We start from the raw sequence: 107025 nt of genomic DNA on the forward strand, positions 1-107025 counted from the left end.
GGCTCCTGGCAGCACGGCACTTGACACCCTCCGCGCGCTGAAGCGCGAGGATTCCAACGCGGGACAGCGGGTCCGTCCCAGGTCCCCGCTGGCAACGTCTCGCCTGCCGAACGGGGTCCGGCGAGGCGATACGGGGTTCGTGCGCGATACGTCGGCCCCGCGAGGGGTGTGGCGTGTTCGGCGTCCTCAGAAATTTTCGATTTCTGATGGGCTGCACAAGACCTTCGGTCTTGTGAACGTCCGAACGGACGCGGTATCCGCTTGCACCGTGCACCCCGTTCGTCTCGGAGAGACGGCGGGGTGCCCCCGGTCGCGGATTTCCCCGCGTCCGGGCACGGGCCGTGCCATCGGCCTGCCTGCCCTTCATGCCACGATGGGCAGGCACAATCGGGCGAGGGTCGCTTTTTTGCCTGCCGTGTCGCCACGGCCTCGGAGACGCCCTCTCGGGAACGGTGTGGTGGCCTTCGTCGTCCGGGCGGACCCCAATCCAACCGCCAATTTTGCCCGTTGTGCTTGCCTCGGATACCCTGTCAGGGGGCTTAATTCCGGCGGTTATGGCGGAGTTGTCGGATTCATCCCCGCCGTGAACGGCGGGGCTTTCTCCTCGTACTTCCGTAAGCCGCGAATCCGGCGGTCGCCCGTCCAGCCGTCCGTCCGACACTTCTACTACGAACCAGTCTGAATCCGCCGGCTATGAGCGCACTCCTGACCGACCGACTTCGCTGGCGCTCCGCCGGAGTCGTCGCCGCCGGCGTCGCTGCGGGCGCCGTCACCGCCTCGCTCACCGACAGCGCCGTCCCGCCGGCGCTGGTCATGGCCGCGACGTTCGCGGCGATGCTGCTCGCGGACCGGAACTGAGTCGTCGCAGAGAAACGGAACGCCGTCGTCGTCGCCGCCAGCGTCGCCGTCAGCGTCGTCGACACCGACGGACGGGCAGCCGTAGGGGAGCGAGTCGCCGGTCTCAGTCGCCGAACGGCCCCATGCCGCCGAGGCCGCCGCCGCCACCGCCGCCCTGCTGTTGCATCTTCTTCATCATCCGCTGCATGTCGCCGTCGCCCATCCCCTGGAACTGCTCCATGGTGCGTTTCATCATCTGGAACTGCTCGAGGAGTTCGTCGAGCCGCTCCTCGTCGACGCCGGCGCCGCGGGCGATGCGCCGTTTCCGCTCGGCGCCGATGACGCTCGGGTCGCGGAGCTCGTCGTCCGTCATGGAGTCCATCAGGATTTCGAAGCGCCGCATCCGGTCCTGTGTCACGTCCATGGCGTCGTCCGGGAGCTGGTCCATCAGGCCGCCGCCGAGCCCCGGAATCATGTCCATCACCTGGTCGAGCGGCCCCATCTTGTCCATGGCGCGCATCTGGTTCCGCATGTCCTCCAGCGTGAACTCGCCCTCCATCATGTCCTCGGGGTCCCAGTCCTCCTCGTCTTGGGTCTCCTCCATGGCGCGCTCGACGCGCTCGGAGAGCTGTTTCAGGTCGCCCATCCCGAGCAGCCGCGAGATGAAGCCGTCCGGCTCGAACCGCTCGATGTCCTGCACCGTCTCGCCGGTGCCGAGGAACGCGATGGACGAATCCGTCTCGTTCACCGCCGTCAGCGCCCCGCCGCCCTTCGCGGTGCCGTCGAGCTTCGTGATGACGACGCCGTCGATGCCGATGGCGGTCTCGAACTCCTGCGCCTGGTCTTTCGCGCCCTGGCCGATGGCGGCGTCGAGCACGAGCAGCGACCGGTCCGGCTCCACGACGTCGTCGATGTCCTCGATTTCGGCGATGAGGTCGTCTTCGAGCGCGTGCCGCCCCGCCGTGTCGACGATGCGGACGTCGGCGTCCTCCGTCGCTTCGAGGCCGTCGCGGGCGATCTGGACCGGGTCGTCGCAGTCCGGGTCGCCGTAGAAGTCGACCTCGGCGCGCTCGCACATCTGCTTCGCCTGGTCGTACGCGCCCGGCCGGAACGTGTCCGTCTGGATGACGGCTGCGCGCAGCCCCTTCTTCGAGAACCACCACGCCATCTTCGCGGCGGACGTCGTCTTCCCGGAGCCCTGCAGCCCGGCGAGCATGATGGTCTGCTCCTCCAGCGGCAGCTCCGTGGAGTCGCCGATGAGGTCGACCATCTCCTCGTAGACGATTTTCAGGATCTGGTCGCGCGCAGTCGTCCCGGCGGCCGGCTCCTCTTCGAGCGCCCGCGTCTCGATGCTGTCCGACAGCTCCATGACGAGTGAGACGTCGACGTCGGCGGAGAGCAAGGAGCGCTGAATCTCCTTGACGACCTCCTCGACGTCCTCCTCGTCGATTCGGGACTTCCCGCGGAGCGTGTCCATCGTGCCCCGCAGCGAACTCCCGAGGTCGTCGAGTACCATTTGCCGACCGTACGCGCTCGCCGCGGTAAAGGCTTTGTTCGTCGCGTCCGCCTGTCCCCCGCCATCCGTTCGCCCCGTCCGCCGGCTCGCCCCGTCCGCACCCACGTGTGTCGGAGCGGTCGGCGGCGGCGACGCCGACCCGTCGCGGTTCAGACCAGGAACGCGGAGACGGCGACGGCGATGAACACGACCTTGAGCGCCGTGTTGACGGCGACGACCTTCGAGCCGAACTCGGGGCCCCAGATGCCGTACTGGAACGGGATGGAGCGCTTGAACGTCGACACCGCGAACGAGACGATGCCGCCGATGAGCATCGTCGCGACGGCCTGCTTCGGCGTGAGCGCGTCGCCGACGAGCGGCGCGACCGTCGCGGCGCCGGCGGTGGTGTCGAACGCGAACACGACGATGACCGGGAGCGCGGCGGCGGGCAGCCCCGCGACTTCGGCGAGCGGCCCCGCGGCGGCCGACAGCGCCCGCAGGTCCACGTTCGCGACGAGCAGCGTCACCAGCGTGTAGACGACCGCGAGCCGCGGCACGATGCGCGTCAGCTTCCCCCACGTCGACGCCGCGGCGTCGCGGACGCGCTCCCGCGTCGTCTCCGGGCCGTCCGCGCCCGCTTCGACGTCGCCGTCTGCCGCGTCGTCGGCTCCCGAACCGGCCGCCGAGTCGTCGGCTGCTGCCGCGTCGTCGCCCGCTGCGTCGCCGTCGGCGGCGTGCTCCGGTGAGAGCAGCACCGCGCCGGCGACGACGCCGGTGAGCGTGATGGCGAGCGCGATGGCGGCGCGGGCGCCGACGTACATGACGCCGACGCGCGCGCCGAGAATCGGGATGAGCACCGGGACGTAGTAGGTGAAGACGTGCTGGACGAACCCGAAGAACGTGTTGATGGTGACGGCGACGAGCGTCGCCGCGTCCGACAGCCGGCCGTCCTCGCGGAACTCCGCGAGCATCCCGTAGCCGGCCGTCGTCGACGCCGCGGTCGTCAGAATCGCGGTGCCGACCTCGTCCGGCAGGTTCGCCGGGCCCGTGAGGTAGCGCGACAGCACCGCGACGCGCTCGACGACGCCGAACGACACCGCGAGGTTCGCGAGGAACACGCCGACGGCGATGAACACCGCGATGCGGGCGACGCGCTCCAGCGCGTCCGCGACGACCGGCACCAGGTCGACGGCGATAGCAGCGACGTCCACGAGTAGTGGTTGGCCCGTCGGATTAAGGCGGTTTCGCGTCGCGGACGCGGCGCGGAGCGGCAACGGTTATCATCTGTGAGAGAATCGACTCGTGAACTTATTAGCGGTGTGTCACACCCGGAGAGCATGACCGCCAACTACTGCTCCTCGTGCGGTGAACAACTCCGCGGCGGTGAAACGTTCTGTCCGGGATGCGGCGTCGACCTCGGTGCTCCAGCCTCAGCGCCGGATTCTGTCCAGGTTGAGCAGGGAAACGCCCCAAACCAGAACGGCCGCTCACCGGTCGCGTACGGGATGTCGCTCGCGATGCTCGTCGGAGCTGGGCTGTTCTACATGGACGGCGTGAAATTCATGAACAGTGCGGCGCGGTACCAGCTCGATCTGTTTCACGCGCTCGGAATCCCGGTGTTCGTCACCGGTCTCGCGTCTATCGTCCTGATCTACGGCCACCTCTACCAGAAAATGTGGGGATGGCGGCTCACGTACTTCCTGTACGGCGGCTACCTGCCGCTCCGGGTCGGAACGATACTCTACGCTGGCTGGTTCGGTGCGCGGAGCGTCTACACGATTCCGGCGATGCTGCTGTCGCTGGTGGTCGTCATCGGCCTCAACGAGTATCGGGACGTGTACGCGTAACGGTCAGGAGTCGGCGTCGCCTTTATCGCGGTCGGGTCGAATCGCGGAGGTATGCGTTCGGGCCGCACCGAGACGACGCGGCTGCACCGGGTGGTGCGGCCGGCGCTGTCGGGGCTCACGGTCGGCGCCGTGGCGCCGCCAGCCGCGCTGTTCGCCGCCGCGCTCGCGGCGGGGCCGGCCGTCGCGGTCCGCGTCGGCGTCGCCGCCGCGGCCGGGGTCGCGCTGCACGCCGCCTTCAGGGCCGCGTACGTCGACGACGGCGCGCTCCGCTCGGGCGACGACCCGATCCGCGACGCCGCGCTCGGCGGCGGCGGTGCGTTCGTCGCCGGCGCGCTCCCGGTGGCCCCGTTCGTCCACCCGGACACGACCGTCGCGTTCGTCGGGGCGCTGCTGCTGGTCGCGGCCGTCCTCGGCGCCGTGACGTGGCTCCGGGTGCGGTACGCCGACGCGGACGCGCTCGAAGCCGCCGTCCGGGTCGCGCTCGGCGGCGCCGTCGCCGTCGCGGTCGGCGCCGTCGTCGGCGGACTCTGAACCGAGGCCGTCGCCGGCGGGTCCGAGCCGAGCCCCGGGGTCGCCGCTGCGGCGCCGTCTGGAGCGTCGCTGCGCCGGCTGCGGCACATCGGCCGCGTCGCCGGCGGATGGACAAGAATTTATGTCGCGGTGGCGAACCTGAGGGATACCATGACTAAGAAATCCAAGGCGAAGAAGAAGCGCCTGGCGAAGCTGGAGCGGCAGAACAGCCGCGTCCCGGCCTGGGTGATGATGAAGACCGACATGGAAGTCACGCAGAACCCGAAGCGCCGCCACTGGCGCCGGAGCAACACGGACGAGTAAATGAGCGCAAACGACTTCGAAGAGCGGGTCGTCACCGTCCCGCTCCGCGACGCGAAGCAGGCGCCGAAGCAGGAGCGCGGCGACCGCGCGATGGCGCTCATCCGCGAGCACCTCGCCACGCACTTCTCCGTCGACGAGGACGAGGTGCGGCTGGACCCGGCGGTCAACGAGACCGTCTGGGAGCGCGGGCGGTCGAACCCGCCGAGCAAGGTCCGACTGCGCGCCGCGCGCTTCGACGAGGACGGCGAGGTCGTCGTCGAAGCAGAGCCGGCGTAACGTCTAAACTGTGCTCCGGGCTTCTTTCGGCGGGTCGTCGTACGTCGGCGTCTACGCACACGTCTCCAGTGACTGCCTCGTCGTCCGCCCCGACGCCGAGGACGACCTCGTCGAGTCGCTCGGCGAGGAGCTCGGCGTCGACCCCGTCGAGACCACGGTCGCCGGCTCGGGAACCGTCGGGGCGCTCACCGTCGGCAACGAGAACGGCGTCGTCGTCTCCCGGCAGGCGACCGACCGCGAACTGGACGCCATCCGCGAGGCGACCGGCTGCGACGTCGCGCGGCTCCCCGGGAAACTGAACGCCGCCGGCAACGTCGTGCTCGCGAACGACTACGGCGCCTGGGTCCACCCGGACATGGCGGACGGCGCCGTCGACGTCGTCGCCGACACCCTCGACGTCCCGGTTGAGCGCGGGTCGCTCGGCGACGTCAACACGGTCGGCACCGCCGCCGTCGCGAACAACACGGGCGTGCTGTGTCACCCGCAGAGCCGCGAGGCCGAACTCGAGGCGCTCGAAGACCACCTCGACGTGTACGCCGACCTCGGCACCGTGAACTACGGCGCGCCGCTCGTCGGCTCCGGGCTGCTCGCGAACGACGACGGCTACGTCGTCGGCGAGGACACCACCGGGCCGGAACTCGGCCGCATCGAGGACACCCTCGGCTTCCTCGACTGACCGGCGCCCGCTTTTCCGCCGCGCCCGCTCTGATAGCCGAGTCGGAAGGTACTTCCCGCTTCCACGTCCAGTTCGGGCACATGAGTCAGTTCACCGTGAGCGGCGAGTTCCAGACCCGCGACGGCCAGCGACCCTTCACGCGCACCGTGGAGGCGGAGAACGAGGACGTCGCGCGGGAGCACACGTTCTCGCGGTTCGGCGCGGAACACAACCTGAAGCGCACCGAAATCACCATCGAGGAGGTGTCCGCAGAATGAGCCTCGGTGGCGGCGGTCAGGGCCAGCAGCAGCTGCAGCAGCTCTCGCAGGAACTGCAGGCGGTCGAGGGCGAAATCGAGGAGCTCGAAGCGGACATCGCGGACCTCCGCGACGAGCAGCGCGCCATCGACGACGCCATCGAGGCGCTCGGCGAACTCGAAACCGGCTCGACGATGCAGGTGCCGCTCGGCGGCGGCGCGTACGTCCGAGCCGAAGTGCAGGACATCGACGAAATCATCGTGTCGCTCGGCGCCGACTACGCGGCCGAGCAGGACGAGGACGACGCCGTCGAGGCGCTCGAACGCAAGCAGGACGCGCTCGACGAGCGCATCGAGGAACGGCAGTCCGAAAAGCGCGACCTGGAGGCCGAGGCGTCCGAACTGGAGCAGCAGGCCCAGCAGATGCAACAGCAGATGCAGCAGCAGCAGATGCAGCAGATGCAGCAGATGAGCGAGGAAGGCGGGGACGAGTAGCGGCGATGTTCGACGGCCTGAAGGACAAGCTCTCCTCGTTCCGCGAGGACGCCGCCGAGGAGGTCGACGAGAAGGCCGAGGAGGCCGCGGCTGACGCGGAGGCCGAGCCGGAGGCGGCGACGGACGCGGCGGCAGAGACGGAGACGGCCGAGACCGCCGAGGCCGCTGAGTCTGCCGAGTCTGCCGAGGAAGCCGAACCGGAGTCCGAATCCGGGTCCGGCCCGGGGCGGCTGAAGCGCGCGAAGGCGTTCGCGACCGGGAAGGTCATCATCGAGGAGGAGGACCTCGAAGACCCGCTGTGGAACCTCGAGATGGCGCTGCTCGAGTCCGACGTGGAGATGAGCGTCGCCGAGGAGATTCTCGACTCGGTGCGGACGAAGATGCTCGGCGAGACGCGCGCGCAGGTGCAGACCACCGACGAACTGGTGACGGAGGCGCTGCACGACGCGCTGCTCGACGTCATCAGCGTCGGCCAGTTCGACTTCGAAGAGCGGATCGCCGAGGCCGACAAGCCGGTCACGATCGTGTTCACCGGCGTGAACGGCGTCGGGAAGACGACGACCATCGCGAAGCTCTCGGAGTGGCTCGACGAGCGCGGCTACTCGTCGGTGCTGGCGAACGGCGACACGTACCGCGCCGGCGCGAACGAGCAGATACGGGAGCACGCCGACCGGCTCGACCGGAAACTCATCGCGCACGAGCAGGGCGGCGACCCGGCGGCCGTCATCTACGACGGCGTCGAGTACGCCGAGGCGAACGACATCGACGTCGTGCTCGGCGACACCGCGGGCCGGCTGCACACCAGCAACGACCTGATGGCGCAACTGGAGAAGATCGACCGCGTCGTCGACCCGGACATGACGCTGTTCGTCGACGAGGCGGTCGCCGGGCAGGACGCGGTGCAGCGCGCGACGCAGTTCGACGACGCCGCCGAAATCGACGGCGCGGTGCTGACGAAGGCGGACGCCGACTCCTCCGGCGGCGCCGCCATCTCCATCGCGTACGTCACCGGGAAGCCGATTCTGTTCCTCGGCACCGGCCAGGGGTACGACGACATCGAGCTGTTCGACCCGGAGGCGCTGGTCGACGAACTCGTCGGCGCCGAGTAGGCCGCGTCGGCCGTCCATCGCTGGTCCGTCACCGGTCCGTCGCCGGTCCGTCGCCGACTCGTCGGCCACTTTCACCGCGCTTCCGTCTCCTTTATCGGTGCCCGTCACCCACTCCCGGCAGAGATGCCGGGCAATCCGAAGGGCGACCGCCGGGAGCGCGAACTCGTCAACAGGCTCCACGACGCCGGGTTCGCGGTGATGCGCGCGCCGGCCAGCGGCTCGTCGACGGACCGGGAGCTCCCGGACGTGCTCGCCGGCGACGGCACCGTGTTCTACGCCGTCGAGGCCAAGTCGTCCTCGGGCGACCCGATTTACCTCCGCGGCGAGGAGGTCGAAGCGCTCATCTACTTCTCGCAGAACTTCGGCGCCGCCCCGAAAATCGGCGTCCGGTTCGACCGCGAGGACTGGTACTTCTTCCACCCCGCGGACCTCCACGTCACCGACGGCGGGAACTACCGAGTGAAAAAGGAGACCGCGGTCGACGCGGGCGACACCATCGACGACCTGCTCGCCGCCGGCGACGACGCCGCCTCCGACCGGAGCGTCGCGGAAGTCCTGAACGCCGTCGAACAGGGCGTCCTCACGAGCGACGAGGCCGCGGAGATGCTGGAGTAAGCCGCTGAATCGGCGGGCGTCGGTCAATCAGACGCCGACGACCGCGACGGACGGCGCGTCGTCCTCGCGGAGGCGTCGGAGCCGGGACGCCGGGAAGCCGTAGCGGCGGCGGCCGGCGACCGAGACGTAGTCGGGGGCGTCGCCGCCGGCGTCGTCGGTGTCGTCGGTGCCGTCGACCGATTCGAGGTAGACGGCGTCGACGACCGGCTCGTGGCGGCCGTAGTCGCGGTTCGTGTCGTAGTCGGCGACGAGGCGGCCCTCGGCGGTTTCGCGGGCGTCGGCGCGGTCGGTCGTCACGTCGGTGACGACGAGCAGACTCCCGGTTTCGCGGTCGCGGACGACGTCGCCGCGGCGGGGGCGGTGCCGGTCACAGAGGTGGCTGTCAGCGTCGCTGTCGGCGGCGACCGGGACGAACACGTCGTCGCCGCAGACGGCGCAGGCGCCGCGGCGCTGCCCGGGCGGCGCGACGGCGCCGGCTTCGATTTCGAGGGCGACGCGGCGCAGGTGTTTACAGCGCGCGCCGCGGACGACGTGGTCGGGGCAGCTGCAGCGGCCGGCGTCGAAGTCGACGTCGTAGCGGCCGCTGTCGGTGTCGACGAGGTACGCGTCGCCGCGGAGCGCCCGGACCGTCATCGGTTCGGTCCGCGCTCGGCCGGCGCGGCCGGTGTGGTCGCCGCCGGGGAGCGTCTGACGGGCGGTCGACGCGGCTGTGGATTCGGAGTGCGTCATTCCCGTTCACTGTCCGTACGCGCTGCACGGGCCTAAACCCTCGTTTCGGGTGGAAATCCATCGAAACCGGAACCGCAGAGAGCGGCGAGAGCGGGGTGTGAAACGCCGGGTCTCGGTTCGGCGGGGGCGGCGCTGCACCGGAAGCGGGAGCGTCGCGCGGCTTCGAAGCCCTTTTGGCGGGTCCACGGGTAGCGAACCCCATGGATATCGACGCGGAGATGCGCCGGAAAATCGCGGTTTCCACCGGCGCCGTCGCCGTCTTCATCGCCCTCCTCGTCGCCGTCGGGTCGACGTACACCACGAACCACAACCTCGAACTCGTCGGCGCGTACTACATCGTCGGCATCCTCGCGCTGTTCGTGGTCCTGATGGGCGCTGCCGGCATGTACCTCGACTGGCGCTGAGTAGAGCGCCGACACGAGTCTCGAACCGACCGCCGCGACTGTCCTCCGCCGCGTCCTCCGACGCTCAGCCGCCGGCAGCGTCGCCGCCCGCCGCTGACTCTGTGTCCACGTCCGCGTTCACATTCCGGTCCCCGTCTGGACTCGCGTCTCCATCCGCCTCGGTCTCGGCGTCGCTGCTGTCGCCGCCGCCTGCACCGTCGCTGTTTCTGTCGTCGCCGTCGTCGTCGCTGTCGCGGTTTCGCCAGTCGGTGACGTCGTCGGCTTCGGCGAGGCGGCGGGCGTAGTAGCGCAGCGGGTGCGGGGCGACGCTGCGGTGGTTGTCCTCGTTCTCGCAGAGCCCGTAGGCTTCGAGCGTCCGGCAGGAGGGCGGCGGGTACTGCGCGCCGGACTCGTCGCGGAGGTACGCGAAACTGGTGTCGACGTCGTCCGGGTCGACGCCGCCCTCGCAGAGCGCGACGGCTTCGTCGGCGTCGAGGTTGAGGCCGGCGAGGAACGCGAACAGCGAGAAGCGGGCCTGCGGGTCGAGGTCGTCGCCGGCGCGGGCGCGGTCGAGGAGCCGCGAGACGCACGGCGGGAACAGGTCGGGGGCGACGACGTCGAAGTCGGCGGCGGCGGTGCGGTCGGCGAGCAGGTCGCGGAGGTCGGAGAGTTCGGCTTCGAGTTCGTCGGCGATTTCGTCGGCGACGCCGTCGAACGGGAGGCCGTCGGCGACGCGGTCCTGGACGGCTTCGCGGAGCAGCCGGTACAGTTCGCTGCGCTCGACGCGGACCTCGCCGCCGGCGAGTTCGCGGTTCACGAGCCGCCAGTCGTCGCCCCACTCCGGGTCGACGTACGCGAGGTAGTCGCCGACGGCGAGCCGGAGCCACGTCCCTTCGGCCTGCCCCGGTTTCGGCTCTTCGGCGCGGACGGCGCCGAGCAGGTCGAACTCGGCGAGCAGCGCGTCGAAGTCGACGCGGCCCTGTTCGCGCCGGACGCGGTCGCGGTCGCGGCTGAGGTCGTCGGTGAACCGGGCGTGTGCGGTGCGCGCCTCCGCTTCGGCGTACTTCTCGATGGCGGCCGGCGAGTCCAGAAGCGACACCAGGATGCGCGCAATCGGGTACGACAGCAGTTCTTCGCGCGTGTCCCACTCGTGGCTGTCTTCGGGTTCGGTGGTGCCTTCGACGAGCGCGCGTTCGACCCGCTCCCGGCCGCGCGCCACCGCGGGCGCGCCGTCCGCGACCAGCGAGGCGAGGTCCACGCCGGACTGGCGGACCGCCTCGCGGGCGTTCGCGAAGAACGGATACCGGGCGTACAGCGGGTCCATCTGTGTCCTCGTACGAGAGCGCCCGAGGTTAAGCGCGACGATTGGGACGGTCCCGGGCGGACAGCTCGGCCGCGGCCTCGCCCTCCCCAGCCGACGCCGGCGCGGCCTCGCTGCCGCTCGGCCGCGCCGGCGCCCCTCGCGCGCTCCCGGCCGCGACGCAGCGCGGCCGCCGCGCGCCACCGCCGGTCTCCTTGAGGGCGGCACCGGCCGGGTCAGGTCGGGTCAGGTCAGGTCGGGCCGGGTCGGCGAGGATATACGGCGCCGCGGACGAACGGACGGGCATGGACAAGCAGTCGCTCCGCGAGCGCATCTGGGACGACCTGGAGGCGTCCGGGGAGGCCCGGTTCCCGTTCCCGCCGCACGGCAGAATCCCGAACTTCGCCGGCGCCGACGCGGCGTGCGACCGGCTCGCGGCGACCGACGAGTGGGCGGACGCCGCGGTGCTGAAGTGCAACCCCGACGCGCCGCAGTTGCCGGTTCGGCGGGCCGCGCTCCGCGCCGGGAAGACCGTCTACGTCGCGGTGCCGCGGCTCCGCGAGGAGCACCCGTTTCTGCGGCTCGCGCCCGACGAGGTCCCCGACATCGACGACGCGACGACGGTGTCCGGCGCGTCGAAACACGGCGTCCCGGTCGGCCCCGACGAGGTGCCGGACGTCGACCTCGTCGTCTCCGGCAGCGTCGCCGTGACGCCCGACGGCGGCCGCGTCGGGAAGGGCGAGGGGTTCGCGGACCTGGAGTTCGCGGTGCTGTCGGAACTCGGCGCCGTCGGCGACTGGACGACCGTCACGTCGACGGTGCACGAGCGGCAGGTCGTCGACGCCGCCGCCGCCGCCGGCGACGTCGAACTGGACGGCCACGACGTCCCGCTCGACCTGATCTGTACGCCGGAGCGGACGATTCGGCCGGGCTCGGCGGCGAAACCGCCGCGCCCCGGCGGCGTCGACTGGGACGCGCTCCCGGACGAGAAACTGGCCGAAATTCCGGTGTTGCAGCGGCTCCACCCGGGCGACGGCTGAGCGCCGCCGGACGAACCCGGTGAATCAGGGCGGAGGCCGGTAGGGGCCGGGTCGGGGCCGGTGGGGGGCCGGGCCGGGACGGCGAGAGCCGGGAGTGTTTTGGGTGCAGGCGAACAGGTGAGGCCGTGCGACTCGTCCAAGTGATGGTGCCGGCCGGCAAGCGCGAGTCCGTGCTGTCCGCGCTCGACGAGGAGGGCATCGACTACGTGCTCTCCGACGAGACGAGCGGCCGGGACTACATCGCCGTCGTGTCGTTTCCGCTGCCGACCGAGGCGGTGGAGCCGGTGCTCGAACGGCTCCGCGAGGCCGGGCTGGAGCGGGACGCCTACACGGTGGTTCTCGACGCCGAAACCGTCGTTTCAAAGCGGTTCGAGCAGCTCGAAGAGCGGTACGCGGCCGACGAGGAGAGCCACGACCGCATCGCCCGCGAGGAGCTGGTGACGCGCGCCGAGGAGATGGCGCCGACGTGGGTGACGTTCGTCGTGATGACAGCCATCAGCGCCGTCGTCGCGACCGCGGGGCTGCTGCTCGACTCGCCGGCGGTCGTCGTCGGGTCGATGGTCATCGCGCCGCTCATCGGCCCGGCGATGGCGACGAGCGTCGGCACCGTCGTCGACGACCCGGAGCTGTTCCGGCGCGGCGTGAAACTCCAGGTCATCGGCGGCCTGCTCGCCGTCGGCTCGGCGGCGCTGTTCGCGCTGGTGTTGCGGTACGGCCGCATCGTCCCGTTCAGCGCACAGGAGGTGTTCGCGATACAGGAGGTGCGCGAGCGGCTCGCACCGGACGTGCTGTCGCTCCCCATCGCGCTCGGCGCCGGCGTCGCGGGCGCGCTGTCGCTGTCGTCGGGCGTCTCGTCGGCGCTGGTCGGCGTCATGATCGCCGCGGCGCTCGTCCCGCCGACCGCCGTCGTCGGCATCGGGCTGGCGTGGGGCGCGCCGCTGACCGTCGCCGGCGCCGCGCTGCTCGTCGTCGTGAACTTCCTCTCCATCAACTTCGCGGCGCTCGCCGTGCTGTGGTACCGCGGCTACCGCCCGGACAGCTTCTTCAAACTCGGGCAGGCGCGGACCGCGACGCTGAAACGAATCGCGGTCCTCGGCGTCGCCATCCTGCTCGCGACGACCGTCCTCGCCGGCGTCACCGTCGCCTCCTACCAGAGCGCCCAGTTCGAGGACGCCGCCCGCGACGAGGCCGTCGCGCTGACCGCCGACGAACTCACCGTCGTCGACGTCGACGTGGAGTACCGCGGCTTCCCGTTCAGGCAGCCGACGCACGTCACCGTGACGGTCGGCCACCCGCCCGGCGTCGACCCGCCGCGCATCGCGGACGAACTCGCCGCGCGGCTCCAGGACGACGCGAAAGCGCCGTTCGGAATCGGCGGCGACGCGACCGTCGGCGTCACCGTCAGGTACGTCACTATCGAATCCGCCGGCACCGCCAGCGCCAGCCCCGACACCGCCGGTGCTGCCAGCGTCGCCGTCGGCGCTGGCGCCGCCGGCGCAGACGCCGCTGCCGATACCGCCGCGGCCGCCGTGACTCAAACGGCTCCTAGCGTCTAAGGCAGCTTCAAGCCCGGCCGTGACGTGGCTCCGGGTATGGCATCGAAACCATTCACTGCCCTCCTCGTGGCGGCCGTGGTCCTGCTCGCGGGCTGCTCGGGCGCCACGACGACCACGCCGGCCGCCGGAGCCGGCGCGAACGGCGCGGACAGCGCGACGAACAGCGTCACTGCGTCCGGAACCGCGACGGTGACCGCGTCGCCCGACACGGCGGTCATCACGGTCGCCGTCGAGGCGACAGCCGAAAACGCCTCGGCCGCCCGGTCGCAGGTCGCCGCGGACGCGAACGCGCTCCGCGACGCGCTCGCCGACGCCGGCTACGAGGTCCACACCGTCGACTACCAGCTCTCGCCGCAGTACGACCACTCCGGCGACACCCGCGAACGCACCGGCTTCCGCGCGTACCACGTCTTCCAGTTCGAGACGACGCCCGACGACGCCGGCCACGCGGTCGACGTCGCCGTCGACAACGGCGCCAGCGCCGTCCAGAGCGTCCGGTTCACGCTGAGCGACGAGAAGCGCGCCGAACTCCGCAGCGAAGCGCTCGCCGCCGCCGTCGGCGACGCCCGCGACGAGGCCGAGACGGTCGCCAGCGCCGCGAACCGCTCGGTCGGCACCGAGCTGTCGATGCAGGTCGGCTCCGCCGACTACTCGGCCTACGAGGTCCGGCTCACCGCCGACGCGGCCAGCGGCGGCACCTCCTTCGAACCCGGCCCGGTCACCGTCAGCGCGTCAGTGACCGTGACGTACGAACTGGAGTAAGCGAACAACGAGATCGACAGACGGCGAAACGCAGCGCGCGTCCTCGGCTCGGCTGACTCCGGACGCGCGCCCGACTCAGTTACTCGCGGCTCGGCAGGTCCGGTTCGAAGCCGACGGCTTCGACGGCCATGTCGAGCACCTCGTCGACGTTCTCGTCGTTCGTCACCGACATGTACGCGTCGGCGTCGACGTCGCGTGAGCGGTCGCTCTTGTTGCACACCACGAGCACCGGGGCGTCGAAGACGCGTTCGACCTCCGAGAGCAGGCCGAGCTGGGCGTCGAGCGGGTAGCCGCAGTCGCCGGAGGCGTCGACGACGAACACGACGGCGTCCGCGAGGTGCGTGAGCGCCGAGACGGCCTGCTGTTCGATGTCGTTGCGCTCGTCCGCCGGCCGGTCGAGCAGCCCCGGCGTGTCGATGATCTGGTAGCGGACGTGGTCGCGCTCGAAGTGGCCGATCTGGACCGCCTTCGTCGTGAACGGGTACGAGGCGATGTCGTTGGAGGCGCGCGTGACGGCGTTGACGAACGACGACTTCCCGACGTTCGGGTAGCCGGCGACGACGATTGCCGGCTCGTCGGGCCGGATGTCAGGCAGCCCCTTCAGCGCGTCGCGCGCCTCGCCGACGCGGAACAGGTCGTCTTCGATTTCGTCCATGATGTCCGCCATCCGGGCGAACGCCTGCTTGCGGTGCTTCCGGGCGGTGTCCGGGTCCGCCGTCCGAATCTTCGAGGCGTACTCGGAGCGCAGCTCCGCGATCTGCCGTGACGCCCAGTTCACCTCCGAGAGCGCCTGCCGGAGCTCGTCGACGTCGACGATGGCGTCCGCGAGTTCGTAGTAGAACGGCTCGACGTCGTAGTCGAAGTCCGGCCAGTCGTTGGAGACGTTCTCGAGGTTGTCCGAGAGGATGTTGGCGGCGGTCCGCAGCATCGACTCCTGGGCCTCCCGGCCGCCTTTGGCTCGGCCGGCGCGGGCGGCCCGCGAGAACGCCTTGTCGAGGAGCTCCTCGGAGCGCGGCGTCGTGGGGAGATTTTCGAAACGCATGATGTGGTCAGTTGGCCGTCTCTTGTCGCGCGCGGCGTATAAGCGCGTCCGTTCGTCTATCCCGGGTTTCGCCTCGTCTCGGGGGCACGCAGCGCGGCTACGTCGCCGGCGCGGTCGGCGTGCCGTGACCGATGCAGTCGCCGGTGCGGTCCGTGTACCGCCGCCGGCGCGGTCGGCGACGCCCGCGCGCGAGCAGCGACTGGTGGCTGAAAACTGCGGGAGGGAGCCGGGTTGTCGGAGAACAGCAGGTTTATCAGTCGTTCGGGGAGAATCTAGTACGAGATTATCCCTTCAGGAGGTCAATGGTGACGGAACATACACAACCGGAGGTGAACATCGGACTCGTCGGTCACGTCGACCACGGAAAGACGACGCTGGTACAGGCGTTGTCCGGGTCGTGGACCGACCAGCACAGCGAGGAGATGAAACGCGGCATCTCCATCAGGCTGGGCTACGCGGACGCGACGCTGCGTCGCTGCCCCGACTGTGACGAGCCCGAGTGTTTCACGGTCGCAGAGACGTGCCCCGAGCACGACGTCGAGACGGAGGTCCTGCGGACCGTCTCGTTCGTCGACGCGCCGGGCCACGAGACGCTGATGGCGACGATGCTGTCGGGGGCGTCCATCATGGACGGCGCCGTCCTCGTGATTTCGGCCGCCGAGGAGGTGCCGCAGGCGCAGACGGAAGAGCACCTGATGGCGCTCGACATCATCGGCATCGACAACATCGTCATCGCGCAGAACAAGATCGACCTCGTCGACGCCGAGCGCGCCCGCGAGAACTACCAGGAAATCGAGGAGTTCGTCGAGGGCACGGTCGCCGAAGACGCGCCCATCGTCCCGATTAGCGCCCAGCAGGAGATCAACACGGACCTGCTCATCTCGGCGCTCGAAGACCGCATCCCGACGCCCGAACGCGACGAGACGCTGCCCTCGCAGATGTACGTCGCGCGGTCGTTCGACATCAACCGTCCCGGCACGACGGCCGACGACCTGCTCGGCGGCGTGCTCGGCGGGTCGCTCGTCCAGGGGACGCTGGAGGAAGACGACGAACTGGTGCTTCGGCCGGGTCGCGAAGTCGAGGAGGGCGGCCAGTCCGAGTACCGCGACATCGAGACGTCGGTGCGGTCGCTGCAGGCCGGTGGCGAGCCGGTCGAGGAGGCGACGCCCGGCGGCCTGCTCGGCGTCGGCACCGGCCTCGACCCGAGCCTGACGAAAGGCGACGCGCTCGCCGGCCAGGTCGCCGGCGAACCGGGGACGCTGCCGCCGACGCGCGACCAGTTCGAGATGAGCGTCGAGCTGCTCGACCGCGTCGTCGGCGAAGGCGCCGTCGACGAGATTTCGACGGGCGAGCCGCTGATGCTCACCGTCGGCACCGCGACCACCGTCGGCGCCGTGACGAGCGCGCGCGACGGCGAATGCGAAGTGTCGCTGAAGCGCCCCGTCTGCGCGGAGGAGGGCGCGAAGATCGCGATCAACCGACGGATGGGCGCCCGCTGGCGACTCATCGGCGTCGGGACGCTGGAGTGAGGCGATGACGACGACGGCGCTGCTCGACGCGAACGCGCTGATGCTGCCGGTCGAAGGCGGCGTCCGCGTGTTCGACGAACTCGACCGGCTGCTCACGGTGTACGAGCCGGTGACGGCGCAGGCCGTCGTCGACGAACTGGAGAAACTGGCGGCGGAATCCGGCGGCGAGGAGGCGACGGCGGCCTCGGTCGGCCGCGACCTCGCGGACCGGTGCCGCGTCGTCGAGGCGGAGGCGGAGTACGCTGACGACGCCGTCGTCGAACTCGCGTCCGGCGACTTCGACGGCTACGTCGTCACGAACGACAAGCCCCTTCGGGACCGGCTGCTCGCGCGGAACGTACGCGTAATCGGTTTAAGGGGCGCGAACACACTGGCGGTAACAGAACCATAACGATGTACAAACGGGTACGACTCAAGGACACGGTCGAGGTGCCGCCGGAGCACCTGGCGGACGTCAGCCGCGACCGGGTCCGCAAGCTCCTACAGGACAAACTCGAAGGGCGAATGGACGAGGACGTCGGCAGCGTAGTCAGCGTCATCGAAGTAACCGACATCGGCGAGGGCGCCGTGCTGCCCTCCCGGCCCGGCGTCTACTACGAGGCGGAGTTCGACGCCATCACGTTCGACCCGAAGATGCAGGAAGTCGTCGACGGGAACGTGGTGGAGGTCGTCGAGTTCGGCGCGTTCGTCGGCATCGGCCCGGTCGACGGGCTGCTGCACGTCTCGCAGATCTCGGACGAATACCTCGCGTACGACGGCGAGAACCAGCAGCTCGCGTCGACCGAGTCGAACCAGACGCTCGGCGTCGAAGACCCGGTCCGGGTGCGCGTCGTCACGAAGAGCATCGACGAGCGCAACCCCCGCGACTCCAAGATCGGGCTCACCGCGAAACAGCCCGGGCTCGGCAAGCACGGCTGGCTCGAAGACGAGGCCGCAAAGCGCGACGAAGCGACCGCGGAGGGGAACTGAATGGCCGAAGACCGGCTCGCCTGCCGCGAGTGCCACTACGTGAACGACCCGAACGCGCAGACCTGCGAGAACTGCGGCTCCTCGTCGCTGACGGAGGACTGGGCCGGGTACGTCATCATCACACACCCCGAGCAGTCCGAGATCGCGCCGGAGATGAACGTCTCCGAGCCGGGCAGCTACGCGCTGAAAGTCCGGTAACGGAATGCTGACGCTTCCCGAGGCGCTTCGGTCGGCGTTCAAAGAGCCGCTCGGCGCCGTCTACACCGACGCCGAGCCGTTGCTCCGGGACGCCGGCGACCCCGTCGTCGCCGTCGGCGACGTCGTCACCTACCACCTCCGCGTCGCCGGCCGCGACCCGGACGTCGCCGTCATCGACGGGAAGACGAAACGCGAAGCGGTCAGCACCGAAATCGCGGCGGTGCTCGACGGCGACGACCCTCGCATCGAAGTGGAGAACCCGCCGGCGACCATCTCAGAGGCGATGCTCGACGCGCTCCGGGACGCTCTCGACCGCGACGAGCCAGTCGTCGTCTACGTCGACGGCGAGGAGGACCTCGCGACGCTCCCCGCCATCGTCGCCGCGCCCGACGGCGCGAGCGTCGTGTACGGTCAGCCGGACGAAGGAATGGTGCTGGTCGACGTCGACGCCGAGGCGCGCGCGGAGGCCCGGAGCCTGCTCCGCCGCATGGATGGCGACGCCGAGGCGGCGCTCGCACGGCTCTGAGCCGCCCTTCGAAATCCTTTTCCCGCTATCAACCGGATTCTCCGGCAACTGAACCATGGACATCGACATCATCTCCGAAGAGGAGAACCCCATGCTGCACCGGACTGACGTCCGGTTCGAAGTGACGCACGACGAAGCCACCCCTGCGCGCCTGCAGGTCCGCGACTCGCTGGCCGCGAAACTCGACAAGGGCGCCGACGAGGTCGTCGTTCACGAACTCGACACGAAGTTCGGGATGCGGAAGACCGTCGGCTACGCCAAAGTGTACGAGTCGGCCGACCACGCGGCGGACGTCGAACAGGAGTACATGCTCGAACGGAACGCCATCGGCGCCGAGGAAGACGTCGAAGCCGAAGAGGCGTAACTCCCGCACCGTCCCCGACCTGAACCGAATGCGGGTCCTCGGCATCGAAGGAACGGCGTGGTGTGCGAGCGCCGCTGTCTACGACACCGAGGACGACGCTGTTTTCATCGAGTCCGACGCGTACGAGCCGGAGAGCGGCGGCATCCATCCGCGAGAGGCCGCAGAACACATGGGCGACGCGGTCCCCCGGGTCGTCGCGGCGGCGCTGGACCACGCCGAAGCGGCGTTCGGCGCCGACGCCATCGACGCCGTCGCGTTCTCGCGCGGCCCCGGCCTCGGGCCGTGTCTCCGCATCGTCGGCACCGCGGCGCGGTCGCTGGCGCGGACGCTCGACGTGCCGCTGGTCGGCGTGAACCATATGGTGGCGCACCTCGAAATCGGCCGGCACCGCTCCGGGTTCGACTCGCCGGTGTGTCTGAACGCCTCCGGCGCCAACGCGCACCTGCTCGGCTACCACAACGGCCGATACCGAGTGCTCGGCGAAACGATGGACACCGGCGTCGGCAACGCCCTCGACAAGTTCACGCGGCACGTCGGCTGGAGCCACCCGGGCGGGCCGAAAATCGAGGCGCACGCCGCCGACGGCAGCTACGTCGACCTGCCGTACGTCGTCAAGGGGATGGACTTCTCGTTCTCCGGCATCATGTCCGCGGCGAAGCAGGCGTACGACGACGGCGTCCCCGTAGAGGACGTCTGCTTCTCGCTGCAGGAGCACACGTTCGCGATGCTGACGGAAGTCTCCGAGCGGGCGCTGTCGCTCACCGGCACCGACGAACTGGTGCTGGGCGGCGGCGTCGGGCAGAACGACCGGCTGCGGGAGATGCTCTCGGAGATGTGCGCGGCGCGCGGCGCGGACTTCTACGCACCGGAGCCGCGGTTCCTCCGCGACAACGCCGGGATGATCGCGGTGCTCGGCGCGAAGATGGCCGCCGCCGGCGACACGGTCCCGGTCGCGGACTCGGCGGTGGACCCCGACTTCCGGCCGGACCAGGTGGACGTGACGTGGCGCGGCACGGACGAGTCCGTGAGCCGCGCCGATGCGGGCGGCGCGAGCGACCTCCGCGGCGCGGAGGCGGTCGTCGAACTCCGCGGCGACGACGTCGTCAAGCGCCGGGTGCCGAAGGGCTACCGGCACCCCGAGCTGGACGCGTCGCTGCGGCGGCGCCGGACGGTCCGGGAGGCGCGGCTGCTGTCGGAGGCGCGGCAGGCGGGCGTGCCGACGCCGCTCGTCCGCGACGTGGACGTGCCGGAGGCGACGCTGACGATGCAGCACGTCGGCGACGCGGACCTCGCGGCGGTGCTCACGGCGGAGCGGTGCCGGACCGTCGGACGACACCTCGCGCGACTCCACGCCGCCGGCGCGGTACACGGCGACCCGACGACACGGAACGTCAGGGTCGGACGCGGCGGCTACGCTACCGGAAACGGCGGCGACAACGGCGACCGCGGCGACGTCGACCGGACGTACCTCATCGACTTCGGGCTGGGCTACGCGACGGAGCACGTCGAGGACCGCGCGATGGACCTCCACGTGTTCGAGCAGTCGCTCGTCGGCACAGCCGAAACGCCGGAGCCGCTCATCGAAGCGGTCGAGGCCGGCTACCGCGAGGAAGGGGACGGCGCGGTTCTCGACCGCCTCAGAACCGTGGAGGGGCGCGGTCGCTACCAGGCCGCGACCGAGTCGGAGTCGGCGAGCCAGTAGGCGGACAGGCGGCCGGACGCGCACGCGACGGTGGCCGCACAGCCGCTGGACGTCGCGCGGTCGCTGCTACGTCACGGCGCGTCTGGCCGCGGCATCGCTGAAGAAACTACGGGCGGCCGCGGCGTCATGTCGGCGGGGAGGCCGAAACCATTTATCGGGTGCGGACGTACCTGTCACGTATGGTTGATAAACCGGAGTCCGGGGAGCTGTTCGGTATCCCGTACAACTTCGAGCGGCCGAGTATCGGCCGGCTGCTGTCGTCGTACTGGCAGCCGGGGGAGGGGATGGTCGTGAAGAAGCCGTTCGGCATCGGCTACACGCTGAACCTCGCGAGCTGGCGGTCGTGGGTGGTGCTCGCGGTCGCCGGTGCGCTGCTGTACCAGGAACGCGCCGGCGGGTCCGGCGCCGAGGAGTCCGACGCCGAGGACGAGCCGGTCGAGGTCATCGTCGACGACGACTGAGACGCCTCGACTGCGGGACTGTTCTGCCGTGCGGCCGCGGATAAGGTTTAGTTCGCTGCGCCGGGACGGTGAGCCATGAACCGTGCGTTTGCCGCGTCGGCGGCGCTCACCGCGGCGTCGCTCGTCGGCTACGCCGCCGGCGTCGTCGCGCCGTATCCGGGCCGCGAGGCGAGCCTGGTCGGCCTGATGGCGGGTGTGACGCTCGCGGCGGTCACGTATCGCCGGCCGGCCGCCGCCGACGGAGGTGAGCAGTGAACCGGTCCCTGTCGTACACCGCGGCGGGGGCGTCGTCGTTCGACGAGCCGAGTGACGCCATCTCGGCGCCCGGGACGACGTGGACGTGGGCGGAGTCGGACGACCGCGCGGAACTGGAGTCGGTCGGCCGGGAGTTCGGAATCCACCCGCTGCACGTGGAGGACGTCGTGAACGACGTGCGGCCGAAAGCCGAGGTGCTCGACGACTACACGTTCCTGCTGGTGAAGGCCGCCCGGTTCCGTGTCGGCGAGACGACGTTCCTCGAGGAGATGCGGACGCAGCCGGTCGGCGTGTTCGTCGGTGACGACTGGCTCGTCACGATGACCGTGGAGTCCGTCGGGTCGGTGGACTCCGTGTGGAACCGGGTCGCGGGCGACGAGCGGCGCGCGCTCTCGTCCGGCCCGGACTTCACCGGGTACCTCGTCGTCGACCGCGTCGTCGACGACTACTTCGACCTGCTCGACGAACTGGAAGGCGACATCGAGACGGTGGAAGAGCGGGTCGTGGAGTCGCCCGACACGGAGACGCTCGGCGTCATCAACGACCTCCGCCGGGACCTGCTGTCGGTGCGGCGCGTCGTGTGGCCGACCCGGGACGCGATGGGCGTCCTGTACCGCGACGACGCGCACGTCACGCCGGAGACGGAGAAGTACTACCGCGACACCTACGACCACCTGGTGCAGCTCGTCGAGCTGACCGAGACGTACCGCGACCTGACGAGCGGCGCCCGCGACATCTACCTGAACACGCTGTCGCAGTCGACGAACGAGGTGATGCGTCGGCTCACCGTCGTCGCGACCATCGTGCTGCCGCTGACGTTCATCGCCGGCGTCTTCGGCATGAACTTCGAGGTGATGCCGGAGCTGACCTGGCCGTACGCGTACCCGGCGACGCTCCTGGGAATGGCAGTGGTCGCCGTGATTCTCGTCGCCTACTTCCAGCGCGAAGGCTGGCTGTAGCCGCGGGCGACCCACGAAACCGCAACACGGCGACGGACTGTTTCGCTGATTTCGCCGGAGTGTTTCAGCCCGTTTCGGGGCGACGGACCCGAGGCGCCGAAATATGATTTCTCGATATAGCAGAACGGAATGAAATGGTGGGGGTGGGACGACGAAACGAGACGGGACGGCTATCCGGGTTTTAGTCGACTGTCGCCGTCGCTGCAGACGCCATGTCAGGGACGTTGCACACGACGGTAAACGAGGGCGGCGCGTGGCCGTCACAGCTCGCCGACGCATCGAACGTGTTGGTTCTGGATGAACCGCACGGCTCGACCGCCGCGCCAGGGGAACGCGGCCGCGTCGCCGGTGACGGCCCGCTGCTGCTCGTCGCGTTCACGCAGGTCGACGTCGAACAACTGGCGGAGTGGCCGACCGACGGCCGCACCGTGCTCGTCGCAGACGCGACCCCACAGGGGGGAACCGTCGAGGTGGACGAGGACCGGCTGACTGTGGAGCCGGTGTCCTCGCCAGCGAACCTCACGGAACTCGGGGTCGCCATCGACAAGCTCCTCGCGTCCGTGGCCGACGAGGACGGACAGATCGACTGTCAGGTCCCGTCGCTCACGACGCTCCTCCAGTACGTCGACCGGCAGCGTTGCTACCGCTTCTGCAACGCCGTCGTGAACCGACTCGCGTCCGAAGACGCGGTCGCCGTCTACGGACTCGTCGCAGGCGCACACGACGAGTGCACCGTCGACACGTTCGCGTCGCTGATGGACGCCGTCGTGCGCGTGGACGCGGACGGCGCCACCGTGACACGCCGTCGCTGACGCGACTTTCAGGGGGGACGACTCCCCTGACGTGGCCCGGTCCTCGCGACCGCTCGCCGGCCGAACTGTAGGGGGTTCCGGCCGGCGGCACGCGCCCTCCACCCACCACTTCTCGCCGAACACTTCTCATCGGAAACCCGACCGTTTCACTCAAAACCGCTGTACGTAGGCGTGTCTCCACCGATTGTTCGCTGACTGTTTCAGACTGTTTCGTCGGTTCTCAGAGGACGAAACGGAGCGCGAAAGGGTTAAGTCCGCGAGCGGAAACGGCCTGAACGACCACAGAGGCCCGCGTGATTCCCAAACAAAGCGACTCCGTCCCCGCCGCATCCGCGCTCCTGCTTGCGGTCGTCCTGCTCGCCGCGCCCGTCGCCGCCGGCGTCGCGACAGCAGCAGTCAGCACCGGCGGTGCCGCCACCGACCACCAGCAGGTCCGCATCGCGTCGTCCTCGTTCGGCGAGGGCGACGTCGTGTTCACGCGCGGCAACACGTCGTACATCTGGGCCGGCGACCGGACGACCCTTGACGTGACCCTCGAAACGATGGCGGGGCAAGGGGAGGGGCACTACGAGGTGTGCGTCCAGTCGACGCCCGCCGACAACGGCTCCACCGCGGACCTGGCGTGCCGGTCGGTCGTGCTGTCGGGCAACAGCACCGACCAACTCACGTTCACCTTCGAGCAGTGGCCCGACGGCTTCCGCGGCGCGCAGTCCGTCAGCGTCGTCGTCACCGCCGACACGCTGAGCCGCGACGTCGCGGCGCGCACCGTCCACCAGGTCGCCGTCATCGAAAAGGAGGCCGACGCGGACGCCGACGGCGCGACGAACGCCCGCGAAGTGACCGTCGGCACGAACTTCTCCGAGGCGGACACCGACGGCGACGGCCTGCTCGACGGCCTCGAACTCGACACGTTCGGCTCGGACCCGCTGACGGTCGACACGGACGGGGACGGCCTCGGCGACGGCGACGAAGTCGACCGGCACGAGACGAACCCGACGAAGGCCGATACGGACGGTGACGGCCTCGGCGACGGCGACGAAGTGAACCGCTTCGGCACCAGTCCGAACCGCGCCGACACGGACGGGGACGGTCTCGCCGACGCCCTCGAACGCAACACCCACGAAACCGACCCGACGGCGGCGGACACGGACGGTGACGGCCTCGGCGACGCCGCGGAGGTGAACGACCACGAGACGAACCCGACGGCGGCGGACACGGACGGGGACGGCCTCGCCGACGCGCTCGAAGTGTACACTTTCGGCACGAACCCGACGAAGGCCGACACGGACGACGACGGCCTCGCCGACGGCGCCGAGGCGTACGAAACCAACACCGACCCGACGAAGGCAGACACGGACGGGGACGGCCTCAGCGACGGCGACGAAGTGAACGGGCACGGAACGAACCCGAACCGGGTCGACACGGACGGTGACGGCCTCGGCGACGGCGACGAAGTGAACCGCTTCGGCACCGACCCGACGGCGGCGGACACGGACGGCGACGGCCGCGGCGACGCGGCGACCGTCGACACCGACACGGGCCTCCCGACGTGGCCGCTTCTCCTCCCGGTGGTCGGCGCCCTGCTCGGCGGCGTCGCCTGGGCGTCCCGCCGGCGCTGGCTCCCGTACGTCCCCGAGCGCGTCCGCAGCCGCGTGCGCGACTCGCCCGTGACCGCCCGGCTCTCCGCGGCGGCGACTCGGCTCAGCGACAGGGTTCACGTCGTCTCCGCCGCACTCACCGGGTCGACGCCGGCCGACGCTACCGCCGCCGACGCCGCGGACGCCGACGACGCGGACGCCGCGGACGCAGCGGACGTTGACCCTGCGGACGCTGGCGCCGACGGCCCTGCGACTCCCGGTGAATCGGGCGTCGACAACGACGCCTTCGTCGCCGGGGACGCAGACGGAGCGCCGGCCGAACCCGGCGAATCCGGGGGAGGCACCGCGGCCGCTCGACAGGAGCCGACCGAGCCGCCGCTCGACACGCTCACGAACGAGGACGCGGTGCTCGCGGTGCTCCGTCGGAACGGCGGCCGCATCCGGCAGTCGACGCTCGTCGACGAGACCGGCTGGTCGAAATCGAAGGTGAGCCGCGTGCTCTCCCGGATGGCCGACGACGACAAGGTCACGAAAATCAACGTCGGCCGCGGCAACGTCGTCACGCTCCCCGGCGACGAACCCGACGGCGCGGACAGCCCGTTCGACGCCTGACCGCCGCCGTCCGTCGTCTCAGCCGGACGCGAACTCCTCGCCGAGCCGCGGCGCCGACGCGTCGAACCCGTCGGCGCGCAGCTCCGAGACGAAGTCGGCACAGCGGTCGCCGTGGTTCACGAGGACAGTCGCGTCCCGGTAGGCGTCGAGGAACGACAGGAGCCCGTCGCGGTCGGCGTGCGCCGAGAAGTCGTACTGCTCCACCTGCGCACTCACCGGCATGACGCGGCCGTCGATTTCGGCGCTCCCGGTCTCGAGCAGGCGTCGCCCCGGCGTCCCTTCGACCTGGTAGCCGGTCATCGTGATCTTGTTCGTCGGCCGCTGCCGGATCTCGGGGATGTACGTCATCGCCGGGCCGCCCGAGAGCATCCCGCTGGTCGTGACGATGGCCGCCTTCTGCTCGGTGATTCGCTTGCGCTGGCCGTCGCGGCCGGTGACGAACCGTGCGTGCGACTTCGCGCGGCGGAGCGCGTCGGCGTCACGGACGAACTCGGGGTGCCGGCGAAGCATCTCCGTCACCTCCTTCCCCATGCCGTCGACGTAGCAGGGGATGTCGTGCGCCGCACAAATCAGCAGTAGTTCCTGCGTCCGCCCGATGGCGAACGCCGGGACGACGACGGTGCCGCCCTCCCAGAGCGTCGTCTTGACGCTCTCTGCGAACCGCGATTCGACGTCGGCCCGCGGGTCGTGGTCGACGTCGCTGTACGTGCTCTCGCAGACGACGACGTCCGCGTCGGGCCGGGCGGTCGTCCCCGAGACGAGCCGCTGGTCGTCGGTGTGGAAGTCGCCGGTGTAGAGCAAGCGGGTGTCGCCGTCGTCGACGAGGACGTGCGCGCTCCCCGGGATGTGGCCCGCGTCGTAGAACGTCACCTCGTGGCCGGCCGCCTCGAACGGCTCCCGGTAGCCGTGCGTGTGAGACACTTCGGTGACGCGCTTCACGTCGTTCTCGGTGAACGGGGCGTTGTACGAGCCGCCGTGCAGCTTCAGCGTGTCGCGCGCGAGCGTCAGCGCCAGCTCGGCGGTCGGCGGCGTCCAGTGAATCGGCGGCCGGTCGTCGCCGGACAGCAGCGACGGAACCGTGCCGACGTGGTCGAGGTGGCCGTGCGACACGACGACCGCCTCCGGGTCCGGCGTGTCGACCGGGAACTGCGGCGGCTCCGCCGTGAGCATCCCGAAATCGAGGAGGAGCGAGTCGTTCACGAGGAGGGCGCTGCGGCCGACCTCGCGGGCGCCGCCGAGGAACCGGACGTTCATCGGCGGACGTAGCGGGCGGAGGCGCTTCTGTTCGTCGCTTCCGGCTGCGGCCGAGGAGGCCAGTCGGAGCCGGCCTCCGGGCGCACCGATTTGACACCGTCCCGCAGCGTATTGCGCCGTCTGGTAGGGCGGCCTGGTTCAGTTCAGCGAGGCGCTGATAGCGTCGACGAGCCGGTCTCGGAAGTCGTCACGGGTGTACGTCTCTGCTCGCTCACGGCCGCGCTCGGCGAGTCGCTGCTGGAGCGACTCGTCGGTCCAGAGCCGCTCGACGGCGTCCGCGATGTCGGTCGCGGACTCGGGGTCGACGAGGAGCCCCGCGTCTCCGACCTGCTCCGGGATTCCGTGGACGTCCGACGTGATGACGGGGCAGCCGAGTTTGAACGCCTCGAGGACGGGGATGTTCGTCGGACCGAAGAACGTCGGCATGACAAGCGCCGTAGCCTGCGTGTACAGCGTGTACATCGCCTCGTTTTCGACGTAGCCGAGCTGGTGAACGAGGTCGCCGAGGTCGTTCTCGTCGATGGCGGACTGGACGTCCTCGTAGGCGTTCTTCTCGCCGCCGACCAGCACGAGCGGCGTCTCGATACCGCGCTCGTCCCGGAGCGTCGCGACGGCTTCGAGGAGCCGAACGTGGTTCTTGTGCTCCCAGTACTGGGCGGGGTAAAACAGGTACTCGTCAGGAAGCCGCTCCGAGAGGTCGTCGTCGACTTCGTTGCCGGCGTCGTCGAGGTAGTCCGGTGGCACGAACGGAAGTACGTGGACGTCCGACTCGTCGACGTCGTAGAACCGGACGACGTCCTGCTTTCCGGTTTCGGAGTCCGCGAGGATACCGGCGGCGTGCTCGCTCCCCCGTCCGAAGAGGTACTCTCGGTGACGGTACTCGCCTCCCGCGGACACCTCAGGGAACTGCGGATTGATGCGGTGCTGCAGGTCGTGGATCGCCATCAGGTAGTCGAAGCCGACCTCGAACGCCATCGGAGACGGCGTCGGGTACAGCGTGAGGTCCGGGTCGTACCGGAGCAGCGTCGGCGACAGCGCCTTCCGGGCGGAGCCGAGCACGGCCGGGTCGACCCCGGTCCGCTCGAACAGCTTGCTCGCCCCGTACCTGAGAGCCTGCTCCGGGACGGAGAGCCGTTCCCACCGCTCCCCGTACAGGGCTGAATCCTCCCAGTTCTCGTCGAAGTAGAAGTACCGAGGAGTGTATGGAGACGACTCGAGCGCCTGAATGACTGTCCGCGTGTACTGGTACGCGCCGCCGTAACTCGAGTCGGCGGTGACGACGACGCCGAGCCGGACGTCCGCTGCGTCCGCGCTCATGCGTTCTTTTCGAGCACCCACGTCACGTTCCACGTGCCTGTTCCGAGGTCAGCCTCCCGGTCCCGGAAGGGGTGAACGCCGACGAGGTCGAACCCCGTCATTTCGGTGAGCAGCTCCATCTCCTGCTGGAAGAAGAACCGCATCTCGTGCGCCTCCTCGTCGACCGTCGCGTGGTCGTCCTCGTCGACGTGAACGAGGTCGTATTCGACCGTGACGACCTGCCGGGCCGTATCGAGGGTGGGCGTCGCGTACCGGTAGAGCACCCCGGTGTCGGTCTCGATTTCTCGGAGCCGCGTCTCCGGCCCCTCGTCGAGGACGGCGGGGCCGTACCAGGTGTCGAAGATGAACGTTCCGCCCGGCGAGAGGTTCCGCCGGACGGTTTCGAGCGCCTCGCGGAGCGCGTCGGTCTCGGCGACGTATCCCATCACGGCGAACATCGCGATCGCGGCGTCGAACGGCTCGTCGGCGTCGAACGACGCGAGGTCCCCATGCTGGACGCTGAGCGAGTCGGCCTGATTCGCCTGCGCGACTTTCTCCCGTGCGCGCTCGACCATCTCCGCGGACCGGTCCACGCCGAGGACGTCGTATCCGCGCTCGGCGAGCACGAGTCCGTGTCCGCAAGTGCCACAGCCGAGTTCGAGGACGGACGCCGGGGCGGCGTCGAGGTCGGACCAGAGCGCCTCGAGGTAGCTGACCTCACCTTCGTAGTCCTTCTCGCGGTACATCTCGTCGTACGCGCTGGCGTACAGTTCGGTGAAGTCGGTTCGGTCGTCGCTCATGGTAACGTCTCGATGACCGCGTCCGCGACGTCGTCGATCTGTTCTTCGGTGAGCGCCATTCCGCTCGGCAGGTAGAGGCCGCGGCGCGCGATTCGCTCGGCGACCGGGTACGACTCGCCTCCGAACAGTCCCATCTCGTCGAACACCGGCTGTTCGTGCAGCGGCCAGAAGAACGGCCGGGTCTCGACGCCGGCGGCTTCGAGCCGCTCGGCCCACTCGAAGGCGTCGAACGGGACGTCGTCGTCGAGGGTGACGCCGAACACCCAGTTGACGTGGTCTGCCCACGGCTGCACCGTCTGCGGCGTGATTCCGTCCACGTCGGCGAGCCGGTCCATGTATTCGCGCCGCTGCCACCGCTTCCGGTCGATGAACTCGTCGACCCGGTTCATCTGCGCGACGCCGACCGCTGCCTGCATGTTCGTCATCCGGTAGTTGAAGCCGAGTTCGTCGTGGACGAACCGCTGGTCGGGCCTGAAAAAGAGGTTGCGGGCGCCGTGGAGCCGCTCCGCGAGCGCGTCGTCGTCGGTGACGACCATCCCGCCTTCGCCGGTCGTGACAATCTTGTTCGCGTAGAAACTGAACACTCCGAGGTCGCCGATCGACCCGACCCGCTCCCCCTTGTACTGGGCGCCGTGGGACTCGGCGGCGTCCTCGACGATGGCGAGGTCGTGCTCGACGGCGAGTTCGACGAGCGGCTCCATGTCGGTCGGGTGGCCGAAGATGTGGACCGGCATAATCGCCGCCGTCCGGTCGGTGATGGCCGCCTCCACCTGGTCGACGTCCATCTGCCAGGAGTCCGGTTCGACGTCGACGAGCACCGGGACGCCGCCGTTCTCGACGACCGCAATCGCACACGAAATGATGGTGTGCGACGGCATGATGACCTCGTCGCCGTCGTCGATGTCGAGGGCGGTGACCGCCATCTCGAGTGCGGCGGTTCCGTTACAGCAACTGACCGCGTGGTCGACGCCGACGAACTCCGCGAAGGTGTCTTCGAACTCCGTCACGTACTCGCCCGCGGACGAAACCCAGCCGGTCTCCGCGCAGTCAGCGAGGAGTTCGGCTGCCTCGTCGCCGATGTCCGGGACGTTAACCGGAATCATGTGTCGCCAGATTCGCTCCTCGTGATGTGAACCTTGTCGTCCTCGCCCGCGTACGGCCCCTGTTTCACTTCGACCATCTCCGTCTCTTCGAGCATCTCGAAGCCGTGGCCGCCGGCCGCGAGGAGGATGACGTCGCCGTCTTCGAGCGTCAGGCTCTCTATCTCGCGCTCGTCGTCATCGTAGATGTCGACGCGGACTTTCCCCTCCCGGATGACGAGCACCTCCTGGGTGCGCTCGACCTCCCGAACGACGTCCTTGTGGTAGTGCGGCTCGATTTCGTGTCCGCTGGGCCGCTTCATGACTCCGAGCTGCTGAGAGAACTCACCAGGCGTGAAAAACTCGACACCGTCGGGTGAATAATCAGAGTAGATTACGAGTGCGTAGAGCGTGCCCTCGTCTCGGATTTCTTCGATCATTGTAGCGCTCTCCTAGTCGTCGTGAAGTCAACCGACGTATAATAACCTGACTGTCTCAGGTCACCAACGGACCGGTAGACGGCGTCTCGGCTGCTGTCACATCGGAGGGTCCGGCGGACGTTACGCCGCCGGGCCGATTCGAATCAGAGGTATCCGGCCGTGGCGGCCGCCAGGCCGAGCGCCGTCGGACCCGCGGCGAGCACGAACGCGAGCAGCAGGAGTCGGCGGACGGACCGGTCGGCGAGAACCGCGGGGCCGACTCCGGTGAGTCGACGTGCGAGCCGAGCGAGCAGGGACGCGCCGGCGGTCGCGACGAGTGCGCCGGCGGCCGTCCACGACGTCGCCAGTCCGAGTTTGAACGCGGTCTCGGCGAGCGTCGCGGACCTGTCCGAGACGGTTTCGGCGGCGATGACGAGCGCGGAGAGCAGGAACACGCCGAGCGTCGCGGCGGCGAAGCGCGGAACCGACCTCTCGGCGAACAGTGTGGGGCCGACTCCGGTGAGCCGCCGGGAGAGCCGCGACGCCGCGGCGCCGAGCGTGACGGCACCGAGCAGCGCGCCGACCGCCCAGATGGCTGACAGCAGCGTCGAGACGCCGCTCTCGATGGAGCGGTTCGCGTTCGCCGGGAAGTCGTCGGCCGCGTCCGAACTGCCGTCGCCGTCGGTGTCGGCCCGCGCCGGGTCCGTCGGCAGCGACGACGCCTCACGGCGGTCGAGGAGGCCGTCTCCGTCGCTGTCAGTCGCGAACGGGTGGGTGCCGAGTCGGCGCTCCCGCGCCGCGTCGAGGCCGTCACCGTCGGCGTCGTGTTCGCCGCCGGCGACCACGTACACGGAGGCGTTCCGCGGCGGCGACGGGACGCCGTGTTCGGTGACCGTGGCGTTGAGCCACCGGTGCTGTGACACGCCGGCGGCGTCGGAGGCGACGCGGACTCGCCGCGCGGGCTCAGACGACTTGCAGTGCAGCCAGCGCTGCCGCGGCGAGCGCGACGAGCAGCAGACTTCCGGTTGCGGCCTTCGACAGCCGGTTCACTCCCATGGAGCCGGGTCGGCGAAGGGGCGTAAAAGCCGTTACGGCGCGGCTATCACGACTGAGACGCGGCGCGGACGTGGGAGGCGGCGGCACACATCCGAAAGACGTAATCGGCGGACGCGAATCTGGACGTACATGACCGAGCTGGACGCCCACGAGCTGATCACCCGGAACACGTCCGAGGTCGTCACGGAGGAGGAAGTCGAGGCGCTCGCCGCCGACCCAGACGGGAAGCGGGTGTACGTCGGCTACGAGCCGTCCGGCGTGCTCCACATCGGGCACATGCTGACGGCGAACAAGCTCATCGACCTGCAGGACGCCGGCTTCGAGGTCGTGGTGCTGCTCGCGGACGTCCACGCGTACCTGAACGACAAGGGGACGTTCGCGGAGATTCGCGAGACGGCAGAGCGGATGAAACAGCAGTTTGTGGCGTACGGGCTCGACGAGGACAGCACGGAGTTCGTCTACGGGTCGTCGTTCCAGCTCGACGACGACTACGTGCTCGACACGCACCAACTGGAGGTGTCGACGACGCTGAACCGGGCGCAGCGCGCCATGGCGGAGCTGCAGGGCGGGGACACGGCGAAGGTGAGTCACGTCGTCTACCCGCTGATGCAGGCGCTCGACATCGTCTACCTTGACCTGGACCTCGCGGTCGGCGGCCTCGACCAGCGGAAGGTCCACATGCTGCACCGCGAGCAGATTCCGGCCATCGAGTCGGGGGAGAGCGACCACGACTACGAGGCGCGGCCGTGTCTCCACACGCCCATCCTCGCCGACCTGACGACCGGCGTCGGGAAGATGTCGTCGTCGGGGGGCGTCACAATCTCGATGGAGGACTCCGCCGAGGACATCGAGGAGAAGGTGACGTCGGCGTTCTGCCCGCCGACGCGCGACCCCGACCCGGACGACGACGGGAACGGGCGGGAGAACCCGGTGCTCGAAATCTTCCAGTACCACGTGTTCCCGCGGTTCGAGCGCGTCGTCGTGGAGCGACCCGAGCAGTACGGCGGCGACCTCGAATACGAGTCGTACGAGGCGCTCGCGTCGGACCTCGAATCCGGCGAACTCCACCCGGCGGACGCGAAGGGCGCGCTCGCGGACTACCTCGACGAACTCGTCGCGCCCGGCCGCGAAGTCCTCCGGAACGCGGACGACTGAGCCGGGAAACCGGTTTCGCAGCGGCCGAGAACTACTGGATGTGGCCTTCCTCGCGGAGCTGGTCGGCTTCGCTCTTCTCGTAGCGGAACGTCACGTCGGCCTTCTCGTCCTGCCAGTCCCACGGCTCCACGAGCACGATGTCTCCTTCGCGAATCCAGACGCGTTTCTGCATCCGTCCCGGGATGCGCGCGGTGCGCTCCGTGCCGTCCGCGCAGCGGACTTCGACGCGGTTCGCGCCGAGCATGTTCGTCACTTCGGCGAACACCTCGTCGTCGTCGGGCATTCTGAGATCCGTTCTGCCCCCGGAGTCGTCGTCGCTCATACCCGCGGATTATCCTGTGGGGTCTTTAAATCCGCCGGGAGCGGCCGAACGACGCCCCGAGCGGCCCCCGAGCCGGTTCCGAGTCGGTCCCGAGCAGCCGCCGAGTCGGGCGTGGCCGCGGGGAACCGAGCGTGTTTTCCGCGCCGCGCCGGACGACCCGGTATGTTCCAGAGACTCGGCGTCGCCGGCGTCGTCGGCGCGCTCACGCTCGTCGCCGGCCTCGCCGTCGTCGCCTACAGCCAGCCGGTCGTCGCGGTCGGTCTCGCCATGATTCTGGTCGGCACCGGCCTCGTCGTGAAGGGCCTCGCGACGAACCTGATGCGGCAGTTCGGCTTCGCGTAGACGGATTCGGCGCCGGTTCTCGCACTCGTCGACTCCGGAACGGCTCGGAGTGCTTACGGCTCGAACCGGGGTGCCGCGGAGTTCCCGACCGACGGGGCTTTTCAGTGCGGGCGACGTACGTTTCGGGAGATGACAGGAGAGTTCGGGCTGGTTGCCCCCGAGGAGGCGGACGGCGTCGGCGACGAGTGGGAGTCGCTCGACGTCTCCGACGACGAAGCCGACCGGATCGCGCGGCGGCAGGACCGGGAGTTCAACCAGTTCCGGAAGCGGCTGAAGAACACCGAGCAGTTCAAAGTCGAGGCGTCGGTGTTCGACGACGCCACGCTCGCCGCGCTGTACAAACTGGTGCAGGACGGCTACATCTCGGCGTTCGGCGGCCCGATTTCGACCGGGAAGGAGGCGAACGTCTACGAGGCGCTCGGCCGCGGCGACCGCGAAATCGCCGTGAAGGTGTACCGCATCAACACCTCGAACTTCCGGCACATGCGTGAGTACCTGCAGGGCGACCCGCGGTTCGAGGGCATCGGCAGCGACAAGAAGAAGGTCGTGCTGGCGTGGGTCCGCAAGGAGTACGCGAACCTGCTCCGGGCGAAACGCGCCGGCGTCCGCGTCCCCGAACCCATCGCCGTCCAGCGGAACGTCCTCGTGATGGACCTCGTCGGGCACGCCGAAGACCGCGCGCGCCGGCTCTCGGAGGTGAACGTCGAGAACCCCGAGACCGCCTACGAAGTCGTCCGCGAGTACGTCCGCCGCCTCTACTCGGCCGGACTGGTCCACGGCGACCTCTCGGAGTACAACATGATTATCCACGAGGGCGAACTGTTCGTCATCGACCTCGGACAGGCCGTCACCGTCCACCACCCGAACGCCGAGGAGTTCCTGAAGCGCGACTGCGAGAACGTCGCCGCGTTCTTCTCCCGGCAGGGAATCGACGTCTCCGGCGACGACCTCCGCGAGTACGTCACGGACGCCGACCCGGCGCCGTCGGCCGAACCGGACCCGGACGCGAACCCGAATCCGAGCGCGGACGCGAACGCCGACACCGCCTCCGGCGACGCCGACGCAACCACGGATTCCGACGAGTAGTTCGGTCCGCAGCGCCGCGCAGGCGCCGTGTGAGCCGGTGCCGCGGCACCACGGCGAGGGAACCCTTAAAACCGTCCAGCGGGAACTTCACTACATGCAACACGTGAAGGTCCCGCAGGACCGCATCGGTGTCCTCATCGGCGAAGGGGGTGAGACGATGCGCGAAATCGAGGAGCGCGCCGAGGTGCGCCTCGACATCGACTCCGAGACCGGGTCGGTCGGCATCGACACCGTCGGCGACCCCGTCACCGGGATGGTCGCGCCCGACGTCGTCCGCGCCATCGGCCGCGGCTTCACGCCGGAGGCGGCGTTGTCGCTGCTCGACCACGACCTCCGCCGGTTCGACCTCGTCGACATCGACGAACAGACACGCAACAAGAACGACCTCCAGCGGCAGAAAGGCCGCCTCATCGGCGAGAACGGCCGTACCCGCGAGCTCATGGAGCAGCTCAGCGGCGCCGACGTCGTCATCAAGGGCACCACCCTCGGCGTCATCGGCCAGCCCGAGGAAGTCGAAGCCGTCCGCCGCGCCGCCGGCATGATTCTCGACGGCGCACCCCACGGCGCCGTCTACTCGTTCCTCGAACGCAAACACAACGAAATCCACGGCTCCCCCGACCTCGCGCCGCCGAGCGCCGACGGAACCCGGTAAGACCGACCTCTCTGCGTCTGTTTCTCGCCCGGAGCGTGATTCCGTGCCGCGGACTCCCGATAGTATATAAACCACTTCGTGTTACTCGTTCACACAGTGGTGTACCGCGTCGTGCGACCCGTTGGCAGCACGCAGCGTAACACTTTTATAGAATCGAAAACAATCAACGCTCGTCATGTCTCAGCGTCAGCGGATGGGCAATCAGCCCATGATCGTACTCTCGGAGGACAGCCAGCGCACGTCCGGAAAGGACGCGCAGTCGATGAACATCACGGCCGGCAAGGCCGTCGCAGAGTCCGTTCGGACCACGCTCGGTCCGAAAGGGATGGACAAGATGCTCGTCGACTCCTCGGGCGGCGTCGTCGTCACGAACGACGGCGTGACCATCCTGAAGGAGATGGACATCGACCACCCGGCGGCCAACATGATCGTCGAGGTGTCCGAGACCCAGGAGGACGAGGTTGGCGACGGCACCACGACGGCTGTCGTCATCGCCGGTGAACTGCTCGACCAGGCCGAGGAACTCCTCGACTCGGACGTCCACGCGACGACCATCGCGCAGGGGTACCGACAGGCCGCCGAGAAGGCCAGCGAGGTCCTCGAAGAGAAGTCCATCGACGTCACCGCCGAGGACCGCGAGACGCTCGAGAAGATCGCCGCGACGGCGATGACCGGTAAGGGCGCCGAGTCCGCCCGCGAGGCGCTCTCGCAGCTCGTCGTCGACGCCGTGCTCGCCGTCCGCGACGACGACGGCGTCATCGACACCGACAACGTCTCCATCGAGACGGTCGTCGGCGGCTCCATCGGTAACTCGGAGCTCATCGAGGGCGTCATCGTCGACAAGGAGCGCGTCGACGACAACATGCCGTACGCCGTCGAGGACGCCGACATCGCGCTGTACGACGGCGCCCTCGAAGTGAAGGAGACTGAGATCGACGCTGAGGTCAACGTCACGGACCCCGACCAGCTCCAGCAGTTCCTCGACCAGGAGGAGAAGCAGCTCCGCGAGATGGTCGACCAGCTCAAGGCCGTCGGCGCTGACGTCGTCTTCGTCGGCGACGGCATCGACGACATGGCCCAGCACTACCTCGCACAGGAGGGCATCCTCGCCGTCCGCCGCGCGAAGGACTCCGACCTGACGAGCCTCGCCCGGTCGACGGGCGCCCGCGTCGTCGCCAGCCTCGACGACATCACCGAGGACGACCTCGGCTTCGCCGGCTCCGTCGCCCAGAAGGACATCGGCGGCGACGAGCGCATCTTCGTCGAGGACGTCGACGACGCGAAGTCCGTCACGCTCGTGCTCCGCGGCGGGACCGAGCACGTCGTCGACGAGGTCGAACGCGCCATCGACGACGCGCTCGGCGTCGTCCGCACGACGCTCGAAGACGGACAGGTGCTGCCGGGCGGCGGCGCCCCCGAAACCGAGCTCGCACTCGAACTCCGCGACTTCGCCGACTCCGTCGGCGGCCGCGAGCAGCTCGCCGTGGAGGCGTTCGCCGACGCGCTGGAAGTCATTCCGCGCACGCTCGCCGAGAACGCCGGTCTCGACCCGATCGACTCGCTCGTCGACCTGCGCTCGAAGCACGACGGCGGCGCGTTCGGTGCGGGCCTCGACGCCTACACCGGCGACGTCATCGACATGGAGAGCGAGGGCGTCGTGGAGCCGCTCCGCGTGAAGACGCAGGCCATCGAGTCCGCCACCGAGGCGGCCGTCATGATCCTCCGCATCGACGACGTCATCGCTGCCGGCGACCTCAAGGGCGGCGGCACCGACGACGGCGGCGACGAGGAGATGCCGCCGGGCGGCGGCGGCATGGGCGGCATGGGCGGCATGGGCGGCATGGGCGGCGCGATGTAAACGCGGGGACCGACCTCGCACCCTGACCGGCGCGGCGCCGGTCACACATCGGCCCGCCGGCCGACCGACCCCCTTCCGCACCGCTGCGACGACCACGGCTTCCGGACCACGTCACCGGACTTTTTCGCGCCGACGCAGAACTCGCCAGTCACGACTCCCCGATTCACACTCGCTGTTGCTGCTGCTGCTGTTCGGCGGTCTCGCTGGCACCGTGACTCAGAACCCGTTCCGGCCGAGCACGACGACGAGCGTCGCGGTCTGGACGAACAGTCCGGCGGCGTACGTCGCGAGGCGGGCGCGGATGCCGCGCGGCACCGCGGAGGCGCCGGATTCGCTGTTGCCGCCGAGGAATCCGCGGTGCTGGTCGGGGCCGCGGTTCGCCTCGTCCGACCGGAGCGTGCGGGTGTCGGCGAGGAAGGCGCCGGTCAGCACGGCGGCGCTGAGCGTCGACAGCCCGAGGACGGCGACGCCGACGTCGACCCCGGCGGCCCACGACGCGGCGGCGACCGCGACGACCGTTGCCGCCGGGTAGGCGACCCCGAGTCGGGCGTACGCGGCGAGGCGGCGGCGCTGCATGGCTCCCGGTGGACCGTCCGCGCCGAAATGGGTTCCGTTCGTCGCCCGCGTCCACGTCCGTCTCCACCTCCGGCGGAGACCGACCGTCGCCGAATCGCGGCCGTCACCGCGGCGCGTGACGACACCTTTTCCACCGCGTGCAGAACACCGGGTGATATGAGCGACTCAACCGCGGAGGCGGACGCCGGATTCACCGCGGCCGACGCCGCCGAAATCGCACGGGAGCACGCCGACGCGTTCGACGCGCTGGCGGCGGCGCTCCACGGAGACGGCGCGTCGCCCGCCGCCGGCGCCCCCGGAAATGCGAACGGCCTCGGAGGCAACGACGGCGCGGACGACTCGGACGACGCGAACGACGCAGCCGACTGGCGGCCCGAGGTCGACGCGGCCCTCGTCCGGCCGGGCGACGACGCCTACGACGACGCGCGGCTCGTGTGGAACGGACTGGTCGAACGGTACCCGGCCGCGGTCGCGTACGCCGCCGACGCGGCCGACGTCGCCCGAATCGTCGAAACCGCCCGCGAAACCGGGCTCGGCGTCGCGCTGCGCTCCGGCGGCCACTCGGTCGCCGGCGCCTCCACCTGCGACGGCGGCGTCGTCCTCGACTGCTCGCGGATGGACGCCGTGACCGTCGACCCGGACGCCGGAACCGCGGTCGTCGAACCTGGCGCGACGCTCCGCGACGTCGACGAGGCGACCCAGGCGCACGGACTCGCCACCCCGCTCGGCGTCGCCCCCGACACCGGCGTCACCGGCTTGACGCTCGGCGGCGGCACCGGCTACCTCACCCGCGGCTACGGACTGGCGTGCGACCGGCTCACCCGCGTCGACGTCGTCACCGCCGCCGGCGAGCGCGTCACGGCGTCCGCCGACCGGAACCCCGACCTGTTCCGGGCGCTCCGCGGCGGCGGCGGCAACTTCGGCGCCGCCGTCGAACTGGAGTTCGACCTCGTGGAACTGGACCACGACGTCGCGATGTGCGACACGTGGTACCGCTTCGGCGACGCCGACCACGCCGCCGCGCTGCTCCGCCGGTACCGCGAACTCACCCGCGACGCGGACCGCGAAACTAACGTCTCCCCGTACGTCGCCGTCGTCCCCGAATCCGCCGACGGAGACGGAGGCCGCAGCGGCGACCGCGGCGGCGACTCGGTTGCTGACGGTGCCGCCGCTTCCGACGACGCGGCCTCCGCTACGGCTGACGCTTCGTTCCCCGACGACGCCGCGGGGGACCTCGCGCTCTGCTTTCTCGGCGCGTACGCCGGCGACCCCGAGCGCGGCGAGGCCGAACTCCGGCCGTACCGGGAACTCGACGACGACGCGCTGCTCGCTGACCGCGCCGAGCGCCTCCCGTATCTCGAACTCCAGCGGCTCCTCGGCGGCGACTCCCCGCAGGGCGACCGCTACTACTGGAAGTCCATCGCCGTCGACGACCTCACGGACGACCTCGTCGAACTGACCGTCGACCGGATGCGGCGGATGCCGGGCGACCGCGACACCGTCGTGGTCTGGCCGCTCGGCGGCGCCGTCGCCGACTTCGACCCCGACGAGACCGCGATTCCGGGCCGCGACGCCGACTTCGTCCTCAACTTCGAGGCCGCCTGGGAAGACCCGGCGGACGACGCCGAGCAGCGCCGCTGGGCGAAGCGCAGCGTCGAACTGGTCCGCGACCGCGCCGGCGGCGACGACGGCGAACTCCCGAACTTCGCCGGCGACGAAGCCGGCGCCGCCGCCGCCCGCGCCGTGTTCGGCGAGAACTACGAGTGGCTCCGCGACGCCAAAACCGAGTGGGACCCCGAGAACGTGTTCGGGCCGAGCGGCCGACTCGACCCGCGCTGACCGGCCCGCGGCGCCGGCTACGACTCCGCGCCGCCGCCGAACTCGACGACCTCGTAGCCGATGTTCTGCTCGCGGAGCGGGTCGGCGTGCCGCGACAGCAGGTCCGTCGTCACCACCAGCAGCACCGACAGCCCCCGACTCGCCGCTTCCGGCACGGCGCCGGCCGTCCCGAACCGGATGTCGGGGGTGACGCCGGCGCGCCGCGCCGCGACCAGCGCCTCGGTGCCCGCGGTCGCGACCAGGTCGTGCGAAGAGAGCCGCGACCGGATGGCGTCGTCGTCGAGCGCGTCGCTCCCGCCGTCCTGTACCGGCGGGACGGACAGCGCCGTCACCGTCCCCGGGTCGTAGTCCAGCATCCCCTCGAACTCGGTGACCGCGACGTCCTGCTCGGCTGCCGCGTCGGTGACGGCGAGCGCGGTCGCCTCCCCCGTCCCCTCGGACGCGCCGGGCGTCGCGTGCTGGACGCCGTCGCGCATCGTCAGCGTCACGCGCTCGCCCGCCGAAATCTCCGCGGTCGCGATGGCGGCGTCGACGTCCACCTGCTCGATGACCTCCTCGGAGACGTACTCGACGAACCCGCGGAGGTCGTCGGTCTGCGTGATGAGCCAGTCGACCCCCTCCTTCGTCACCTCGTACCGGCCGCGGCCGTGCTTCCGCACCTGCCCCTCCTGCACCAGGTCGCCGAGGTAGTCGCTGACCGCCTGCGTCGTCACGCCGATGGCCTCCGCGATTTCGCGCTGACTCACCGCCGGCTGGCGGTCCGCGATCTCCACGAGAATCTGGTACCGCGTCGCGTTCCGCTTACTCCGCAGCACCCCGAGTTCGCCGTCGTCGCCGTCGTCCCGGTCGCTCATTACCGGCGCAGACGGCCCGTCACCGGAAATATCTTCGCAGATATGCGAGCCAGGTTGAACTCCACGCGAGCAGCGGCCGAGCGGCAACGGCTGATTTCGGAGGCTGTGGTCGACGCGCCCCGCCGGAGACAACTCAGATTGCGCTCAGAACCGCGGAGCGACGAGGCGGTGAGCGGAGAGCGCACTCAGCAGTTCCGCTGCTCCGCCCCGTTCCGCTCCGCGCTGCAAAAATGGTGCGCGTCCGTTAGGACGGCGTCTGACCCTTCGCGAGTGTCTGCGAGGTCTGACCGGTTGCGGACGTCCAGATTACGCGGACGTCTGTGTTTTCCGGGATATTCGTCAGGTTTGCACTGTCGCCTGCGGTGACTGGAAGCCCGAAGTCCGTCGTGTTTCCGTTCCCGGCCGTCAGGTTCAGCGACTTGGTGTTATCCGAGTTGAGCGTCGCCCCGCCTTGGTGAGTGGCGATGACTTTGTAATTCGCGGACGCATTTCCGTTGTAGTCGAAGCCGAACGATGCCTGTGGCGGACTCGTCTGCAGGTTCTGGCCGAGCCCGAGCACGAACGTCCCGATGACGGCCGCGAGGATGACGGTGATCGCCACCATCAGGATGACCCCGATGACCGGCGACACCGCGCGGTCGTCCGTGATGAGCTTCTTGAATCTCATGCGGACTAGGGGACTGTTGGCGGGTACTAAAAACCAACTGCCAGCGGACGCGTACGGCTGGAACGCCTGCCGGGTAGGCAGGCGAAGTTGGAACTCAAGCGGCGACCATTCGCTGTGCCGCCGACACAGAACTCTCACCCCGCGGCATAAATTTTCCCCGTGGAACCGTCCGAAACTCGTCTTCGTCGGTAGTCGAGGAGCCGGACGGCCTCGAACCGCACGGGTTTGCCGGACCGCGCCGCGCTACCGGAAACTGGACAGTCGAGATAGCTGTGACTCCGAAAATTCTTCGATTCGGCTAATCCTTCGCCGAGTATCGCCAAGTATCAACTGCTAAGTGAGGCCGCTGGTTCCAGAAAACCGGTGGACGGTCGGGACCTGGAGTCGCCAACCCCCGACAGGAGTTACACCGCTCACCTCGATTACGGGCGGGTTCGCCGCCGAACTGAACTAGGCGTCAAAGAGGGAGACGTGCTCTGGTTCATCGTTCAGCTGGAGTATAACCACGCGCCGGAGTACGGAGCTGAAGACGACTGGCAGCACGTCGCTCGATTCGATCATCACCCGCACATGGATTGGGGTCACGACATCGCGGAGGAACGACTCCACATCGATCTGTACGCCTACGGCAATCTGAAGGTGGACGTTCAGAAAGGGTTCCCTGAGATACCGGTGAACAGAGCCCCGGCGTACTGTGAGCGCTTCTTCGACGAGCGATATGAAGACCTACTCGCCGACTATCACGAGCGGTCGAAGTAAGAACGTGGGTTACGACTCGCTGACCGATTCGAGGTCGTCGAGTTCGGGGAGTTCGAACTCCGTCGCGTCGAATTCCTCTTCCGGCTTGTCGGTGAGCTCTGCCAACTCCTCCGCGGCAGACTCCCGACGGTGACGGGAGGCCATATACACGAATCCAACAGCCGTGCTCTAATAAGTAATTGGGTTAATTAATTCCGGCTAGGTGTGAGTCCCTCCGGGGCGAGAATTGATGACCGATCTACCCATAGGGCTCAGTTGAACTCCTTGACCCTTGATTGATTTGGAGATGGTCGGTAAGTACAGAGGAGGGAGGTGACGCCTTTGAGGCGCTCAACTTATGTCTCGAAAAATCCGCGAATCGACTCAGTGACTTTTCCTTGTCCCGTTGGAGAGAGGATGTGCTTCTCCTCGGCGAGAACTTCGGTTTCGGTGAGATCGGGGACTCGGTCTCTGGCACGCGGAATAATCGCGTCGGGCGGGAAGAATGGGTCATTCTCGGCGGCAAACACGGCGACGGGCGCAGTGAAGGCTTCGAGTTCGGCTGCGTCAGCCTCGGGGAACTCGCGTTCGAGCTCCACGTGGCGGAGGGACGCCGCAATCGTCTCACGGACGACGGGGTCAGCCTCTGCTTGGGTTACCATCTCACTCAAGACAAGGTCGAGTAGCCAGTCACTCCCGAGGAACCGATACAGGATTGCGGGCAACCCAACCTTCAGCATCGGGAGGAGTGGCCCTATTCCGAACCCGGCGGGTACAACGAGGGCCGCACGCTCGATGCGCTCGGGAGCAAGTGCTGCCGTCCGCAGGATGATACCACTCCCGTAGGATGTCCCAATCATCGGCGCACTATGCAGGTCGAACGCATCAAGGAGATCGACAACCCACTCACCATAGCCGTCTCCTTGTGGGTCGAGACGTGTTTCCGCGCTGTGGCCCGGCTGGCCGATGATATCTGGCGAGATGAGTCGGTAGTCATCGGCGAGTCCAGTAAACCACGCCAGTGTCATCGGATTCGTAGCGTTTCCACCGTGAAAGACGAGAACGGGCTGGCCGTGTTCTGGCCCTACCATAAGTATATGCGTTGAGCCATGCCGTGTATCGATTTGCTCCTCGTCAACGGTGACATCCAACTCGTCGACGGCCTCCGCGTATACCGTTTCAAGCGCCTGTCTACCCGCCGGTGAACGATAAATAGACATAGGTGCTACCACGACATCAGCAGCCCTGACAAAGTACATTACGGTTGGAATGAATATATTCGCGGTGATTTTTGGGGTAATACTCCAGAAGCAGGCGTTTCCTGACCCATCGACGGTCGATTAGCAATCCTACCTCTCGACTGTTTCACCACAGATAGTATCGAACTAATCGGGTTTCAACAGAGCTACCGATAGCGACTCTCGACCCGTGTCCGATACCGGAGCCCCAGTACGGACGTGTTCGCCACCTCCTGAATCGTCGTCGGGTCCACGTCGCCCCGGGCGTCCTCGATGTTCTCTTTCGACTCGATGAGGTGCCGGAGCGCGGCGTCGATCACCTTCGACCGGGGCGGGTCGTCGTCGGGGCCGGCGGCGACGATCTCGGCGGCGCGGTCGAATTCTCGTTTCCGTTCGTCGGTGAGCTTGAGGCTGGTTCGGTCGGTCATGTGGTCACAGGTATGCACCGGGGGCTGAATCCCGCGGTGCTCGGGTTGCTGAACGCGGCGGTGCTTATCAACGGGTGTCGACGGGCGGATGCGCTCGGGCCGACCGCGGGGACCGCACCCCGTGAGAGTATGCACGGGGCGGCGGGAGCGGGCGGGGCGAGGTATGCACATCGAGGTTGGGCGTTACTTCTGAGTGCGACCCCGTGGTGTCGCGTCTGAGACCCCTGCATCGCGGGGTTACTCGCTTCGCAGCGCCGCCGGCAGGTCCGCGACTTCGCCGTCCTGCACGTCGCGGATGACGTACACGCCCTCGCCGAGTCGCTGGTAGTGAACGCGCTTCCCGCTCGGGACTTCTCCGTCCTCGTCGAGCACGCCGTCAAGTTCCAGGTCCGATTTGTCGAGCGAGACCTTCGCGGTGCCGTTGTCGTCCGAAAGTGACCGGAGGCCCATATCCGGAAGGCCGGCGCCGTTCCACTTGTAGACCCCGCACCCTTTCACCGCCTACCTCCCGATTCACTCACCGACTCCGCCTAGAGTTATTCCCCCACTTACCAGCCTGCTACCCCTGTCGCGCGCGGGTTTCCGGGATGCAGCATGGCTTACACAGAATTCGACGCGGAGGACATCGGGCTGCTGGTGCTCGGTATCTTCGCCTCCGCTGTCCTCGTCGGAATCGCGTCAGTTGAAGCGTTCAACGTCGGAATGTCGGACACCTTCACGGTCGCCGGCATTCAGACGAGCATCGCGTGGGTGGTGTCGGTCGCCACCCTCGTCGGCATCGTCATCACGAACGACAACACCGAGCTGTTCAGCAAGGACGGCCTCGACGAGCTTCGTGAGTCGGACATGGCCGAGGCGTACGTCTACGCCACGCTCGGCGCCGCCGCCGTGCTCGTCGGCTGGGTGTTCTTCCCCGCGGTGTCGTCGTTCTTCAAATCATCCGACCTGTGGGGCGTCGTCTACATCGCGCTCATGACCGTCGCACAGGTCGCCGTCGGATGGATCTACTGAGCCAATGACTCGGCTCACCACCTCGTCCGTCGCGACGCTCGCCATGCTCGCTGTCGCGCTGTTCGCAGCAGTCGGCGGCGCGGCAGCCCACAGCACCGGCGACACGCACGTCCACGTCGCCAACCCGACCGTCGCCGTCGACGCCGACACTCAGAGCGTCTACGCCGACGTGAACGCCTCGCAAGCGGACACCACAGCGAATGTGACGGTGACGTTCGAGGCCATGGAGAACGGCTCGGTCACGTCGACTCTCGCCACGAAAACCGCGACCGTCGCGCCCGGGTCGTCGCAGCTGATCGAGCAGTCAGTGAACGGGACCGAGTACGACGCTGTCCGGATCTCTGTCGTGCTCGATAATTCGACGGCTTCCCCGGAGAACGTCTCGGTTTCGACAGGCAAGATCCAGATGGTAGCCGGCGGCGGTGGGGGAACCGGCCTCCCCGGCGGCTCCGTGAATGGGGTGCCGGTGTTGCTGGCGGTCGCCGTCGTCGGTATCGGCGGCTACCTCTGGATTTCGGAGGACTAACCCATGAACACCATTTATCAGGCACTCACGTACTCGGGAGTTGCATCGTTCGGCGCTGCGGGCCTGCTCGCTCGCCGCGGCGAAGTGACGGCGACGCTGGCGGTCGCGCTGCTCGCGGTCGTCGCGCTCGGCGTCCGCGTCGGACATGACCGGTCGCTACGGCGCGCGCTGCCATCGCCTCGGCTACCGTCGCGCGGCGCGGTCGTCCGCGTCGGCGCGGCGCTGCTGCTCGTCTCGGCGGCCATGACCGGCTCGCTCGGCGGCGCGTCGCCGGTCGAGCCGGCCGCGGCAACCCACAAGTGTGGCGACGTTGAGCAGCTCGCCACGTTCAGCCTCGGCGCCGTCGGCATGGTCTTGGACAAGACGCTGCGCGGCGGCGAGTGTACCGAATCGCACCGCGCCGAGGCAATCGAGCAGATGCAGCAAATCGACAAGAACGAGACACAGCTTTCCATCTATCAGGCCGCAGTAACGTCGAAATCGCGGCTTGAGACGACGAAAACCACGTATCGGAACTACCTGAACGACACCGAGTCGTCGGCGTGGATGCTCGCCGAAATGGAAATCGCGGAAGCGTACAAAAACGGCTCGTCAAAGGCTATAGCAAAGGCGCAGGCTCGCAAGGCGATTGCGAGGTACTACGCGAAAAAGCAAATCAACCTGATTCAGCAGTGGAACACGACCGTCGCGTCGACGTACACGCTCGAAAAGCAGGCGGACACCAGCAGCAACGTCAGCGACGGGTTCGTGAGCGCCCGGCAGAAATCCATGAACGACGAGCAGTGTCTAAGCACCAGTATCGACGGGAACAGCACATCTACCGTCACTTTAGTCAATTCGTCGACGGTGAACGTGCGGGCGCTGTCCTTCTCGGTCACGACGAACCCGTGCGGCTCGATTGAAGGCTCAACCACTATCACGAAAACCATCAACTCCGGCCTCGCACCGGGTGGAGAGTACGGAGACGTGCAGTACGTGTACGTCAAGGGCCACATGAGCAGCGCAGACCGAATCAGGTACCTGTATTTCGCCGAGTGGGCCGACCTCTGGCGGCGAATCGAGCAGCAGAACAGTAACCTACAGGCCGAGGTCGGGCCGTTCGTCAATTCGACGTGGACAGCCTTCCAGACAGGGAAAATCAACGCCTCAGACGTTATCTCGCGGAACACCGCGATGTTCCGCTACGGCGTCGACACAATCCAAAACGACACGTCGATGTACACCAGCGTCGCGGCGCTGGCGACGATGGGGCTGGACACGCCGAATATCAACGGCACAGGCCAGATGACGGTGCACTACGACGGTCTGACGTACCACGGCCTCGTGCTCGCGCAGCAGGCGCCCGGCGGTTCGTGGACGGCCGGGAGAACGTACAACGCGTCGAATATCACGGGCAACGTGATGTTGGTCACGGTCGACGGCGAGCGAATCCCGCTGCATGGAGAGTTCACCATCACCGCGATGACCGCCGAGGACGGCACGTCCATGCAGACCGTGAAAGCGACGAAAGTCGTCTACAAAACCTCCAACGCGTCCGAATTGATGAACAAGATGGAGGAGATTCGGGCGCTCCGCGAGGAGCTGGAGGAACGTGAGCCGAAGGCCGGCGGCGGTGGGACCGGCAGCGGCGGCGGGCTGTTGAAGAAGATCGCGGCGGCGCTCGGCGTCTCTGTCGGCGTCGTCGCGCTGCTGCTGCTGGCTGGCGGCGTGTTGGCCGTGAAGATGTATTCGCCGAATTGAGAGGCTGAAACGCCTCTTCCCCTCAGTATGACCGACGACACTACTTCCACGACGAGACGCGCAGTGCTGAAAGCACTCGGTGGCGCCACCGCGACCGCGGCGACCGCGTCGACGGCAGCCGCACAGGAGTCGACGCCGACCGCGACCGCGACGCCGACGGCCGACAGCGAGCACGTCGTCACGCAGATCGGGCCGATTGTGACGCTCCGCGATTGGAGTTATCAGAGCGGCGCGTTCACACTCACGCTCACGGCGGACTATCCAAGCGCCGTCAAAATCACGGACAGCGGCGCGGTCATGCGGGCGTGGTCTGAGGGCAGCGGCGGCGGGGTCACAGAGATCCCGACTCGCGGCGTCGAAATCACGGGCCGGACGACGGTCGAATTCGACGCGGTCGAGTTCAACGGCGCCGCAGCCCTCACCGTCGCCAGTACCCGCGGCACGGTCCTGATTCGGTCAGACGCGATTGAAACCGGGAAGCCGGCCGTTGACTTCGGAACCGCCGGCTTACTCGCAGGCGCGTCGGCCGTCGGTTCCGGCTGGTACTCGTTCCGCCGTGGCCGCGAAAAACTCGAAGAATCCGACGAACCGGAGGCCGACCGAATCGCATGACCTTGACCGAATCGCTCGTCGACGCGGTATCAGACAACCTCCGGACGCTCATCGTCGTCGCCGTCGGCTACGTCGCCGCCGTCGAGATGGAACTCGTCTCGATGGGGTACCCGGAACTCCCGTCGCTCCCCGGCTGGTGGCAACTCGTCGTCCTCGCCGCTATCGCGGTCGCCGTCGTCGGCTGGATCGTCGGCTCCAAGCTCGCCGAACTCCTCCCCGACCCCGTCGGCACCATCCTCGTCGCCCAGGAGGCCCACGACGCCACCGGCGGCGCAATCTACGAACTGAACGATGAAGCCTGGCAGCAGCTGGAGGTCGTCGACGGCGAACTCTACCCGTGGAGCGCCAGCCCGCACGACGTGTACGAGTGCCGCCGATTCAACCCCGACACGTGGACGGCGGTCGCCAACTGGAAGGGGACGAAGCCGGCGAGTGAACTGTCGTCGCAGACGGACCGCGACGAGATTATGCGGCAGATCCGGGAGTTGCGCGAAGAGCACGAGCAGGAGGCTCGATACGGCCGGATGGTGCGTCAGTCGCTGCCGTCGCTGCTCCGCGCGCTCGATAAACGGCGGGCACAGGCGATGAACGCAGCCCTTGAGGATACGGTGTCGCCGACGTGGGACGACAAGCCAATCGACGAGATGATCGCCGACCGCGTCCCCGACCGCGCCCTCCCCGACTACATGCGCGACGACGAGGACAGCACCGACGACGCCGACGAGGAACTCGTCTCAATCGACCTGCTCGACGACGAAGAAGCCTTCGACCCGGCTTCGGAGATCGACGGGGCGACCGACCCGCTCCGGAACGACGGAGGGAGTGAGCCATGAGCGAGGACAGCAGCAGCGTCTACGCCGCCGCCCAAGGCCGGACGTTCCTCGCCGGCGAGCTGGAAGGCCACGACCCCGAGTACGTCCACGAGTTCGCCGGGCTCATCGGCGACAAAGAGACGCTGGATCTGCTGAACTACCTATGTGCGCTCTGGCGCGACGAAGACGAATCCTTCCTCGATACCCGGCTCGGTACGGAGATCGTCACGTCGGCGGCCACCCATCAGATGGACCGCGCCTTCAAGCACGGAAACGCGTCGGTGCTTCAGGGCGCAGTCGGCCTGACCGACCGCAGCGACGACGGCCGGGAAATCCTGTCGGACGCCGCTGCTCGCCTCGAAAACGAGGGCGCTATCGGCCTCGTACTCGGGCCGCCCGGCGCGGGGAAGACGGCGCTCACGCTCGATATCGCCCGCGTCTGGGCGGCTCGCACCGGCGGGAAGTTGGTCGGGAATACGTCGTGGGACGGCTTCGACGACGTGGTCAGGTCCGACACGGAACTGCTCGAAGCCATGGGGCACCACGACGGCCCGGTGCTCGCCGTCATCGACGAGACCGCCCAGGAACTGAGCGGCTTCGGCTCGTCCTCGAAGCAAGCCGAAGCGTTCAGCGACGCGCTCACGTTCGTCCGGAAGCGCGAGGAAGAGCACGGCCCGTATGCGAAACGCGGGAGCGTGCTGATGGTGAATCACACGCGGACGAAGACGGCGAAGGCGTTCCGGGACTTGGCGTCGTTCGGCGTCGAAAAGCCTTCACGCGACGACCCGGGCCGTGCGAAGCTGCTGAACTCTGAAGCTGACTCCGACGAGTTCGAGGAGGTAACCGAGTACAAGGGAATCAGCGACACTCGCGAGCAGTACGATGAACACGAAGGCTCGGAGTTCGTGATTCACGGCGTCGATGACGACGACGAGACCGGCGGCGGCGTCGACGAAAGCGACGTGAAGAAGCGGGAAGCGCGCCGGACGGTGATTCGGGCGTGCAAGCCGTGGGACGACGATTCGGGCGCGTCATACGAGGAGGCGGCCGAATTAGTGGATTGGTCGGATTCGTGGGTCGGCAACCAGATTCGCGACTGGAAGGCGGGGAAGTTCCGTGATATCGTGGCGAAGCCGGATGGTGAGACTGCGTGACTGCGTCGGGACTCGGCCGTCGCCACCACTACCTCCCCCGGGGGTGGCGCATACCTAATTATAGTATGGTCGTCTCCGGGGGGTGCGCGCTGGTGGCCCGGGGGGTGCCGAACCGGATTTTCGCGAGAAGCGAGCAGAATCGCGACTATATCGGGGTCATGGGTCAAAAGTCGGGTGTTCAGGCGTGAATCGGTCGCAGAACGCGGCTCGGTACGGCGCGCTCGCCGAAGCGCACGCTCGCGAGCGGTACGGTCTCGACGCCGAGCACGACGCGTATCACGACGCTGTGGACGCCGACGGCCGGCCGTGGGACGTGAAAGCCTGTCTGGTGACCCGGGACGCGCCTCGATTCCGGCTGTGGAAAGAGCAGCACGCTCGGCTCGCCAGGGAGCGCGGTGGCTACGTGTTCGTGAAGTATCGGCCGGTGGGCCGCGGGATTCGAGTGTTGGGGACGCGGTCGGTGCGGGCGCAGTCGCTTGAGGTGTCGTTCTACGGTGCCGGTGAGCACGAGAAAGGAGAACAGGTGAAGGTGCCACCGCGAGCGATTTTCGGATAGCACAGCCCCGACTGTTTTGGGGATTGACCCTGTTATTTCAGGCACAGGGTTATGTATCAGGTAACATGTGCGGCGTGCGACCTCTACGAAGAAATCGAGGGGATAGAGGACGTATTCGACGTTCAGGAAGAACACGAGTCTGAGTTCACCGGCCATGTTGTTGAATTTGAACTGGTGAGAGAAGTTTGAGAGAACTGAGGTTCGCGGCGTAGTGCCCTTTTGTAACTATGCGCTGCGCGCGCTCCAACTATCTACTGTATAACATCAAAATACGAGATAGACAGCTGCTACCGCGATAATTCTCCTCAAACACACTTATGCCTACAGGAACCAATGTCAGTATACCTGAAAGGGTGGTACAATGTCAGAAAGTACGATTTCCGTTCTTCACGTTGACGATGAGGCTCCGTTCCTTGACCTCGTGAAGACGTATCTTGAGCGTGACGACGATATTCGCGTTGTTTCTGTTTCGGGTGCTGAGGAAGCCATTCAGAAATTCGATGATGAAGAAGTAGACTGCATAGTGAGCGACTACAGAATGCCTGAGATGAACGGCATTTCCCTACTGAACGCAATTAGGAGCCGCGCTGAAGACTTCCCCTTCATCCTATACACAGGCCAAGGGTCCGAAGAAATCGCTAGTGAGGCGATTACGGCAGGGGTCTCAGACTACGTGCAGAAAGGCCGTGGCAGGGACCACTACGAACTCTTGATCAAGCGAATCAAGAACAACGTCTCGAAGTACGAGACTGAGCAGCGGATTCAACAGGTCTACGAAGCAATTGACGCTGTCAACGAGGGGGTTGCTATCTGTGACGAATCCGGGACGCTCATTCACGTTAACCAGGCGTATGCGTCGGTGTTGGGATATGATTCCTGTGAGCTGATCGGAGAACACTGGAATATTCTCTATCGAGATAACGTGGTGCAGGAGGTAGAGAACGGGGTGATCCCGGAGGCGATGGATGCAGAGCCATGGATGGGGAAAGCCCGTAAAGTCCGCAAGGACGGAACAGAAGTGATCGTCGAAAACAAATTGCTGTTCACAAGCGGCGGACTCATGGTCTGCATCATCGGCGACGCTGAACCCGCTGACGGAACAGAACCCGCTACACAAGCGACAGCGTAGATCTCGGCGAGGCCTTTTTGCGAGCACTGTCGGTCCCCCACGGCTAGCGCGCCGCTTGCGCGGCGCGCGGCCCCCTTCGCTTCGCTTGGGGACCGCGGCCGCTGTTGCGGGGCGGGGCGGTGGTCCCTTGGACCTGTGGCTTTAGCCACACGCCTAACGCGGAACCGAACCCTCCCCGTTGGGTTCGGTCGCGCGGAGCTGCTCGATCACCGCGGTCGAAGCCGGTGAACTACTCCACATGAAACAGGGGTTCGGCGTCGTTCGGGCCGATATCGGCGGTTCTCAGGGGGTTCAGAACAGAGTTGTCACTACCCGCGACGGGCCGCGTATCGGCCCGCCGCGGGAGCGGACTGCTACCCGAGCAGGTCGGCGACGGTCTGCTGACGCTTCCCGCGGCTCTCCGCGTACGTCCAGGTCACGACGGCCTGCCGGAAGCCGGCCGCGTCGCGACCGGCGTCGGTCCACCGCTTGAGGGCGTCGCGGAGCTCGGAGACGACGCGCGGATACCGGTTGAACGTCCCCGAGGCCGGCTTGTCACCGACTTCGCCGAGCCGGATTTTCTCGACGGCCTCGCGGCGGCTGTCGGTCTCGACGTCGTGCGCTGCGAGCCACGTCTGAAGCGCGCTGGTTGCTTCATCGAGGCCGCGCTCGGCGGCGAGCAGCGCCTGTCCGGCGGCGTCGGCCATAGTCCGCTCGGCTTCCCGAGCCTCCTGTACGGCCTCGTGCACCATCTCGGCGATGTAGTTGCTCTTCAGGGCTACCTCGCCGTACTTGCGGTCGACGAGTTCGTCAATCTCGCGGAGCGCGCGGCGGACGCTGCCGACGTGCCGACCGTGCTCCTCCGCGATATCGGCCGGCGAGACCGTGCCGCCGTCCGTGACGAGCGAGCCGAAAATCTCCTCTTGGACCGGGCTGAGGCCGCCGGTCGCGGTGAGTTCGCGGACGACGATGTGCTCTTGCTCGTTCCGAATCTGCGTGAGATTCAGCTCCGGCGGCTCCGCGTGCTCACCGTTTTCAGCGGGGAAGTACGGATCGACGACGTACGTTCCGTCGCTATTGCCGGGGTCGTCGCCGTCCACGTCGGCGGTCATGGTCATGCCGGCTTCATCGAGCACCGCGTGCACGGTCTCGTCGAGTTCGGTTTCCAGTTGGGCGAGCGCGTCGTCGCTGACCCCGATCTTGCCGTCCCACCGACTCACCTGATAGGACGCTCCGAGTTTCGGGTGGGCAAGCGGGTCGTTGTCGTCGCGGTCGGCCGCGTCGAGCGCGAAGTAGTGTTTCACCTCTTTCGGCACCGAGTGCGACGGGAATACCTCGGTGACGCGTTCGGGGCCGAGCGTGACGGTGTGGTAGAACCCCGGTAGGTTCTCGCCGCGTTCTGTCTCGTCGTTCTGAACGAGTTTTCGATAGCCTTCGCGGTCGTTTTCGAGGACGTGAGCGAGTTGGACGATTGGGCCGTCGCGGGCGTGGACAGGGCCGCTCGCGTCTTTGTCGAGCCGGACGTACCGCTCGGCGTCGCGAACGCTGCTGGAGTCGTGAGGGTCGGCGAAGTGGTCCGGGTTCAGGTCGAGCGCCCGCGCCGCCTTCCGCAGCAGCGGGAGGTACCGGCGGGCGTCGACGTTGGAGCCGTCAAGCCGGACGTTGACGCCTTCGGTGATCGAGTCGGGGATATCCAACTCGAAGCGGGTGCCGTCGTCGCGTTCGACCTTCATGCCCTGCCAGCGCGGCCGGATGTGCGCGTTGAAGCCCTGCTGTCCGGTCGGGTCTTCGTCGCCGTGCCGGTCGACGGCGATGCGGTATTCGCGGATGGTGTCGAACTCCCACGGCGTCCCCTGCGGGGTACGGTCGCCGGGGTGGACGACGCCGGACTCTTGGTAGTAGAGCTTCGCGGTCCACCGTTCGCCGTCGGCGGTGAACTCTGTGACCCGTGACCCACCGGAGTCGGCGACGATGCGGGCCGCCGCGAAGTAGGGGTCTAACCCGCCGTCAAAGTTCGCCTGCATGGCGAATTCGTGCCAGACGGGAGTGACGGATAACTGGTGGTTTTTGCGGGCGTACTCCGCCTTCCCGCTCATGTGAAATCACCCAGGCCTGCCTGTGTGGCCGCTGTCTCCTCGCTGTCCAACTGAATGTTGTCAGCGTCGTCGGCTTCGTCTGTGACGAAGAACCCGTACTCGTCGAGCAGGTCGTCGTCAAGCCCGTTATGACAGCAGACCGTGCAGAAGTTTGTTCGCGACGGTGAGCCGAACTCGTCGCCGCACTGCACGCACGCGCCTCGCGTCTCGGCGGTCATGCAGACCCCTCCGTGAGGAACTTCTCTCGTCCACGAAGCTCACGGGCCTTCTCAGATTCGCCCGGATGTTCGGGTTCGGTGATTTCTGCCGCGCAGCGGCGGCATGCTACGACGTCGCCGAGGTCGAAGGCGGCAGGTTTGCCACAGACCTCATCGTCGTAGACGTCACAGGTCCGCCGCTGCTGTTCGATTTTGCGGCCGGCGAGCGTCTGCTGAGTAGCACTGCCGGGCTCTCCGCTCATCGTTCCACCTCGCTGGGGTCGATGATGCGGCTCCACGCGAGTTTCGCGTGGGTGAGTCGGCCGGCGACCTCGATCCACGACGGGATTAGCTCGTCGACGACGGAGGCAGGGACGAGCAGCCGCGCGAGGTGCGGATGCTCGTAGGTCGGTGCGTAGACGACGAACAGATAGACTCCGCCGGCGTCGACGAGGGCGCGGTGCTGCTGCTGCCGGAAGTAGAAGCGGCCGCGTTGACCACCGCTCTGCCGGCCCTGCGCGGCCTTGATTTCGACCGCGGTGCCGCTGCCGACGACCGGGACGCTGCTGAACGTGAGCGCGTCGGACGGCGTGAGCGCGCCTGTGGTTTCGGCGTCGTGCCACGCTGCTCGGCTATCGGGGACGTATTCGAGTGTCGGGAACCGGTCGATTACGGCGGCTTCGACGGTTTCACCGGACTCTTTCGGCGAGGGGACGCCGCTGGTGGCCCGGCTCATGCTATCCCCTCGCGGTCCAGATAGCACGACGGACACAGGGCGACGCTGTAGGGAACCCGCTCTGTCGTCGTCGGCGTCGAGCGGCCGCAGTCGACGCACTCAGGCGTGTCGTGCTCGGTCGGCTCCGTCTCGGTTTCGGCGTCGTCGGTCCCGCTGTCGTCGTCGCTGTCGGCCGGGACGCCGCCGCCGAAGGAAGCGAGGGTATCGTCCCGGCTCATCGGTCCACCTCCGTAAGGGCGGCCCGCACGTCCGCGTCGGTGGCTTCAGTGAGCGGGTGGGCGATTCGATTCCCGGTCTCCGGGTCGTACAGGTCGGAGGCAGGGACGAACGCGGTCACGTCGACCACCCCCGGTTTGTTTCGATAATCGCAGGGCTGCGGAGGGGCGCGTAGGCGGACCTACTGGTATCGGATCTCGTGTGGGCGTTTGAAGAGGGTGATTCAGCCGAAAACCTACGTTTCAGGGGTGGCTGCGGCTGGTTAGGCTTTGTCCTGAAACGGAGGTTAAGACAGCGAGCGGCGAGGGATTTGAACCCCCGACCTCTTGGTCCGGAACCAAGCGTTCTGTCCGCTGAACTAGCCGCCCTCGGTGTCCCATACCGGTGTTCGGAATTTAAGGCTTCGGAAAGGCCGCACCGAGGTTCGGCGGTCGGTCGTGGCTGACGTGGCGGCTCCGACTAGCCGCCGTCGACGTCCGGCGGTTCGGGTTCCTCGTCGACGAGGGCGTGTTTCCAGGTGCCGCGGGTGAACCAGAGCGCGGCGGCGACGGCGCCGATGATTTGGCCGGCGGCCATGCCGACCCAGATGCCGAACGGGCCGTACCCCTGGTCGATGGCGAGGACGTAGACGATGGGGACGCGGCCGAGCCACAGCGCGACGAGCGAGAACGCCAGCGCGGTCCGGGTGTTGCCGGCGCCGCGGTACGCGCCGAGGACGACCTGGAGCAGCCCGATGAACGCGAACTCGGCGGCGCGGACCCGGATGTATTCGGCGCCGAGCCTGATGGTTTCGGTGCCGGCGTCGGTGCCGGTGGAGATGAAGACGCCGACGACGGTGTCGGCGAACGCGAACGCGAGGACGGCGACGACGAGCATGACGCCGGACGCGACTTTCGCGGCGGTCCAGACGGCGCGCTCCGCCCGGTCGGCCTTGTCGGCGCCGAGGTTCTGCCCGACGATTGTGTTGGTGGCGCGGCCGAGGCCGAGCGCCGGCAGGAACACGAGCGACGTGAGCCGGTTCCCGAGGCCGTACGCCGCGACGACCTCCGGCCGGAACGTCACGACGATGGCGGTGAGCGTGATGAGTCCGAGCGCGGAGGCGGACTGCTCGACGGCGGACGGGACGCCGACGGAGACGATTTTCCTGATGAACCTGGGGCGCGGCCGGAAGTCCGGGAGCCGAACGTTCGGCCCGGCGTCCGTCCGGAGAATGACGTACACGCCGATGAGCGACGCGACGGCGCGCGAGGACACCGTGGCGATGGCGGCGCCGGCGACGCCGAACTCCGGCACCGGGCCGACGCCGAAGATGAGAAGCGGGTCGATGACGACGTTGATGAACACAGAGACGGCCATCACGAGCATCGGTGCCCGCGTGTTGCCGTAGCCGCGCATCAGCGACGAGAACACGAAGAAGCCGAACAGGAACGGGAGTCCGAGGAAGAACACCCGCATGTAGTCGCCGGCGAGCGGAATCACCTGCCCGGCGGTCGCCGCCGACGACGGCAGCACGGCCAGCAGCGGGTCGGTGAGCAGGAACCCGAGGACGCCGACGACGACGGCGATGACCGTGATGACCATCAGGGTCTGGCCGGCGACGGTGCCGGCGTTCCGCTCGGACTCCGCGCCGGTGTACTGCGCGACCAGCGTCGACCCGGCGACGGTGAAGCCGCCGCCGACCGAGATGAACAGGTAGATGAGCGGGAACGCGAGGCTGATGGCGGCGACGGCGTCCGTCGAGTAGCGGCCGAGCCACAGCGTGTCCGTCAGGTTGTACGCGACCTGCAGGAGCTGTGTGGCGACGATGGGCCACGCGAGCGCGAACATCGGCTTCGCGAGCGGCCCTTCGGTGAGCGAGCCGGTGTCGAGTTTCTCGGGCACTTTCGGTTCGTAGGTCCGGTTCAGCGGGCGAGGGTTTGAACGGTTCGGAACCGGTCAGCACGGGCCGGCGAACCGCCGAATCACCGCGCTGACGACCCGGCCGGCCCGTTCGACCGCCGACCGGAGACGCCGCCCGTCACTGGATGGCGGCGCGGCACAGGTCGAACACCGCCGGGAGGGATTCGTCGACGCCGCGGTCGACGCTCACGAGGACGCCGTGGTGGTGTCCGGTCGGAATCTCGAAGATGTAGGCGTGTTCGAACTGCCGAATCGTCGCCTCGTGACCGCCGGCGGTGGCGAACACGCGCTCGAAGTACGGCCCTTCGAGCACGTCGAACACGACGCACTGATGCACAAGGTCGAGGTCGTCTTCGTCCAGCCGGGTCGAGAGGTCCTCCCGGAGGTACTGAAACGAACACACGTCCCCGTCGAACCGGGCGACGACCCGGAGGTCCTCCCCGATTTCCTCGCGTAACCGCCCGTTTATCTCGGTCATCACTACAGTATTCGAAACGGCGTCAGCGTGAAAAGATGTCGGAGGGGACCGGCAGCGGACGACCGGTCGCCGCGCGAAGCGGCGCCGCCGGACGGGTGCTTCTACGGCGCGGCTCCGCCACTACGGCGCTTCGCCCGTCTCGATGGAGAAGTCCGAGCGCGGGTAGGCGACGCAGGTGAGCGTGTAGCCGTCGTCCAGTTCGGCGTCGTCGAGCATCTGCTGGTTGTCGTGTTCGACGTACTCCTCGGCGTTCCCGCCGGACGTAATCTGTCCTGCACAGGAGACGCACTGCCCCTGCCGACACGCGTACGGGAGGTCCATGCCGGCGTCCTCGCCCGCCTCCAGCACCGTCTCGTTGTTCGCGATTTCGACGGTCTCGCCCTCCTTTTCGAACTCGACGTCGAAGTACTCGACTTCGTCCTCCGGGATGTCGCCGGGGCCGGCCTCCTCCTCGCCGCCGGCTTCGCCCTCCAGTTCGCCTTCCTCGCCGGCCGCGACGGCGCCAGCGACGCCGCCACCGCCGACCGCCCGGTTACCGGGCTCCGGGAAGTCCGTCTCCGGAACCGTGGAGGCGCGGTGTTCGAGCACCTCCTCGGAGATGTCCGCGGTGGGCTCCCAGCCCGTGCCGCGGGCGACGTGCAGGGCGACGAAGACCAGGACGAGGCCCGCGCCGAACCCGAGTGCCACGAGGTTAACCATGTTCGCGGCTACGGAACGGGGGTTGAATAGGGTTGTGATGTGTCGCAGAACTGCGTGCAGGCGGCCGCAGCCGTCGCGCCGGCTCCGGTCCGCCCCGTCGTCCGCGGCGTGGCGGCCTCGTCCAGGCCGGGCCGGTCTCGGCGCGCTCCTAACCGGCCGGCTACTCGTCGCGCCGCGGAACGTCGTGCCGGCCGAAGCCGTACCGGAGCCGGCTGGCGAGCCGACGCGAGAACCGCTCGTCCCGGGAGGCGAACCGCTCGGCGAGCGCCTGGTAGATGATGGGGAGCGCGACCTCCTGTTCGAGCGCCTCCTGCACCGTCCACGTCCCGGTCGACCCGCCCTCGATGCGGTCGGCGACGTCGCCGAGGTCGTCGCCCTCCTCGCGGAACGCCTCCTCGCAGAGTTCGAGCAGCCACGACCGGATGACGGCGCCGTTGTTCCACGTCCGCGCGACGGCTTCGAGGTCGAGGTCGTACCGGCCGCGGTGGAGCAGCTCGAACCCCTCGCCGTACGCCTGCATCAGCGCGTACTCGACGCCGTTGTGCACCATCTTCACGTAGTGGCCGGAGCCGGACGGCCCCATCCGGTCGTGGCCGGCGCGGCCGGTCGCGACGGCGTCGAACACCGGGACGAGTTCGTCGTACGCCCACGCCGGCCCGCCGACCATCAGCGAGAAGCCGAGTTCGGCGCCGGCGGGGCCGCCGGAGGTGCCGCAGTCGAGGTACGCGGCGTCCGTCGCCTCCGCGCGCCGCACGGTGTCCTCGAAGTGGCTGTTGCCGCCGTCGACCACGACGTCGTCGTCGGTCAACAGCGGTTCGAGGTCCGCCATCGTCGCGTCCACCGGGTCGCCGGCGGGCACCATCAGCCAGATGCGGCGCCCTTCGCCGAGTCGGTCGTAGACGTCCGCGACCGAATCCGCCGGCGTCGCGCCGGCGTCCGCGGCCGCGGCGGTGGCTTCCGCGTCCAGGTCGAACGCGACCACGTCGTGGCCCGCGTCCAGCACCCTGTCGACGACGATGCGTCCCATTCGGCCGAGACCGATGACGCCGAGTTCCATGCGTGTGGCGTCGGAGACCCGGAGGGTAGGCGTTCCGATTGGACGCGCCGCCGCCCGCGTCCCGAACCGGCCGCCCGGCGGACCGGCGGACCGGCGGACCGACGAACCGACGAACCGGCCCCGGCGCGCCCCGGTTCGTCCGCAACCGCCGGGTTTACTCGCTGCGGCCGCCGACCGAGCGGCATGGACGACCGAGTCAGAGCGCACGCGGAGGTACTCGTCGACTGGAGCGCCCGCGTCGACGCCGACGACCACGTCGTACTCGACGTCGCGGAGGGCGCACACGACCTCGCGGTCGCCGTCGCGGACGCGGTCGGCGAGCGCGGCGCGACGCTGCTTTCGACGTACGGCAGCGACGAAGTCGACCGGGCGTACCTGCGGAGCCACGACGGCGACTTCGACGCCAGCGACCCGGAACTGGCGCTGTTCGACGCCGCGGACGTCTACCTCCGGCTCGGCGGCGGCAGGAACACGACCGCCGGCGCCGACGTCCCCGGCGACCGCCGTCGCGCCGCCGACCGCGCGAACCGCGAGGTCCGCGAGGCGCGCATGGACACCGACTGGGTGTCGACGGTCCACCCGACGCGGTCGCTCGCCCAGCAGGCCGGCATGAGCTACGAGGCGTACCAGGAGTTCGTCTACGACGCCGTGCTGCGCGACTGGGAGGCGCTCGCCGACGAGATGGCGAACATGAAGCAGGTGCTCGACGACGGCAGCGAGGTCAGAATCGAGTCCGGCCGGACCGACCTGACGATGCGCATCGACGACCGGACCGCCGTGAACTCCGCGGCGTCGGTCGCGTACGACTCGCACAACCTCCCGTCCGGCGAGGTGTTCACGGCGCCGTACGCCGCCGAGGGCGAGGTGTTCTTCGACGTCCCGATGACGATTCACGACCGGCGCGTCCGCGACGTCTCGCTCACCTTCGAGGACGGCGCGGTCGTCGACTTCGACGCCGAGCAGGGCGAAGACGCGGTCGCGGACGTGCTCGAAACGGACGACGGCGCGCGCCGCCTCGGCGAACTCGGCGTCGGGATGAACCGCGGCATCGACCGCTTCACCGACAACATCCTGTTCGACGAGAAGATGGGCGACACCGTCCACCTCGCGCTCGGCCGCGCCTACGACGCCTGCCTCCCGGCCGGCGAATCCGGCAACGACTCCGCGGTCCACGTCGACATGATTACGGACGTCAGCGAGGACTCCCGGCTGCTCGTCGACGGCGACGTCGTCCAGCGAAACGGGACGTTCCGCTGGGAAGACGGCTTCGACGACGCCTGACGACACCCAACCTGAAGCCGGACGACCAGCCCACGCTGCGCGCCGAGAAGCCGACGCCGCGCGCCGAGCCACAGACCGGCTGTGGCGCGCGGCGGCCGCGCTGCGTCGCGGCCGGCAGCGCGCGAGGGGCGACGGCGCAGCCGAGCGGTAGCGAGGCCGCGCCGGAGTCGGCTGGGGAGGGCGAGGCGTTTCGTCGCACCAGCAGTCACGCGTAGCCGCACCGGAACCGACCCGCCGCCGCACGAGCACCCGGGCCGCAGTCACGCCGTAGTCGTACGAGAACCACGCCGAAGCCGGAGCCGTCTCGGCCGGATACGTTTTCAGTCGCCGGCGGCAGCGTCACGGTATGGCGAACACCTCCGAATGGCGGACGGACGCGACCGAGCCGGTGATTCGGCTGCTCTACCAGTCCGGCGTCGCCGTCTCGCCGGCCGGCGTCCTCGCGAACCTGGAACACCGGATGGACGACCCGCCGTCGCGGCAGGACGTGCTGTCGGCGCTCGCGGCGCTCAGCGGACACGGCTACGTCCGGCAGCTCGGCGACGTCGAGGCGCACTACATCATCACGGAGCGCGGCAAGGACTTCGTGGAAACTGAGGTCGACCAGGACGGCGTCGGCTTCATCGACTGAGGCTCCGGACTCCGGCGGGACGTCGCGTCGCGATGCGTCGACGGCCGCACCGACGGTGTCGACGGCCGCACCGCCGGCATCGACGGCCGCACCGCCGGCATCGACGGCCGCACCGACGGCCGCGGCGGCTCACTCCGGCTCGTGGACGTGCCCGCACTCGGGGCACTTCACTTCCTCGCCGCGGACCTCCGCGGACGCCTCGCGGACGTCGCGCATCACGCTCGAAATCTTGTCTTCGGCCTCCAGTTCCTCCTCGACGGCGAGGTCGACGCCCTCGACCTCCAGCAGGAACTTCGCGACCTCCGTCACCTCGTACATCGTGTCGTCGAGGTCCTCGGCGGTGAAGAAGCCGCACATGGCGCCGTAGAGGAACGTCGCGCCCGCCTTCCGCACCTTCTCCTCGAACGACGCGCGCGCCTGGTTCACCGCCTGCGGCGTGTACGTGTCCGTCATGAACGGGACGAGCCGCGGGAGGTTCTCGCCGATCTTCGTCATCTCCACGCCGGTCTCCGTCCGGAAGTCCGCACAGAGCCGCGCGATGGCCCACTCGCGCGCCGTCACGTACGTGCGCTCGCGGAGGAACTCGTTGACGCGGTCGTACTCGGCGCGCTCCATCTTCTGGAACCGGTCGTACTTCGCGACGTCCTCCGGCACGTCAGCGCCGACGTCCGGCCCCGGAACCGACCCACCGCCGGCGTCCCCGGCGTCAGTTCCGGCGGCCGCCGTTGCGTCCGCGTCCGCGTCGTCTCTAGCCTCGGCGGCCGCGTCCGTGGCGTCGGCACCGGTGGCATCGGCAGCGTCGGTGCCGGTCGCGTCGGCCGCGTCCGCGTCGTCGACGTCGTCGTCCGCGGGGTCGACTCGGTCGCGCTCCTGTCCGGCGTTGTCGGTCATAGCGGCCCGTACCCGGCGAGCACTCAAAAACCCGTTCCCGCGCGTCTGACGTGCGTCGTCCGAGACGGCGGCGTCGCGGTCGGCGCCGCGGTCGGCGCCGCGGTCGGCGTCGCGGGCGGACGGCGGCACCCTTTTGTCCGGCGCTTCCGACGGGGCGCGCATGAAGGTGCTCCTGGGAGTGGGCGGAAGCGAGGACTCCCTGACGGCGCTCGAACGAACCGTCGAGCGGTCGCGGGCCGCCGGCGACGACCTCACCATCGCGCTCGTGGAGAACCCCCAGACGGACGCCGACCAGGCAGACCTGGAGTCGACGGTCCGCGACGTCCTCGCCGACGCCGACTTCGACGCCGACGTCCGGCGCATCGAAGGCGACGCCGGGAGCCGCCTCGTCGACGTCGCGGAGGCGGAAGGGTTCGACCTCGTCGTGCTCGGCGGCGGCGAGCGCAGCCCGATGGGGAAGATAAACCTCGGACAGATCGCACAGTTCGTCCTGCTGAACTCCCCGGTCTCGGTGAAACTGGTTCGATGAGCGACCGCATCTACCCCGACGAGCCGGCCGGGCCGTACCCGGAGCCGCCGGTCCGGTTCGAGGACCGCGACGGCCGCGACATCGAGGTGCGCGCGTACCGCGGCACCGACGACGAGTTCGAGGCGCTCGTCGACATGTACACGTCGTTCGACCCGGCCGACCGCGCGCAGGGCATCCCGCCGAGCCGCGAGGAGGCCATCCGGGACTGGCTCGACACCATCCTCGGCGACGGCGGCTGGAACGTCGTCGCGTGGCACGGCGACGACGCCGCCGGCCACGCCACGCTCGTCCCGGACGGCGACGCCTACGAACTCGCCATCTTCGTGCTGCAGGAGTACCAGGGCGCCGGAATCGGGACGCGCGTCCTGGAGACGCTGCTCGGCCACGGCGCCGCCAACGGCGTCGAGAAGGTGTGGCTCACCGTCGAACGGTGGAACCGCGCCGCGGTCGCGCTGTACAAGAAAATCGGGTTCGAGACCAGCGACACCGAGTCGTTCGAACTGGAGATGACGCTCCGACTCGGCGGCGGCAGCGTCGACGGCGCGGACGCCGCGGCCGCAGACGACGAGTGACGCGGCTCGGCGCGTCGCGGTGACGGTTCGGTCGCGGTGACGACCTGGCCGCGTCGTCGGCATCGCCACGCTCCGTCCCAGTCCCGCGCCGGACCGCAGTTCCCGGGCGGGCTACACGGAGAGGACGGGCTGGCTGGCGTACAGCAGGACGTACTCCGCGGCCTTCTCCAGCACCTCGCCCGGCTCGCCGGTGAGCGGTTCGCGCGGCACGACCACGAAGTCCGCCTCGATGGCCTCGGCGGTGTCGAGGATGACGGAGCCGGGATGTCTGGTCTTCTGCGTCGTCGAGAAGCCGTACGCGATGGACGTGGACGACCCGACGCCGGCGTCCTCCGCCATCTCGAGGACGGTGTCGGTGAACGCCTCCGTGTCCGCGGCGACCTCCTCCTCGTCGACGACGCCGGTCTCGATGGCGCGGACGACCTCCTCGCCGAGGACGTACAGCGCGTGGACCGACGCGTCGTACCGGTCCGCGATGGCGACCGCGTACTCGACAGCCTCCAGGGACTCGTCGCTCCCGTCGACCGGGACCAGCACGCGTTCGACGTCGAGGCTCATGGTTCCGACTGTGTCGGAGGAAGTGAAAGGTGTTCCCCTGCGCCGCCGCCCCGACACGCCGCCGCGTCCCCGTCGCCGGGTCGGCGCGCCGCGGCGTCCGCGTCCAAATCCTTACCTCCCGTCGGCGGTTCTCGGCTGCATGCACACTGCCACGCCGTCGTACGACCTCCGGACGTTCGCGGAGCGGCTCTGCGGCTTCGCGTCGACCGCCGGCGACGAGGCCGCCGCGGCGGACTGGCTCGCCGGCCGGTTCGACGACTTCGGGTTCGACGTCTACGAGTGGGAGGCCGACCCGGCGCTGCTCGCCGACCACCCGTCGTTCCCGGACGACCCGGCCGACATCGACGCCGCGGGGCGGCCGAGCGTCGCCGGCGTCGCCGAGTTCGGCGACCCCGACGCCGGCCCGACGCTCGTGTTGAACGGCCACGTCGACGTCGTCCCGGCGGACTCGGAGCTCTGGGAGACCGACCCGTACGACCCCGTCTGGCGCCGCGACGGCGCCGACGAGACGCTGACCGCCCGCGGCGCCGCCGACATGAAAGCCGGGCTCGCGGCCTGCGTCTACGCCGCGCTGGACCTTCGCACCGCCGCGGACGACGGTGCGGCCGACGCGGACTTGAACGGCCGCGTCGTCGTCGAAGCGGTCGCCGGCGAGGAGGACGGCGGCATCGGCGCCGCGGCGTCGACGCTCGACAGCCCGTACCCGTTCGACCGAGACGCCGTCGTCGTCGCGGAACCGACCGACTTGACGCCGGTCACCGCCACCGAGGGCTCCGTGATGATGCGGCTCCGGCTCCGCGGCCGCTCCGCGCACGCGGCGACGCGGTGGCGCGGCGTCGACGTCCTTCCGAAGTTCGAGGCGGTCCGCGCGGCGTTCGCCGACCTCGAATCCGAGCGCGCGGCCGCCGTCACGCACCCGCTGTACGAGTCGTTCCCGGTTCCGTGGCCGGTGGTCTGCGGCACCGTCCGCGCCGGCTCGTGGGCGTCGACGGTTCCCGGGACGCTGGAGTCGGAGTGGCGGCTCGGCGTCGCGCCCGGCGAAACCGTCGCCGAGGTCGAGGCGGCGTTCGAGCGACGGCTCGCCGAGGTCGTCGCCGCGGACGACTGGCTCGCGGACCACCCGCCGACGTTCGAGCGGTTCTCGGTGCAGTTCGAGCCCGCCGAAATCGACGCCGGCGAACCGGTCGTCGAGGCGCTCCGCGAAGCGATGGCCGACGCCGACGTGCCGGACCGCGGCGTCGCCGGCGCGACCTACGGCGCCGACTCGCGCCACTACGTCGCCGCCGGCGTCCCGGCGGTGCTGTTCGGCCCCGGCACCATCGACCAGGCGCACTTCCCGGACGAGTCGGTGCCGTGGCGCGACGTGGAGCGAGCGCGGCGCGTGTACGCCGCGACGGCCCGACGGTTCCTCGCGGACGCCGCCGGCTACGACGAGTTCCGCGGCGACGACTCCGGGGACCGTTCGTCGGTCGAGAAGTAGGCGTCGAGCGCCTCCGCGACGACGTCGCCGGGCGGCCGGTTCTCGACGGAGGCGCGGTCGCGGAGGCGGCGATAGGCGTCCATCGGGAGCCGCATCGTCAGCTCCCCGGGCGTGACGCCGTGGTCCCGGAGCGCCTGTTCGGCCGGCGTCCCGTTGCCGACCTCGGAGGCGATGGTCCGGACGTCGCGGACCGTGAGGTCGGCGTCGAGCGCGGCGAACGCCAGCGTGAAGCGGTCCTCGCCGGCGACGCGGGCGATGTGTTTCGCGGCCGTCGGCGCGATGTCGCCGCGGGCGACGTGCCGACGGACGGACTCGGGGAGGTCGTGGACGCGCGCCCACTTCCGGATGAACGAGACGGAGACGCCGTCGCCGGCCTCCTCGGCGGCCGCCTTGTACGAGCCGTGACCGCGGACGAGCGCCGCACACGCCGCCGCGCCCCGCAGCATCAGGACGTTGTCGGCGGAGCCGACGGTCTCGGTCGCGAACTGCTGGACCGTCTCCCCGGCCTCGGCGAGACTCTCGGGGTCGTCCGGGTCGAAGCCGACGGCGGTCTCCGCCCGCGGCCCGGTGACCGCCGGGTCGCCCCGCACGACCGGGTCGCCGACGGCAGCCCTGCGGTCCGCCGGGCGCTCGTCACTCATGAACGGATACACGGCCCGCCCCGGCAAAAGGCTCCCGGGCACGGTCGTTCCTGCCAGCCGGCGTCGGGGGTCGCGCGCCGACTCCTCGTCGGCGGCAGCCGAGACGGCGGCGGGAGCCGCTCGCCATCGATGCCGCTAACAGGCACCCGGCCGGACCTCCGGTACTGATGCTCCGGTACGTGACGACCAACGAGGGGAAGATTCGGGAGGCGCGCGAGTATCTCGGGGACGCCGACGTCGAGCAGCTCGACTTCGACTACACGGAGATACAGGCGGACAGCCTCGCCCCCATCGCCGCCTACGGCGCCCGCGAAGCCTACCGGCAGGCCGACGCGCCCGTCGTCGTCGACGACGCCGGCCTGTTCGTCGACGGCTTCGACGGCTTCCCCGGGCCGTACTCCGCGTTCGTCGAGCAGACGCTCGGCGTCGACGCGGTCGGCGACCTCGCCCGGCGCGAACTCGGCGACGACCCGCGCGCGGAGTTCCGCTGCGTCCTCGCCTACTGCGACGGCGACGCGTTCGACGCCAGCCCGGACCCGGTGGACCGCGACGACCGCGTCGCCGCCGCGGCCACCGGCGCGACCCCGGACGACGAAGAGGAGCACGCACTCCCCGTCAAACTGTTCGAGGGCGTCGTCCGCGGCCGAATCGTCGAGCCGCGCGGCGACAGCGGGTTCGGCTACGACCCGATTTTCGAACACGACGGCCGGACGCTCGCGGAGATGAGCGCCGCCGAGAAGAACGCCGTCTCCCACCGCGGCCGCGCGCTCGCCAAGTTCGCCGAGTGGTTCGCCGACCGCCGATAGCGACCTCCCACACGGCTCCGCCAGGCTCCACTCCGCTCCTTGCACTCCACCCCGCTCCGCCGCAAACCGCTCCGCCGCGCGCCGATTCTCCGCACGCACTCCTCGACTTTTTATCGGATGCCGCGGGCACCTCCGCCGTGACCTGACGACGGCTCCCGGCCGGGCGAAGCGGGCGAGCGGCGACCCGCCGGGAGCGACCGAATCGCCGCCTGTCAGCCCTACTCCCGCGGGTCGCGGTCCGGGCCGGGGTACTCCCCGCCGACCATTTCCGCGTAGAGACTCGCCGGGTCGAACAGCGCCGCGAACGCCCGCGGCTCCCGGACGCTCACCGGGAACCGGGCGTTCAGCCCCGCCGCGGCGCCGGCGCCGGTGAGCCGGTCGTCGAACGACAGCACGTGCATCGCGCCGCCGCGGTACGCCGACCCGAGCGCCGGATGGTCGTCAGCCGGATGCGACACCGGTTCGCGCCACGCCTCGGCTCGCCCCCGCCAGTCCGCCGCCAGCGACGCGTCCGCCAGCGACGCCACGACCGCCTCGGCGTCGTCGAGCAGCGCGTCGCTCGCCACCAGCGTCGTCCACGAGTGACGGCGGAGCGCGTCCAGCGCCTCCCGCGCCGCGCCGCCGACCAGCAGGTCCGCCGCGAGCACGTCCGCGTCCGCGACGACGCGCGCCGGCGACGACTCCTCACTCGGCATCGTCGCCCTCGCGGTGCTCCCGAAGCGCCGCTCGAACCGCCTCGTCGGTCACTTCGAACGGCTCCGCTCGCTCGAACAGCGACGCCCACGTCTCCATACCCGTGGCTCGTCGCGCCCGGCCAAAGAACCATCCGGGTCGGCCTGTCGCGGACGAGCGCCTCGTCGAGAGTCACTCCTCGAAGTACGTGACGCGCTCCGGCGGAACCGAGAGCCGCATCCGGTCGCCGACCGCCGGCGGCTCCTGCGCGAACAGCGCGAGACGCCCCCCAGCATCCACGTCGACGAGGACGCGGTGCGCGGCGTCCGCGCGGGTCACCCGGACCGCTTCGCCCGCGACCTGTCCGTCCGGGTCGACGCGGACGTACTCGGGGCGAACCGCCGCGGTGTCGGCCCACTCCGGGGCGCCGGAGAGCGCCGCGGCGGGGACGACGCTGGCGCCGACGAACCCGGCGACGAACGGCGACGCGGGCGCGTCGAACACCTCGTCGGGCGCGCCGCGCTGCAGCACGGCGCCGTCGTGGACGACTGCGATTCGGTCCGCGAGCGCCCGCGCAGTCGTCCGGTTGTGCGTGACGTACACCGCGGTGACGTCCGACAGGGCGTCCGCGAGGTCGTCGCGGAGCGCCTGCCGCGTCGGGACGTCGAGCGCCGACAGCGGCTCGTCGAGCAGCACCGCGTCCGGCCGGATGGCGAGCGCCCGCGCCAGCGCCACCCGCTGCTTCTCGCCGCCCGACAGCGTCGCCGGCGTCCTGTCGGCGAGGTCCGCGACGCCGAGTTCGCCCAGCAGCGCGTCGGGGTCGCGGACGTCGTCGTAGTAGCGCGCGCCGAACGCGACGTTCTCCCGGACGGTCATGTGGGGGAAGAGCGCGTACTCCTGAAAGACGAGGCCGAACCCGCGGTTCTCCGGAGGCGTTCCGGTGAGGTCCCGTCCGGCCAGCCTGACCGTGCCGTCGTGGTCGTGGAAGCCGGCGACGGTTTCGAGCAGCAGCGTCTTCCCGCTTCCGCTCGGGCCGAGCACCACGAGCGTCTCGCCCGCGCCGACCGAGACGTCTATCTCGACGGTGAACGGCTCCGCGCCGGGCGCCGTGAACGTCGCACGGACCGACGCGTCCAGCCCGTCGTCGTCGCCGTCGCGGGTCATACGACACCACCCGCGTCGCCTCCGGCGGTGAGCCACCGGACCAGCAGGAACATCGCGGCGCAGACGGCGAGCAGCACCGCGGCGACGCCGCCCGCCGCCGCCAGCCCCTCGCTCCGGTAGGTGTTGAAGATGAACACCGGGGCGTGCTGGGCGGCGACGCTGCCGACGCCCGGCACGTACGCGTAGACGGTGTAGGCGACGACCGCGACGGCGCCGAACTCCGAGACGCCGCGCGCCCACGCCAGCACGCCGCCGACCAGGACGCCGCGCCCGGCGAGCGGCAGCGTGACGCGCCGGAACGTCTCGAACGGCGAAGCGCCCTGCGACCGCGCCGCCCTGCGGAGGTCGTCGTCGACGGCGTCGAACGCCTCGCGGGCGCTGTGCACCGCGTACGGCGCCGAGACGAACCCCAGCGCGAGCACCATCCCGGCGAGCGTCGTCAGCACCGTCACCGACGGGAAGACGCCGCCCTCGCCGAACCCGAACAGGACCAGCAGGCCGGCGACCGAGTGCGGCACCACCAGCGGCAGGTCGACGAGGCTCTCGACGACCGACTGCCCGCGGAAGCCGTTCGACAGCAGGTACGACAGCGGCACCCCGAACAGCACCGCGCCGCCGGCCGCGACGAGCGGCCCGTAAATCGTCAGCAGCAGCATCCGGTGAACCGCCGGCGACCGCGCCGCCTCGGCGACGAGGTCGGGGTTCAGCCGGAACGCGAACGCGAGCAGCGGGACGCCGAGCGCGAGCAGCAACACGGTGCCGAGCGCGGCGCTCGCCACGCCGAACCACCCTTCGTCGGCGCGGACGCCGAGCGCGACCGCCGAAAGCAGCGCGAACGGGACGTACAGCGTCTGGACGCCGGCCGCGGCGGCGACGCCGAACGCCGCGACCTGCACGGTCACGACGGCCGCGGTCAGCGTGCCGGCGCCGAGGCGAGACGGATTCATGTGTCGGTCGTCGAGCGGGCCGCGGGCGTCTTCGTCCTCACAGCGACAGCGGCCCGAGGTGGGTTCTCGTCGCAGCGCCGTCGAGCACCTGCGGCGGCGCAGCGTCAGCGGTTCGTTCCGGCACCACCATCGGCGACACCTGCTCGAACCCGGATTCGCGGAGGAACCGCTCGCCGGCGCCGTCGGTCAGGTAGTCCACCCACTTCCGGCCGCCGGCGGGGTTCTCCGCGACCGACGGCACCGTGATGCCGTACGCGATGGGGGCGCCGGTGTAGGTGTCGCCGCCGGCGTCGACCGAAACCGACGCGTAGTGGTCCGCATAGCGGTCGGACAGCTCGGCGAGGTTCACGTGCGGCTGGAGGGCCGTGACGTTCAGCGACTCGTGGGTCGCGCCGGCGGACCGGTACTCCCAGGCGTAGTCGAGCGACCCGGTTTCGAGCTGGCCGATGAGGTCTGTCTCCGTGCTCGCTGCGACCACGGCGTTGTCTTCGAGTCGCCTCGCCGTCCGCTCGCCGTACAGCGACTCCCCGTCGAAGTCGACGGCGCCGAGCCGCATCGCCATCACCGAGCGGTAGCCGCACGGGTCGACGGCCGGGTCCGAGTGGCCGACCCGGACGTCGTCACGCGAGAGGATTTCCCACCAGTTCCCGGCGTCGAACTCGTCGGCGTACGCGCTGTCGTCGGTGTACGCGACCGCCATCGCGTTCGTCGCGAACACGCCGTACCAGTCGGCGAACGCCGGCAGCATCATGTCGCGGACGAGCCGGAAATCGGCGACGCCGAGCACGTCCGCGTGCCGGCCCTCCTCGGTGATTTTCTGCGTCGACCCGACCGAGCCTTTCGCCTCGCGGTGGACGGTCAGCCCGGTCTCTGACTGGAACGACGGCTCGGCGGCGGCGAACGGCGGCGAGAGGCTGCCGGCGTGGAACACCGTGACCGTGTTCCGGCCGGCGCTCGCCGCGCCGACGCACCCGGCGACCCCGGCCGTCGCGGCGCCGCCGACGGCCGCGAGGAACGACCGCCGCCCGGCCGGCCGGTCGGAGCGGACGTCCCCGCCGGACCGTTGTTCCGACATAGATACATCGACCGTCGGTCGCCACATAACGGTTTTGGTGGGGCCGGTCGGAGACAGAGACGTGACCGACGGCGAACGGGCCGCCACGGACTCGGCCGGGCCGGACGATTCGACCGCCGCGGACTTCGCGGCGAGCCTCCGCGCCGACGACGTGACGTTCGACGGCTCGGACGCGGCGCTGCTGCGCGCCGTCGCCCGAACCGGCTCCGTCAGCGCCGCCTCGGACGAACTCGGCCGGTCGCGAGCGCGGGCGCTCACGCGCCTGGAAGAACTCGAATCGGTCTTCGGTGACCTCGTGGAGCGTCGACGCGGCGGCAGCGGCGGCGGCGGCAGCCGACTCGCGCGGAACGGCGAGGCGGTGCTCGCGCAGTTCGACCGGCTCCGCGCCGCGCTCGCCGGGACCGCCGGCGCCGCCGAAACCGTCGTCGTCGGCGCCGTGACGGCCCGCGACGGCGAACTGGCGACCGTCGACTCCGCCGCCGGCCCGCTCCGCGCGCTCGCCGCCGCAGACCTCGCCGCAGGCGACGCCGTCCAGGTCAGCGTCCGGGCCGACGCCGTGACGCTGCACGCGCCCGACGAGACGCCGTCGCCGGACGCGACCAGCGCCAGGAACCGGTTCTCCGGCGCGGTCGAGTCGGTCGACCGCGGCGAGTCCGTCGTCGAGGTGGCCGTCGACGTCGGCGCGGCGGAGCCGCTGCGGGCGCTCGTCACCGCAGACAGCGCCGACCGGCTCGGCCTGGCCCCGGACGGCGCCGTCGTCGCGTCGTTCAAAGCGACCGCGACGCGGGCGACGCCGCGGCGCGACGACGAGCAGTAAAAAGCGGCGTCAGCCCGCGAAATCGGCCGTTACAGCTCGTCGAGCAGCGCCGCGATGGCCGCCTTCGCCTCTTCGTCCGGCGGCTGATGCGGCGACCGGACGCGGCCCGCGGGCGCGCCGCGTTCGCGCATCGCCCACTTCAGCCCCGGGATGCCGAACTCGCTCGTCACCGCCTCGTTCAGCCCGACGAGCCCGGCGTTCCGCTCGCGGGCGGCCGCCGGGTCGGTCGCGTGCGTCTCGTACACGTCGCTCGCCGCCTCCGGGGCGACGTTCGCGAGCGCCAGAACGCCGCCGGCCGCGCCGACGTCGAGCGCCTGCGCGAACACGCTGCCGCTGCCGACCATGAGTTCGAAGTCGGCGTCGGCGGTCGCCCGCTTCGTCTGGATGAATGACGCGACGTCGCCCGAGGAGTCTTTCATCCCGGCGACGTTCGGGTGGCTGGCGAGCCGCCCCACGGTTTCCGGTTCGAGCGCGACGCCGGTGTACGCCGGCACCGAGTAGAGGTATATCGGGAGCGGCGCGGCGTCGGCGACTTCGCGGTAGTACTCTTCGAGCGCCGCCTGGCTGTGGTCATAGTAGAACGGCGTCACGACGAGCGCCGCGTCCGCGCCGGCGTCCGCGGCGTCCTCGGTCGCCAGCAGCGTCTCGCGGCGCCCCGGGCTCCCGGTGCCGGCGAGCACCGGCAGGTCCGTTTCGGCCGCCACGATTTCGACGACGCGGGCGCGCTCGTCGGCGGTCAGCAGTTCGACCTCGCTGTTCGACCCGCACGGCACGAGGAAGTCGACGCCGCGCGTCTCGACCCACGCCACGAGTTCGCGCAGCGCCGTCTCGTCGACGTCGCCATCCTCGTCGAACGGCGTGACCAGTGGAACTCCGACTCCGTTCACGTCCGAGGCGTCGGCCGGCCGACTCATAGGTGTTCGCCCGGCCGGTGCCGCGGCGCGGGATGAATTCGGCGCGGACGGAACTGCGTCGGCGCGGGCGAGCGGCGTCTGACGTCGGTTTCACCGGCCCCCGGCTAAAACCAACGCGAGGCGCCGACGCCCGTCTGACGACACGGCCGGATTCGGCGACGTCGCCGGTGCCGCGCGTCTGACGACCGGCGTGCGTCTGACGATGATTTAAGGGAGCGCTTCCGTAGGTGGCGACTGGACACGCTGTAGGCCGCCCGCATTCCCCCGCGGGCGAACCGGGCGTCCACTCGTACTGGTCGCGCGTCCTTCCGTGCGTGTCCGGCACACCCGACACCCGATTTCGGTGTTTCCCCCACACGCGATTCCCCCACGACGGGGAGCCTCGGCGGCTCCCCGCCCGCGTCCATCACTCTCCCGAGCGGCGGCGTTCGCGGTTTCGAGCGGCGTCGTCGACGCGGTGGACGCGGCCGCGACGCCGACTCACTCGCCGAGCAGCGCCGACCGGACCGCGTCGGCGCGGTCGGTTTCGACGATGAGCGCCAGCCGGTCGTCCGCCTCGACGGTCGTTCCGGGGAGCGGAATCGTGAGTTCCTCGCGCGGCCCACCGTGTGCGTACACCCGCGCGCCGTCGACGTCGATGTCGTGGACGGTCTCGCCGACGACGGGCGCGTCCGCCGGCACCGTCACCGCCATCAGCTGCAGCTGCTCGGTGAGTTCGCCGATTGCGTTGAAGTTCCCGCCGAGCAGCGCCGTCTTCGCGCCGGCGGCGCCGAGCCGCTCGGGGTAGACGACGTCGTCGACGGCGCGCTCGTACTCCTCGTATATCTCCGCGCGGAAGTCCTCGGAGATGCGCATCACGGTGCGGCAGCCGAACTCCTTCGCCTCCATGCACACCTCGAAGTTCACGTTCGGGTCGCCGGTCAGCCCGCCGACCGCGTCGGCGTCGGCGATACCGGCCTCCTCGAGCACCGCGGGGGAGCTTCCGTCGCCCTCGACGACGCGGAGCCCGCGCCCCCGTGCCTTCTCCGCCTTCTCCGGGTCGTTGTCGACGACGACGACGTCGTGTCCCTCCTCAGCCAGCACGCGAGCCGTCCGCGACCCGACTCGTCCGAACCCGACGATGATGACGCGCATGCCTCGTGGTATGCTACGGCGTGGCAAAAGCTTGCACCCTGAACCGCGGTGGTCCGGTCGCGTCGTGGTCGGGGTTGTGTCGTCGCCGCTCTGGTCGCGGTCGTCGTCGCCGTTCTGCGTCGCCGTCAGCGTCGCCGGCGGCGGTAGGCGGCGGCGCCGAAGACGCCGGTGAGGAGCGTGAGGCCGCTCCACCGGCCGGCGGCGACGTCGCGGTCGGCGGCGTCGCGGTACACCGCGGCGGCGAGCAGGGCGTGTGCGACCGCCGTGACCGCGGCGACGCGGAGCAGGACGCGGCGAGCGCGGGCGCGCGGCGACGCCGGCGGCTGCTGGTCGGCCATGGAGAGGCTCAGTCGTCGCCGGACGGCGCCGGGACGACGCCGGCGTCGACGAGGTCGTCGCCGCCGACGGAGGTCCGGAAGTCCTCGGGGTTCATGCCGTCGTCGCGGTCGATGCCGAAGTCGTCGGCGTACAGGTCGGCGACGCGGTCGAACTCCTCGTCGCTGAGCGGCGGCGTCTCCGGCGCGGCCGCCCACTCGTCGATGTCGTCGCGGGTGCGGAACGTCGGCGTGACCGACGCGACGTCGTCGTTCGCGAGCAGCCACTGGATGGTCGCCTGCCCCATCGTCCGGGCGCCGTCGCGTTCGAGGAACGACAGCTTCTCCACCTTCTCCCAGCCCGTCTCGAACCACTGGTCCGGGCGGTGCGCGCGGTGATCGCCCTCGCCGAGCTCCGTGTCAGGCGTCACCTGCTTGTTCAGGAGGCCGGAGGAGTGCGGGACGCGGGCGACGAGGCTGGTGTCGCTGCCCTCCTCGCGGATGGTGTCGATGAAGTGGTTCCCCGGGGTCTGTTCGAGGAGGTTGAACACCGTCTGGACGACGTCGAAGTCGAGTTCGACGGCGCGGTCGCCCTCGGCGAGCCAGCCGATGGACGGGCCGAGCGCCCAGCCGAGCGCGTCGAACCGGCCCTCGTCGCGGAGGTCGTACAGCGTCTCCAGCACCTCGTCGGTGACCTCGTCGACGTTGGCGTTGTGGAGGTACAGCACGTCGACGTAGTCCATGTCGAGGCGGTCGAGGCTCTTGTCGACCGCTTCGCGGACGTACGACGGCGTCAGGTCCTTCGGGAGTTCGCCGTGGCCCGCCTGCGGATTGTTGTAGAAGTCGTAGCCGATCTTCGTGCTGACGGTGACCTCGTCGCGGTGCTCCGCGAGCGCCTCCCCCATCAGTTCCTCCGAGCGGCCGTGGCCGTACACGTCGCCCGTGTCGAAGTACGTGACGCCTTGGTCGAGGGCGTACTCCACCATGTCGACGGCGTCGGCGTCCGACCGGTCGCCCCACCAGTCGGTGCCGACGACCCACGCGCCGAACCCGACTTCGCTCACTTCCACGCCGGAGTCTCCGAGTTCGCGATACTGCATACGTCCGCCTCGGGACTGCGGGAACTTAGCCCGAACGGTCGTCTCCCGGGAACCGGGAACGCGGCCGTCGACCGCCCTGAACTGCGGCCGTCGATCGCCCTGAACTGCGGCCGTCGATCGCCCTGAACTGCGGCCGTCGACCGCCCTGAACTGCGGCCGGCGCGTCGCGGACCGGACGGACTGCCGGGTCGCGAGCGGCGCTGCCGACGCGGTCCGGCGGTTGCTGTGCACATCCGAACCCCTTTGGTCGCCGCCGCTAAACCGCTCGACATGACCAAGCGTCACGTCTCTCTCCCGCCCGAGGCTGACGAAGGGGTTACGGCCTTCATCGACCAGGTGGACGAACGGCTCTCCGGCGAGGAGGACACCTGCGAGGTCGTCCGCGACACGCTCGTCGACCTGTTCGGTGACCGCGACGCCTACGAGCGGTGGCAGCGCGGCGGCGACGTGACGCCCGCAGAGCGCGTCCGGCTCCAGGGGTACGACCCGTGCAACGCGACGCTCGAATCCGAGTACTACGCCGAGAAGGACGAAGAGCAGTTCACGCGGTCGAAACACCTGCAGTGGCTGTGGCGGCAGTTCGACGCGACGCCGATGGCCGACAACATCGCGTTCGCGCTGCGGTTCCGGCAGATGCTCGCGAACCACCTGTTCGCCGACGCCGGCGACGGCCTCCGGCTGTTCAAGGGCATCACGTTCACGTACGGCCACAACATCGAACTCGGCGACAACGTCGTCGTCCACGACAACGTCCACCTCGACGACCGCGGGAAGCTCACCGTCGGCGACCGCGTCTCCATCTCCGACGACGCGCACGTGTTCAGCCACGACCACGACGTCGTCGACCAGACCGAAATCGAGAACTTCCACACCATCATCGAGGACGACGCCCGCGTCACCTACGACACGATGGTCCGCGCCGGCACCAAAATCGGCGAGAACAGCGTCGTCGGCGCGAAATCCGTCGTGCAGGGCGACGTCCCGGCTCACCACATCGTCGTCGGGTCGCCCGCCCGGAGCGTCAAGGTCAAGCCCGGCTGGGAGTCCGTCGCCGACCCCATCGAGGACCGCCTGACGAACCGCGCCGACGAGCGCCGCATCGACTACGACCTGCCGGACGACCTCGTCGCCTTCGACGAGTTCGAACGCGACCTGACGCCGCCGGACGCCGACGTCGACGCGCCGAACCCGGAGGAGTGACGGCGCGCCGTGGCCCGCGCAGTCGCCATCAACGTCGCCGCGAACACGAACCTCCCGGGGCGCCGCGGCCCCGTCTACCCGGACGGGTCGTTCCGCTACGTCCCGATTCCGGAGACCGAGCCGACGGCGGAGCCGGTGGCGACGTACCGCGACCTCGGACTCGCGGACGCCGTCCCGGCCGACGCCGCGGACGACCCGGTCCACCTCGACCCGGAGTTCCCGGGCGTGCTCGGCCGCGACGCCGCCACGTACGGCGACCCGCACGGCGTGAAAGCCCGGCCGCTCGCCGCGCTCGACCCCGGCGACTGGCTGCTGTTCTACGCGACGCTCACCGTCACCGGTCGGGACGACGCTGTCTCCGGGGCCGACGCCACCCCCGCCGCCGCCGACGGCTCGGCGGACTGGCTGCCGCCGACGTGGGGCGCCTTCCTCGTCGGCGAGTTCCGGGTGGCGGAGACGCTCACCGGCGACGACTACCGCGCCGCCGACGCCGACACCCGCGCCCGGTTCGACTCGAACGCGCACGTCCGCCGAGAGCCGTTCGACGCCGCGGTGCTGGTGCGCGGCGACCCGGCCGACTCGGGGCTGTACGACCGCGCCGTCCCGCTGTCGACGCCGGACGCCGGCGCCGACGCGAACCGCGTCGTCACCGACCTCTCGGCGGACTCCGGGAAGGGGCCGTGGTGGCGCCGCCCGCTGCGGTTCGACGCCGACGCGACGCGGACGCTCCGCGACCGCATCGCCGCCGACCCGGCGACGTGGCTGCCGTAGCGACGGAACCCCGCAGCGGCCGGCCCGGAATCCTCGACTCCCGACCGGTTTTTGTCACGCGGCGCGGACCAGTCGGCATGGGTCACTGCATCGCCTGCGGCGAGGACCTCGTCGAGGTCGTCGAGAGCGACACGGACGCACAGTTCAGCGACGCCACCGTCTGGGAGTGCTCGAACTGCGGCGCGATACTCGGCGTCTCCGAGTACGGCGTCTGAGGCGAGCGGCGCGCCCGGAGTCAGACGGCCGTCGGACGCTGGCGCGGGGTTTATCGGCGTCACCGTCGCTCGTACGGGTATGGAAACGACGCGGAGGCGGCTTTTGGCCGGCGTCGGCGCCGCCGGCGTGGCGGGCGTCGCGGGCTGTCTCGACGCCTCGGGAGCGGAGGCCGGCGGCGACGCGGCGGCGTCGCGGCTGGCGTACGTCCGAGTGGCGAACTGGCACGGCGAGCCACACACGGTGCACGTCCTGGTGCAGCGCGGCGGCGACCCGGTACACTGGTCGAGCCACGACCTGCCGTCCGGCGAGGACACGCCGACGACGGCGGCCGTCACGAAGTCGTGGGCGGCCGACCGCGGCGCGTTCTCGGTGTACGTCCGGCTGGACGACGCCGACACCTGGAAGCAGTTCGACGTCAGCGACGGCGGCGGCGCGAACTGCTACGGCGTCGAAATCCGGGTCGGCGCCGACGGCACGCTCGGCGTCTGGTACGAACAGAACCCCGACAGCTGCGACGCCGCGTCGGCGACCCCCGAGAACTGACGGCTTCGAGGCCGCTTCGCGACGCCGGCGTCCTGTGGCACCCGGCGGCGTTCTGTTGCGCCCGCGGAGTCAGTCCGCGTCGCCACCGCGGGACGCGGTCGTCACCACGGCCACCGCGTCCCGGCCGAGTGCGCCGACCACGCCGGCCGCGACGAACACCCCGGCGGCCTGGACGAGCCCGCCGACGGACGTGACGACGATACCGATTGCGAGCAGCGCCGCCGCCGCAGCGAGCAGCTCAGTCACCGGGGAGACGACGCGGAGCCGGCGGCGTTCGACGCCGACGCCCGTGGCGACGCCGCCGACCACCAGCACGGTGCCCGCGTAGCCGACGACCCCTGCGACTGACAGCGCGAGGTGGAGGGCGAGGGTCGCGGCCGCCCCGGTCGACGCGGCGACGACGACGGCCTCGCCGTTCGCGGACCAGCCGTTCCGGGCCGCGAGCCGCCGCGCGAGCCGCGGAAGCAGCCACCGCGCCGCCCCGAACACCGCGACGGCGACCGCGGCCGCCAGCAGGACTCGGAGCAGCACGAACGCGAACCCGGTGACGGCGTCCGAAAACTGGAGCGGGACCGTCGCCGCGTCCGGAGCCAGTGAACCCATACGTCGCGGTTCCGCGGACGCAGCATAAATCGGCCGTTCCCGACCGTCGGCCCATACCGAGCGTCGGCGGTGATGTCTCTCACTGGCGTTCGAGACAGTCATGCGCCGTCCGGGAATTGAACCCGGGCTAGTGGCTTGGGAAGCCACTGTCCTACCACTGGACCAACGGCGCGCTGACGCTCCGTGCGGGCCGGTCCCCGCTGAAGCCACCAGTTCGTACCCTATCGCCGCACTTCAACTAATCGGTCCCGGGCGCCGGGTTCGAACTGGACGTTCGTCCAGCCCGCCGCGCCGGCGGGAGGCTATTTGTCGCCCGGCGGTGTAGCCGTCGACGATGAGCGACACCGTCCTGCTGGACGAGTCCGACACGCCGCTCGACCTCCGGCTGTCGACGCTCGAACTGGAGCAGACCCACGGCCACATCACCGACTTCATCGAGGAGACCGTCGACGACGCGGACGCCGACGGCGCCGTGCTCGGTCTGTCCGGCGGCATCGACTCGACGACCGTCGCGTACCTCGCCGTCGAGGCGCTCGGCGCCGACGCGGTGCACGCGCTCGTGATGCCCGGCGAGAAGAACACCGCCGAGAACATGAGCGACGCCGAGCGCGTCGCCGACGACCTCGGCGTCGAGTACGACGTCGTCGAAATCGAGCCCATCGCCGAGCAGTTCTACGACGCGCTGCCGTCGGCGGCCGACGTGAAGATGGCCGAGAGCAACGTCCGCGTCCGGGTGCGCGCCGTCCTCGGCTACTTCGCGGCAAACGCCGAGAACAAGCTGATGCTCGGCACCGGGAACCGCAGCGAGGCGCTCACCGGCTACTTCACGAAGTACGGCGACCAGGCGGTCGACTGCAACCCAATCGGGAACCTCTACAAACAGCAGGTCCGCCAGCTCGCCGACCACGTCGGCGTGCCGCGCGACCTCGTGATGAAGACGCCGTCCGCCGAGATGTGGACCGGGCAGACCGACGAGGAGGAGATGGGGCTGACGTACGACACCCTCGACGCCATCCTCGCGCTCCACATCGACGGCGAACTGTCCACCGCCGCGACCGTCCGGCACCTCGGCGTCAGCGAAGCCGAGGTCGAACGCGTCGAAGAGCTGTACGAGGCCTCCAAACACAAACGCGCCATGCCGCCCGCCCCCGAAAACGTCCGGCTGTAGCCCGGGCCGGCCCGGACCGACTCGGACCAGTCCGGACCAGCCGCGCCGACTGACTGGCTCGCTCCCTGCGCCGTCGACGTCCCCGCGGTTCGCATCCCGTCGACGCGTCCGCCTCCGTCGACGTCTCCGTTGCTCAGCCGAAGTGTTCTGCGTGCAGCGACGCAAACTCGTCGCGTTCGGCGCGCTCCTTCTCGGCGGTCGAGCGGCGGTCGCGGACGAGCCGTTTCACGGCGCGGAGCGCGTCGTCGTCGTTGCCGGCGAGTTCGGCGGCGACGGCGGACGGGTCGGGGACGACGCGGGACACCAGCCCCGTGCGGCGGGCCTCGTCCGCGTCGACGACGCGGCCGGAGAGCGCGAAGTCCATCGCGTCGCCCTCCCCGAGGACGCGCGGGAGCCGAGCCGTGCCGCCCCACGCGCCGAACAGACCGAACTGGACGCCCGGCTCCGCGAACGTCGCGTCCGGCGTGGCGACGCGGACGTCGCAGGCGAGCGCGAGCTCGACGCCGCCGCCGCGGGCCGCCCCGTCGACGCCGGCGACGACGACGCTGTCCGCGGCCTCGATGGCGGCGGCGACGCGCTGGCCGTGCGCCGCGAACGCCGCCGGGTCATCCAGCCGTTCGACGACGTCGAGGTCCGCGCCGGCGCAGAACGCGTCGCCGGCGCCGCGGAGCAACACCACCGGCTCCGACGCCTCGGTGACGGCGGCTTCGAGCGCGTCCAGGTCGGCGGGTCGAAGCGCGTTTCGAGCCGCCGGTCGGTCGAACGTCACGACCCGGTAGTCGCCGGCGTCGCCGGTTGCAGAGCGGAGCATGCACCGCGGTTGCACGCGGTTTCCAAAGGTCTTTGCGTATGCCGGAGCAACCCTGTGCCGATGGACGACGCCGTGCGGGTCCGTGACGCTGCGACGACGGCGCTGGCGGACATCGAACCGGACCGCCTGAACGCCGCCGTGACGGAGCGCATCGCGGACGCGGAGATGACGCCGGGGGCGCTCACGCTCGTCAGCGCCAGGGCGCTCGACGCTGACGCCGACCTGGCCGGCGTCGCAGAACACGCCGCGGGCGTCCAACTGATTTACGAGGGCCTGCGGCTCACCCGGACGCTCGCACACGACGAGCCGTGGAACGCCGTCGACCTCGACGCCGCCGGCGACATCGACGCCGACCTCGACGTGCTCGCCGCCGACGTGTTCGTCTCCCGCGGCTTCTACCTGCTCGCCCGCACCGACGCCGCCGAGAAAGCCGTCGACACCGTCCGCCGCTTCGGCGCTGACCAGACCCGCCGCGGCGACGACGACGACCCGGCGGACCGCGACCGGAACCTCGAAGCCGACGTGTTCGAACTCGCCGTCGTCGCCGGCACCGCCGCCGTCGGCGCCACCGCACCCGACGAACTCCTCAGCTACGCCGCCGACCTCGCCGCCGGCGACGACGACCGGATGCCCGCCGAAGGCGCACTCCCCGACGCCGCATCCGACCGAATCGCCAAACTCGCCGAGGAACGCATCGCCTCCTCCGCGGATTCGTGACGCCGCACGGAATCCGTAATCGAAACCCCTAAAGTCGCAAGCGGCGAACCGATGGTTGCCTGCCTGGGTAGCTTAGCGGTAAAGCGCGTCCTTGGTAAGGACGAGAGCCCGGGTTCAAATCCCGGCCTAGGCTGTCACCTACTCGGGTCGTCGCGCGCTGCCCGTTTGGTGTTCTCTCTGACTGTGTCGGTGTGTAGTTGCGGCTTCGGGTGAACTCCGAAACGACTTCGATCGACACGGCCTGCTGTCAGGCCTGCGGCTGGCGGGTGATGCGGTCGCGGAGCGTACTCTCCGGCTTCGGTGGGTCAGAAACGGTCCGGTGCCGGCTGCGTGTCCGACTCAGTGGAGCGTGACCCGAATCGTCCTGACCTGGTCGTCCGGGTCCGTGAGCAGCGCCGAGACGAACTCGGTGCTGCGTTCGTCGACGTCGACGTCGCCGTCTACGGTCTCGTCGACGACGTCGCCGTCTGCGTCGCGGCCGGCGACGCGGACGTCGGCGCCGCTGATTTCGACGTAGTCAGTCTCCACCCGGAGCGTCGGCTCGACGAAGCCGTCGAACCGCGAGACGCTGGCGAGCGACACCGACGCGAACCGGTAGGCGCTCCAGTCGACGCGGACCTCGTAGTCGCCGTCGCGGAACGTCGCGTACGTGTCGGTCGCCGGCGTCGGGTCGTCGGTCGGCGCCCACGGTTCGCCGTCCGTGTCGGCTGCCGCCGCGTCCGCGTTGGACTCGTCAGTCGTCGCTGCGGCGGTCCGTCCCGCGGCGGCCGCGAACCCGGCGGCACCGAACACCGCGCGGACGACGCTGCGTCTCGAAACCATGGGTGTCGCGTGGGAGCGACGGCCAAAAAGTGCGGCGTCGGTCGGCGCGGCGGGCCGGCGCGGCGGTTCGGTGTGGCGGGTCGGCGTGGTGTCTGCGCCGCTGGCGGCGTCGCTCAGTCGTCGTAGCCGGTGCCGGTGGCGGCGTCCGGGATGTCTGCGCGCTCGACGTCGAGGCCGAGTTCCTCGATGGCGGCCTCCATGTGCGGGTCGTCGACGTAGTCGTCCCCGGCCTCCACGCGCTTGCCGTGCGCGAGCGCGAGCACCTCGCCGCGCCGGTCGTCCGGAATCGCGTACTTGTCGACGACGAGTTCGATGGTGAGGCCGTTGTGGTCGCGAGTGTACAGCGAGTGGAACGCGCCGCGGTCGAACTCGTTGAAGCCGTGGTTGCGCTCCTGGAGCGCCTCCTTGATGTTCTGGAGTTCGGACGCCTCGATGCTGAACGCGAGGTGGTGAACGCCGCCGAGCGGCGTCCGCTGGGGCGCCTGGCTGGAGTCGCGACTCTCCTCGACGAAGAACGTCAGGATGCGGCCGTCGCCGGTGTCGAAAAACAGGTGCGTGACGTCCGGCGCGTCCAGGTTCGGCTGGCGAAGCACCAGCGGCATCCCGAGGACGTCGCGGTAGAACTCCACGGTGTCCTCCTCGTTGCTGCCGATTACGGTGATGTGGTCGGTGCCCGTCACCGAGAACGCGCTGTCGGGCGCCTCGGCGGTGACCGGAATGTCGGAGTCGTCTGCCGTCATGGCCCATCGTACGGACTCCGGACACTTAGCCGCTCGCTGACATCGATGTCACCGGGCGCCACCGGGTTCACCGGCCGGTCGACGGTGTCGGCCCCCGATTCGCGGCCGTCTCCGGGCCTCCGGACGGCCGCGGTCAGCGGAGGTCCGCAATCAGCGTCTCCGGGATGAGTCGGAGGAGCCGCGGCGGGAGCCGCCGGACGAGCCACCGGCCGTGGTCGACGAGCGACCGGCGGAGCGCGGCGTAGACGACGGAGACGGCGGCGAGCGCCACGACGGCCTGCTGGGCGACGCCGTCGAGCGCCGCGTACGCCGGAAGCGCCAGCGCGAGCGCCAGGAAGGCGTCCTCGGGGGCGCCGTCGTACCGGATCCAGCGGCGCGGCGGGTGCCACCGGCCGCGGACGTGCTCGTAGACGGCGCGGTCGCCGGCGAGCTCCCACGGCCGGAGTTCGAGGTCGCCGCCGAACAGGTCCGAGACGGCGTGCAGGCCGGCGGCCGCAAGGAACGCGGCGAGCGCGACGGTCGTCGTCGACGGCGCGAGCGCGGCGACGGCGACGGCGAGCAGCGCCGCGACGGCGTTGTAGCCCGGGAAGTGCAGCGTCTTGCGGTGTGCGCCGAGCAGGTCGACGTCCGGGGCGACGCCGCCGAGCGCGGCGGCGAGCACGACGACGGGGCCGGCGTCGGGCGCGACCGCCAGCGCGGCCAGCCCGACGAGCACGCCCGCGAGGGCGTGCGTTGTGGCCATCATACCGCGGAATACGCTCCGCGGCCGGATAAACTCGGCGCGGCCCGCGGGCCCCGCGGACGCCTCGCTGTGCCAGAACGTTCTTGTCGGATGGCGCGACAGAAGCGGTATGTTCGACGGTTCCCACTACGAGGTCCGCCAGAAGGTCTCCATCGGCAACAAGTACGTCGTGAGCGAGGAGGGGGCCGACATCCTCCAGTCGAAACAGAAGAAGCTGCGGCTGAAGGAGGACTTCCGGTTCACGGACGTCGACTCGGGCGAGGAGGTGTTTCAGGTGAAAGCGGACAGCGTCCTCGACGCCGCCGCGGCCTACGACGCCGTCGACTCTCGGACCGGGGAGCGAATCGGCTCCGTGAAACGCAGCCTGATGTCGATGTTCAAACACGAGTACCAGCTGCTCGGCCCCGACGGCGACCACGTCGCGACCGTGAAAGAGGACAACTGGGTCCGGGCGTTCGTCCGCCGGAACGTCGTCGGCCTGCTGCCGTTCGCCTACGACGTCGAAACCCCGGACGGCACCACCGTCGCCGACATCTCCGGGCAGCTCTCGCTGCGCGACCGCTACGACATCGACGTCGTCGGCGACGTCGACCCGCGGCTCGTCGTCATCGCCGCAATCGTCATCGACGCCATCGAGGCGAACTGACCGCGGACGGCCCGACCCGACTCGGCCGCCCGGAGCGGCAGGACGGCCGGGAGTCGACGCCGGCGAAGGAAAACAGGGAAGCCTCCGGACGCCGAACCGTGGGCTATGCCGGAAGCCCCTCAGACGGACGAAGGCTGGTTCGTCCTCCACGACTTCCGAACGGTGGACTGGGACGCGTGGCGGGACGCCCCCGAGCGCGAACGCGAACGCGCCCTCGACGAGGGCGTCGCCTACCTCGAACGCCACGAGGCCGTCGAGGACGCCGCAGACGGCACCTCCGCGGTGTTCTCCGTGCTCGGCCACAAGGCGGACCTGCTCGTGTTGCACTTCCGCCCGACGCTCGACGCGCTGTCGACCGCCGAGCGCCGGTTCGAGTCGACCGCGTTCGCGTCGTTCACGGAGCAGCCGACGTCGTACGTCTCCGTCACCGAAGTGTCCGGGTACGTCTCCGACGACTACTTCGAAGGCGACGACGCGGACATCGACGAGGGCCTGCGCCGCTACATCGAAGGAAAGATGCAGCCGGACATCCCGGACGACGAGTACGTCTCGTTCTACCCGATGAGCAAGCGCCGGTCCGGCGAGGACAACTGGTACATGCTCGACTTCGACGAGCGCGCCGAACTGATGTCGGGCCACGGCGACGTCGGCCGCGAGTACGCCGGGAAAATCAAGCAGGTCATCTCGTCGTCCGTCGGCTTCGACGACCACGAGTGGGGCGTCACGCTGTTCGGCGCCGACCCGACCGACATCAAAGACATCGTCTACGAGATGCGGTTCGACGAGGCGTCCGCGCGCTACGGCGAGTTCGGCGACTTCTACGTCGGCCGCCGCTTCCCGCCGACCGACCTCGGCGCGTACCTCGCCGGCGACCCCGTCCCGACCGCCGAACACGGCGGCGACGGCCACGGCGACGCGACCGCCGGCAGCCACGCCCACGGCGACAGCCACGGAGAGGGCGGCCATCACCACGGCGGCGACGACAGCGGCCATCACCACGGCGGCGACGACAGCGGCCATCACCACGGCGACGGTGACAGTCACCACGGAGATGGCGCTGGAGACGAAGACGGCGACGCGGCGACCGACGAGGAGAGCATCCGTTCGGAGCTCGAAGACCTCGACATCTACGCCGGGAAGCCGCACGGCGAGGACGTGTTCGCGACGGTGCTGTACTCCGAGGCCGACACCGACGAGCTGTTCGAGGAGGTCGAGGGGCTGCGCGGGAACTTCGAGCACTACGGGACGCACGTCAAAACCGCGGTGTACGAGGGCGGCGCGGCCGCCGGCGCCGACGCCGAGGACGTCCGGTCGGCGGTCGTCTCCATCTGGGAGACCGCGAGCGCCGCCGAGACGGCCGCCGGGTTCCTCTCGGAACTCCCCGGCATCGTCGAGCGCGCCGGCGAGGAGTCCGGCTTCGGCACGATGGGGATGTTCTACACCGTGAAGCCGGAGCACCGCGAGGACTTCGTCGACACGTTCGCCGGCGTCGGCGAACTGCTCGACGAGATGGACGGCCACTTCGAGACCGACCTGATGGTGAACGTCGAAGACGACAACGACATGTTCATCGCGAGCCAGTGGCGCTCCCGCGAGGACGCCATGGCGTTCTTCCGGAGCGACGAGTTCACCGACACCGTCGAGTGGGGCCGCGACGTCCTCGCCGACCGGCCGCGACACGTCTTCCTCGCCTGAGCCGACACGGGCCGCTGCGGCCCGCGGAACTGCCGCGGAATCCCGCACGGAATCCGGGTCGCGTCCGGCGGTCCCGCTATCAGGAACGATGCCCGAGTACCTGGTTTTATCACGGCCGGTTCGGTACCGAGCGTCGATGAACGCCGGGAACGCCGCGGACGGCGGCCTCGACATGGCACGCTCGCTGTACGCGGCGACCGAGGAGCTGATGACCGCCGAGACCCCCGAGGCCGTCTGCGGCGTCGTGGTCAGCGCGGCGAAGGACATCCTCGGCTTCCGGCTCACCGGCGTCAATCTCCGCGACGGCGACGCGCTCGCGCCGGTCGCGGTCACCGACCGGACCCGCGAGTCGTACGGCGGTGACCCGCCGACGTTCCGCCGCGGCAGCGACGTCTGGGAGGTGTTCGAGGGCGGCGAGCCGCTGTGGGCACTCGACGCCGACGGCGACCACGACTGGCAGGGCGTCGTCGTCCCCATCGGGACCCACGGCGTCATCCTCGCCGGCGCCGACCGCGACCGCGCGGTCGACGAGACGCGGCTCGAACTCGCGGGGCTGCTCGCCGACAACACCGCGGTCGCGCTCGACCGGCTCGAGCGCGAACGCCGGCTCGACGAACTCCACAAGGCCGCCCGCGAACTGATGACGGCGCGCGACACCGCGTCGGTGGCGGCGGCCGCGACCAACACTGCCCATGAAGTGTTGCGGCTGCGCGTGAACGCCGTCTACCTGCTCGGCTCGGACGGGGACCGGCTCGTCCCGGTGAGCGTCACCAGCGAGGCGCGCGACCTGTTCGGCGACGTCACCGACATCCGGCCGGACGGGCTCGCCTGGCGCGCCTTCGAGTCCGGCGAGGCCGCCGTCTACGACGACGTGACTGCTCATAGCGCCGTTCAGAACCCAGAGACGCCGGTCCGGAGCGAACTGGTCGTGCCGCTCGGCAACCACGGCCTGTTCATCGCGGGCTCCCCCGACCGCGGCGCCTTCGACGACGCGGACGTCGCGCTCGCGCAGGTGTTCGCGGACAACGTCGAGGCCGCGCTCGGCCGCGCCGAGCGCGAAGCGGTGCTCCGCCGCCGCGAAACCGCGCTCGAACGGCAGAACGACCGGCTCGAAGAGTTCGCGTCCGTCGTCAGCCACGACCTCCGGAACCCGCTGAACGTTGCGCAGGGCAGACTCGAACTCCTGATGGACTCCGTGGACAGCCCGCACCTCGACCACATCGAGGAGGCGCACGGCCGGATGGAGGCGCTCATCGAGGACCTGCTCGCGCTCGCCCGCACCGGCCGGTCCGTCGGCGAGACGGCGCCCGTCCCGCTGCCGTCGCTCGCCCGCGACACCTGGGGCGCCGTCAGCGGCGGCGGCGACGTCGCGGTCGACTCGGCGCTCGGCACCGTCGACGCCGACGACACCCGGCTCCGCGAACTCCTGGAGAACCTGATGCGGAACGCCGTCGAACACGGCGGCAGCGACGTCGACGTCGAGGTCGGCCGCCTCGCGGACGGCGCCGGCTTCTACGTCGCCGACGACGGCCCCGGCATCCCCGAGGCTGACCGCGACGACGTGTTCGAACGCGGCTACACGACCGAGGAGGACGGCACCGGCTTCGGCCTCCCCATCGTCCGCGAAATCGCCCGGGCGCACGGCTGGACCGTCTCGGTCGCCGGGAGCGACGCCGGTGGAGCGCGCTTCGAGATTCGGACCGGCGACGGAGACGGCGGTGGCGACGGCGGAGCCGAGAACTGACCCGACCGCGACCGACGGGACTCAGCCGCGCCGCCTCCGACTGGCACCGTCGCCGCCGCTTCTCCACTCGACTCGTCATCTGCTTCCACGTTCGGCAACCGCTTCGCTACCCGGCTCGTCGTCCGTTTCCTCGTCGGGCTCGGCATCCGTTTCCACGTCCGCTTCGACTCCAGGTGACTCGGCCGAGCGGGCGGTGAAAGTGGACGCCGGCGCTCCGGACGTCGACCGCTGCACCGGGTTTCTAGTTGAAATGGAGGGGTTCCGGCTGTTCGCTCCGGGGCGACGCCGCCGACTCGCCGTCTCGCCGGGCGCCGCTCGGCCTCGCCCCGCCCCGCCTCGACGACGACGGCGAATCCGCGTACCCGAACGTCTTTGCCCGCGCGCCGTTTTCGTCCGAGCAATGAATACGCTCCTGTGGATTCTCGCGGGGGTGCTCGCGTACACGCTGGCCGCGACTGCCCTCCAGTCGAAGGGGTATCTGCCGAACGCGGTCAACGTTCAGGGCCCGCTGACGACGATTCACACGACGTACGGCCGGCGGCTGCTCGACCGGCTCTCCCGGCCGAAGCGGTTCTGGCGCGCGTGGAGCAACGTCGGCGTCGGCATCGCCGTCGTCGTGATGGTCGGCATGTTCGCGTTCCTGCTGAACGCCGCCGCGACGACGCTACGGCATCCGGTTCAGACGCAGGCGAACAAGCCGTCGAACTTCCTCATCATCCCCGGCGTCAACGACTTCCTACCGTGGGCGGTCGCCCCGGAGATTCTGCTCGGCCTGCTCGTCGCGCTGGTCGTCCACGAGGGCGGCCACGGCCTGCTGTGCCGCGTCGAGAACATCGACATCGACTCGCTCGGCGTCGTCCTGTTCGCGCTCATCCCGGTCGGCGCGTTCGTCGAACCGGACGAGGAGAGCCAGCGCGGCGCCTCCCGCGGCGCCCGCACCCGGATGTTCGCCGCCGGCGTCACCAACAACATCGTCGTCACCGCCGTCGCGTTCGCGCTGCTGTTCGGCCCCGTCATCGGCTCCGTCGTCGCCGCGCCCGGCGTCGCCGTCGGCGGCGCCTACCCCGGTGCGCCCGCGGCGCAGGCCGGCATCTCCGGTGGCGACCGCATCACCGAAGTCGGCGGCACCCCGGTGTCGAACACCACCGAACTCGATGCCGCGCTCGCCGCCGCACCGCCGAACGTCACCGTCGAGGTCGACGGCGAGCGCACCACGACGGTCCACCGGTCCGTGGTCGTCGTCGGCTCCGTCCGGGGGAACCCGGCGAACCTTTCGGTCGACCCGTCCGAGGACCCGATTCGCATCTCCGCGGTCAACGGCACGTCGGTCCGGACCATGTCCGCGTTCCGCGACGCCGCCGAGTCACACGAACTCGCGCGGCTCTCCACCAGCGAAGGCCCCCGGACCGTCGCGCTCGGCGCGTACGTCACGACGATTCAGCAGGGCGGCTCGCTCGCGGAAGCCAGCGGCGGCGCGCTCGCGAACGCCTCCGGCGTCGTCACTCGAATCGGCGGCGACCGCGTCGTCGACGCGACCGACCTCACCGGCGCGCTCGACCGGTACAGCCCCGGCGACACCGTCTCCGTCCGGCTGTACGTCGACGGCGAGTTCCGCGAGTACGACGTGACGCTCCAGCCGGACACGGGGACCGCCGCCGAGAACGACGTCCTGCTCGGCGTCCGCGTTGCCCCCGGCGTCTCCGGGCTCACCGTCGAGTCCTTCGGCATCCAGCCGTACCCGACCGACCTCTACCTCTCGCTGCTCGGCTCCGGCGACATCCCGAGCGGCCTCACCGTGTTCGGGAACTCGATGCTGACGCTCGCGTTCATCGCGCTGCTGCTCCCGCTCGCGGGCGCCACCGGCCTCCTCCCGTACAACTTCGCCGGCTTCTACGGCCCGTTCGCGAACTTCTACGACGTCAGCGGCCCGCTCGCCGCGCTCGGCGAACCGACCGTGTTCGTCCTCGCGAACGTCCTGTTCTGGACGGCCTGGATCAACATCCAGCTCGCCGTGTTCAACTGCATCCCCGGCTACCCGCTCGACGGCGGCCGCATCCTCCGGATGGCCGCCGAGGGACTGGTGTCGCGGCTCCCCGTCGACGACCGGCACCGACTCGTCAGCGCCATCACCACCTCCGTCGGCCTCGTGATGCTCGCCGCGCTGCTCGTCATCGTGTTCGCGCCGCAGTTCCTCGCCGGCTGACGCGCGACCCGATTCGCCGGTCCTCGGCCGTTCTCACCGACTTTCGGAGCGACCCCCGACAGTGACAGCGACGCCGACCGCGGCAGCGACGCCGACTATGACTGTGACCGCAACAACAACGACGACGACCGCGGCAGCGACGCCGACTGCAACGCGAACCGCTCGCCCGGGCGCCGTCGAGCGGTCGTCGCAGTCGGCCGTCCGGTCGCGTCGCTGGCTGTCGTCGAGCGTCGCCGCGGGAGAAGTGGCGCTGCGGCGGGTGAGAAATCTGCGTCGTCGCGGCCGGCGGTTCAGTCGTCGGTGGCGGAGCCGTTCGCTTCGACCTCGGGCGGCTGGTCGTCGACGTCGCCGGCGTCCGCTCCGCCGTCCGCGTCGTCGTCGGTCGCCGCGTCGTCCTCGTCGTCGCCGTCGGCGGCTTCGGGGGCGCCGTGGCGCTCGTAGAACTCCTCGGGCGTGTCCGGGATGCGCTCGAACTCGCCGAAGTCGCGCTCGTGGTGCCGGATGACCTGCTCTGCGATCCACGCCGAGTAGGTGTCGTCGAACTGCCAGTCCTCGTCGGACGGGTCGGTCTGGAACCGGTCGTCGGTCGCGAACGCGACGTACAGGTGGTAGAAGCCGAGGATGACGTCGGCGAACTCGCGGGCCTTCCCGCCCGCCTCGGCGCGCTTCTCCGCGAGGTGGTCGTGGCCGGCGTCGGTGAGCGCGAAGTACTTCCGGTCCGGTTCGTCCTCGCGTTCGATTCGCTCGGCCCACCCCTCCTCCTCGAACTTGTACAGAATCGGGTAGACGGAGCCGTACGACGGCTCCCAGTGGCCGCCGCTGATGTCCGTAATCTCCTTGAGAATCTCGTAGCCGTACCGCGGCTTCTCCTCGAGGAGTTCGAGCACGATGTACGCGATGAGGCCACGCGGCGGGCCGCTCTTCCGCATTAGCAGTCACTTCCCGAGTTCGGAGGGTAAGGGTTTCGGTAGCCGCACTTTCGGGAGAATCGGCGGCTCGGCGGAGCGGGGCTCGGTGAGTCGCCGTCGCCGGCCCGGGCGCCGACGGCCTACCCGTCCCGGCGGAGCCGCGTCACGACGAACTCCCGTTCGAGTTCGCCGAGGAACTCGCCGAGCCGCGGCCCCTGCGTCTCGTCGAAGAACAGCCGGTAGCCAGCCTCGAAGAAGTCGCCGACTTCGACGTCGTGTCGCCGCGCCGTCTCGTAGATTTCGCCCTGAATCTCCTCGCCGGTGTGGCCGTCCGCCACGAACGCGGCGAGGTCGTCGAGGGCGGCTTCGACGTCGTCGTCGAAGTCGTGCTCCGGCAGGTCGGTCTGCAGCCGGTAGTTGTACTCGTTGTCGCAGCGCTCCGCCCAGCGCCGCGCCCGCTCGACGCGTTCGAGCGCGTCCTCGATGGCCCACTCCGGCGTGTCCTCGTCGAAGTGGCCCTCGTCGGTCGCCAGCTTCACGCGGAAGTCCCGGTCGTCGACCATGCCGAGCACCGCCGCGAACGTGTACGGGAGCCTGACGCGGTCCCCCCGCGGCTCGTCGACGACGAACGGGTACGCCCGGTCGGCGAGCGGCTTCAGCTCCTCGTCGGCGGTCTCGCCGAAGTACACCTCCTCGAACCGGTCGAACTCGTCGACCAGCAGGTCGAGCCGCTCGACGTTGAAGTCCTTCGCCTTCTTCGGGTTCCGCGCGAAGAAGTACCGGAGCACCTCCGGCTCGATGAGGTCGAGCACCTCCTGGACGGTGACGACGTGGCCCTCCGAGGAGGACAGCGGCTCGCCGTTCAGCGTGAACCACTCGTACACCATCGGCACCGGCGGCTCGTTCCCGAGCACGGTCCGCGCGATGTCGACGCCGCTCGGCCACGACCCCTCGGCGTGGTCCTTCCCGAACGGCTCGAAGTCGACGTCGAGCACCTCCCACTGGCCGGGCCACTCGAACCGCCACGGCAGCTTCCCCTCCCGGAACGTCGCGGTGCCCTCGTGGCCGCAGCCCTCGATGTGGCGGCCGCCGGCGTCGATGCCGGAGCAGCGGTAGTCGACCGTGCCGGCGTCGACGTCGACGCCGCGGACGTCCTGGGTCAGCACGCCGCACTCGCTGCACTGCGCCATGAACGGCACGTAGTCCTCGTCGACTTTGTCCTGGTACTTCGCGAGCGTCTCGCGGGCGGCGTCCGCGTTCCGCAGGACGCACTCGACGACGTCGTCGAAGTCGCCGTCGGCGTACAGGTCGGTGTTCGACACCATCTCGACGGGGATGTCGAGCGCCTCGGCGTCGGCCTCCAGCAGCGCCGCGAAGTGCGCGGCGTACGACTCGTGGCCGTCGTCGAACGGGTCGGGGATGTCGGTGTACGGCTTCCCGAGGTTCTTCCCGAGCGCGCCGGCGTTCACGTCGCCGAGGTCGACGACGTCGCCGTCGGTGTCCGCGAGCTTCCGCGGGAGCTTCCGCAGCGCGTCCTTGTCGTCGCTGGTGAACACCTGCCGAACCGTCCAGCCGCGTTCGCGCAGCACCGCCGCGACGAAGTAGCCGCGGATGATCTCGTTGAAGTTCCCGATGTGCGCGATGCCGGACGGCGAGACGCCGCCTTTGATGACGACCGGTTCGTCGGGGTCCCGCGCCTCGATTTCGTCGGCGACCGCGTCGGCCCAGAAGGCGCGGTAGTCGCCCTCGCCGTCGCCGCCCCCGCCTCCGCGGCCGACCGCGTGCGGGTCGACCTCGGCCGGCTCCGCGTCGGCGCCGGCGCGAACGTCGTCGCCAGCGTCGTCGGCGTCGGAGTCCGCGCTCATTGCTGCGCCCAGTACGTCGGCTCGCCGCCGCCGCTCGGAACGATGTCGGTTCCGGTGTGTTCGCCGCGCAGCACGGCTCCCTCGATCACCTCGGGGTTCGTTCCGTCGAGGACGATGGTCCGCATCCCGGACCGCTCGATGAGCTTCGCGGCGAGCAGGTCGACCGGGGCGGACGCGCCCGCGTCGCGGCTCATCGGCGCGATGACCTCGACGAGTTCCGCCGGCGTCAGTTCGCCGAACTGGACCGCCTCTTCGTCCTCGTTCGGGTCCGCGTCGTAGATGCCGTTCGCGCTGGTCGCGTACACCAGCAGGTCGGCGTCGATGTACTCCGCGAGCGCGGCGGCGACGGCGTCGGTGGTCTGCCCCGGCATCACGCCGCCCATCACGGAGACGTCGCCGCGGCGGATGGCGTCGCCGGCCTCGTCGTAGTCGTGCGCCGGCGTCGGGTCGACGGTCGCGCCGAGCGCCGCGATGAGCAGCCGGGCGTTGATGCGCGTCACGTCGATCCCGATCTGGTCGAGCTGGACCTCGTTGGCGCCGAGTTCGCGCGCCGCACCGATGTAGTCGCGGGCGACGCCACCACCGCCGACGACGGCGCCGAGTTCGCACCCTTCCTCCACCAGTCGCTCGATGACGGCGGCGTGGCCCGACACCCGCTCCGGGTCGAGTTCGGGCGCGAGCACGCTTCCGCCGAGCGAAAGGACGACTCTCATTACGTTCGGCTTGCCGCGATTCGCTCTTAAGGCTCCCGAACCGGGACCGACGCGGTCGCGTCGGCCATCTCGGTGCGTCGGTCGTCGCTGTCTGCGTCGCGGCCGGCGTCACAGCGGGTTCGCGGCCGGCGTCAACGCCTCATTGCGGCCGGCGTCAACGCCCCATCGCGGCCGGCGTCGCGGCTCCGGTGCCGAAGGTCTAAGCCGCTCGCCGACCGCGTTCCGCCCATGCAGACGCTGAGCATCGTCGGGTCGGGCGCCGACGGCGTCGCCGACGCGATCGCCGAGCGACTCGACGGGCGCGTCGCGACGGTTCGCCGCACCGAGACGGCCGACGCCGTCGGAGACGACCCCGACACTGAACGCCCGCAGGCGGCGGCTCCGGGCGGCGTCGACGCCGCGGTCGACCTCGCGCCGGACGGCGACTGGGCCGCCTCGGGCGTCGACGGCTCGTTCACGGACGCGCTCGACCGCCTCGCGCCCGCACACGACTACTGTCTCGTCAGCGGCTTCTCCCGGCTTCGGCTGCCGACGGTCGTCGTCGGCGACGCGGAGGTCCCCGGCGACGTCGTCCGCCGCGTCGACGACGCGGCCGACCTCGACCCGGCCGCGCTCGCCGCCGAAATCGACGACGTGGAGCCGTACGTGACGCTCGAGGAACTGGTGGCGCGCGTCAAGCGCAGCGAGCAGGCGGACCGCGCCGGCGCCATCGCGACGTTCACCGGCCGCGTCCGCGCGAAAGACGCCCCGGACGACGACCGGACGACCCACCTCGCGTTCGAGAAGTACGAGGGCGTCGCCGCCGACAGGCTCGGCCGCATCGAACGCGAACTCGCGGACCGCGACGGCGTCCTCGACGTCCGACTCCACCACCGCGTCGGCGTCATCGAGGACGGCGAAGACATCGTGTTCGTCGTCGTGCTCGCCGGACACCGCCGGGAGGCGTTCCGCGCCGTCGAGGACGGCATCGACCGCCTGAAGGACGAAGTCCCCATCTTCAAGAAGGAGACCACGGAGTCCGAGGAGTTCTGGGTTCACGACCGCGCGTGACCCCGAAACCGGCCGTCTGACGAAATTCATTCGCGTGTACTCTGGAGAAATAATCTCTCGATGCAGCTTCGCGTCCACCTGAGCGTGAAACGACGAAAGAGCCTCAGAATCGGTTGTAAAATGTCTCGACGGTTCTCGAACGGTCGTGAACGGTTTGGTTTTCGTCATTTCACGGTCGTGTCGCCGTGAACGGGGCCGAATTACCGCCAACGGACTCTCCTTTATAACATCCCCTGGCTGCATAGGAGCAGTCGAGGTGACTCAGGATGAGCGCAACCGCAAACCCCTCCACCGACGCAGATAGCCCCTCCAAGGAAGAACGGCTCACCGCGTTCCTGCGCGAGAAGGCGCAGGACGGCGAGCTGTACTTCAAGAGCAAGTTCATCGCCGAGGAGGTCGACCTCTCCCCGAAGGAGATCGGCGCCCTCATGGTGAAGCTCAAAGACTCCGCGACGGACCTCACCATCGAGAAGTGGTCGTACACGAGCGCGACCACGTGGCGCGTCGAACCGAACTCGGCCTGACCGACCGCTCCGCGACGGGCAGCACGGCCCCGACGACTGGCACATCCGGCACGACGACGCCGACGCTCACGCGACCCGCCCCGCTTCTCGCGGCGGTCCCCGCTCCGCCCCGCTTTCTCCGCGGTCTTCTCCGCTCCGAACGCAGCCGCTTACTCCACCCGTTCCAGGTCGGTCTGCGTCTCCGCCGACTCGACGTTCCCGGTGTTCCGGGTGTCGCTCGGCTCGAACAGCAGCATCTCGGTCTCCGTCTCCGCGACGGGCCGGTGTTCGACGCCGCGCGGCACCACGACCAGTTCGCCCTCCTCGAGCACGACCGGGGGGTCGTCGCGGAACTCGATGCGGAGGCGGCCCGAAACCACCAGGAACAGCTCGTCCGCGTCCTCGTGGTGGTGCCAGACGAACTCGCCGTCGGCCTTCGCGAGCTTCACGGCCTGCCCGTTGGGTTCGGCGGCGAGCCGCGGCGACCAGTGCTCGTCGAACGACTCGAACGCGGACGCCAGATTCACCTTCTCCATACCCGGACAGCCGGCGCGCCGACTGAAACCTCCTCGGATGGCCGGCGCCGGAGGATGGCTGCCGCCCCGGAGTAACGGGTCGCGTCGCGCCCGCGGTGGGTCGGCTCGCGAGCAGGACTTATCCCGGTGCGACGAGAAACACCGCCGATGAGCGACGCGGACTCTCAGCAGGTTCCCCGCCCGCCGCAGCTCGACGCAGTCTTCCACGTCTCCGACGTCAGAACCGACGGCGACCGGGTGCTGTACTACGGCGTCAGCGACGTCGACGAGGAGGAGCTGACCCGTCGCGTCTGGCCGGCGTTCCGCGAACAGGGGTACGAGGTGCAGGTCGCCCGCACCGACCGCGGCCTCGACGTCGTCGTCGCCCGCCCGTACTCCACCGGCGTCGACGGCGTCCCGTGGACGAACGTCGCGCTGCTGTGTGCGACGCTGCTGTCGACGCTGCTCGTCGGCGCGACCGCCTGGTACTACATCCCGTTCGGCGCCATCCTCGACAATCCGCTGCTGGCGCTGGAGGCGTGGCCGTTCACGGCCGCCGTGCTCGGCGTCCTGCTGACGCACGAACTCGGCCACTACGTCGTGGGCCGGTACCACGGCGTCGACGTGTCGCTGCCGTACGTCATCCCGTTCATCCTCCCGTTCGGGACGATGGGCGCCATCATCCGGATGCGCGGCCAGATGCCGGACCGCGAGGCGCTGTTCGACATCGGCGTCGCCGGCCCCCTCGCCGGGCTCGCCGCCACCGTCGTCGTCACCGTCGTCGGGCTGTCGCTCGGCCCGTTCCCGGTGCCGGCGGAACTCCTCTCGGAGGGAGCGCAGGTCATCCAGTTCCACGACCCGCCGCTGCTCGACCTCATCGCGGACGCGCTCGGACGGCAGACCAGCTACGACCAGCCCGGGCTCACCGTCCACCCGGTCATCATGGGCGCGTGGGTCGGGATGTTCTTCACCGTGCTGAACCTCCTCCCGGTCGGCCAGCTCGACGGCGGACACATCGTCCGCGCGATGGTCGGCGAACGCCAGGAGACGGTGGCCTCGCTCGTCCCGCTCGCGCTGTTCGGCATCGCCGCCTACCTCCACTTCGGACGCGGACTGTCGCTGAACGACTCCGTCGGCCTCTGGGCGTTCTGGGGGCTGTTCTCAGCGTTCATCGCCTACCGCGGCCCCGCCAACCCCATCGACGACTCGGCGCTCGGCCCGAAGCGGAAGGCGCTCGGCGTCCTCACGTTCGCGCTCGGCCTGCTCTGCTTCCTGCTGGTCCCCATCGAAGTCGTCGTGGTCTGAGCCGGATTCGCCGCTGTTACGACCCGTGGCCGTATCCGCGGTCGGGGAGCGGGTCGCCGTCCATTCGGACGCCGCACTCCGCCTCCGTCACGGTTCCGAGCCGGGTCACCTGCGTCGGCGACGCCGCCACCGCCGCGTCGACGTCGTCCGCCGGAACCGTGAACACGAGTTCGAAGTCCTCGCCGAAGAACAGTGCCGCCTCCCGCCGCGCCGTCCCGTCACCTGCGCCGCCGTCGTTGCTGTTGCCGTCGTCGCCGCCGTCGTTGCCGTCGTCTGTGCCTGCGCCGGTCGCTTCGAGCGCCTCGTCGACCGCGGAGTCGACGGGAACGGCGGCCTCCTCGACGGCGAACCCGCAGTCGCTCGCCTCGGCGAGCTGGTGGAGCGACCGGGCGAGCCCGTCGCTCGAATCCATCATCGCGGACGCGTACTGACGGAGCGCGACGCCGGCCGCGACGCGCGGCGTGAACCGAAACAGGTCGTTGCCGCGGTCGACGTCGCCGGCGGCGAACCGGCGGAGCGCGGCCGCAGACCGCCCGAACGACCCGGTGACGCAGACGGCGTCTCCCGGTTCGGCGCCGGAGCGCCGCACCGGCGACTCGGCTTCGCCGAGCGCCGTCGTCGCCGCGGTGAACTCCGCGGCCTCGTCCAGGTCCCCGCCGACGTACTCGGCGTCGACCGCCGCGCAGACGTCCGTCGCGCCGCGAACGAACGCCGTCAGCTCCGACTCCTCGAACGTCGGCGCGGCGTAGACGGCGACGGCCGCTTCGGCGTCGGCGCCCATCGCCGCGACGTCCGACAGCGACGCGGCGACGCTCCGCCACCCGGCCGTGTAGCGCGTGACGCCCGCCGGGAAGTCCGTCGACTCGTGGAGCATGTCGGTCGTCAACACCCGGTCGCCGACGACGGCGCAGTCGTCTCCGGCGGCCGGCACCGACCCGCCGAGCAGCCGCAGCGCCTCGCGTTCGTCCATCGCCTCCGAGTCGCGCCGGCACCGGGAAACCCGTTTCCCTTCGACCACCCACGGCCGCGCCCGGCGCACCGACGGCGGTCGAGACACCGACTCGTCGGCCTGCGGGCACCGCTTTCGACGGCTTGATACCTCGGCCACCCCAGGCCGGACGCATGGATACGGACCAGCTTCGCGCCACCGCGGTCGGGTTCCTCGGCGCGTTCGCTGTCCTCGCCGCGCTGCTGTACCTCAGTGGTGGCGTCGACACGCTCGTCGCGGAGCTCGCGCGGGCCGACACCGACACGGTGCTGCTCGTCGTCGCCGTCACGGTGTGCTGGCTCGTCGCGTGGGGGGTCGCGCTCCGCACCGTGCTGTCGGTGCTCGGCGTGAAGCTGTCCGTCGTCAAGTCGTTCTTCGTGTTCTGCGGCGCGATGTTCTCGAACAACATCACGCCGTTCGGGCAGGCCGGCGGCGAACCGGTCGCGGCGCTGCTCATCTCCCGCACCGCCGACACGGAGTACGAACGCGGCCTCGCCGCCATCGCCTCCGTCGACACGCTGAACTTCGTGCCGTCGGTGACGCTCGCGCTCATCGGCGCCGCCTACTTCGCCACCGAAACGACGTTCGGCCAGCGGCTCCGGTTCGCCACCGGCGTCGTCGTCGCGCTCGCGGTCGTCGTCCCGGGGCTCGTCTACCTCGGCTGGCAGTACCGCTACCGGCTCGAACACAAAGCCGTCTCGACGTTCACGCCGGCCGTCTCCCGCATCGCCGACTTCGTCCCCGGCGTCTCCGCGCCGGACGAGGCGGCCATCGAGTCCCGCATCGGCCACTTCTTCGGCGCCATCGAACGCGTCGCCACGAACCGGAGGGGCCTCGCGCTGTCGCTCGCCGCCTCCACGGTCGGCTGGGGGTTCCAGATGGTCGGGCTGTGGCTCGCCTTCCAGGCCATCGGCGTCACCGTCCCGATGCACGTCCTGCTGTTCGTCGTCCCGATGGGCGCCATCGCCGGCGTGACGCCGCTCCCGGGCGGCGCGGGCGGCATCGAAGCCGTCCTCGTCGCGGTGCTCGCCGCGCTCCCCGGCATCGGCATCACGACCAGCACCGCGCTCGCCGCGGTCGTCATCTACCGCGGCGCGGTCTACTGGGTCCCGGTCGCCATCGGTGGCGTCGTCGTCAGCGTCGTCGGCGCGGACCGACTCGGCTGACCGCGAACCGCTCCGCCGCCGACGTGCGTGAGGCGGTCCCGTACCGCCGTACGACCGTGATACGACGGCTTTAAACAGCGCGGCGTAGAATCCGTCGGTATGGTCACCCTCTACGACGTCCCGGCGGAGGACCTCATCGAGGAGGTCGCCGCCCGGCTCGAGGACCGAATCGACGAACCGGACTGGGTGCAGTTCACGAAGACCGGAACGGACCGCGAACTCCCGCCCCAGCAGGAGGACTTCTGGTACGTCCGCGCAGCGTCCGTGCTCCGGAAGGTCGCCGACAACGGCCCCATCGGCATCGAGCGGCTCGCCACCAGCTACGGCGGCGCCAAACACGGCTCCAACCGCTACGTCGTCTCGCCGCCGGACCACCGCGGCGGCTCCCGGAAAATCATCCGCGTCGCGCTCCAGCAGCTCGAAGAGGAAGGCCTCGTCGAGACCGCGAAGGGCGAGGGCCGGCGCATCACCGCCGACGGCCGCGCGTTCCTCGACGACACGGCCGGCGACGTCCTCGAAGACCTCGACCGCCCGGAACTCGAACGCTACGCGTAACTCCGCCGCCGGACCCCGATTTCTCCGACCCGGTAGCCGCTGATTCCGTTTCAGTCACCGCTCCTCCCGCGTAGCCCTCGGCACCGAGTTTGCGGCAGGTCGAGGTGCTCGCTTCGCTCGGTGACAGCGGGTCCGCGGCTCGCCCGAAAGCTCGCCGCGGGTGGTCGAGGCGCTCGCTTCGCTCGCACCTCGCTGTCCCCGCAACGGTTTTGCCGCCCCACCAGTTACGACCCTCCATGAGCGAAAACCCGGACGACGAGCGACTGGAGGAGCTTCGGCAGAAGAAGATGGAGCAGCTGCAGGACCGCGCCGAGCAGGGCGGCGACGAGGAGGCTCAGCAGGCCGCCCAGCAGCAGGCCGAACAGCAGCAGGAGGCGATGCTGAAACAGCACCTCACCGACGGCGCCCGCCAGCGGCTGAACGCCGTCGAGATGAGCAAGCCCGAGTTCGCGAAGAAGGTGAAACAGCAGGTCGTCGCGCTCGCCCGCAGCGGCCGAATCAACGACCGCATCGACGAGGACCAGATGAAGTCCCTGCTCCGCGAGCTGCAGCCCGACCAGAAGAGCTTCGACATCCGCCGGCGCTGAATGGAGCTCGCGCTGCTGTACAGCGGGGGGAAAGACTCCTCGCTCGCCGCGCTCGTCCTCGAACGGTTCTACGACGTGACGCTCGTCACTGCGCAGTTCGGCGTCACCGACGACCACGAGCACGCGCGCCGCGCCGCCGAGTCGCTCGGCTTCCCGTTCGCGGTCCACGAACTCGACCCGGCGGTCGCCGCCGACGCCGTCGAGACGATGTACGAGGACGGCTACCCCCGCAACGGCATCCAGCAGGTGCACGAACACGCCCTCGAATCCGTCGCCGGAACTGACGTCGACGCGGTCGCCGACGGCACCCGCCGCGACGACCGCGTCCCGACGGTGTCCCGCGCGTTCGCGCAGTCGCTCGAGGACCGCCACGGCGTCGACTACCTGTCGCCGCTCGCCGGCTTCGGCCGCGACGCCGTCGACCGCCTCGTCGACGCCAGTTTCGACGTCGACGTCGGGCCGAGCGAGCAGGTGCCGAAGGCGGACTACGAGGGCGAACTCAGGGCGCTGCTCGCCGACGAGTACGGCCCCGGCGCCGTCGACGACGTCTTCCCGAACCACGAGCAGACGTACGTCCGCGGCCGCCGCGACTGAACCCGAAACCGGGTTGTTTTCCACCGTCCCCGACGCAGCAGCGGACGTGACTCTGCCGCTCGATTTCGGCCTCGCCGCCGCGGTCGCCGCCGCGGTGCTGTGGGGCGGCTACCTCTTCTCGCTGAAGTACAGTTTCTCCGCCTACCCGGCGTCGGTGCTCGTCGTCCTCGTCGACGTCGCGGCGCTGGCGTGGTACGCGCCGGTCGCCGCGGCCACCGTCGACGTCGCCGCGCTCCCATCGCCCGCCCAAATCGGCTGGAGCGGCGCCGCCGCGCTCGCCGCCATCGTCGGAGGTGTCGCCGCCGGCTACGTCCTGTTCATCGAGGCGCTCGACGGCGGCGACGTCTCCTACGTCGCCCCGATAAACAAGGTCGTCCCGGTGTTCGTGCTGCCGCTGGAGGTGGTGCTGCTCGACGAGACGATTCCGCCGCTCGCGGTCGCCGGCGTCGTCGTCGTCACCGCCGCCGTCTACGTCGCGAACTACCGCGGCGGCGACCTCGCCGCGCCGCTCCGCCGCGCCGCCACGTCGACGCCGGCGCGGCTCGCGCTGCTGTCGGCGATGGCGTACGCGGTCGGTGACGTCGCCAAGCGCGCCGTCGTCTCCGACGTCGGCCTGCCGCCGCAGGCGCTCGTGCTCACGTCGCTCGTCGGCGTCCCGCTGGTGCTGCTGCCGCTCGCCGTCCGGTCGTGGCCGGACGGACCCCTGGAGTACCGGACGTTCGCGGCCGCCGGCCTCGTCGTCGCCGCCGCGGAGCACCTCACCGCGGTCGCGTTCGCCGCCGTCCCGGCCAGCATCGCCTCGCCCATCGTGAACACGCAGGCCGTCGTCGCGGTCATCCTCGGCGGCGTCGTCCTCGGCGAGAAGCACCTCGGAATCCGGCTCGCCGCCGCCGCGCTCGCCGTCGTCGGCGTCACGATGCTCGCCATCTAGCCCCGGTTTCGCCGACCGCTGCCGCCGCCAGGCCTCGCTGCGTCGTCCGCTCGTCCCACGTCTTTTTGCCGTGGCTGCGCTCAGTCCGTCCATGGACGACGCCGACATGGCGGAGGCGGTTGGCCGGACGTGGGTCGACGACCGGCCGTGGGAGTTCCTCACCGAGTTGACGGCTATCGGCGGCCGGATGGGCGGCAGCGACGGGGAGCGGCGCGCAGCGGCGCTGGTCGCCGACGCCTTCCGCGACGCCGGGCTCGACCGGGTGCGCGACCAGCCGTTCGGGATGCGTGAGTGGCGGCGCGGCGCCACGGACCTCGAACTGGTGACGCCGGAGCGCCGGTCGTTCGAGGCCATCGCGCTGCCGTACTGCCCGCCCGGCGAGGTGGAAGCCGAGTTCGTCGACGTCGGCTACGGCACCCCCGACGAGATCGACGAGGCGGACGTCGACGGGAAAATCGCGGTGGCGTCGACGACGACGCCGAAGGGGAGCCGGTTCATCCACCGGATGGAGAAGTTCGGCTACGCGGCCGACGCGGGCGCGGAGGCGTTCGTGTTCGTCAACCACGTCGCCGGGCAACTGCCGCCGACCGGGTCGCTGACGTTCGGCGAGGAGGCCGCGATTCCGGCGGTCGGCGTGAGCAAGGAGACCGGGGCGTGGCTCACCGAGTACGCCGGCGACGGCGAACTGGCGCTGTCGGTCGACGCGGAGACCGTCGACGGCGAGAGCCAGAACGTCCTCGGCCGGACCGGCCCCGACACCGACGAGGCGGTGCTGGTGACGGCGCACTACGACGCCCACGACATCGCGGAGGGCGCACTCGACAACGGCTGTGGCATCGCGACGCTCGTCACGGCGGCCCGGATTCTCGCCGCCGTCGACCTCGACACCGCGGTCCGGTTCGCCGCGGTCGGCTGCGAGGAGACCGGGCTGCTCGGCGCCGAACACCTCGCCGCGGAGACCGACCTCGACGGCGTGAAAGCCGTCGTCAACATCGACGGCGCCGGCCGGTTCCGCGACCTGGTCGCGATGACGCACACCTCCGAGGCGACGGCGGACGTGGCGCGCCGCGTCGCCGACGGCACCCGCCACCCGGTGTCGGTGCGCGAGGAGCCGCACCCGTTTTCGGACCAGTGGCCGTTCGTCCGGCGCGGCGTCCCGGCGCTGCAACTGCACTCTGACAGCGGCGAACGCGGCCGGGGCTGGGGGCACACCCACGCCGACACCCGCGACAAGGTCGACGACCGGAACGTCCGCGAACACGGCGCGCTCGCCGCGCTACTCGTCCGCGAACTCGGCCGTGACGACACCGAGGTGCCGGCGCTCGACGCGTACGACCTGGAGGAGGCGTTCCGGGACGCCGACTTCGAACCGGGGATGCGCGCCGCCGGGCTGTGGCCCGACGACTGGGACTGACCGGCGTCGACGCGGCGCGCCACCGCTACACCAACGGGTCCTCCGGTTCGCCCTCTTCGACCTCGCGGACAGCGGCTTCGACGACGAGCCAGACGCCGCGAGCGACGTGGAAGGCGCCGTAGACGAGCGCGGCGCCGACGGCTGCGAGGTCGACCAGCGGCCCGACCAGCGGCGCCCCGGCGAGCCAGTCGCCGACCGCCTCGGCGACGACGACCGTGAACGCGCCGAACGCGGCGCGGACGGCGGCGTCCCAGCACACCTCGCGTCGAATCACGGCCCGGACTGTCGGCCGCAGCGCCGGTAAGCCAGGCGGATTCCGCGGCGTCCACCGGGCTCCGTCGGCGTCGCACGGCTCCTCCGTTACTCGTCCGTGGTTCGCACGGCTCCTCCGTTGCTCTCACGGCTCCCGAGGTCCGTTTAGCCTCGCTCGGTTTCCGGCGCCGAAACGCCGTCGAGGACGTCGCGGGCGACGCGGGCGCGGACGACCCCGTCGACGCGGCGCTCGCCGAACACGTCCCGGATCGTTTCGACTGCGGGCGGGTCGGCCGCGAACGCGACGCCGGGGTAGTCGACGCCGACGAGCACCAGCGGTTCGGGCGGCGCGGCGGCGATCCCCGCCGGCCCGGCGAGCCGCTCCGCGCCGAGCACCTCGTCGACGCGGCCGCGGTCGGTGTCGCCGACGGCGACGCCGCGGACGACGGAGGCGAGTCGGCGGACGAACTCCCGCGGGAAGCCGCCGGCGGCGACACGGAGAACCAGAAACTCGTCGTCGCCGCCGCTGTCGCTGTCGGTGTTGCCACCGCGGTCGCTGCTGCGGTCGCTGTCGCTGCTGCGGTCGCGGTAGACCTCGACGGAGACGTCGCGGACGGTGCCGGTGTCGTCGGTGGTGAGGTTGCGGAAGTCGTGTTCGCCGGAGAGCGCCACGGCGGCGTCGCGGGCGCGGTCGAGCGACGCGTCCGGCGCGTGGAGGTGGTAGCGGTAGACGCGGCGCGCGGCGTCGTGGGTGGCGTGGAAGTCGTCGGGGACGTCGGCGGCCGCCCACACCCGGACGTCGCCGGGGAGTTCAGAGCAGACGGCGCGCGGCGTCAGCCACTTCGGCGCGTCGAACGCGACGGTCTGCGCGACGGCCGAGACGCCGGCGTCGGTGCGGCCCGCGGCGGCGTAGCCCACCGGCTTCGGGTCGTCCGGGTCGTGCACGCCGAGGTCGGCGAGCGCGTCGAACAGCGTGTCCTCGACGGTCGGGACGTCTGGCTGGCGCTGAAACCCGAAGTACGGACGGCCGTCGTAGGCGACGCGGTAGGCGCGCATCATCCGTCCGGGCGGCGCGGGGCGGCGCGGGGCAGCGTCGGGCGGCGCGGGGCGGCGCGGGGCAGCGTCGGGCGGCGCGGGGCGGCGCGGGGCAGCGTCGGGCGACGCGGGGCGGCGCGGGGCACGCTCAGGCGTAGTCGCCGTACGTCGGCCGGTCGCGGTCCCCCGGGAAGTCGTCGACCGGCGCCGTGGTCTGGTCGCCCGACGCCATGTCCTTCAGCGTCACCTCGTCGTTCGCGAGGTCCTGCTCGCCGACGATGACGACCGTCTCGGCGTTGATGGAGTCGGCGTACCCCATCTGCGCGCCGAAGCTCCGGTCGGAGACGTCGGTCTCGACGACGTGGCCCTTCGCGCGCAGGTCGCGGGCGACGCGGGCGGCGACGCCGCGGGTGTCGCCCACCTGGAGGACGTAGTAGTCCGTCGCCAGCTCCTCGTCCGGGTAGACGCCGGCCTCCTCGAGCAGCAGGTGGAGCGTCGAGTGGCCCGGCGCGACCCCGACGGCCGGCGTCGGCTGCCCGCCGAACTGCTCGATGAGGTCGTCGTAGCGGCCGCCGCCGAAGACGGAGCGGGAGACGCGGCCCTTCGAGTCGAAGCACTCGAAGACGGTGCCGGTGTAGTAGTCGAGGCCGCGGGCGGTGCGCAGCGACAGGTCGCAGTGCCCGCCGACCCCGAAGTCGTCGGCGGCCGCGAGGACGGCGCGGAGGTTCTCGACGGCGTCGTCGAGCGCCGCGGAGTCCGCGAACTCGGTGAGTTCGTCGAGGTTCGCCGGGTCGGTGACGCCGAGCAGGTCGTCGAACTCCCGCGCCTCGTCGTAGCCGAGGCCGGCGTCCGCCAGCAGGTCGAGGTACTCGTTCTCGCTCACCTTCTCGGACTTGTCGACGGCGCGGATGGCGTCCTCGACGTCGACGTCGGCGTCGAACGACCGCAGGAGGCTCCCGAGGATGTCGCGGTGGCTCACCCGGAACTCGAAGTCGTCGGCGTCCAGCCCCAGCGCCGTCAGCGCGTCGGCGGCGACCGCCAGCACCTCGGCGTCGGCCGACGGGTCCGACGACCCGAAGATGTCGACGTTCGTCTGGTAGAACTCGCGGAACCGGCCCTGCTGGACCGCCTCGTACCGCCAGAACGGCCGCGTCGACACCCACTTCACGGGCTTGCTGAGCTCCTGGGACTTCGCGGCGTACATCCGCGCGACCGTCGGCGTCAGCTCCGGCGTCAAGGTGACGTGCCGGCCGCCGTGGTCCTCGAACGCGTACAGCTCGTCGACGATTTCGTCGCCGCTCTTGTCCGTCCACATCGCGGCGCGCTCGAGCCGCGGCGTCCCGATTTCGCGGAAGCCGTACCGCTCCGCGACGCCCTCCACGGTGTCGATGACCTCCCGCCGCGCCGCCATCTCCGGCGCGTAGAAGTCACGGAACCCCTTCAGGTGCTCGTAGGTAGTCATACACGGAGATTCCGTCGGGACTCGGTTTAATGTCGTGGTTCTCGGGTGATACTCGCCGTCACGGCGACCACCCGGACCGCGATGCGGCACGGACGGTTATGTACCGCGCGTCCGTCTGTGCGGCCGTGTCCCCCAACTGGTCCCGCTCCGCCGGAACGGTTCGCGGTTCGGTCGCGGTCGGCGTCGTCGCGGCGGCCTGCACCGTCGCCGGCTTCGCGGCTTCCGACGCCGGCGTCGCCTCCCCGGTTCCGGCGGCGACGCTGTGGGTCGGCGCGCTGCTCCCGCCGGTGTACGCCGCGGCCGCGACCGCCGGCGGCGCCCCGGTTTCGACCTGGATTCCGGCGGCCGCCGGCCCGCCCGTCGGCTTCGTCGCGTGGGTGCTGTTCGACCTGACGCGGACGACGCGACCGCTCGACGCGCCGCTGTGGCCGTACGTCGCGCTGTACGTCGCCGGGTCGCTCCTGCTCGCGTCCGTCGGCGCCGTCGTCGGCAGCGCGGTCCGACGGCGCGGCGTCGCAGGCTGAGAACTGACCGCTGACCGCTGACTGCCGACTCCGATGCCGACCGCTCGGCATCGCTCCCGGGCGCTACATAGCGGCGCATACCCCTCTTAGCGACGTTTATTCGGGTGTCTCGTCGACCACCGGACGTCATGCACGACGACAAGCGGACGCGACGCGCAGTCCTCGCCTCCTCCGGGCTCGCGCTGGCGAGCGGACTCGCCGGCTGTACCGACGGCTCCTCCAACAGCCAGAACGCGGCTTCCGGCGGAAGCAACGGTACCAGCGGAAGCAGCGAAACCAGCGGCAGCGGCGGGACCAGCGGCAGCGGCGGCGAGACGTACCAGGTCGGCTACGGCGACTACCGGACGACGGTGAACGCCGCGAACTTCCCCGACACGCTGTACGTCTACGCCGTCCAGTCGGGCTGGTCGAACTGGCCGGCCATCATGAAGGCGTTCGAACAGCAGTACGGCGTCGCGCTCAACGACGACGACCGGTCGTCCGGCGAGGCGCTGAAAGACCTCCGGGCGCACGCCAACAACCCGACGCACTCGGCGTACAACGGCGGCTACACCTACGGCATCCTCGCGATGAACGACGGGCTGACGCAGGCGTACAAGCCGGCGAACTGGGACAAGGTGCCGTCCAAACTGAAAACCGACAACGGCCACATGACGGCGACGCGCCGCATGACGACGGCGGTCACCTACCGGAAGGACATCTACGAGGAGCGCGGCCTCGACGCCCCGGAGACGTGGGAGGACCTCCTGAACCCGGACATCACGAAAGACCTCGCGCTGCAGACGCCGACCGCGGCCGTCGGCCTCGCCTCCGCGCTGTCAGTGAACAACGCCCGCGGCGGCAGCCTCGACGACCTCCAGCCGGTCATCGACTACTACAAGCAGCTCAAGTCCGGCGGCGCCGAGTTCACCGACAACTTCCTCGCGCAGTTCACGAAAGGCGAGTACTCGACGTTCATCCGGTACGACTACTCCGGGCTGAACCTCAAGTACAACAACCCGGACATCCCGAAGGAGAACGTCGGCGTCGCGCTGCTCAAGGGGAAGAACGGCAACAAGGGCGCGTTCAATCAGCCGTACGGCTTCGGGATGCTGAAGGGCGCACCGAACCCCGGCGCCTGCAAACTGTTCATGGACTACGTCCTGTCGCTCGAAGGCCAGCGGAAGTTCCTCGACGCGTTCGTCCGGCCCATCCGTGCGCCGGAACTCGAAATGCCCGAGCAGTTCCCGTCCCAGGACGTCTACGCCGCCACCGAGTTCCAGGTCGACTACGCCGAACTCGTGAACAAGCAGGAGGGCATCATCCAGCAGATCAACCGCGAGGCGAACCTGTAGGCGATGGCGACCGACACGGAGTCGGGCGGCGAGCACACCGGGCTCTCGACGGGCCGCGTCTCCCCCGGCCGAGCGGCGCGGGCGCTCGCGGCGCTCCGCGGCGTCTTCGTGCCGGTCACCGAGCGAGACCGGGCGCGTCGACGGCTCGTGCTGCTGTGTCTGCCGTTCGCGTCGCTGGCGGCCGTGGCCGGCTTCTACCCGCTGTGGGAGATGCTGAAAATCAGCCTGTCCACCCAGCAGTTCACGACCACGGTGAACGTCGTCGACGTCGCAGCCACCAGCGTCCGGCGGCTTCAGCCGTCGTTCCCCGGCGTCTCCGTCGAGGCGTACCGGACGCTGTTCACCGACGGCTACTACCGCGCGGTCGCGGTGAACACGGTGTGGTTCGCGGTCGCGACGACGCTCGGCGCGCTCGCCGTCGCGGTGCCGGTGGCGCACGCGCTCGAGAAGTACGACCTGCCGGCGAAGGGCGCGGTCCTCACGGTGCTGTCGTTCCCGAACAGCCTCCCCGGCATCGTCGCCGCGTTCATGATTATCGTGCTCGCCGGGAACGCCGGGCTCGTCACGAACCTGCTCGCGTTCCTCTCCGGGCGGCCGCCGACGTCGCTCGCCGTCGCGACGTCCGTGGTCGGGCTGTTCTTCGGCTACCTGTACACGATGGTGCCGCGGGCGCTGCTGCTGTTGCGCGGCACGTACGCCGAAGTGAACACCGACGCCGAGGAGGCCGCGCGGGCACTCGGCGCGTCGCCGTGGCGGACGTTCCGGTACGTGACGTTCCCGCAGATTCGGTCGGGCGTCGTCGGCGCCGGCATCCTGTCGCTGCGGACGGCGTTCGCCATCTTCGGCACCGTCCTGATTCTGACGGCGATTCAGCCGCCGGTGTGGACGCTCCAGATCAACCGCGAACTCGCGAACGGCTTCAACATCCGCGTCGCCTCCGCGATGGCGACCGTCTGGTTCGCGTTCGTCCTCGGATTCACCGTCCTCGGCCTCCGGTACACCGACGCGGAGGTGGGGATGTGACGACCGACGCCGCGGACGCAGCAATCGCGGACGACGCGGGGGACGCGGAAGCCTCCGCCGACGCCGACGCCGGCGGCACCGCGGCCGCGACGACGCGGAACCCGGGATCTCCGTCGGGGTTCGGCGCCGCGTCGCTGTCGGCGCGGTTCGGCCGGTCGTTCGTCGTCGCCGTGCTGGTCGCGACGCTCGTCTTCCTCGCGGCGCCCGTCCTGGCGACGTTCGTGAGTTCGTTCGCCCGGTCGTGGACCGGCGCGCTCCCGTCCGGGTTCGTCACGACGACGCACTGGGCGTCGGTGCTCGGGCTGAGCGACGGCGTCGCCGGCGCCGCGGAGCGCTCGCTCGGCGTGACGCAGTGGCCGCCGTGGGAGAACCCGCTGCTGTT

At 69.9% G+C, this 107025-nt stretch carries 125 protein-coding genes, 3 tRNA genes and 1 pseudogene (2 of these 129 only partly in view); 74 read left to right on the forward strand and 55 right to left on the reverse strand.

Annotation, left to right across the window (positions count from 1 at the left end; all coding sequences use genetic code 11):
• Positions 1–24, forward strand: the end of a protein-coding gene (locus ACQUS7_RS05865; RefSeq protein ID WP_435145532.1) for an adenosylhomocysteinase. It extends 1263 nt beyond the left edge of the window; 24 of the gene's 1287 nt are visible here — the last part of the coding sequence; its start codon lies off the left edge, out of view; it ends in the stop codon at positions 22–24.
• Positions 25–693: 669 nt separating this feature from the next.
• Positions 694–858: a hypothetical protein gene (locus ACQUS7_RS05870; RefSeq protein WP_435145535.1), complete on the forward strand. Its 165-nt coding sequence runs from the start codon at positions 694–696 to the stop codon at positions 856–858.
• 103 nt (positions 859–961) lie between these two features.
• Here ACQUS7_RS05870 and ACQUS7_RS05875 read toward each other — a convergent pair whose 3' ends face one another.
• The gene (locus ACQUS7_RS05875) at positions 962–2353 is read right to left on the reverse strand and encodes a signal recognition particle protein Srp54 (RefSeq protein ID WP_435145537.1); all 1392 of its coding nucleotides are present in this window, start codon (positions 2351–2353) and stop codon (positions 962–964) included.
• 149 nt (positions 2354–2502) lie between these two features.
• A complete protein-coding gene (locus ACQUS7_RS05880) occupies positions 2503–3543 on the reverse strand; it encodes a nucleoside recognition protein (protein WP_435145540.1) in 1041 nt (346 codons plus the stop codon).
• Positions 3544–3669: 126 nt separating this feature from the next.
• On the opposite strand from ACQUS7_RS05880, the gene ACQUS7_RS05885 reads away from it, so the two are divergent.
• The 9 genes from ACQUS7_RS05885 to hjc all read left to right on the forward strand — a co-directional run bounded on the left by ACQUS7_RS05885 (position 3670) and on the right by hjc (position 8419).
• Positions 3670–4179: a zinc-ribbon domain-containing protein gene (locus ACQUS7_RS05885; RefSeq protein ID WP_435123959.1), complete on the forward strand. Its 510-nt coding sequence runs from the start codon at positions 3670–3672 to the stop codon at positions 4177–4179.
• A gap of 51 nt (positions 4180–4230) precedes the next feature.
• Positions 4231–4710, forward strand: coding sequence for a VIT1/CCC1 transporter family protein (locus ACQUS7_RS05890; protein ID WP_435123961.1), 480 nt, complete (start codon positions 4231–4233; stop codon positions 4708–4710).
• 150 nt (positions 4711–4860) lie between these two features.
• The gene (locus tag ACQUS7_RS05895; RefSeq protein WP_435123963.1) at positions 4861–5013 is read left to right on the forward strand and encodes a 50S ribosomal protein L39e; all 153 of its coding nucleotides are present in this window, start codon (positions 4861–4863) and stop codon (positions 5011–5013) included.
• Positions 5014–5289 carry a 50S ribosomal protein L31e gene (locus ACQUS7_RS05900; protein ID WP_435123965.1) on the forward strand — a complete coding sequence of 92 codons (276 nt, stop codon included), beginning with the start codon at positions 5014–5016 and terminating at the stop codon, positions 5287–5289.
• Positions 5290–5299: 10 nt separating this feature from the next.
• Positions 5300–5965 (forward strand): translation initiation factor IF-6, encoded by a 666-nt coding sequence (locus ACQUS7_RS05905; RefSeq protein WP_435145545.1) that lies wholly within the window; start codon positions 5300–5302, stop codon positions 5963–5965.
• 80 nt (positions 5966–6045) lie between these two features.
• Positions 6046–6222: a 50S ribosomal protein L18Ae gene (gene rpl18a, locus ACQUS7_RS05910; RefSeq protein ID WP_435123969.1), complete on the forward strand. Its 177-nt coding sequence runs from the start codon at positions 6046–6048 to the stop codon at positions 6220–6222.
• Positions 6219–6695 carry a prefoldin subunit alpha gene (gene pfdA / locus ACQUS7_RS05915; protein ID WP_435123970.1) on the forward strand — a complete coding sequence of 159 codons (477 nt, stop codon included), beginning with the start codon at positions 6219–6221 and terminating at the stop codon, positions 6693–6695. Before rpl18a ends, pfdA begins: the two co-directional genes overlap by 4 nt.
• A 5-nt stretch (positions 6696–6700) precedes the next feature.
• Positions 6701–7804: a signal recognition particle-docking protein FtsY gene (ftsY, locus tag ACQUS7_RS05920; protein WP_435123972.1), complete on the forward strand. Its 1104-nt coding sequence runs from the start codon at positions 6701–6703 to the stop codon at positions 7802–7804.
• Between the two features lie 123 nt (positions 7805–7927).
• Entirely contained in the window at positions 7928–8419 is a 492-nt protein-coding gene (gene hjc, locus ACQUS7_RS05925; RefSeq protein ID WP_435123973.1) for a Holliday junction resolvase Hjc, read from the forward strand.
• A gap of 27 nt (positions 8420–8446) precedes the next feature.
• Here the strand turns inward: hjc and ACQUS7_RS05930 are convergent, their stop codons facing one another.
• Entirely contained in the window at positions 8447–9148 is a 702-nt protein-coding gene (locus ACQUS7_RS05930) for an SWIM zinc finger family protein (protein ID WP_435145551.1), read from the reverse strand.
• Positions 9149–9348: 200 nt separating this feature from the next.
• On the opposite strand from ACQUS7_RS05930, the gene ACQUS7_RS05935 reads away from it, so the two are divergent.
• On the forward strand, positions 9349–9552 hold the full coding sequence (locus ACQUS7_RS05935) for a DUF7472 family protein (protein ID WP_435123976.1): 204 nt from the start codon (positions 9349–9351) through the stop codon (positions 9550–9552).
• 64 nt (positions 9553–9616) lie between these two features.
• Here the strand turns inward: ACQUS7_RS05935 and ACQUS7_RS05940 are convergent, their stop codons facing one another.
• A complete protein-coding gene (locus tag ACQUS7_RS05940; protein WP_435145554.1) occupies positions 9617–10855 on the reverse strand; it encodes a DNA primase in 1239 nt (412 codons plus the stop codon).
• A 281-nt stretch (positions 10856–11136) separates the two neighbouring features.
• Between ACQUS7_RS05940 and ACQUS7_RS05945 the strand changes: the two genes are divergently transcribed.
• From ACQUS7_RS05945 to ACQUS7_RS05955, 3 genes are all read left to right on the forward strand, one after another.
• Positions 11137–11871, forward strand: coding sequence for a 5-formyltetrahydrofolate cyclo-ligase (locus tag ACQUS7_RS05945; protein ID WP_435145556.1), 735 nt, complete (start codon positions 11137–11139; stop codon positions 11869–11871).
• 125 nt (positions 11872–11996) lie between these two features.
• Entirely contained in the window at positions 11997–13427 is a 1431-nt protein-coding gene (locus tag ACQUS7_RS05950) for a TIGR00341 family protein (RefSeq protein WP_435145558.1), read from the forward strand.
• A 36-nt stretch (positions 13428–13463) separates the two neighbouring features.
• Entirely contained in the window at positions 13464–14189 is a 726-nt protein-coding gene (locus ACQUS7_RS05955; protein WP_435145561.1) for an SIMPL domain-containing protein, read from the forward strand.
• A gap of 79 nt (positions 14190–14268) precedes the next feature.
• Here the strand turns inward: ACQUS7_RS05955 and ACQUS7_RS05960 are convergent, their stop codons facing one another.
• Positions 14269–15231, reverse strand: a complete 963-nt coding sequence (locus ACQUS7_RS05960) for an NOG1 family protein (RefSeq protein ID WP_435145563.1) — start codon at positions 15229–15231, stop codon at positions 14269–14271.
• A gap of 302 nt (positions 15232–15533) precedes the next feature.
• Here ACQUS7_RS05960 and ACQUS7_RS05965 point away from each other — a divergent pair, with 302 nt between their 5' ends.
• The 12 genes from ACQUS7_RS05965 to ACQUS7_RS06020 all read left to right on the forward strand — a co-directional run bounded on the left by ACQUS7_RS05965 (position 15534) and on the right by ACQUS7_RS06020 (position 25216).
• On the forward strand, positions 15534–16760 hold the full coding sequence (locus tag ACQUS7_RS05965) for a translation initiation factor IF-2 subunit gamma (RefSeq protein ID WP_435123989.1): 1227 nt from the start codon (positions 15534–15536) through the stop codon (positions 16758–16760).
• 4 nt (positions 16761–16764) lie between these two features.
• A complete protein-coding gene (locus ACQUS7_RS05970) occupies positions 16765–17151 on the forward strand; it encodes a PIN domain-containing protein (protein ID WP_435123991.1) in 387 nt (128 codons plus the stop codon).
• 2 nt (positions 17152–17153) lie between these two features.
• Complete coding sequence (locus ACQUS7_RS05975; RefSeq protein WP_435123993.1) at positions 17154–17729, forward strand: DNA-directed RNA polymerase; 576 nt, start codon at positions 17154–17156, stop codon at positions 17727–17729.
• Positions 17730–17927, forward strand: coding sequence for a transcription elongation factor subunit Spt4 (gene spt4 / locus ACQUS7_RS05980; protein ID WP_435123995.1), 198 nt, complete (start codon positions 17730–17732; stop codon positions 17925–17927).
• 4 nt (positions 17928–17931) lie between these two features.
• On the forward strand, positions 17932–18453 hold the full coding sequence (locus ACQUS7_RS05985; protein WP_435123997.1) for a GTP-dependent dephospho-CoA kinase family protein: 522 nt from the start codon (positions 17932–17934) through the stop codon (positions 18451–18453).
• Positions 18454–18508: 55 nt separating this feature from the next.
• Complete coding sequence (locus ACQUS7_RS05990) at positions 18509–18817, forward strand: 30S ribosomal protein S24e (protein ID WP_435123999.1); 309 nt, start codon at positions 18509–18511, stop codon at positions 18815–18817.
• A 28-nt stretch (positions 18818–18845) separates the two neighbouring features.
• Positions 18846–20519, forward strand: a complete 1674-nt coding sequence (locus ACQUS7_RS05995) for a bifunctional N(6)-L-threonylcarbamoyladenine synthase/serine/threonine protein kinase (RefSeq protein WP_435145570.1) — start codon at positions 18846–18848, stop codon at positions 20517–20519.
• A 179-nt stretch (positions 20520–20698) separates the two neighbouring features.
• The gene (locus tag ACQUS7_RS06000; protein ID WP_435145573.1) at positions 20699–20980 is read left to right on the forward strand and encodes a DUF5808 domain-containing protein; all 282 of its coding nucleotides are present in this window, start codon (positions 20699–20701) and stop codon (positions 20978–20980) included.
• A 75-nt stretch (positions 20981–21055) separates the two neighbouring features.
• On the forward strand, positions 21056–21235 hold the full coding sequence (locus ACQUS7_RS06005) for a hypothetical protein (protein WP_435145576.1): 180 nt from the start codon (positions 21056–21058) through the stop codon (positions 21233–21235).
• Positions 21232–22194 carry a magnesium/cobalt transporter CorA gene (gene corA / locus ACQUS7_RS06010; RefSeq protein ID WP_435124004.1) on the forward strand — a complete coding sequence of 321 codons (963 nt, stop codon included), beginning with the start codon at positions 21232–21234 and terminating at the stop codon, positions 22192–22194. Before ACQUS7_RS06005 ends, corA begins: the two co-directional genes overlap by 4 nt.
• Positions 22195–22406: 212 nt before the next feature.
• Positions 22407–23006 carry a DUF7504 family protein gene (locus tag ACQUS7_RS06015; protein ID WP_435145579.1) on the forward strand — a complete coding sequence of 200 codons (600 nt, stop codon included), beginning with the start codon at positions 22407–22409 and terminating at the stop codon, positions 23004–23006.
• Between the two features lie 293 nt (positions 23007–23299).
• Positions 23300–25216 carry a DUF7343 domain-containing protein gene (locus ACQUS7_RS06020; RefSeq protein WP_435145582.1) on the forward strand — a complete coding sequence of 639 codons (1917 nt, stop codon included), beginning with the start codon at positions 23300–23302 and terminating at the stop codon, positions 25214–25216.
• Between the two features lie 18 nt (positions 25217–25234).
• Here ACQUS7_RS06020 and ACQUS7_RS06025 read toward each other — a convergent pair whose 3' ends face one another.
• The 6 genes from ACQUS7_RS06025 to ACQUS7_RS06050 form a co-directional block, all read right to left on the reverse strand.
• On the reverse strand, positions 25235–26470 hold the full coding sequence (locus ACQUS7_RS06025) for an MBL fold metallo-hydrolase (protein ID WP_435145585.1): 1236 nt from the start codon (positions 26468–26470) through the stop codon (positions 25235–25237).
• A 138-nt stretch (positions 26471–26608) separates the two neighbouring features.
• Positions 26609–27787 carry a glycosyltransferase family 4 protein gene (locus ACQUS7_RS06030; protein WP_435145588.1) on the reverse strand — a complete coding sequence of 393 codons (1179 nt, stop codon included), beginning with the start codon at positions 27785–27787 and terminating at the stop codon, positions 26609–26611.
• The gene (locus ACQUS7_RS06035; RefSeq protein WP_435124012.1) at positions 27784–28566 is read right to left on the reverse strand and encodes a class I SAM-dependent DNA methyltransferase; all 783 of its coding nucleotides are present in this window, start codon (positions 28564–28566) and stop codon (positions 27784–27786) included. Before ACQUS7_RS06035 ends, ACQUS7_RS06030 begins: the two co-directional genes overlap by 4 nt.
• A complete protein-coding gene (locus ACQUS7_RS06040) occupies positions 28563–29669 on the reverse strand; it encodes a DegT/DnrJ/EryC1/StrS family aminotransferase (protein WP_435124014.1) in 1107 nt (368 codons plus the stop codon). Before ACQUS7_RS06040 ends, ACQUS7_RS06035 begins: the two co-directional genes overlap by 4 nt.
• The gene (locus ACQUS7_RS06045) at positions 29666–29968 is read right to left on the reverse strand and encodes a hypothetical protein (RefSeq protein ID WP_435145593.1); all 303 of its coding nucleotides are present in this window, start codon (positions 29966–29968) and stop codon (positions 29666–29668) included. The genes ACQUS7_RS06040 and ACQUS7_RS06045 overlap by 4 nt, the downstream gene beginning before the upstream one ends.
• A 260-nt stretch (positions 29969–30228) precedes the next feature.
• Positions 30229–30987, reverse strand: a complete 759-nt coding sequence (locus ACQUS7_RS06050; RefSeq protein ID WP_435145596.1) for a hypothetical protein — start codon at positions 30985–30987, stop codon at positions 30229–30231.
• Positions 30988–31258: 271 nt separating this feature from the next.
• Here ACQUS7_RS06050 and ACQUS7_RS06055 point away from each other — a divergent pair, with 271 nt between their 5' ends.
• The gene (locus ACQUS7_RS06055; RefSeq protein ID WP_435145888.1) at positions 31259–32275 is read left to right on the forward strand and encodes a tyrosine--tRNA ligase; all 1017 of its coding nucleotides are present in this window, start codon (positions 31259–31261) and stop codon (positions 32273–32275) included.
• Positions 32276–32306: 31 nt separating this feature from the next.
• Here the strand turns inward: ACQUS7_RS06055 and eif1A are convergent, their stop codons facing one another.
• Positions 32307–32597 carry a translation initiation factor eIF-1A gene (gene eif1A / locus ACQUS7_RS06060; protein ID WP_435124020.1) on the reverse strand — a complete coding sequence of 97 codons (291 nt, stop codon included), beginning with the start codon at positions 32595–32597 and terminating at the stop codon, positions 32307–32309.
• Positions 32598–32759: 162 nt separating this feature from the next.
• On the opposite strand from eif1A, the gene ACQUS7_RS06065 reads away from it, so the two are divergent.
• From ACQUS7_RS06065 to thsA, 4 genes are all read left to right on the forward strand, one after another.
• Positions 32760–32939 carry a DUF7470 family protein gene (locus ACQUS7_RS06065; RefSeq protein ID WP_435145599.1) on the forward strand — a complete coding sequence of 60 codons (180 nt, stop codon included), beginning with the start codon at positions 32760–32762 and terminating at the stop codon, positions 32937–32939.
• A gap of 129 nt (positions 32940–33068) precedes the next feature.
• Positions 33069–34025: a serine/threonine-protein kinase Rio1 gene (gene rio1, locus ACQUS7_RS06070; RefSeq protein WP_435145602.1), complete on the forward strand. Its 957-nt coding sequence runs from the start codon at positions 33069–33071 to the stop codon at positions 34023–34025.
• Between the two features lie 94 nt (positions 34026–34119).
• A complete protein-coding gene (locus tag ACQUS7_RS06075) occupies positions 34120–34677 on the forward strand; it encodes a KH domain-containing protein (protein ID WP_435145605.1) in 558 nt (185 codons plus the stop codon).
• A 208-nt stretch (positions 34678–34885) separates the two neighbouring features.
• Positions 34886–36535: a thermosome subunit alpha gene (gene thsA, locus ACQUS7_RS06080; RefSeq protein WP_435126069.1), complete on the forward strand. Its 1650-nt coding sequence runs from the start codon at positions 34886–34888 to the stop codon at positions 36533–36535.
• Between the two features lie 216 nt (positions 36536–36751).
• On the opposite strand, the gene ACQUS7_RS06085 is transcribed toward thsA, so the two are convergent.
• A complete protein-coding gene (locus ACQUS7_RS06085; protein ID WP_435145608.1) occupies positions 36752–37111 on the reverse strand; it encodes a hypothetical protein in 360 nt (119 codons plus the stop codon).
• A gap of 156 nt (positions 37112–37267) precedes the next feature.
• On the opposite strand from ACQUS7_RS06085, the gene ACQUS7_RS06090 reads away from it, so the two are divergent.
• Positions 37268–38950, forward strand: coding sequence for an FAD-binding oxidoreductase (locus ACQUS7_RS06090; RefSeq protein WP_435145611.1), 1683 nt, complete (start codon positions 37268–37270; stop codon positions 38948–38950).
• A gap of 17 nt (positions 38951–38967) precedes the next feature.
• On the opposite strand, the gene ACQUS7_RS06095 is transcribed toward ACQUS7_RS06090, so the two are convergent.
• Positions 38968–39804 carry a MarR family transcriptional regulator gene (locus ACQUS7_RS06095; protein WP_435145614.1) on the reverse strand — a complete coding sequence of 279 codons (837 nt, stop codon included), beginning with the start codon at positions 39802–39804 and terminating at the stop codon, positions 38968–38970.
• Positions 39805–40048: 244 nt separating this feature from the next.
• Positions 40049–40471: a type IV pilin gene (locus tag ACQUS7_RS06100; RefSeq protein ID WP_435145616.1), complete on the reverse strand. Its 423-nt coding sequence runs from the start codon at positions 40469–40471 to the stop codon at positions 40049–40051.
• 363 nt (positions 40472–40834) lie between these two features.
• Here ACQUS7_RS06100 and ACQUS7_RS06105 point away from each other — a divergent pair, with 363 nt between their 5' ends.
• Positions 40835–41230 (forward strand): DUF7718 family protein, encoded by a 396-nt coding sequence (locus ACQUS7_RS06105; RefSeq protein WP_435145618.1) that lies wholly within the window; start codon positions 40835–40837, stop codon positions 41228–41230.
• Between the two features lie 9 nt (positions 41231–41239).
• Here ACQUS7_RS06105 and ACQUS7_RS06110 read toward each other — a convergent pair whose 3' ends face one another.
• The 4 genes from ACQUS7_RS06110 to ACQUS7_RS06125 form a co-directional block, all read right to left on the reverse strand.
• The gene (locus ACQUS7_RS06110; RefSeq protein WP_435124034.1) at positions 41240–41374 is read right to left on the reverse strand and encodes a hypothetical protein; all 135 of its coding nucleotides are present in this window, start codon (positions 41372–41374) and stop codon (positions 41240–41242) included.
• Positions 41375–41565: 191 nt separating this feature from the next.
• Positions 41566–42468 (reverse strand): alpha/beta fold hydrolase, encoded by a 903-nt coding sequence (locus ACQUS7_RS06115; protein ID WP_435145621.1) that lies wholly within the window; start codon positions 42466–42468, stop codon positions 41566–41568.
• A 146-nt stretch (positions 42469–42614) separates the two neighbouring features.
• Complete coding sequence (locus ACQUS7_RS06120; protein WP_435124038.1) at positions 42615–42875, reverse strand: DUF7386 family protein; 261 nt, start codon at positions 42873–42875, stop codon at positions 42615–42617.
• Between the two features lie 237 nt (positions 42876–43112).
• Positions 43113–43325, reverse strand: a complete 213-nt coding sequence (locus ACQUS7_RS06125; RefSeq protein ID WP_435145623.1) for a hypothetical protein — start codon at positions 43323–43325, stop codon at positions 43113–43115.
• Positions 43326–43469: 144 nt separating this feature from the next.
• Here ACQUS7_RS06125 and ACQUS7_RS06130 point away from each other — a divergent pair, with 144 nt between their 5' ends.
• The 9 genes from ACQUS7_RS06130 to ACQUS7_RS06170 all read left to right on the forward strand — a co-directional run bounded on the left by ACQUS7_RS06130 (position 43470) and on the right by ACQUS7_RS06170 (position 50415).
• Entirely contained in the window at positions 43470–43886 is a 417-nt protein-coding gene (locus ACQUS7_RS06130) for a hypothetical protein (RefSeq protein WP_435145626.1), read from the forward strand.
• Positions 43887–43890: 4 nt separating this feature from the next.
• Positions 43891–44412 carry a hypothetical protein gene (locus ACQUS7_RS06135; RefSeq protein ID WP_435145629.1) on the forward strand — a complete coding sequence of 174 codons (522 nt, stop codon included), beginning with the start codon at positions 43891–43893 and terminating at the stop codon, positions 44410–44412.
• A gap of 3 nt (positions 44413–44415) precedes the next feature.
• The gene (locus ACQUS7_RS06140) at positions 44416–46152 is read left to right on the forward strand and encodes a hypothetical protein (RefSeq protein ID WP_435145632.1); all 1737 of its coding nucleotides are present in this window, start codon (positions 44416–44418) and stop codon (positions 46150–46152) included.
• A 63-nt stretch (positions 46153–46215) separates the two neighbouring features.
• Complete coding sequence (locus ACQUS7_RS06145) at positions 46216–46764, forward strand: hypothetical protein (protein ID WP_435145634.1); 549 nt, start codon at positions 46216–46218, stop codon at positions 46762–46764.
• A complete protein-coding gene (locus ACQUS7_RS06150) occupies positions 46761–47597 on the forward strand; it encodes a hypothetical protein (protein WP_435145637.1) in 837 nt (278 codons plus the stop codon). The genes ACQUS7_RS06145 and ACQUS7_RS06150 overlap by 4 nt, the downstream gene beginning before the upstream one ends.
• Complete coding sequence (locus tag ACQUS7_RS06155; protein WP_435145640.1) at positions 47594–48730, forward strand: hypothetical protein; 1137 nt, start codon at positions 47594–47596, stop codon at positions 48728–48730. The genes ACQUS7_RS06150 and ACQUS7_RS06155 overlap by 4 nt, the downstream gene beginning before the upstream one ends.
• Before the next feature lie 184 nt (positions 48731–48914).
• Entirely contained in the window at positions 48915–49286 is a 372-nt protein-coding gene (locus tag ACQUS7_RS06160) for a hypothetical protein (RefSeq protein ID WP_435145642.1), read from the forward strand.
• 51 nt (positions 49287–49337) lie between these two features.
• The gene (locus tag ACQUS7_RS06165) at positions 49338–49475 is read left to right on the forward strand and encodes a hypothetical protein (RefSeq protein WP_435145645.1); all 138 of its coding nucleotides are present in this window, start codon (positions 49338–49340) and stop codon (positions 49473–49475) included.
• 172 nt (positions 49476–49647) lie between these two features.
• On the forward strand, positions 49648–50415 hold the full coding sequence (locus tag ACQUS7_RS06170; RefSeq protein WP_435145648.1) for a response regulator: 768 nt from the start codon (positions 49648–49650) through the stop codon (positions 50413–50415).
• Positions 50416–50768: 353 nt separating this feature from the next.
• Here the strand turns inward: ACQUS7_RS06170 and ACQUS7_RS06175 are convergent, their stop codons facing one another.
• From ACQUS7_RS06175 to gnd, 11 genes are all read right to left on the reverse strand, one after another.
• On the reverse strand, positions 50769–52418 hold the full coding sequence (locus ACQUS7_RS06175; protein ID WP_435145651.1) for a MarR family transcriptional regulator: 1650 nt from the start codon (positions 52416–52418) through the stop codon (positions 50769–50771).
• 68 nt (positions 52419–52486) lie between these two features.
• The gene (locus ACQUS7_RS06180) at positions 52487–52708 is read right to left on the reverse strand and encodes a hypothetical protein (RefSeq protein ID WP_435145653.1); all 222 of its coding nucleotides are present in this window, start codon (positions 52706–52708) and stop codon (positions 52487–52489) included.
• Positions 52705–52950, reverse strand: coding sequence for a hypothetical protein (locus ACQUS7_RS06185; protein ID WP_435145656.1), 246 nt, complete (start codon positions 52948–52950; stop codon positions 52705–52707). The genes ACQUS7_RS06180 and ACQUS7_RS06185 overlap by 4 nt, the downstream gene beginning before the upstream one ends.
• Entirely contained in the window at positions 52947–53423 is a 477-nt protein-coding gene (locus ACQUS7_RS06190) for a hypothetical protein (protein ID WP_435145658.1), read from the reverse strand. Before ACQUS7_RS06190 ends, ACQUS7_RS06185 begins: the two co-directional genes overlap by 4 nt.
• Positions 53420–53641, reverse strand: a complete 222-nt coding sequence (locus ACQUS7_RS06195) for a hypothetical protein (RefSeq protein ID WP_435124063.1) — start codon at positions 53639–53641, stop codon at positions 53420–53422. The genes ACQUS7_RS06190 and ACQUS7_RS06195 overlap by 4 nt, the downstream gene beginning before the upstream one ends.
• Entirely contained in the window at positions 53638–53760 is a 123-nt protein-coding gene (locus tag ACQUS7_RS06200; protein ID WP_435145661.1) for a hypothetical protein, read from the reverse strand. Before ACQUS7_RS06200 ends, ACQUS7_RS06195 begins: the two co-directional genes overlap by 4 nt.
• A gap of 174 nt (positions 53761–53934) precedes the next feature.
• Positions 53935–54007: transfer RNA gene (locus ACQUS7_RS06205), tRNA-Arg, on the reverse strand.
• 91 nt (positions 54008–54098) lie between these two features.
• Positions 54099–55466 (reverse strand): MATE family efflux transporter, encoded by a 1368-nt coding sequence (locus ACQUS7_RS06210; protein WP_435126071.1) that lies wholly within the window; start codon positions 55464–55466, stop codon positions 54099–54101.
• A gap of 190 nt (positions 55467–55656) precedes the next feature.
• Complete coding sequence (locus ACQUS7_RS06215; RefSeq protein ID WP_435145663.1) at positions 55657–56016, reverse strand: DUF7522 family protein; 360 nt, start codon at positions 56014–56016, stop codon at positions 55657–55659.
• Positions 56017–56136: 120 nt separating this feature from the next.
• Positions 56137–56715 carry a 2Fe-2S iron-sulfur cluster-binding protein gene (locus ACQUS7_RS06220; protein ID WP_435124069.1) on the reverse strand — a complete coding sequence of 193 codons (579 nt, stop codon included), beginning with the start codon at positions 56713–56715 and terminating at the stop codon, positions 56137–56139.
• A 160-nt stretch (positions 56716–56875) separates the two neighbouring features.
• Positions 56876–57772, reverse strand: a complete 897-nt coding sequence (gene gnd, locus ACQUS7_RS06225) for a phosphogluconate dehydrogenase (NAD(+)-dependent, decarboxylating) (RefSeq protein WP_435124071.1) — start codon at positions 57770–57772, stop codon at positions 56876–56878.
• Positions 57773–57955: 183 nt separating this feature from the next.
• Here gnd and ACQUS7_RS06230 point away from each other — a divergent pair, with 183 nt between their 5' ends.
• Positions 57956–59053: an aminopeptidase gene (locus ACQUS7_RS06230; protein ID WP_435145667.1), complete on the forward strand. Its 1098-nt coding sequence runs from the start codon at positions 57956–57958 to the stop codon at positions 59051–59053.
• Positions 59054–59399: 346 nt separating this feature from the next.
• Positions 59400–59684, forward strand: a complete 285-nt coding sequence (locus ACQUS7_RS06235) for a hypothetical protein (protein ID WP_435145669.1) — start codon at positions 59400–59402, stop codon at positions 59682–59684.
• A 129-nt stretch (positions 59685–59813) separates the two neighbouring features.
• Here ACQUS7_RS06235 and ACQUS7_RS06240 read toward each other — a convergent pair whose 3' ends face one another.
• Complete coding sequence (locus ACQUS7_RS06240; RefSeq protein ID WP_435145672.1) at positions 59814–60575, reverse strand: DUF5806 family protein; 762 nt, start codon at positions 60573–60575, stop codon at positions 59814–59816.
• 160 nt (positions 60576–60735) lie between these two features.
• Between ACQUS7_RS06240 and ACQUS7_RS06245 the strand changes: the two genes are divergently transcribed.
• Together ACQUS7_RS06245 and ACQUS7_RS06250 are read left to right on the forward strand one after the other, a co-directional pair.
• Complete coding sequence (locus ACQUS7_RS06245; protein WP_435124079.1) at positions 60736–61104, forward strand: universal stress protein; 369 nt, start codon at positions 60736–60738, stop codon at positions 61102–61104.
• A complete protein-coding gene (locus tag ACQUS7_RS06250; protein ID WP_435145675.1) occupies positions 61101–61676 on the forward strand; it encodes a GNAT family N-acetyltransferase in 576 nt (191 codons plus the stop codon). Before ACQUS7_RS06245 ends, ACQUS7_RS06250 begins: the two co-directional genes overlap by 4 nt.
• Before the next feature lie 111 nt (positions 61677–61787).
• Here the strand turns inward: ACQUS7_RS06250 and ACQUS7_RS06255 are convergent, their stop codons facing one another.
• Positions 61788–62234: a universal stress protein gene (locus ACQUS7_RS06255; protein WP_435124083.1), complete on the reverse strand. Its 447-nt coding sequence runs from the start codon at positions 62232–62234 to the stop codon at positions 61788–61790.
• A gap of 139 nt (positions 62235–62373) precedes the next feature.
• On the opposite strand from ACQUS7_RS06255, the gene ACQUS7_RS06260 reads away from it, so the two are divergent.
• Positions 62374–63714: a M20/M25/M40 family metallo-hydrolase gene (locus tag ACQUS7_RS06260; protein WP_435145678.1), complete on the forward strand. Its 1341-nt coding sequence runs from the start codon at positions 62374–62376 to the stop codon at positions 63712–63714.
• Here ACQUS7_RS06260 and ACQUS7_RS06265 read toward each other — a convergent pair.
• The gene (locus tag ACQUS7_RS06265) at positions 63660–64355 is read right to left on the reverse strand and encodes a DUF7119 family protein (RefSeq protein ID WP_435124088.1); all 696 of its coding nucleotides are present in this window, start codon (positions 64353–64355) and stop codon (positions 63660–63662) included. The two genes, ACQUS7_RS06260 and ACQUS7_RS06265, sit on opposite strands and share 55 nt — an antisense overlap.
• A 167-nt stretch (positions 64356–64522) precedes the next feature.
• Here ACQUS7_RS06265 and ACQUS7_RS06270 point away from each other — a divergent pair, with 167 nt between their 5' ends.
• The gene (locus ACQUS7_RS06270; RefSeq protein WP_435124090.1) at positions 64523–65161 is read left to right on the forward strand and encodes a non-canonical purine NTP pyrophosphatase; all 639 of its coding nucleotides are present in this window, start codon (positions 64523–64525) and stop codon (positions 65159–65161) included.
• A 218-nt stretch (positions 65162–65379) separates the two neighbouring features.
• Here the strand turns inward: ACQUS7_RS06270 and ACQUS7_RS06275 are convergent.
• The 4 genes and pseudogenes from ACQUS7_RS06275 to ACQUS7_RS06290 all read right to left on the reverse strand — a co-directional run.
• Positions 65380–65844: pseudogene (locus ACQUS7_RS06275) on the reverse strand (DUF7384 family protein); the annotation flags it as partial.
• A gap of 181 nt (positions 65845–66025) precedes the next feature.
• Positions 66026–66997, reverse strand: a complete 972-nt coding sequence (locus ACQUS7_RS06280) for an ABC transporter ATP-binding protein (RefSeq protein WP_435145681.1) — start codon at positions 66995–66997, stop codon at positions 66026–66028.
• Positions 66994–67944, reverse strand: coding sequence for an ABC transporter permease (locus ACQUS7_RS06285; RefSeq protein ID WP_435124095.1), 951 nt, complete (start codon positions 67942–67944; stop codon positions 66994–66996). The genes ACQUS7_RS06280 and ACQUS7_RS06285 overlap by 4 nt, the downstream gene beginning before the upstream one ends.
• Before the next feature lie 37 nt (positions 67945–67981).
• The gene (locus ACQUS7_RS06290) at positions 67982–69019 is read right to left on the reverse strand and encodes an extracellular solute-binding protein (RefSeq protein ID WP_435145683.1); all 1038 of its coding nucleotides are present in this window, start codon (positions 69017–69019) and stop codon (positions 67982–67984) included.
• 61 nt (positions 69020–69080) lie between these two features.
• On the opposite strand from ACQUS7_RS06290, the gene ACQUS7_RS06295 reads away from it, so the two are divergent.
• Positions 69081–69836, forward strand: coding sequence for a TOBE domain-containing protein (locus ACQUS7_RS06295; protein ID WP_435145685.1), 756 nt, complete (start codon positions 69081–69083; stop codon positions 69834–69836).
• Positions 69837–69865: 29 nt separating this feature from the next.
• On the opposite strand, the gene ACQUS7_RS06300 is transcribed toward ACQUS7_RS06295, so the two are convergent.
• The 4 genes from ACQUS7_RS06300 to ACQUS7_RS06315 all read right to left on the reverse strand — a co-directional run bounded on the left by ACQUS7_RS06300 (position 69866) and on the right by ACQUS7_RS06315 (position 73298).
• Positions 69866–70723: a dihydrodipicolinate synthase family protein gene (locus tag ACQUS7_RS06300; protein ID WP_435145687.1), complete on the reverse strand. Its 858-nt coding sequence runs from the start codon at positions 70721–70723 to the stop codon at positions 69866–69868.
• Between the two features lie 507 nt (positions 70724–71230).
• Positions 71231–71884 (reverse strand): potassium channel family protein, encoded by a 654-nt coding sequence (locus ACQUS7_RS06305; protein ID WP_435124101.1) that lies wholly within the window; start codon positions 71882–71884, stop codon positions 71231–71233.
• 125 nt (positions 71885–72009) lie between these two features.
• Positions 72010–72222 carry a hypothetical protein gene (locus ACQUS7_RS06310; RefSeq protein ID WP_435124102.1) on the reverse strand — a complete coding sequence of 71 codons (213 nt, stop codon included), beginning with the start codon at positions 72220–72222 and terminating at the stop codon, positions 72010–72012.
• 8 nt (positions 72223–72230) lie between these two features.
• Positions 72231–73298 carry an aldo/keto reductase gene (locus tag ACQUS7_RS06315; RefSeq protein WP_435145690.1) on the reverse strand — a complete coding sequence of 356 codons (1068 nt, stop codon included), beginning with the start codon at positions 73296–73298 and terminating at the stop codon, positions 72231–72233.
• A gap of 270 nt (positions 73299–73568) precedes the next feature.
• On the opposite strand from ACQUS7_RS06315, the gene ACQUS7_RS06320 reads away from it, so the two are divergent.
• The 4 genes from ACQUS7_RS06320 (at position 73569) to ACQUS7_RS06335 (ending at position 76028) form a co-directional block, all read left to right on the forward strand.
• A complete protein-coding gene (locus tag ACQUS7_RS06320) occupies positions 73569–74498 on the forward strand; it encodes an acyltransferase (protein WP_435145692.1) in 930 nt (309 codons plus the stop codon).
• 9 nt (positions 74499–74507) lie between these two features.
• Entirely contained in the window at positions 74508–75269 is a 762-nt protein-coding gene (locus tag ACQUS7_RS06325; RefSeq protein WP_435145694.1) for a hypothetical protein, read from the forward strand.
• A 77-nt stretch (positions 75270–75346) separates the two neighbouring features.
• Positions 75347–75484, forward strand: a complete 138-nt coding sequence (locus ACQUS7_RS06330; RefSeq protein WP_435124108.1) for a hypothetical protein — start codon at positions 75347–75349, stop codon at positions 75482–75484.
• Between the two features lie 79 nt (positions 75485–75563).
• Positions 75564–76028, forward strand: coding sequence for a hypothetical protein (locus ACQUS7_RS06335; RefSeq protein ID WP_435124109.1), 465 nt, complete (start codon positions 75564–75566; stop codon positions 76026–76028).
• Between the two features lie 69 nt (positions 76029–76097).
• Here the strand turns inward: ACQUS7_RS06335 and ACQUS7_RS06340 are convergent, their stop codons facing one another.
• Entirely contained in the window at positions 76098–76631 is a 534-nt protein-coding gene (locus tag ACQUS7_RS06340) for a hypothetical protein (protein ID WP_435145696.1), read from the reverse strand.
• Between the two features lie 101 nt (positions 76632–76732).
• Positions 76733–76803: transfer RNA gene (locus ACQUS7_RS06345), tRNA-Gly, on the reverse strand.
• 162 nt (positions 76804–76965) lie between these two features.
• Between ACQUS7_RS06345 and ACQUS7_RS06350 the strand changes: the two genes are divergently transcribed.
• Positions 76966–77799 (forward strand): NAD+ synthase, encoded by an 834-nt coding sequence (locus tag ACQUS7_RS06350; protein ID WP_435145698.1) that lies wholly within the window; start codon positions 76966–76968, stop codon positions 77797–77799.
• Positions 77800–77932: 133 nt separating this feature from the next.
• Here ACQUS7_RS06350 and ACQUS7_RS06355 read toward each other — a convergent pair whose 3' ends face one another.
• Positions 77933–78610, reverse strand: a complete 678-nt coding sequence (locus tag ACQUS7_RS06355) for an enoyl-CoA hydratase/isomerase family protein (RefSeq protein WP_435145700.1) — start codon at positions 78608–78610, stop codon at positions 77933–77935.
• Positions 78611–78670: 60 nt separating this feature from the next.
• Between ACQUS7_RS06355 and ACQUS7_RS06360 the strand changes: the two genes are divergently transcribed.
• Both ACQUS7_RS06360 and ACQUS7_RS06365 read left to right on the forward strand, forming a co-directional pair.
• Positions 78671–79327 carry a DUF7114 family protein gene (locus ACQUS7_RS06360; RefSeq protein WP_435124114.1) on the forward strand — a complete coding sequence of 219 codons (657 nt, stop codon included), beginning with the start codon at positions 78671–78673 and terminating at the stop codon, positions 79325–79327.
• A 61-nt stretch (positions 79328–79388) separates the two neighbouring features.
• Positions 79389–79460 (forward strand) — tRNA-Thr (locus tag ACQUS7_RS06365).
• Between the two features lie 206 nt (positions 79461–79666).
• On the opposite strand, the gene ACQUS7_RS06370 is transcribed toward ACQUS7_RS06365, so the two are convergent.
• The 3 genes from ACQUS7_RS06370 to ACQUS7_RS06380 all read right to left on the reverse strand — a co-directional run bounded on the left by ACQUS7_RS06370 (position 79667) and on the right by ACQUS7_RS06380 (position 81634).
• Positions 79667–80149, reverse strand: coding sequence for a hypothetical protein (locus tag ACQUS7_RS06370; RefSeq protein WP_435145703.1), 483 nt, complete (start codon positions 80147–80149; stop codon positions 79667–79669).
• Positions 80150–80262: 113 nt separating this feature from the next.
• Positions 80263–80889: a VOC family protein gene (locus tag ACQUS7_RS06375; protein ID WP_435124152.1), complete on the reverse strand. Its 627-nt coding sequence runs from the start codon at positions 80887–80889 to the stop codon at positions 80263–80265.
• Between the two features lie 133 nt (positions 80890–81022).
• Entirely contained in the window at positions 81023–81634 is a 612-nt protein-coding gene (locus ACQUS7_RS06380) for a metal-dependent hydrolase (RefSeq protein ID WP_435145705.1), read from the reverse strand.
• A gap of 106 nt (positions 81635–81740) precedes the next feature.
• Here ACQUS7_RS06380 and ACQUS7_RS06385 point away from each other — a divergent pair, with 106 nt between their 5' ends.
• The 4 genes from ACQUS7_RS06385 to ACQUS7_RS06400 all read left to right on the forward strand — a co-directional run bounded on the left by ACQUS7_RS06385 (position 81741) and on the right by ACQUS7_RS06400 (position 87919).
• On the forward strand, positions 81741–82277 hold the full coding sequence (locus ACQUS7_RS06385) for a hypothetical protein (RefSeq protein WP_435124154.1): 537 nt from the start codon (positions 81741–81743) through the stop codon (positions 82275–82277).
• Positions 82278–82382: 105 nt separating this feature from the next.
• Positions 82383–83972 (forward strand): heme-binding protein, encoded by a 1590-nt coding sequence (locus ACQUS7_RS06390; protein WP_435145707.1) that lies wholly within the window; start codon positions 82383–82385, stop codon positions 83970–83972.
• A gap of 136 nt (positions 83973–84108) precedes the next feature.
• Positions 84109–85716, forward strand: coding sequence for a sensor histidine kinase (locus tag ACQUS7_RS06395; protein ID WP_435145709.1), 1608 nt, complete (start codon positions 84109–84111; stop codon positions 85714–85716).
• Positions 85717–86116: 400 nt separating this feature from the next.
• Positions 86117–87919 (forward strand): site-2 protease family protein, encoded by a 1803-nt coding sequence (locus ACQUS7_RS06400; RefSeq protein ID WP_435124160.1) that lies wholly within the window; start codon positions 86117–86119, stop codon positions 87917–87919.
• Between the two features lie 290 nt (positions 87920–88209).
• On the opposite strand, the gene ACQUS7_RS06405 is transcribed toward ACQUS7_RS06400, so the two are convergent.
• From ACQUS7_RS06405 to pyrH, 3 genes are all read right to left on the reverse strand, one after another.
• Positions 88210–88848 (reverse strand): PadR family transcriptional regulator, encoded by a 639-nt coding sequence (locus tag ACQUS7_RS06405; protein WP_435145712.1) that lies wholly within the window; start codon positions 88846–88848, stop codon positions 88210–88212.
• A 119-nt stretch (positions 88849–88967) separates the two neighbouring features.
• Complete coding sequence (lysS, locus tag ACQUS7_RS06410; RefSeq protein ID WP_435145714.1) at positions 88968–90692, reverse strand: lysine--tRNA ligase; 1725 nt, start codon at positions 90690–90692, stop codon at positions 88968–88970.
• Positions 90689–91405 carry a UMP kinase gene (gene pyrH / locus ACQUS7_RS06415; RefSeq protein WP_435145716.1) on the reverse strand — a complete coding sequence of 239 codons (717 nt, stop codon included), beginning with the start codon at positions 91403–91405 and terminating at the stop codon, positions 90689–90691. The genes lysS and pyrH overlap by 4 nt, the downstream gene beginning before the upstream one ends.
• A gap of 228 nt (positions 91406–91633) precedes the next feature.
• On the opposite strand from pyrH, the gene ACQUS7_RS06420 reads away from it, so the two are divergent.
• On the forward strand, positions 91634–92455 hold the full coding sequence (locus tag ACQUS7_RS06420) for a molybdopterin synthase (protein WP_435145718.1): 822 nt from the start codon (positions 91634–91636) through the stop codon (positions 92453–92455).
• A gap of 266 nt (positions 92456–92721) precedes the next feature.
• On the forward strand, positions 92722–92979 hold the full coding sequence (locus ACQUS7_RS06425; RefSeq protein WP_435124168.1) for a DUF7123 family protein: 258 nt from the start codon (positions 92722–92724) through the stop codon (positions 92977–92979).
• Positions 92980–93128: 149 nt separating this feature from the next.
• On the opposite strand, the gene ACQUS7_RS06430 is transcribed toward ACQUS7_RS06425, so the two are convergent.
• Entirely contained in the window at positions 93129–93494 is a 366-nt protein-coding gene (locus tag ACQUS7_RS06430; RefSeq protein ID WP_435145721.1) for a cupin domain-containing protein, read from the reverse strand.
• Between the two features lie 147 nt (positions 93495–93641).
• Here ACQUS7_RS06430 and ACQUS7_RS06435 point away from each other — a divergent pair, with 147 nt between their 5' ends.
• Positions 93642–94778 carry a site-2 protease family protein gene (locus ACQUS7_RS06435; protein WP_435145723.1) on the forward strand — a complete coding sequence of 379 codons (1137 nt, stop codon included), beginning with the start codon at positions 93642–93644 and terminating at the stop codon, positions 94776–94778.
• A 16-nt stretch (positions 94779–94794) separates the two neighbouring features.
• On the opposite strand, the gene thiL is transcribed toward ACQUS7_RS06435, so the two are convergent.
• Complete coding sequence (gene thiL / locus ACQUS7_RS06440) at positions 94795–95748, reverse strand: thiamine-phosphate kinase (RefSeq protein WP_435145725.1); 954 nt, start codon at positions 95746–95748, stop codon at positions 94795–94797.
• A gap of 152 nt (positions 95749–95900) precedes the next feature.
• Here thiL and ACQUS7_RS06445 point away from each other — a divergent pair, with 152 nt between their 5' ends.
• The 6 genes from ACQUS7_RS06445 to ACQUS7_RS06470 all read left to right on the forward strand — a co-directional run bounded on the left by ACQUS7_RS06445 (position 95901) and on the right by ACQUS7_RS06470 (position 101013).
• Positions 95901–96932, forward strand: coding sequence for a lysylphosphatidylglycerol synthase transmembrane domain-containing protein (locus ACQUS7_RS06445; protein WP_435124173.1), 1032 nt, complete (start codon positions 95901–95903; stop codon positions 96930–96932).
• A gap of 99 nt (positions 96933–97031) precedes the next feature.
• On the forward strand, positions 97032–97487 hold the full coding sequence (locus ACQUS7_RS06450) for a 30S ribosomal protein S19e (RefSeq protein WP_435124175.1): 456 nt from the start codon (positions 97032–97034) through the stop codon (positions 97485–97487).
• Positions 97488–97723: 236 nt separating this feature from the next.
• Positions 97724–98074: a DNA-binding protein gene (locus ACQUS7_RS06455; RefSeq protein ID WP_435124177.1), complete on the forward strand. Its 351-nt coding sequence runs from the start codon at positions 97724–97726 to the stop codon at positions 98072–98074.
• A complete protein-coding gene (locus tag ACQUS7_RS06460; RefSeq protein WP_435124179.1) occupies positions 98075–98668 on the forward strand; it encodes a DUF7411 family protein in 594 nt (197 codons plus the stop codon).
• A 46-nt stretch (positions 98669–98714) separates the two neighbouring features.
• Complete coding sequence (locus ACQUS7_RS06465; protein ID WP_435145730.1) at positions 98715–99599, forward strand: EamA family transporter; 885 nt, start codon at positions 98715–98717, stop codon at positions 99597–99599.
• Positions 99600–99690: 91 nt separating this feature from the next.
• Entirely contained in the window at positions 99691–101013 is a 1323-nt protein-coding gene (locus ACQUS7_RS06470) for a M28 family peptidase (RefSeq protein ID WP_435124183.1), read from the forward strand.
• Between the two features lie 25 nt (positions 101014–101038).
• Here the strand turns inward: ACQUS7_RS06470 and ACQUS7_RS06475 are convergent, their stop codons facing one another.
• From ACQUS7_RS06475 to hisS, 3 genes are all read right to left on the reverse strand, one after another.
• Positions 101039–101287: a hypothetical protein gene (locus ACQUS7_RS06475; protein ID WP_435124184.1), complete on the reverse strand. Its 249-nt coding sequence runs from the start codon at positions 101285–101287 to the stop codon at positions 101039–101041.
• Positions 101288–101430: 143 nt separating this feature from the next.
• Entirely contained in the window at positions 101431–102321 is an 891-nt protein-coding gene (locus tag ACQUS7_RS06480; RefSeq protein ID WP_435145733.1) for a tRNA pseudouridine(38-40) synthase TruA, read from the reverse strand.
• 127 nt (positions 102322–102448) lie between these two features.
• Positions 102449–103762 carry a histidine--tRNA ligase gene (gene hisS, locus ACQUS7_RS06485; RefSeq protein WP_435145735.1) on the reverse strand — a complete coding sequence of 438 codons (1314 nt, stop codon included), beginning with the start codon at positions 103760–103762 and terminating at the stop codon, positions 102449–102451.
• Positions 103763–103887: 125 nt separating this feature from the next.
• On the opposite strand from hisS, the gene ACQUS7_RS06490 reads away from it, so the two are divergent.
• From ACQUS7_RS06490 to ACQUS7_RS06505, 4 genes are all read left to right on the forward strand, one after another.
• Positions 103888–104286 (forward strand): hypothetical protein, encoded by a 399-nt coding sequence (locus tag ACQUS7_RS06490; RefSeq protein ID WP_435145737.1) that lies wholly within the window; start codon positions 103888–103890, stop codon positions 104284–104286.
• A gap of 128 nt (positions 104287–104414) precedes the next feature.
• Complete coding sequence (locus tag ACQUS7_RS06495) at positions 104415–105620, forward strand: extracellular solute-binding protein (protein WP_435124189.1); 1206 nt, start codon at positions 104415–104417, stop codon at positions 105618–105620.
• 3 nt (positions 105621–105623) lie between these two features.
• Positions 105624–106643 carry an ABC transporter permease gene (locus ACQUS7_RS06500; protein ID WP_435145739.1) on the forward strand — a complete coding sequence of 340 codons (1020 nt, stop codon included), beginning with the start codon at positions 105624–105626 and terminating at the stop codon, positions 106641–106643.
• A 134-nt stretch (positions 106644–106777) separates the two neighbouring features.
• A protein-coding gene (locus tag ACQUS7_RS06505; RefSeq protein ID WP_435145890.1) for an ABC transporter permease crosses the window boundary here: on the forward strand, positions 106778–107025 show its start. It continues 592 nt past the right edge of the window; the window shows 248 of its 840 coding nt (coding positions 1–248); the start codon lies at positions 106778–106780; the stop codon falls past the right edge of the window.

Origin of the sequence: Halobaculum sp. P14, assembly GCF_051195155.1 — an archaeon.
GTDB lineage: Archaea > Halobacteriota > Halobacteria > Halobacteriales > Haloferacaceae > JBNTKA01.

Excerpts from the sequence above, each read along its gene's own strand:
- ACQUS7_RS05870 (WP_435145535.1), top strand. The coding sequence starts at position 694 with ATGAGCGCACTCCTGACCGACCGACTTCGCTGGCGCTCCGCCGGAGTC.
- ACQUS7_RS05875 (WP_435145537.1), bottom strand. The coding sequence starts at position 2,353 with ATGGTACTCGACGACCTCGGGAGTTCGCTGCGGGGCACGATGGACACG.
- ACQUS7_RS05885 (WP_435123959.1), top strand. The coding sequence starts at position 3,670 with ATGACCGCCAACTACTGCTCCTCGTGCGGTGAACAACTCCGCGGCGGT.
- ACQUS7_RS05890 (WP_435123961.1), top strand. The coding sequence starts at position 4,231 with ATGCGTTCGGGCCGCACCGAGACGACGCGGCTGCACCGGGTGGTGCGG.
- ACQUS7_RS05895 (WP_435123963.1), top strand. The coding sequence starts at position 4,861 with ATGACTAAGAAATCCAAGGCGAAGAAGAAGCGCCTGGCGAAGCTGGAG.
- ACQUS7_RS05900 (WP_435123965.1), top strand. The coding sequence starts at position 5,014 with ATGAGCGCAAACGACTTCGAAGAGCGGGTCGTCACCGTCCCGCTCCGC.
- rpl18a (WP_435123969.1), top strand. The coding sequence starts at position 6,046 with ATGAGTCAGTTCACCGTGAGCGGCGAGTTCCAGACCCGCGACGGCCAG.
- pfdA (WP_435123970.1), top strand. The coding sequence starts at position 6,219 with ATGAGCCTCGGTGGCGGCGGTCAGGGCCAGCAGCAGCTGCAGCAGCTC.
- ftsY (WP_435123972.1), top strand. The coding sequence starts at position 6,701 with ATGTTCGACGGCCTGAAGGACAAGCTCTCCTCGTTCCGCGAGGACGCC.
- hjc (WP_435123973.1), top strand. The coding sequence starts at position 7,928 with ATGCCGGGCAATCCGAAGGGCGACCGCCGGGAGCGCGAACTCGTCAAC.
- ACQUS7_RS05930 (WP_435145551.1), bottom strand. The coding sequence starts at position 9,148 with ATGACGCACTCCGAATCCACAGCCGCGTCGACCGCCCGTCAGACGCTC.
- ACQUS7_RS05935 (WP_435123976.1), top strand. The coding sequence starts at position 9,349 with ATGGATATCGACGCGGAGATGCGCCGGAAAATCGCGGTTTCCACCGGC.
- ACQUS7_RS05940 (WP_435145554.1), bottom strand. The coding sequence starts at position 10,855 with ATGGACCCGCTGTACGCCCGGTATCCGTTCTTCGCGAACGCCCGCGAG.
- ACQUS7_RS05945 (WP_435145556.1), top strand. The coding sequence starts at position 11,137 with ATGGACAAGCAGTCGCTCCGCGAGCGCATCTGGGACGACCTGGAGGCG.
- ACQUS7_RS05955 (WP_435145561.1), top strand. The coding sequence starts at position 13,464 with ATGGCATCGAAACCATTCACTGCCCTCCTCGTGGCGGCCGTGGTCCTG.
- ACQUS7_RS05960 (WP_435145563.1), bottom strand. The coding sequence starts at position 15,231 with ATGCGTTTCGAAAATCTCCCCACGACGCCGCGCTCCGAGGAGCTCCTC.
- ACQUS7_RS05965 (WP_435123989.1), top strand. The coding sequence starts at position 15,534 with ATGGTGACGGAACATACACAACCGGAGGTGAACATCGGACTCGTCGGT.
- ACQUS7_RS05970 (WP_435123991.1), top strand. The coding sequence starts at position 16,765 with ATGACGACGACGGCGCTGCTCGACGCGAACGCGCTGATGCTGCCGGTC.
- ACQUS7_RS05975 (WP_435123993.1), top strand. The coding sequence starts at position 17,154 with ATGTACAAACGGGTACGACTCAAGGACACGGTCGAGGTGCCGCCGGAG.
- spt4 (WP_435123995.1), top strand. The coding sequence starts at position 17,730 with ATGGCCGAAGACCGGCTCGCCTGCCGCGAGTGCCACTACGTGAACGAC.
- ACQUS7_RS05985 (WP_435123997.1), top strand. The coding sequence starts at position 17,932 with ATGCTGACGCTTCCCGAGGCGCTTCGGTCGGCGTTCAAAGAGCCGCTC.
- ACQUS7_RS05990 (WP_435123999.1), top strand. The coding sequence starts at position 18,509 with ATGGACATCGACATCATCTCCGAAGAGGAGAACCCCATGCTGCACCGG.
- ACQUS7_RS05995 (WP_435145570.1), top strand. The coding sequence starts at position 18,846 with ATGCGGGTCCTCGGCATCGAAGGAACGGCGTGGTGTGCGAGCGCCGCT.
- ACQUS7_RS06000 (WP_435145573.1), top strand. The coding sequence starts at position 20,699 with ATGGTTGATAAACCGGAGTCCGGGGAGCTGTTCGGTATCCCGTACAAC.
- ACQUS7_RS06005 (WP_435145576.1), top strand. The coding sequence starts at position 21,056 with ATGAACCGTGCGTTTGCCGCGTCGGCGGCGCTCACCGCGGCGTCGCTC.
- ACQUS7_RS06015 (WP_435145579.1), top strand. The coding sequence starts at position 22,407 with ATGTCAGGGACGTTGCACACGACGGTAAACGAGGGCGGCGCGTGGCCG.
- ACQUS7_RS06025 (WP_435145585.1), bottom strand. The coding sequence starts at position 26,470 with ATGAACGTCCGGTTCCTCGGCGGCGCCCGCGAGGTCGGCCGCAGCGCC.
- ACQUS7_RS06030 (WP_435145588.1), bottom strand. The coding sequence starts at position 27,787 with ATGAGCGCGGACGCAGCGGACGTCCGGCTCGGCGTCGTCGTCACCGCC.
- ACQUS7_RS06035 (WP_435124012.1), bottom strand. The coding sequence starts at position 28,566 with ATGAGCGACGACCGAACCGACTTCACCGAACTGTACGCCAGCGCGTAC.
- ACQUS7_RS06040 (WP_435124014.1), bottom strand. The coding sequence starts at position 29,669 with ATGATTCCGGTTAACGTCCCGGACATCGGCGACGAGGCAGCCGAACTC.
- ACQUS7_RS06045 (WP_435145593.1), bottom strand. The coding sequence starts at position 29,968 with ATGAAGCGGCCCAGCGGACACGAAATCGAGCCGCACTACCACAAGGAC.
- eif1A (WP_435124020.1), bottom strand. The coding sequence starts at position 32,597 with ATGAGCGACGACGACTCCGGGGGCAGAACGGATCTCAGAATGCCCGAC.
- ACQUS7_RS06065 (WP_435145599.1), top strand. The coding sequence starts at position 32,760 with ATGTTCCAGAGACTCGGCGTCGCCGGCGTCGTCGGCGCGCTCACGCTC.
- rio1 (WP_435145602.1), top strand. The coding sequence starts at position 33,069 with ATGACAGGAGAGTTCGGGCTGGTTGCCCCCGAGGAGGCGGACGGCGTC.
- ACQUS7_RS06075 (WP_435145605.1), top strand. The coding sequence starts at position 34,120 with ATGCAACACGTGAAGGTCCCGCAGGACCGCATCGGTGTCCTCATCGGC.
- thsA (WP_435126069.1), top strand. The coding sequence starts at position 34,886 with ATGATCGTACTCTCGGAGGACAGCCAGCGCACGTCCGGAAAGGACGCG.
- ACQUS7_RS06085 (WP_435145608.1), bottom strand. The coding sequence starts at position 37,111 with ATGCAGCGCCGCCGCCTCGCCGCGTACGCCCGACTCGGGGTCGCCTAC.
- ACQUS7_RS06090 (WP_435145611.1), top strand. The coding sequence starts at position 37,268 with ATGAGCGACTCAACCGCGGAGGCGGACGCCGGATTCACCGCGGCCGAC.
- ACQUS7_RS06095 (WP_435145614.1), bottom strand. The coding sequence starts at position 39,804 with ATGAGCGACCGGGACGACGGCGACGACGGCGAACTCGGGGTGCTGCGG.
- ACQUS7_RS06100 (WP_435145616.1), bottom strand. The coding sequence starts at position 40,471 with ATGAGATTCAAGAAGCTCATCACGGACGACCGCGCGGTGTCGCCGGTC.
- ACQUS7_RS06110 (WP_435124034.1), bottom strand. The coding sequence starts at position 41,374 with ATGGCCTCCCGTCACCGTCGGGAGTCTGCCGCGGAGGAGTTGGCAGAG.
- ACQUS7_RS06115 (WP_435145621.1), bottom strand. The coding sequence starts at position 42,468 with ATGTACTTTGTCAGGGCTGCTGATGTCGTGGTAGCACCTATGTCTATT.
- ACQUS7_RS06120 (WP_435124038.1), bottom strand. The coding sequence starts at position 42,875 with ATGACCGACCGAACCAGCCTCAAGCTCACCGACGAACGGAAACGAGAA.
- ACQUS7_RS06125 (WP_435145623.1), bottom strand. The coding sequence starts at position 43,325 with ATGGGCCTCCGGTCACTTTCGGACGACAACGGCACCGCGAAGGTCTCG.
- ACQUS7_RS06130 (WP_435145626.1), top strand. The coding sequence starts at position 43,470 with ATGGCTTACACAGAATTCGACGCGGAGGACATCGGGCTGCTGGTGCTC.
- ACQUS7_RS06135 (WP_435145629.1), top strand. The coding sequence starts at position 43,891 with ATGACTCGGCTCACCACCTCGTCCGTCGCGACGCTCGCCATGCTCGCT.
- ACQUS7_RS06140 (WP_435145632.1), top strand. The coding sequence starts at position 44,416 with ATGAACACCATTTATCAGGCACTCACGTACTCGGGAGTTGCATCGTTC.
- ACQUS7_RS06150 (WP_435145637.1), top strand. The coding sequence starts at position 46,761 with ATGACCTTGACCGAATCGCTCGTCGACGCGGTATCAGACAACCTCCGG.
- ACQUS7_RS06155 (WP_435145640.1), top strand. The coding sequence starts at position 47,594 with ATGAGCGAGGACAGCAGCAGCGTCTACGCCGCCGCCCAAGGCCGGACG.
- ACQUS7_RS06165 (WP_435145645.1), top strand. The coding sequence starts at position 49,338 with ATGTATCAGGTAACATGTGCGGCGTGCGACCTCTACGAAGAAATCGAG.
- ACQUS7_RS06170 (WP_435145648.1), top strand. The coding sequence starts at position 49,648 with ATGTCAGAAAGTACGATTTCCGTTCTTCACGTTGACGATGAGGCTCCG.
- ACQUS7_RS06175 (WP_435145651.1), bottom strand. The coding sequence starts at position 52,418 with ATGCAGGCGAACTTTGACGGCGGGTTAGACCCCTACTTCGCGGCGGCC.
- ACQUS7_RS06180 (WP_435145653.1), bottom strand. The coding sequence starts at position 52,708 with ATGACCGCCGAGACGCGAGGCGCGTGCGTGCAGTGCGGCGACGAGTTC.
- ACQUS7_RS06185 (WP_435145656.1), bottom strand. The coding sequence starts at position 52,950 with ATGAGCGGAGAGCCCGGCAGTGCTACTCAGCAGACGCTCGCCGGCCGC.
- ACQUS7_RS06190 (WP_435145658.1), bottom strand. The coding sequence starts at position 53,423 with ATGAGCCGGGCCACCAGCGGCGTCCCCTCGCCGAAAGAGTCCGGTGAA.
- ACQUS7_RS06195 (WP_435124063.1), bottom strand. The coding sequence starts at position 53,641 with ATGAGCCGGGACGATACCCTCGCTTCCTTCGGCGGCGGCGTCCCGGCC.
- ACQUS7_RS06210 (WP_435126071.1), bottom strand. The coding sequence starts at position 55,466 with ATGTTCGCGCTCGCGTGGCCCATCGTCGCCACACAGCTCCTGCAGGTC.
- ACQUS7_RS06215 (WP_435145663.1), bottom strand. The coding sequence starts at position 56,016 with ATGACCGAGATAAACGGGCGGTTACGCGAGGAAATCGGGGAGGACCTC.
- ACQUS7_RS06220 (WP_435124069.1), bottom strand. The coding sequence starts at position 56,715 with ATGGTTAACCTCGTGGCACTCGGGTTCGGCGCGGGCCTCGTCCTGGTC.
- gnd (WP_435124071.1), bottom strand. The coding sequence starts at position 57,772 with ATGGAACTCGGCGTCATCGGTCTCGGCCGAATGGGACGCATCGTCGTC.
- ACQUS7_RS06230 (WP_435145667.1), top strand. The coding sequence starts at position 57,956 with ATGGACGACCGAGTCAGAGCGCACGCGGAGGTACTCGTCGACTGGAGC.
- ACQUS7_RS06235 (WP_435145669.1), top strand. The coding sequence starts at position 59,400 with ATGGCGAACACCTCCGAATGGCGGACGGACGCGACCGAGCCGGTGATT.
- ACQUS7_RS06240 (WP_435145672.1), bottom strand. The coding sequence starts at position 60,575 with ATGACCGACAACGCCGGACAGGAGCGCGACCGAGTCGACCCCGCGGAC.
- ACQUS7_RS06245 (WP_435124079.1), top strand. The coding sequence starts at position 60,736 with ATGAAGGTGCTCCTGGGAGTGGGCGGAAGCGAGGACTCCCTGACGGCG.
- ACQUS7_RS06250 (WP_435145675.1), top strand. The coding sequence starts at position 61,101 with ATGAGCGACCGCATCTACCCCGACGAGCCGGCCGGGCCGTACCCGGAG.
- ACQUS7_RS06255 (WP_435124083.1), bottom strand. The coding sequence starts at position 62,234 with ATGAGCCTCGACGTCGAACGCGTGCTGGTCCCGGTCGACGGGAGCGAC.
- ACQUS7_RS06260 (WP_435145678.1), top strand. The coding sequence starts at position 62,374 with ATGCACACTGCCACGCCGTCGTACGACCTCCGGACGTTCGCGGAGCGG.
- ACQUS7_RS06265 (WP_435124088.1), bottom strand. The coding sequence starts at position 64,355 with ATGAGTGACGAGCGCCCGGCGGACCGCAGGGCTGCCGTCGGCGACCCG.
- ACQUS7_RS06270 (WP_435124090.1), top strand. The coding sequence starts at position 64,523 with ATGCTCCGGTACGTGACGACCAACGAGGGGAAGATTCGGGAGGCGCGC.
- ACQUS7_RS06280 (WP_435145681.1), bottom strand. The coding sequence starts at position 66,997 with ATGACCCGCGACGGCGACGACGACGGGCTGGACGCGTCGGTCCGTGCG.
- ACQUS7_RS06285 (WP_435124095.1), bottom strand. The coding sequence starts at position 67,944 with ATGAATCCGTCTCGCCTCGGCGCCGGCACGCTGACCGCGGCCGTCGTG.
- ACQUS7_RS06290 (WP_435145683.1), bottom strand. The coding sequence starts at position 69,019 with ATGTCGGAACAACGGTCCGGCGGGGACGTCCGCTCCGACCGGCCGGCC.
- ACQUS7_RS06305 (WP_435124101.1), bottom strand. The coding sequence starts at position 71,884 with ATGCGCGTCATCATCGTCGGGTTCGGACGAGTCGGGTCGCGGACGGCT.
- ACQUS7_RS06310 (WP_435124102.1), bottom strand. The coding sequence starts at position 72,222 with ATGGCCGACCAGCAGCCGCCGGCGTCGCCGCGCGCCCGCGCTCGCCGC.
- ACQUS7_RS06315 (WP_435145690.1), bottom strand. The coding sequence starts at position 73,298 with ATGCAGTATCGCGAACTCGGAGACTCCGGCGTGGAAGTGAGCGAAGTC.
- ACQUS7_RS06320 (WP_435145692.1), top strand. The coding sequence starts at position 73,569 with ATGACCAAGCGTCACGTCTCTCTCCCGCCCGAGGCTGACGAAGGGGTT.
- ACQUS7_RS06330 (WP_435124108.1), top strand. The coding sequence starts at position 75,347 with ATGGGTCACTGCATCGCCTGCGGCGAGGACCTCGTCGAGGTCGTCGAG.
- ACQUS7_RS06335 (WP_435124109.1), top strand. The coding sequence starts at position 75,564 with ATGGAAACGACGCGGAGGCGGCTTTTGGCCGGCGTCGGCGCCGCCGGC.
- ACQUS7_RS06340 (WP_435145696.1), bottom strand. The coding sequence starts at position 76,631 with ATGGGTTCACTGGCTCCGGACGCGGCGACGGTCCCGCTCCAGTTTTCG.
- ACQUS7_RS06350 (WP_435145698.1), top strand. The coding sequence starts at position 76,966 with ATGAGCGACACCGTCCTGCTGGACGAGTCCGACACGCCGCTCGACCTC.
- ACQUS7_RS06355 (WP_435145700.1), bottom strand. The coding sequence starts at position 78,610 with ATGCTCCGCTCTGCAACCGGCGACGCCGGCGACTACCGGGTCGTGACG.
- ACQUS7_RS06360 (WP_435124114.1), top strand. The coding sequence starts at position 78,671 with ATGGACGACGCCGTGCGGGTCCGTGACGCTGCGACGACGGCGCTGGCG.
- ACQUS7_RS06370 (WP_435145703.1), bottom strand. The coding sequence starts at position 80,149 with ATGGTTTCGAGACGCAGCGTCGTCCGCGCGGTGTTCGGTGCCGCCGGG.
- ACQUS7_RS06375 (WP_435124152.1), bottom strand. The coding sequence starts at position 80,889 with ATGACGGCAGACGACTCCGACATTCCGGTCACCGCCGAGGCGCCCGAC.
- ACQUS7_RS06380 (WP_435145705.1), bottom strand. The coding sequence starts at position 81,634 with ATGATGGCCACAACGCACGCCCTCGCGGGCGTGCTCGTCGGGCTGGCC.
- ACQUS7_RS06385 (WP_435124154.1), top strand. The coding sequence starts at position 81,741 with ATGTTCGACGGTTCCCACTACGAGGTCCGCCAGAAGGTCTCCATCGGC.
- ACQUS7_RS06390 (WP_435145707.1), top strand. The coding sequence starts at position 82,383 with ATGCCGGAAGCCCCTCAGACGGACGAAGGCTGGTTCGTCCTCCACGAC.
- ACQUS7_RS06395 (WP_435145709.1), top strand. The coding sequence starts at position 84,109 with ATGAACGCCGGGAACGCCGCGGACGGCGGCCTCGACATGGCACGCTCG.
- ACQUS7_RS06400 (WP_435124160.1), top strand. The coding sequence starts at position 86,117 with ATGAATACGCTCCTGTGGATTCTCGCGGGGGTGCTCGCGTACACGCTG.
- ACQUS7_RS06405 (WP_435145712.1), bottom strand. The coding sequence starts at position 88,848 with ATGCGGAAGAGCGGCCCGCCGCGTGGCCTCATCGCGTACATCGTGCTC.
- lysS (WP_435145714.1), bottom strand. The coding sequence starts at position 90,692 with ATGAGCGCGGACTCCGACGCCGACGACGCTGGCGACGACGTTCGCGCC.
- pyrH (WP_435145716.1), bottom strand. The coding sequence starts at position 91,405 with ATGAGAGTCGTCCTTTCGCTCGGCGGAAGCGTGCTCGCGCCCGAACTC.
- ACQUS7_RS06420 (WP_435145718.1), top strand. The coding sequence starts at position 91,634 with ATGCAGACGCTGAGCATCGTCGGGTCGGGCGCCGACGGCGTCGCCGAC.
- ACQUS7_RS06425 (WP_435124168.1), top strand. The coding sequence starts at position 92,722 with ATGAGCGCAACCGCAAACCCCTCCACCGACGCAGATAGCCCCTCCAAG.
- ACQUS7_RS06430 (WP_435145721.1), bottom strand. The coding sequence starts at position 93,494 with ATGGAGAAGGTGAATCTGGCGTCCGCGTTCGAGTCGTTCGACGAGCAC.
- ACQUS7_RS06435 (WP_435145723.1), top strand. The coding sequence starts at position 93,642 with ATGAGCGACGCGGACTCTCAGCAGGTTCCCCGCCCGCCGCAGCTCGAC.
- thiL (WP_435145725.1), bottom strand. The coding sequence starts at position 95,748 with ATGGACGAACGCGAGGCGCTGCGGCTGCTCGGCGGGTCGGTGCCGGCC.
- ACQUS7_RS06445 (WP_435124173.1), top strand. The coding sequence starts at position 95,901 with ATGGATACGGACCAGCTTCGCGCCACCGCGGTCGGGTTCCTCGGCGCG.
- ACQUS7_RS06450 (WP_435124175.1), top strand. The coding sequence starts at position 97,032 with ATGGTCACCCTCTACGACGTCCCGGCGGAGGACCTCATCGAGGAGGTC.
- ACQUS7_RS06455 (WP_435124177.1), top strand. The coding sequence starts at position 97,724 with ATGAGCGAAAACCCGGACGACGAGCGACTGGAGGAGCTTCGGCAGAAG.
- ACQUS7_RS06460 (WP_435124179.1), top strand. The coding sequence starts at position 98,075 with ATGGAGCTCGCGCTGCTGTACAGCGGGGGGAAAGACTCCTCGCTCGCC.
- ACQUS7_RS06470 (WP_435124183.1), top strand. The coding sequence starts at position 99,691 with ATGGACGACGCCGACATGGCGGAGGCGGTTGGCCGGACGTGGGTCGAC.
- ACQUS7_RS06480 (WP_435145733.1), bottom strand. The coding sequence starts at position 102,321 with ATGCGCGCCTACCGCGTCGCCTACGACGGCCGTCCGTACTTCGGGTTT.
- hisS (WP_435145735.1), bottom strand. The coding sequence starts at position 103,762 with ATGACTACCTACGAGCACCTGAAGGGGTTCCGTGACTTCTACGCGCCG.
- ACQUS7_RS06495 (WP_435124189.1), top strand. The coding sequence starts at position 104,415 with ATGCACGACGACAAGCGGACGCGACGCGCAGTCCTCGCCTCCTCCGGG.
- ACQUS7_RS06500 (WP_435145739.1), top strand. The coding sequence starts at position 105,624 with ATGGCGACCGACACGGAGTCGGGCGGCGAGCACACCGGGCTCTCGACG.